Below are 115343 nucleotides of genomic sequence, written 5' to 3' on the forward strand. Positions count from 1 at the left end.
AAAAAGGCGGTCAGCTGACCACCACTACCGAAGTAGAAAACTGGCCAGGCGATCCTGAAGGCCTGACCGGGCCGCTACTCATGGAGCGCATGCACGAGCATGCCGCCAAATTTGATACCGAAATCATTTTTGACCACATCAACAAGGTCGATCTGCAGAACCGTCCGTTCCGCCTGATCGGTGACAACGCAGAATACACCTGCGACGCGTTGATTATTGCAACCGGCGCTTCTGCCCGCTATCTGGGCCTGCCGTCTGAAGAAGCCTTTAAAGGCCGCGGCGTTTCCGCCTGCGCCACCTGCGACGGTTTCTTCTATCGCAACCAGAAGGTCGCGGTCATCGGCGGCGGCAACACCGCCGTGGAAGAAGCGCTGTACCTGGCGAACATCGCCTCTGAAGTGCATCTCATTCACCGCCGCGATACCTTCCGCGCGGAAAAAATCCTGATCAAGCGTCTGATGGACAAAGTGGCCAGCGGCAATATCGTGCTGCACACCCACCGCACGCTGGAAGAAGTGACTGGCGATCAGATGGGCGTGGCGGGCCTGCGCATCCGTGATACGCAGAACTCCGACAACGTTGAAACGCTGGAAGTGGCGGGTCTGTTTGTTGCTATCGGCCACAGCCCGAACACCGCGATCTTCGACGGTCAGCTGGAGCTGGAGAACGGCTACATCAAAGTGCAGTCCGGGATCCATGGCAATGCCACCCAGACCAGCATCCCGGGCGTGTTCGCTGCGGGCGACGTGATGGACCACATTTATCGTCAGGCGATCACCTCTGCGGGCACCGGTTGTATGGCGGCGCTGGATGCAGAACGTTATCTCGACGGACTGGCCGATCAGAGTAAATAATTTTTACAAAACAGCAACAAACGTAAAAAAGGCGGCGATAAGTCGCCTTTATTGTCTCTGCGTTGTAACATTGCCGTGCCCAATACCTAATAACATCACCTGCAAAGCACGCAATGGAAAAAACCCGTCAACAAGAGTTAACACGCTGGCTTAAACAGCAAAGCGTACTTTCCCGCCGCTGGCTGAATATTTCCCGTCTTTTAGGGTTTATCAGCGGCGTGTTGATTGTAGGCCAGGCATGGCTGCTGGCCCGCATTCTTAACCATATGATCATGGAAAACATCCCACGCGAGGCCCTGTTACTGCCTTTCATTGTGTTGATTCTGGTCTTCATTCTGCGTGCCTGGGTGGTCTGGTTGCGTGAGCGCGTGGGTTTTCACGCCGGACAGAACATCCGCTACGAAATTCGCCGCCAGGTGCTCGACAGGCTACAGGAAGCCGGTCCCGCCTGGATCCAGGGCAAACCTGCCGGCAGTTGGGCGACGCTTATCCTCGAGCAAATCGACGATATGCATGACTACTACGCCCGCTATCTGCCGCAGATGGCGCTGGCCGTCTTCGTTCCCCTGCTGATTGTGCTGGCGATCTTCCCGTATAACTGGGTCGCGGCGCTGATCCTGCTGGGTACGGCCCCGCTGATCCCGCTGTTTATGGCGATGGTCGGCATGGGGGCCGCCGATGCCAACCGCCGCAACTTCCTGGCGCTGGGGCGCTTAAGCGGCCACTTCCTCGACCGCCTGCGCGGCATGGAGACGCTGCGCATTTTTGGTCGCGGTGAAGCCGAAACCGACAATATCCGCCACACCTCCCAGGATTTCCGCCAGCGCACCATGGAGGTGTTACGCCTGGCGTTCTTATCCTCCGGGGTGCTGGAGTTCTTTACCTCCCTGTCGATTGCGCTGGTCGCCGTCTATTTTGGTTTCTCCTATCTGGGCGCCCTCGATTTTGGTCACTACGGCACCGCCGTGACCCTCTCGGCGGGCTTCCTGGCGCTGATTCTGGCCCCGGAGTTCTTCCAGCCGCTGCGCGATCTGGGCACCTTCTATCATGCTAAGGCCCAGGCCGTGGGCGCAGCCGACAGCCTGAAAACCTTCCTCGAAACGCCGCTGGCCCATCCGCAGCGCGGCGACGTGACCCTGAGCACCAGCAAACCGGTCAGCATTGAAGCAGAGAATTTCTGCGTGCTGTCGCCGGAGGGGAAAGTGCTGGCGGGGCCATTAAACTTCACTCTCGCTGCAGGTCAGCGCGTGGTGCTGGTCGGTACCAGCGGCTCGGGCAAAAGCTCGCTGCTAAATGCGTTATCCGGCTTTATGGCCTACAGCGGGTCGTTGCGCATCAACCAGGCCGAACTCTCTGCGCTCGATCCTGACGAATGGCGCACCCATTTAAGCTGGGTGGGTCAGAACCCACAGCTTCCGGCGGCCACGCTGCGTGAAAACGTACTGCTGGCGCGCCCGGATGCCAGCGACGAAGAGTTGCAATCGGTGCTCGATCGCGCCTGGGTCAGCGAATTCCTGCCCCTGCTGCCGAACGGCGTGGATACGGTGGTGGGCGATCAGTCGGCGGGACTTTCCGTCGGCCAGGCGCAGCGTATCGCCGTGGCCCGCGCCCTGCTTAACCCTTGCCAGCTTTTACTGCTGGATGAGCCCGCTGCAAGCCTGGATGCACACAGCGAACAGCGCGTGATGATGGCCCTGGATGCCGCCTCGCAGCAGCAAACCACCCTGATGGTAACCCACCAGTTGGAGGGTATCTCCCAATGGGATCAGATCTGGGTCATGGACAACGGTCAGCTTGTTGAGCAGGGCGATTACGCCACGCTCGCGGCGGCACAGGGGCCATTCGCGGCCCTGCTGGCGAACCGTCAGGAGGACATCTGATGCGCGCTTTACTACCTTATCTGGCGCTCTATATGCGCCACAAATGGATGCTGACCCTCGGCGTGGTACTGGCGATCATCACCCTGCTGGCCAGTATCGGCCTGCTCACGCTTTCGGGCTGGTTCCTTTCGGCCTCTGCGGTGGCCGGGTTTGCCGGGCTGTACAGCTTCAACTATATGCTGCCTGCCGCAGGCGTACGTGGCACGGCTATCACCCGCACCGCCGGACGCTACTTCGAACGTCTGGTCAGCCATGACGCAACCTTCCGCGTGCTGCAACACCTGCGCGTCACTACCTTCAGCAAGCTGCTGCCCCTCTCCCCTGCCGGACTGGCGCGCTACCGCCAGGGCGAGCTGCTGAACCGCGTTGTTGCGGATGTCGACACTCTCGACCACCTTTACCTTCGCGTCATCTCCCCGCTGGTGGGTGCGCTGGTGGTGATTGTGGTTGTTACCCTCGGGCTGTGCCTGCTGGACGTCAATATCGCGCTGGTCCTCGGCGGGATCATGCTCCTGACGCTGTTTTTACTGCCGCCGCTGTTTTACCGTGCCGGTAAACCCACCGGTGAAAATCTTACCCGTCTGCGCGGCGAGTATCGCCAGCAGCTGACGGGGTGGCTGCAGGGTCAGGCAGAGCTGACGATTTTTGGTGCCAGCCGTCGCTACCGCGCGCAGATGGAAAATACCGAGATGAACTGGCATGAAGCCCAGCGCAAACAGTCGGAGCTCACGGCCCTGTCTCAGGCGTTGATGCTGCTGATTGGCGGTATTGCCGTAATGACAATGCTGTGGCTGGCTTCCGGCGGCGTGGGCGGTAACACCCAGCCGGGGCCGCTCATTGCGCTGTTTGTCTTCTGTGCGCTGGCGGCGTTCGAGGCGCTGGCGCCGGTTACCGGGGCTTTCCAGCACCTGGGCCAGGTGGTGGCCTCCGCGCTGCGTATCACCCAGATTACCGGCCAGCAGCCGGAAGTACAGTTCAGTACTACCGCGTCCGACGTGCCTGAGCAGCTGGCCCTCCGCCTGGCGGATGTCAGCTTTGCCTACGATGGCCAGGCACAACCGGCGCTGGACCATATAAACCTGGTTATTCCTGCAGGCGCTCATGTTGCGGTACTGGGTCGTACCGGCTGCGGGAAATCGACGCTGCTGCAGCTGCTGACCCGGGCCTGGGATCCGGCCCAGGGCCAGATCCTGTTCAACGACACCCCTCTGACAGAGATGAGCGAACCTGCGCTGCGTAAAACGGTGAGCGTGGTGCCGCAGCGGGTTCATCTTTTCAGCGCTACCCTGCGGGATAACCTGCTGTTAGCCGTGCCTGGCGCCGCCGATGACGTGTTAAGCGCGATGCTGGAAAAGGTTGGTCTGCACAAGCTGCTGGAAGACGAAGGTCTGAACAGCTGGCTCGGTGAAGGGGGTCGTCAGCTTTCCGGCGGCGAGCTGCGTCGTCTGGCGATTGCGCGTGCGCTGCTGCACGATGCCCCGCTGATGCTGCTGGATGAACCTACCGAAGGGCTCGACGCAACCACAGAGCGGCAAATCCTTGATTTACTCGAAAAAGAGATGCAGGGCAAAACGGTGCTAATGGTGACGCACCGCCTGCGCGGGCTGGCGGATTTCGATCAAATTATTGTGATGGACAACGGACAAATTATTGAGCAAGGTAGTCACGCAGAGCTGTTAGCAAAACAGGGTCGCTACTACCAGTTTAAACAACGTCTGTAGTCTATATTTGAACCGATCCCCACTTCGCGTACTGGAGTTTTGTTGTCATGCGCCTGGTCCAGCTCTCTCGTCATTCTCTTGCGTTCCCTTCTCCGGAAGGGGCGCTGCGTGAACCTAATGGTTTGCTGGCCCTCGGCGGCGATCTGAGCCCGTCGCGTTTATTAATGGCGTACCAGCGCGGGATTTTTCCGTGGTTTTCCCCCGGCGATCCGATCTTATGGTGGTCGCCCGATCCTCGTGCCGTCCTGTGGCCCGCGCGGTTTCATATCAGCCGCAGCATGAAGCGCTTTCATAACCATTCCCCCTATCGCGTCACCCTTAATCACGCCTTTGGTCAGGTGATCGAGGGGTGCGCCAGCGATCGCTTTGAAGGAACCTGGATCACCCCGGAGGTGATCGCTGCCTATCACCGCCTGCATGAGCTGGGTTACGCCCACTCGATTGAGGTGTGGGATAAGGACGAACTGGTGGGCGGGATGTACGGCGTGGCGCAGGGCACCTTGTTTTGCGGTGAGTCAATGTTCAGCCGGGCGGTGAATGCTTCCAAAACCGCCCTGCTGGTTTTCTGCGAACGCTTTACCCGCAGCGGCGGCCAGCTGATAGATTGCCAGGTGCTGAATGAGCATACCGCCTCGCTGGGTGCGGTTGAGATCTCCCGCCATGAATATCTGGATCAGCTGGCAACGCTGCGAATGCAGAAATTACCGCAGAATTTCTGGGTCCCCGGGACGTTATTTATGCCCCAAAGATAAATGTTTTCCGCATATTTTTCCTCAAGGTGCTATAATTCTGCCGCAGAGTAGGTTCTGCCTGTTGCCCCGCCGCCGTTTGGGAATAGTTCGCATCCGATAACGCCCTATCGTTTATCCTGCCACCTCCCCTTTACGTATGCGCTTTTCGTACGGTTCATCCGTGACGTCCGGGTAATACGCTGAAACTGCTTTGTTGCGTTTTAAACGCGCAAATCTTTACTTAATTGATGAATTTCGGCATTATCTTGCCGGTTCAAAACTTGGTAGTGATACCCCAGAGGATTAGATGGCCAAAGAAGACAATATTGAAATGCAGGGTACCGTTCTTGAAACGTTGCCTAACACCATGTTTCGCGTAGAACTGGAAAACGGTCACGTTGTTACCGCGCATATCTCCGGTAAAATGCGTAAGAACTATATCCGTATTCTGACGGGCGACAAAGTGACTGTTGAGCTGACCCCGTACGACCTGAGCAAAGGCCGCATTGTCTTCCGTAGTCGCTAAGAGTTTTTCGCCGCGAATGGCGTAGTGAGAATAATCAAGGCCGGGTAATCCCGGCCTTTTTGTTTTCTGTTACGCAGCGTTAAAACCAGATTTCGGTCTGCACGCCAAAGTTCCATGTCCCGCCCGCAGTGAACCCTGCACTGCCAAAGTCGTCGTTGATGGCATAGCGATCCAGCTCTCTGTCCCAGTTCATATAAGTGGCAAAAAGACGGATTTCCGGACGCGCTTTGATATCAAACACGTTGCCCACTTTGAACGTCGGGGCAAAGGTCAGCTTGTAAAAATCCCCTTTTACCGCCTGGTACTGGTTCATGTTACCGTCCGACCTGTAGGTGCGCCCGTTAGGATCCAGATCCATATACTGCCAGGATGCCTCATACAGCAGGGCAAAATGCGGAGTCAATGCCTGTGAGGCGCGAAGGTTAAAGGTCGCCCAGTCATAGCGGTCGCCGTCACGATAACGATCTTCGCTGTGCTGGGCGATCACCGACGGCGCAATTTCCCAGTTTTTCGCCACCGGCAAAATGCCGTAAGAGGCAAAGCGCAGAGAGGTGGCATTGTCCGTCAGATCGCCGTCGCTGCCCGGCTGACGCGCTTCGGCCCCCAGCCCGCCGCCAAATTGTAATGCGGTTTCCGATACTCCCTTCGTCAGGCCATAAAACTGCTGTTTATCATGATAAGCCAGCATCGCGTAGTAGCCGTTTTGCGCAGTGTTGTCGCTGCGCAGGGCATAGCTTCCGGTCGAGGAGGTATTGTCCTTAAGATCGTCATTGCCCTGGGCCGTCATCCCGGTCAGCATCAGCTGCCAGTTACCGTAGAAGTGGTTGGCGGTGAGCATCAGGTTCTGGATGTCGTTGTCTTCATAGTGCGAGCTGCCAAGATCGCCGAAATTGCGCCCATACAGGGAGTAGTCGCCTTTCAGGTTATTGGTCCACAGCACGTCGTAGATCCCGGCCCCGGTGCCGCCGAGGAACATGATGTCGCTGTCGGTAAAGTGAATATCAAAGTTATCGCGATCGAAACGTTTCCCGGCCCACAGATAAGCATTTTTCGCCGGGCCGGAAAACTCGGCGAAGTTGCCCATCTCGACGTACATCTGGCGCACGTTGATATGGTGGCTGTCGTTATCCTGCACCCAGGGATCGGGGTTGGTGGCGCCATCGGCAATCATGGTTTTGAAGTGCGCCCAGGAACCGTCATCGAAGGTCATGCGCTTGCCGAAGCTGAGCTCGATGTAGTTATCCTCTTCGTTACCCAGACGCCCGACGTGCGCGTCGCCATTCAGGGAACTGGCCGGTGAGACACCCGGACCGCCGCGCGCACCTTTGCCGTGGTTATTGATCAACAACCCTGAGCGAGCATAAGCATTAAATTCAAACCCGTCGCTGAGCGCGTTTTGCTTCTGCTTCTGCTTCTGGCTGACGGTCTCCACTTTCTTTTCGGTGGCCTGAGATTGCTGGCTCAGGGTGGCTAATTTTGCCTCCGCCTGCGAGGCGCGCCGTTCTGCCTCGGTAGTTCGTTGTTCCGCTGCGTTCAGCCGCTGCTCCAGCAGAGCCAGGCGTTGTTCCACGCTTTGCGCGTCGGCAAACACATATGAGGGCGAAAAAAGGGCGCAGCAAACCGCTGCGCTAATCACAGAGATACGCATAGATGTCCTGTTATCAGAAAGAGGTCAGATTAAATAGCGGCGGATTTTTTGAGTTCTGGTTGGTCGTCTGATGCGAAGATTCCGGCATCGAGATCGGCGCGGATCGCCCCGAAGCTGTCGTCGAGCCGGTAGAAGCGCCCGATCCAGATCATCGACGCCACGATTAACCCGGCGGGGATCCACAGGTAACAGGCCTGGATGGCCAGCAGGGCTGACGGGGTTTGCACCGCGTTTGCCACGTAACCGCCCGAGGAGAGCAGAAAACCGGTGATCGCCCCGGCCCCGGCCATTGCTACCTTACCGAGGAAACCGTTTATGGAGGTCAGAATACCTGCGGTATTAATCCCGGTTTTCCACACCCCGTAATCCACCGGATCGGCCTGCATCGAGAAGTAGATTGCGGTGCGCTGCCCCGCGCCAAGCGACAGAACAATTGCCCCGATGACCAGCCCCCAGTAGTTGACGCCGGCGACCATCATGATCCCCATGCCGACAAGGTTAACCGTGCTGGCGACCAGGTAAACATGGCGTTTTTTCATTAAGCCCGCGAGGAACGGCACCGTCAGCGTCCCGAGCAGCGGCACAAAGGAGGAGATCCCGGCCACCAGGGCGGTCAGCTCGCTGCTGCCCACATAATAGTGGAAGAAATAGACCAGCGCCCCCGTCTGGAAGAAGAAGGCCCCCCACATCAGGAAAATATTCAGTGCGAACACCTTCCACGGCGTGTTGGATTTCAGGCCGGTCCAGGCCCGTTTTAAGGTCATGCGCTCCTGAGTGATGCTGATTTTCTCCTCCACGTTGCGGAAGCTGATCAGCAGGAAGAAGGTGGCGATCACACCGAACACCACCGCGGTATAGAGAAACCCCTGCGCCTGATTGCCCTGCCCTAACGCCCCCACCAGCGGCAGCGTGGCGACCGCCACAATGGTGGAGCCCAGCGAGCCGAGAAGAATGCGCACTGCGGATAAGGTGGTGCGCTCCTGGGAATCCGCCGTCAGGAACGGCAGCATCGCGCAGAAGGGAATATTGACGATGGTGTAGAGGAACGAGAGGCACAGGTAGGTGATAAAGGCATACACCAGCTTCCCGGTGGTGCCAAAATCGGGCACGTAAAACGCCAGTATACACATCAGACCGAAAGGTATCGCGCCAAACAGCAACCACGGACGGCATCGTCCCCAGCGGGTGGTCGTGTTGTCGATCATCAGTCCCATTAACACGTCCGCCACGCCGTCCACCAGCCGCGTGACCAGGAACATAATCCCCACCCAGTAGGCCGGGAGGTTCATCACATCGGTATAAAAGAACATCAGGTACAGCGAGATTAACTGCCAGACCAGGTTACAGGAGAGATCGGCAATCCCGTAACCTAACCGTTGCCGCCATAGGGTAAAGAAGGTTTTAGCCATTTTGTTCACTTTATTGTTGTGTTATCAGAGGCCGAACTGGCGGATAAACCAGGCCGGGGTACAGCTCCAGGCATGGCAGTAACTGTTGATGAGCTTACTGCCATACGGGGAGAAGTCAGGTCTTTGCGGATCAAATAGTTCCCAGAAGGTGTCCGCCCCGTCATCCACCATCGCTCCCCAGTAGGCTTTGATCTCGACCACGGCACGCTCGCGCAAGCCGCATTTCAGCAGCGCGGCGATAAAGTGGTGGCGCAGATAGGGAGTATTCATGCCGATGGACGGCGGCGACTGAAGTAAATTCGTCATGACCTGTTGCTGGTGTTCCGCATCGCCCACGTCGGCCAACACCAGCCAGATTTGCGAGGCGGCGCTGATCTGGCGCGCTGAGCCGCTGACGTAAAAGCCGCTCGCTTCATCCCAGAGCTGATGCGCGGCACGTTTTACCAGAACCCGCTTTTCGTTCAGGAATGCAATCTGTTCAGGAGCGCAGACTTCCGCCAGCCGCACGGCTTTGTCGATGCAGTAGATCAGCACGCCCTGGGAGGCCGCCTGCTTGTTGAGTTGATCGTGCCAGTCGATAAATGACCACCAGTCATCGCTGTCTGTGACCAGGCCAGCTTCACACCGCGCTAACGCCAGTTCGACCTGTCGGAAGGCAATCGGCCACAGCTCGCGAGCGGTGGTCCTGTCCCCGGTCGACTTCAGATAGTTGTGCAGCGTATCGACAAAAAAGAGCGAATAATCAAACAGGAAAGTGTCATCCGCCATCACCTCGGGGCGGACAAAGATATTGGCTGAGACCATTCCATCCTCCCGACGATGACCGGCGAACAGGTACAGACAGCGGCGCACCAGATCGTGATTCGCAAAGGTGACGTCATTCACCAGCGCCTGCAGCCGGAGGTCACCCAGCCATAACCGGCGATCCCGCTTCGGCCCGTCCTCAAACACCTCCTGCATGCAGTTGCGCAGGGTTCGGACCGCCACTTCATCAATCTTTCGCAGCTGCGGGTCGGTGGCGTTGCAGGGTGGATATTCGTCCGGCGCGGAACTGACGCTATTTAGCGTGATTTGCTTAAAGCGCAGCTGATATTTTGGCGAGAGCGCCACAACCCGTACCTTCAGATAACGAAAACAGTAGCGGCGAGCGAGGGTAATATCCGCAGGCAGGACGTCAATATACTCATGATGTTGTTGCAACCAACTGCTGCTTAACCATCCCTGATAATCGCTGAAAGGCTCTGCCATTTCGCACAACGTTTCGCCAAAAATAAACTCCAGATGAGCGGGGGCATCCGGCGGGCTGCCTGCGGCTTTGCAGCTAAAATTTAACCAGCCAACGCCGTGGGTGCCAAAGTCCAGAATAAATGAATCTCCCGGGGAGAAAGGTTGCTTGAGCCAGGCGCTGGCATCGGCCACCTTTTCCGCACGCCAGCCGTGCAGGGCGTGACTGTCGGGAACAGTATTGATCACGCTGACGGGAGAAATCGCCTGCGAATAGAGTGTTGGCATCAATGCGCTGGCGGTGGCCAGGAGATGCTCGTCGCGATACATGGTGAGATTGTGATGTTGCTGAAGTGCCTGAGACATACTGCGCCCTCTGTAAGATTTCAGGCAGAATAGAGCTGATGGGGAGTTGAGAGCCACTCTCAGATTGCCAACCCCCGACGCAGGTTGGCAGTGTCAGTGAGGTCGGCCTGAGGATGTTCACATTTTGAAAAACAGGGCTTCTTAAGCCGGGGTAAATCAATTATCGTGCTCGCAGCTTTTCACATTGCAGGATAATTTATGAACACCTTAACCGTTGCGCATTATTTCAAATCCACAGACGATAAACTCGCCCTTTATAAAAGCGACCCGGAAGATAACAGCTGCGAACATTGTCATGAATTTGATGAACTGGTTATTGTTGAGCAAGGTCATGGCCTGCACATTATTAACGGACGCCCTCTCTATATTCAGCAAGGGGATATTTTTTACGTCCAGCGTGGCGACCACCATTTTTATGATGAGCTGGGTACACTCAAGCTGATTAATATCCTGATAAATCCTGTGGCTGAATTTGTTTTTTTACAGCACACCGGCTCCCTGCTGCAACGCTTCTCGGTCCGGGATGCCAGCTGCTACACCTGGCTGGCACCGGAGATCCGCATGCAGTGCAATTCCCTGATCGATAAAATATTCAGCGCCCAGCCGCTGCAGGTTGAACAGCGGGAGTCGCTCTTTTTCCAACTGGTGAATACGTTGCTGCAGGCGCAGTCTGACGTGAACCACAACAATACCCGCTATAAGTTGCATAAGCTGCTCAATCATCTGCAGGAAAACTGTTTTGAAGAATATGACTGGAACGATCTGGCTAAGCAGTTTCATTTAACCCCGCGCACGGCATTCCGCCATATTAAAGCCGCGACGGGCATGACGCCGGAAAATTATATTAAACACCTGCGGCTGGTCTCCGCCCGGGTTAAAGTCCGCGAAACCGATATGACTATTACCGAGATCGCCTTCCTGTGCGGTTTCGCCAACAGCAGCCATTTCAGTACCCTGTATAAAAAGGTCTTTTCAATTACCCCTAGCGAAGAGCGCAAACGGGCTGAAATGGCCGGTTAATGCGCCCGGATTCGCCAGGCGCAGGTGACGACTCAGTGAACATGCACCACGGTCAGATCGGCCAGCATCGCATGGCTGATCTCGTGCAGCAGACCGGTCAAATGCGGAAGCATATCGCGGTCAAAATGCGACACCAGCAGCACATGGTTTAACGCCCGGCAGTAATCGCACTGGGCTTCGGTGCTGTCCAGCAGCCACTCCTGTTTGTGCGCTGGCGGTATCTCATCCTCATCCAGCACGCGGAAATCGGTCATCGATTTTTCCAGCTCACTCCTGAATGCGTCCAGATATGCCGCAAGGCAGCGGCAGACGGGCTGCGTCTGCGGCAGCGAATTGCAATCGACCAGGATTTCGGTGAGCAGGTTGCAGCGCGCGGCAAGGGTGGAGAGATCGGGGGTGCTGAGTTCGAGTTCGCTATAAAGGTGAGCAATAGTTTGATTTTCCATATTCACAATTCCATATTAACGCTGAAAAACTACCACCTGAAACGCCAACTTCGGGTGGCAGACTGAACCGGATTGGCGTACCGACAATATGGAAAATCGGCGCTTCAAAAGAAGCCCCGGTTCAGCCCACCATAATTGAAGAAGCCCATTATAATCGCTACTTACAAAAGTGTGAACGAAACCTGTGGTGCTGCCATGGCAACATCATTTCCATATCTATGAGTCCAGGACGCCAATCCTGGCACCTGATTTTGCAGGTGCATCGCCATTTTATTACTGGGATTTTATCCAGCAATATCCTCGTTTAAATTCTGGATAACGCCTCGCAAAATTTTCATCTCCCCTACAGCAACACAAAAGTCAGAGGCAAACTTGCCACTCACAGCGGCACCCAGGTCCGGCTGAAAATCGCTGAGGCGTTGACCGCAGGCCGGGGCGAGGCGCATGGACGCGCCGAGAGGGCATAGCCTGCATGGATGCAGGCTGGTGCCCGACCCGAAAGCCGAAGGGAATAAGCCGAAGGGACCGCGAAGCGGCGATTTTCTTTGCCGGGAGCCGGGGTTGCCAGGGGGGAGGCGGCGAGCCCCCCTGGCACGTTCACGGGTGACGTGGTTTACAGAGAAGCAGCGAACGCAAGGTGAACGGAACCCCCACAGCCGCCACATGTTTCCACCGTGCATTGCCCGGCGGCGCTGCGCTTGCACGGGCCTACAAAATGCACAATATAAAAGCCATAAAAAAACCGGGCTTTCGCCCGGTTTTTATCATCACTCTATAAGCTTAGTGAGCCGCTTCCGGCTTATGCTTCGCCGCACTCTGGAAGTCATACGTCAGCTCGTTCTTCGCCTGATCCAGCGCCACGGTCACCTGACCCCCATCCACCAGCGAACCAAACAGCAGTTCGTTAGCCAACGGTTTTTTCAGGTTGTCCTGGATGACACGCGCCATCGGACGCGCACCCATCGCACGGTCGTAGCCTTTCTCAGCCAGCCAGTCGCGGGCTTCCTGACTCACTTCCAGGGAAACCCCTTTCTGATCCAGCTGGACCTGCAGCTCGACGATGAACTTATCCACCACCTGATGAATCACCTCGGTAGACAGGTGATCGAACCAGATAATGTTGTCCAGACGGTTACGGAACTCCGGCGTAAAGACCTTCTTGATCTCTTCCATCGCATCGGTGCTGTTATCCTGGTGAATCAGGCCGATGGATTTACGCTCGGTCTCACGTACCCCGGCGTTGGTGGTCATCACCATCACCACGTTGCGGAAGTCCGCCTTGCGCCCGTTGTTGTCGGTTAGCGTCCCGTTATCCATTACCTGCAGCAGCAGGTTAAAGACGTCCGGGTGCGCTTTCTCGATCTCATCGAGCAGCAGAACCGCGTGCGGATGCTTGATCACCGCGTCGGTGAGCAGGCCGCCCTGATCAAAGCCCACGTAGCCCGGAGGCGCACCGATCAGTCGGCTGACGGTGTGACGCTCCATATACTCGGACATATCAAAGCGCAGCAGCTCAATACCCAGCGCTTTGGAGAGCTGAACCGTCACCTCGGTTTTCCCCACCCCGGTCGGGCCGGCGAACAGGAAGGAACCGACAGGCTTGTGCTCATGCCCCAGCCCGGCGCGGGCCATCTTGATGGCTTCGGTTAAGGCCTCAATGGCTTTATCCTGACCAAAGACCAGCATTTTCAGGCGATCGCCGAGGTTTTTCAGCGTATCGCGGTCGCTCTGAGAAACGCTCTTCTCAGGAATACGCGCGATGCGGGCCACCACGGATTCGATATCCGCCACATTGACCGTTTTCTTGCGCTTGCTGACCGGCATCAGACGCGCACGCGCGCCCGCTTCGTCGATCACGTCAATCGCTTTATCCGGCAGATGACGGTCGTTGATGTATTTCACCGCCAGCTCCACCGCCGCACGCACCGCTTTGGCGGTATAACGCACGTCGTGGTGCGCCTCGTACTTCGGTTTCAGGCCGTTGATGATCTGCACCGTTTCTTCAACCGACGGTTCAGTAATGTCGATTTTCTGGAAGCGACGCGCCAGGGCGCGGTCTTTTTCGAAAATATTGCTGAATTCCTGGTAGGTGGTCGAGCCAATCACCCGGATTTTGCCGCTGGAGAGCAGCGGTTTAATCAGGTTGGCAGCATCCACCTGGCCACCCGATGCCGCACCGGCACCAATGATGGTATGGATCTCGTCGATAAACAGGATGCTGTTAGTATCTTGCTCCAGCTGTTTCAGCAACGCTTTGAAACGTTTTTCAAAATCACCGCGGTATTTGGTCCCCGCCAGCAGGGAACCGATATCCAGCGAATAGATGGTGCAATCAGCGATCACTTCCGGGACGTCGCCCTGCACAATGCGCCAGGCCAGCCCTTCGGCGATGGCGGTTTTACCGACGCCCGATTCCCCCACCAGCAGCGGGTTGTTCTTGCGGCGGCGGCACAGTACCTGAATCGCCCGTTCCAGCTCTTTTTCGCGGCCAATCAGCGGGTCAATACCGCCGACGCGGGCAAGCTGGTTAAGATTGGTGGTGAAGTTTTCCATACGTTCCTCCCCGCCTGCCTGCTCTTCGCTGTTGACCTGATGGCCGGAATCCGATGCCTGATTCGGCTCGTCTTTTCGCGTTCCGTGAGAGATGAAGTTCACCACATCAAGGCGGCTGACTTCGTGTTTGCGCAGCAGATAGGCGGCTTGCGACTCCTGCTCGCTGAAGATGGCAACCAGCACGTTGGCACCGGTGACTTCGCTACGTCCGGAGGACTGGACGTGAAATACCGCACGCTGGAGTACACGCTGGAAGCTGAGCGTCGGCTGCGTGTCGCGCTCCTCTTCACTGACGGGCAGTACAGGTGTGGTCTGTTCGATGAAGGCTTCAAGTTCCTGACGCAGCGCCACCAGGTCCACGGAGCAGGCTTCAAGCGCTTCGCGGGCGGATGGATTGCTGAGCAGTGCGAGCAGCAGGTGCTCGACCGTCATAAACTCATGTCGGTGCTCACGCGCTCTGGCGAAAGCCATGTTTAAACTGAGTTCCAGTTCTTGATTGAGCATAGGCACCTCCCCCAATTTTCATTGCCTTATTCAGGCTTTTTCCAGCGTACACAGCAACGGATGCTCGTTCTCCCTTGCATACTGGTTCACCATCGCCACCTTCGTCTCTGCGACTTCTGCAGTAAAAACACCGCAGATGGCTTTGCCATGATAGTGAACGGTAAGCATCAGTTGCGTTGCACGTTCTACATCATAAGAAAAGAACTTTTGTAGCACGTCAATAACAAATTCCATCGGCGTGTAGTCATCGTTCATTAACATAACTTTATACATAGATGGCGGTTTTAGCGCGTCGCGCACTTTATCTTCCGCCAGCTTGTCGAAATCGAGCCAGTCGTTCGTCTTACCCATTGTCTGTCGTCATCTTCGTTTACGGTCTCCGGTCGCGGTTCTGATGCTGACAGGAGGCTATACATAACCTGAATCTACCTCAGATGTCAGATAACTCACATCTATTATTGCCATCCGCGATGTCTGTCACAATACCCACCAATAGCGTTAACTGCTTCAAATTTTGACGCATTTTCCCCCTCCCATCCCCGGCAAATGCTTGACGCTGCCTTTGGTTTATCTAAATTGTACAGGCGTGAGTTGGCGAGGTTTTGAACAGCCCCCACTCCAGCACCGGTTCATTACATCTAACTCAATAAGATTTACGAAGGATGTCGAAGCATGGAAACGGGTACAGTTAAGTGGTTCAACAACGCCAAAGGGTTTGGTTTTATCTGCCCTGAAGGCGGCGGCGAAGACATCTTCGCGCATTACTCCACCATTCAGATGGATGGTTACAGAACGCTGAAGGCCGGACAAGCCGTCCGGTTCGATGTACACCTCGGGCCAAAAGGCAATCATGCCAGCGTTATTGTGCCCATCGAAGCAGAAGTGGTGGCATAGCCCTCTGTTTCATTGTGTACACCCCGCACTCAAAATGCCAGCCCGATGCGCTGGCATTTTTATTTGTGGGCTTCCGTGCGGTCTGGTGCCCGGCGGCGCTGCGCTTGCGCGGGCCTACAAATCCTTGTGGGCTGCTGTGCGAGCTGACGCCCGGCGGCGCTACGCTTGCGCGGGCCTACGAATCCTTGTGGGCTGCTGTGCGAGCTGACGCCCGGCGGCGCTGCGCTTGTACGGGCCTACGAACTTTTGTAGGCCGGGTAAGGCGTAGCCGCCACCCGGCAACAGGCTCACTCCCGGGCTAACGCATCCACCGGATCCAGCCGCGCCGCATTTCTTGCCGGCAGCCAGCCAAACAGCACCCCGGTAAAGGTAGAACAAAGAAAGGCCGTTAACAGCGCCATCGGTGAAAAACCAATTTCCCAGCCGGGTAAAAACAGCTGCAGCGTGAAGGCAATTAACAGGGAGAGCGAAATCCCCAGCGCGCCGCCTACCAGACAGACCAGCACCGCCTCAATTAAAAACTGCTGCAGCACGTCGCTGGCCCGGGCGCCGACCGCCATGCGGATGCCGATTTCGCGCGTGCGCTCCGTCACCGACACCAGCATGATATTCATCACCCCAATTCCCCCGACCAGCAGAGAGATAATCGCCACCAGCGTGAGGAAGAGCTGAAGAGTACGTGTGGTCTTTTCCGCCGTTTTCAAGAGCCCGTCCATGTTCCAGGTGAAGAAATCCTTCTTCCCGTGGCGCAGGGTCAGCAGGCGCTCGAGCTGTTGTTCCGCCTGGGCGCTGTCGTAGCCCTCTTTCACCCGGACGGTGATCGAGTTCAGCCATGACTGCCCCATAATGCGTCCTGAGATGGTGGTATACGGCAGCCAGACGCGCAAAATCTTGCTGCTGCCAAACATCGACTGCTTCTCCTCCGCCACGCCGATCACCGTTGCAGGCATATTGCCCACCAGGATAATTTCGCCCACCACCTTCGCTTTATTGGGGAACAGCTGTCGCCGGGAGTTGGCATCCAGCACCACCACCTGCGCCCGGCCCGCCAGCTGTTCCGCATTGAAGGTGCCCCCTTCGCTGAAGGTCATACCGTAGACGTTAAAGTAATCGCCGCTGACGCCGTTAGCGCTGGCGGCCACGTCGATGTTGGCGTAACGCAGACGCAGGTTCTGCGACACCGCCGGGGTGGCGGAGTTGACCCAGGGCTGCTTCTGGATAGCGGTCAGATCGTCATATTTCAGCGCCTGCTGATACTGCGGCTCATCGTCGCCAAAGTCTTTGCCGGGATAGACGTCGATGGTGTTGGTGCCGATGGAGCGTATGTCCGACAGCACCAGCTGTTTGGCGGCATCCCCCACCACCACAATCGATACCACCGAGGCGATACCGATAATGATCCCGAGCATGGTCAACAGGGTACGCATCTTATTGGCGGCCATCGCCAGCCAGGCCATGGTCAGCGCTTCACGGAAACTGCTGGCAAACTGCCGCCAGCCGGACGGCGGCGGTAGCGCCACCTCCTGACGCCGGGTGGCGTTAAGGCCGGGCGGTGGATTGCTGACCAGCTCGCCGTCGTGGATCTCCACGATCCGCCCGGCCTGCGCGGCCACCTGCGGATCGTGGGTGACGATGATCACCGTATGCCCCTGATCCCGCAGCTGGTGCAGGATCGCCATGACCTCTTCCCCGGAGTGGCTGTCCAGCGCCCCGGTCGGTTCATCGGCAAGGATCACCTGCCCGCCGTTCATCAGCGCCCGGGCGATACTCACCCGCTGCTGCTGGCCACCGGAGAGCTGCGAAGGCTGGTAATCGACCCGCTCCCCCAGCCCCAGCCGGGTAAGCAGCGCCTGCGCCCGCTCAAGCCGTTTTTTGCGCTCCACGCCGGCATAGACCGCCGGGACTTCGACGTTTTGCGCCGCGCTCAGGTGCGAGAGCAGGTGGTAACGCTGGAAGATAAAGCCGAAATGTTCCCGCCGCAGTTTGGCCAGCGCGTCGCTGTCGAGGGTGGCGACATCGGTCCCGGCCACCCGGTAGGTGCCGCTGGTGGGTTTATCCAGACAGCCAAGAATATTCATCAGGGTGGATTTACCGGAGCCCGAGGCCCCGACAATCGCCACCATCTCCCCGGCCTCGACCCGCAGGGTGATGCCTTTCAGCACCTCCACCGGCCCGTCGCCGGAGGGGTAGCTCCTGCGGATATCATTCAGCTCCAGCAGGGCCGTCATTTGGCCGCCCCGGGCTGGCTCTCGCTGATGACCACCTCTTCACCCTCTTCCAGCCCTTTCACCACCACCACGTCGGTGTCGTTGCGCGCGCCGAGGCTCACCTCACGCTCGCGCGTCTCGCCGCTACGCAGCACCTTCACGTTGTAGCGGTTGTCGCCTACGGGTTCACCCAGCGCCGCCAGCGGAATGGTCAGCACGTTTTTAACCCCGGCCAACTGGATATGCACCTGAGCGGTCATGTCCAGACGCAGCCCCCCCTGCGGGTTAGGCACTTCAAAGCGGGCGTGATAGAAGATGGCGTCGTTGACCTTCTCCGGGGTCGGGAGAATGTCTTTCAGCACCCCTTCGTAGCGGGTTTGCGGATCTCCCAGCACGGTAAACCAGGCTTTTTGCCCTGGTTTAAGGTGAATGACATCCGCCTCGGAGACCTGGGCTTTCACCAGCATGGTGCCCATATCCGCCAAAGTCAGGATGTTCGGCGCCTGCTGGGCGGCAATCACCGTCTGCCCCTGCAGGGTGGTGATTTGCGTCACTTCCCCGGCCATCGGGGCGACGATACGGGTGTAATCAAGGTTGGTTTTGGCGCTGTCCAGCGAGGCCTGGTTGCGTTTGATCTGCGCATCGATGGTGCCAATCTGCGCCTGCTTGACCGCCAGCTCCGTAACCGAGGTATCCAGATCCTGCTGCGAGATCGCCTGGGTCGTAGCCAGCTGCCGCTGACGGTTCAGGGTCACCTGGGCCAGCTTACGCTCCGCTTCAGCCTGGCTGCGCTGGGCGCGCAGCTCCATCAGGGTCGCCTCCACCTCTTTAATCTGGTTTTCGGCCTGCTCCGGATCGATGACCCCCAGCAGCTGCCCTTTTTTCACTTTGTCGCCAATCTCCACCGACAGCGTTTTCAGCTGCCCGCTGACCTGCGCGCCCACGTCCACCTTGCGCAGCGCGTCCAGCTTGCCGGTGGCGAGCACGCTTTGCTGCAGCTCGCCCGGACGGACAATCAGCGTTTGATAGTGCGGCACCGGGGCGTTAAGCACCCGCCACAGCCAGAATCCAGCCACCAGTACAATCAGCACCAGCAGCAGAAACAGCTTCCTGCGTTTTCCCTTAAAGTTCATAAATATTCCAAATAGCTATTCTGGCTTACATAACTGTTGATTCTAACTAAACCGTTCCTCAACGAAACCCCTGCTTTTCAGGATGGTTGAAAATCGTTGAGGAGAGGTTGATAAAACCCCTGCTGAAATAAAGATCTGGCAACAAGACCGGAATTTATTATGTCATCCATCGCAGAGTCATCTTATACACACCAGCCACACCCCAAATCGGGCTGGCAACTGTTTCAACGTCTGGCATCCGGGACATTAACCCCCGGCCTTGCCTGGCGCAATCCGGCCTACCGCCGCAAGTTTATGCTGCGATCGCTGATGACGCCATTCAGCACCGCCCGCCTGCTGACTAACCTGGCAAAACAGCCGCAGTTACTGCAGCTGTTGCAGGTTCAGCCTGGGCTTCCCTGCCGCCTGCACCGCCCGTGGTTGTCCGTTGCCATCAACCGTCAGCAAACCCTGCAGGCGCTGAACTGGCACTATCAGACGATGCAGCGCCAGCTTCCGGCCGCGCTGATGAACGGCTATCTCTCCCGGGAAGGGGTGACGTTGCTGACCCTGACCGGCAAAGACGAGCAGCAGTTTACCCTGCGCCTGTGCGCCGATGCTTTTCTGGATAAAGAGGGCGAAGCCACGCTGGCGTTTTGCGACGCACAGCAGACGGTGCTGGCAGAGATGACCTTTACGCTGTGCCAGATTAACGGCACCGCGACGCTGTTTATCGGCGGGATGCAGGGGGCAAAAGCCTTTGTGCCGCACGAGGCGATCCAGAGCGCCACCAAAGCCTGTCACGGCCTGTTCCCGAAACGCCTGCTGGTGGAAGCCGCCATGACGCTGGGCCATGTCCTTGCCGTGGAGCAGATCGTTGCCGTCAGCAACAGCACCCATATTTACCGCAGCTGGCGCTATCGCAAGAAAAAAGAGGGCAAACTGCTGGCCGATTACGACAGCTTCTGGCTGTCGCTCGGTGGAGAGCGCGACGATGAGGGCAACTTCAGGCTGCCGCTCGCCATGCCGCGCAAACCGATGGAAGAGATTGCCAGCAAAAAGCGCGCCGAGTACCGCCGCCGCTTTGCCCTGCTGGACAGCCTGATCGATCAGGTCAACCAGGCAACCCGCCGTTAATCAGCTCTCCCGCGCGCCAGCCACAGCACGCGGGAGAACATTTTCCGCAACAGGGTTGGCACCGCCTCAACCCCGCGCCGCCCGGCCTCCATCGCCACTTCAATCGCCAGATCGGGTTTCGACGAGCGGTGAATGGCCTTCACGATCACCCGCCGCATGTTCATCGGAACATCGTCGGGGATCATCGCCACCCGGTGAAAGACGTCCGAGAAGCCCTGGCGGTACATGAAGTGCTCCATGTCCATAGCGGGGAGCATCGTCAGGTGCTCCCGCTCCTCTTCCCGGTCGTTATTGATCAGCCCGCGCACGGTAGCGGCATATTTCTTACCCGCTTCGTCGCCGTCCACCAGCACGTGCCACTCGATGCCCATCCGCCGGGCAAATTTGATCAGCGGTTTTAAGCCCGACTGGGCAAACTCAATCACCTTGATCCCCTCGGCATCGAAGTGGTGGCCGCACTGGCGGGCCAGCTCGTTAATCACCCAGGTTTCCGTCTCCCCTTCCACCAGCAGCCAGCAGCGGGCGAACAGGGAGGAGGCGCGATTAAAGCGAATATGGAAGGCGATCCGCCGGTTGTCTTCGGCGTTCATCCCCCCGGGTCCCAGGCGGAAGGCGGAGACGCGCGACGATTCGCGTACCAGGCGACAGACGTGCTCGACCGGGGTTAACGACAGCAGCTCGCCGGAGTTGGTGGTGGTGATGCGCTGCAACGGCAGCAGATTCAGCAGGTGCCACGCCACCGAGAGCATAATGGGGTGCAGGCGCGTTTCGGGATCTTCTACCAGCAGCAGCGGGCGGGCATCCCGGTCCAGCCGGACGGTGCCTTTGGCCTGCAATAGCGTCGAGAAGAGTCCCAGCAGGATCACCCGGTGCGAACGGCCGCCAGGCCTGTCAATCATCCGGTTGATGATATCGAGATAGCGCCAGCTACGCTGTTCGTCATGGGAGCGCCGCCGCATCAGCCGGTTGCGGACCGGCGAAGATCCCTGCTCGGAGAAGTAGTGCTCCAGCAGCTGCACCATCGCCGACAGCCCCTGGCGGATCTGGCCATCGGTTAAATTTTGCGGGCGGGCCACCAGCTCCCGGGCCAGATAATCCAGCTCGCGAGCGGTCACTTCCACGTCGGGCATATTGGGCACCGCGCCGTTGCGGATCCGGCGCATAAAGCGGGCGTCCCGCAGGCGCAGCACCGGCATCAGACGCACCAGATGGCGCGCGAGCGCGTCGATATCCGCCAGCGGCAGAGCATTACCGTCGGTATCGAGAAAACCACGCAGGGTCAGCACGCTGTCGTCGTCCGCCAGCTCGCCCTCCAGACGGTAAAAAATGCGCTGATAGCCGTCCTCACAGGGCACCCAGCAGTCGGCAAGGGGGCGATAGCGACGGACGCGATGACGGCCCGGCTCGGATTCACGGAAGGTGAGAATGATATGCAGATGGTGTTCGCGCCCCAGCAGATCCCCGGGCGGGAACCAGAAGTCTTCCCGGACAAAATGGTACAGATCCGATTCCGGAGAGAGCAGCAGCGTCAGGGCATCCAGCAGGCTGGATTTACCCCAGGCGTTTTCCCCGATCAGCACGTTATTGTGCTCAAGCACCAACGACAATCTGTTGATGCCGCGAAACCCTACAATTTCCACACGTTCCAGCAACATATACCCTCCGGGAAATTCCTGGTTTTTCCTTTAAGTTATCCGGAGTATAGCTTTCTGGGTGCGCTGAGAATACGGGCAAACAAAAATGGGGAAGCATGCTCCCCCATTAAGACATTAGCGGTAATTAGCCGCGACGAAACAGAGAGTTGAAGATGCTGGAGGCAGCATTCACGCCGGTTTCGATGATCATACCGATACCACGACCCAGGGTTTGAGCGGCTTCGCTTGGCTGCGTACCCACATCCACACCGATCAGGCCCAGACCCGTATCAACTACTTTACCAATACCCAGACCCAGCGCAGCGGCCGCATCTGCAATAAAACCGGCACCGGATACGTTTTCAATTTCCTGTTGGTTTAATTCACGCATTGCACAATCCTTATTTCAATGTTGTTTATGTCTACAGTTAAAATTCCCGTCGGTCATCAGTACGAATGTTGACCCGGTCATTTCAGGGGCGGATGCTAATTACCGATATAATTAATGTCAACGCATCAGATTTTATTCAGAAAAGAGCCCGGATAACCAATCACTGGACCAATATAAATAGCGTTATAACGGTTGACCTATTGAAATAAGGAATCACCTGTCATTGCTCTAAATCAAATTTTATAGATTTATTCTACTGGTGAAGGGGAGCATGCATTTCTAAAATAACAGCGCTTTTTATGTCGCGATTATTTTGTAGCGATAAGTACTGCGTACCGGATAGTCGCAGTTTTTTTTATTTTTGAGGTGGATATGTTCAGAAAATTAGCAGCTGAATGTTTTGGTACATTCTGGTTAGTCTTTGGTGGTTGCGGCAGTGCAGTGCTGGCCGCAGCGTTTCCGGAATTAGGGATTGGTTTTGTCGGTGTTTCTCTGGCCTTCGGCTTTACGGTATTAACCATGGCGTATGCCGTAGGGCATATTTCCGGCGGGCATTTTAACCCGGCGGTGACATTAGGCCTGTGGGCGGGCGGCCGTTTTCCGGGTAATGGTGCCAACTTACTGATTTAGTGTACGATGGTGTTTTTGAGGTGCTCCCGTGGCTTCCATCTCCATCAGTTGTCCCTCCTGCTCAGCTACTGAAGGCGTGGTGCGTAACGGTAAAAGTACTGCCGGACATCAGCGCTATCTCTGCTCTCACTGCCGTAAAACATGGCAGCTACAGTTCACTTACACCGCCTCTCAGCCCGGTACACACCAGAAAATCATTGATATGGCCATGAATGGTGTTGGATGCCGGGCAACCGCCCGCATTATGGGCGTTGGCCTCAACACGATTTTTACGTCACTTAAAAAACTCAGGCCGCAGTCGGTAACCTCGCGCATACAGCCGGGCAGTGATGTGATTGTCTGCGCTGAAATGGACGAACAGTGGGGCTACGTCGGTGCTAAATCACGTCAGCGCTGGCTGTTTTACGCGTATGACAGGATACGGAGGACGGTTGTGGCGCACGTCTTCGGTGAACGCACTCTGGCCACACTGGAGCGTCTTCTGAGCCTGCTGTCGGCCTTTGAGGTCGTGGTATGGATGACGGATGGCTGGCCGCTGTATGAATCCCGCCTGAAGGGAAAGCTGCACGTAATCAGCAAGCGTTACACTCAGCGAATTGAGCGGCATAACCTGAATCTGAGACAACATCTGGCAAGGCTGGGACGGAAGTCACTGTCGTTCTCAAAATCGGTGGAGCTGCATGACAAGGTCATCGGGCATTATCTGAACATAAAACACTATCAGTAAGTTGGAGTCATTACCGTTTTCCGGCGAAAGATATTCTCGGCTATATAATTGCCCAGGTGATTGGCGGGATTATTGCTGCCGCTATTCTGTATGTTATCGCCAGCGGTAAAGCCGGCTTTGACGCCGCGGCCAGCGGTTTTGCTTCGAACGGATTTGGCGAACACTCCCCGGGCGGCTTCTCCATGCTGTCTGCCATCGTGATTGAAATCGTGCTGACGGCCGGTTTCCTGCTGGTTATCCACGGCGCCACCGACAAACACGCTCCGGCCGGTTTTGCGCCGATTGCGATTGGTCTGGCGCTGACTCTGATCCACCTGATCAGTATTCCGGTTACCAACACCTCGGTTAACCCGGCGCGCAGCACCGCGGTCGCTATCTTCCAGGGCGGCTGGGCGCTGGAGCAGCTGTGGCTGTTCTGGGTGATGCCGATTGTCGGCGGTATTCTTGGCGGCGTGCTGTACCGCACCCTGCTTGAGAAGCGCGACTAATAGCGTGCGCGTTGCGGTGCCGGGTGGCGGCTTCGCCTTACCCGGCCTACGGGACAGTATTTCGTAGGCCGGGCAAGCGTCAGCGCCGCCCGGCACTGTTTTCACCTTTACTGAACCGCCTTAATTGGGTAGTGTCACAGCGCCACTCATATAAAGGACCGGTTGTTCATGTTTTCAGGACTCTTAATCATTCTGATCCCGCTGATTGTGGGTTATCTCATTCCTCTTCGTCAGCTGTCAGCCTTAAAACTGATCAACCGTTTACTGAGCTGGATTGTCTACGTCATTCTGTTTTTTATGGGCATCAGTCTCGCCTTTCTCGATAATCTGGCGGCCAACCTGCTGTCGATCCTGCATTACTCCATCATTACGATGGCGGTTATTTTGCTGTGCAATATCGCAGCGCTGTTCTGGCTGGAACGGGTTATTCCCTGGAAAAACCACCATCACCAGGAGAAATTACCGTCGCGTATTGCCATGGCGCTGGAGTCATTAAAATTATGCGGCGTGGTGGTGCTCGGTTTTCTGCTGGGGCTGACGGGGCTCGACTTTTTACAGCACGCCACCGAAGCCAGTGAATATACACTGATCTTCCTGCTGTTCCTGATTGGTATTCAGCTGCGAAATAACGGCATGACCTTAAAACAGATCGTGCTCAACCGCCGGGGTATGATGGTCGCCGTCATCGTGGTGGGCAGTTCTCTGGTGGGCGGGGTGATTAACGCCTTTATCCTTGGCCTGCCGCTTAATACCGCCCTGGCAATGGCCTCCGGTTTTGGCTGGTACTCCCTGTCCGGCATTTTGTTAACCGAATCCTTTGGCCCGGTGATTGGCAGCGCCGCCTTCTTTAACGACCTTGGCCGGGAGCTGATCGCCATTATGCTGATCCCGGGTCTGGTGCGTCGCAGCCGCTCCACGGCGCTGGGCCTGTGCGGCGCCACCTCGATGGACTTTACCCTGCCGGTTCTGCAACGCTCCGGCGGTCTGGAGATGGTGCCGGCCGCCATCGTACACGGCTTTATTTTAAGCCTGCTGGTGCCGATTATGATGGCGTTCTTCTCCGCCTGATACTTCTTTGGCGGTAGCCTGCTGCCGCCAAAATTGCGCTAAATCAATATCCCTCTACTTTGTAGCAGAAAGCCCTTCCCAGCGTATCGCCGCAAGCATAATCTTAAAGATGTATCTAAAATATAACTTTAACAGGTGTGATTATGTTTTGTGTGCAATGTGAACAAACTATCCGTACCCCAGCCGGCAACGGCTGCTCTTACGCACAGGGCATGTGCGGTAAAACCGCAGAAACCTCCGATCTGCAGGATCTGCTGATTGCCTCCCTGCAGGGTTTATCCGCCTGGGCAGTAAAAGCCCGGGAATATGGCATTATCGACCACTACGTGGATAACTTCGCCCCGCGCGCGTTTTTCTCTACCCTGACCAACGTCAACTTCGATTCGCCACGCATTGTGGGCTACGCCCGTGAAGCTATTGCCCTGCGTGACGCCCTGAAAGCCCAGTCCATGAACGTTGATGCCAGTGCCCGCGTCGATAATCCCATGGCCGATCTGCAGCTGGTGAGCGACGATCTCGGCGACCTGCAGCGTCAGGCGGCTGAATTTACCCCGAACAAAGACAAAGCGGCGATTGGCGAGAATATCCTCGGCCTGCGTCTGCTGTGCCTGTACGGCCTGAAAGGTGCGGCGGCCTATATGGAACACGCGCACGTTCTGGACCAGTACGACAACGACATCTACGCCCAGTACCATAAAATCATGGCGTGGCTGGGGACCTGGCCTTCCGATATGAACGCCCTGCTGGAGTGTTCCATGGAAATCGGCCAGATGAACTTCAAAGTGATGAGCATTCTGGACGCCGGTGAAACCACTAAATATGGTCACCCGACCCCAACCCAGGTCAACGTTAAAGCGACCGAAGGCAAGTGCATCCTGATCTCCGGTCACGACCTGAAAGATCTCTACAACCTGCTGGAGCAGACCGACGGCACCGGGGTGAACGTTTACACCCATGGTGAGATGCTGCCTGCCCACGGTTACCCGGAGCTGCGCAAATTCAAACATCTGATCGGTAACTACGGCAGCGGCTGGCAGAACCAGCAGGTGGAGTTCGCCCGCTTCCCTGGCCCGATCGTGATGACCTCTAACTGCATCATCGACCCAACCGTAGGTGCCTACGACGATCGTATCTGGACCCGCAGCATTGTCGGCTGGCCGGGCGTGAGCCACCTCGAAGGTGATGATTTTGGCCCGGTGATTGCCCAGGCACAGCAGATGGCGGGCTTCCCGTACAGCGAAATCCCTCATCTGATCACCGTTGGTTTTGGCCGTCAGACCCTGCTGGGCGCGGCGGATTCCCTGATTGATCTGGTGAGCCGCGAAAAACTGCGTCACATCTTCCTGGTCGGCGGCTGCGACGGCGCACGTGGGGAGCGTAACTACTTCACCGACTTCGCCACCAGCGTGCCGGACGACTGCCTGATCCTGACCCTGGCCTGCGGTAAATACCGTTTCAACAAGCTGGAGTTCGGTGATATTGAAGGCCTGCCGCGTCTGATCGATGCCGGTCAGTGTAACGATGCCTACTCGGCGATCATCCTGGCGGTAACCCTGGCAGAAAAACTGGGCTGTGGCGTGAACGACCTGCCGCTGTCGCTGGTGCTCTCCTGGTTCGAACAGAAAGCGATTGTGATCCTGCTGACCCTGCTGTCGCTGGGCGTGAAAAACATCGTCACCGGCCCGACCGCACCCGGCTTCTTTACGCCGGATCTGCTGGCCGTCCTCAACGAGAAGTTTGGTCTGCGTTCCGTGACCACCGTTGAAGAAGACATGAAGCAACTGCTGAGCGCGTAAGGAGTAAAGTATGACAATGCCAACCCATCAGTGCCCATGGCGGATGCAGGTTCATCACATCCATCAGGAAACGCCGGATGTCTGGACGATATCGCTGCTGTGCCACGACTATTATCCATACCGTGCCGGACAGTATGCGCTGGTCAGCGTGCGTAATTCAGCGGAAACGCTGCGGGCGTACACGATCTCCTCAACGCCGGGTATCAGCGAGTACATCACGCTGACCATCCGCCGCATTGATGCGGGGGCAGGCTCTCAGTGGTTGACGCACGATGTGAAGCGCGGGGATTACATCTGGCTGTCGGACGCGCAGGGTGATTTTACCTGTGACGATAAGCCGGAAGATAAATTCCTGCTGCTGGCCGCCGGATGCGGCGTGACGCCGGTGATGTCGATGCGTCGCTGGCTGGCGAAGAACCGCCCGCAGGCCGACGTGGAGGTGATCTTCAGCGTGCGCTCGCCGCAGGATGTGATTTTCGCGGACGAATGGCGTAACTACCCGGTCACCCTGGTGGCCGAAACCAACGCCACCGAGGGTTTTGTGGCCGGTCGTCTGACCCGCGAGCTGCTGCAGCGCGTGCCGGATCTCGCCTCACGCACCGTGATGACCTGCGGTCCGGCGCCCTATATGGACATTGTTGAAGAAGAGGTGAAGGCCCTGGGCGTGACCCGCTTCTTTAAAGAGCAGTTCTTTACCCCGGTCGCGGAAGCCGCCACCAGCGGACTGAAGTTCACCAAACTGCAGCCGGCACAGACCTTCTTTGGCCGCGTGGGCAGCACGTTGCTGGAGGCGCTGGAGAGCAATAACGTGCCGGTCGTGGCCGCCTGCCGTGCAGGCGTCTGCGGCTGCTGTAAAACGAAGGTGGTGGACGGGAACTATACCGTCTCCAGCACCATGACGCTGACGGATGCCGAAGTGGCGGAAGGCTACGTGCTGGCCTGCTCCTGTCATCCGCAGGGGGATTTGGTGCTGGCCTGATGAAAAGCCCGGTGTCGCATAGCGATCCGGGCCTACAAAGTCCATGCTCTAATGCCCGGTGGCGCTACGCTTACCGGGCCTACGAAAACCGTAGGCCGGGCAAACGCAGTGCCGCCCGGCGTTACTTCCAGACCGGATCGCTTACCACCGCGTACCGCCCCGCCCCTAAAAATGCCACCGCCAGCGCGCCAACGAAGAAGTAGACCAGACTCTCAATCGCCCACGCCCCCACCGCATCCAGCGCGAAGGTTTTACCGGTGCCCACCATCAGCCACGCCACGACCATAGTAAAGGCCAGTACCAGCGCCGCCGGACGGGTAAGAATACCGAGGATAATCAGGATCGGCGCCACCACTTCGCCAATCAGAACCCCATAGGCGATAAAGCCCGGCAGTCCTTTTGCCACCAGCATGCCTGCAATCCCCCCCACCCCGTCGATAGCCTTATGCAGGCCATGAAACAGCATCAACCCCCCCACCGCCAGGCGCAGCAGCAGTCTGCCAAAATCTTCATGCGTTAGCGTTTTATTAACAGCCATTAACAATGATTTAACCATTTGAATTCACTCCGCTTTTTATGGGATACGCCACCACAACATGACGAAATGTTGCGCATTGAAAGCAACTATTAATCAGGGGGATTAAACAGGCATGGCGGTCAGTTTCATCTAAGCTTGAAAGCGTTATCACATTCAGGAGACGGACTACCATGAAACAAACCGTGGCGAACTACATTGCGAAAATGCTGGAACAGGCCGGAGTGAAGCGAATCTGGGGTGTCACCGGGGATTCCCTCAACGGCCTGAGCGACAGCCTGAACCGGATGGGCACCATCGAGTGGATGCCCACCCGTCATGAAGAGGTCGCCGCGTTCGCCGCCGGGGCCGAGGCCCAGCTCACCGGGGAGCTGGCGGTGTGCGCCGGTTCCTGCGGGCCGGGCAACCTGCACCTGATCAACGGCCTGTTTGATTGTCATCGTAACAACGTCCCGGTGCTGGCCATCGCGGCGCATATTCCGTCGAGTGAAATCGGCAGCGGCTATTTTCAGGAGACGCATCCCCAGGAGCTGTTCCGTGAATGCAGCCACTACTGTGAGCTGGTCTCCTCACCCGAGCAGATCCCGCAAGTGCTGGCCCTGGCCCTGCGCAACGCTATCTTAAAGCGTGGCGTCTCGGTAATTGTGCTGCCCGGCGACGTGGCGCTACAGGCGGCACCGGAAAGCGCCAGCAACCACTGGTATCCGGCCCCCCTGCCGGTGGTGACGCCCGCCCATGCCGAACTGAAAAAGCTGGCGCAGCTGCTGCGCTACTCCAGCAATATCGCCCTGATGTGCGGCAGCGGCTGCGCCGGGGCCCACGACGAGCTGGTGGAATTTGCCGGCATGCTCAAGGCGCCGATTGTTCACGCCCTGCGCGGCAAAGAGCACGTAGAGTACGATAACCCCTTTGATGTAGGGATGACCGGGCTGATCGGCTTCTCGTCCGGGTTCCACACCATGATGAACGCCGACACCCTGGTGCTGCTCGGCACCCGCTTCCCCTATCGCGCCTTCTACCCTACCGACGCAAAAATCATTCAGATCGACATCAACCCGGCCAGCATCGGGGCCCACAGCAAGGTGGATATGGCGCTGGTAGGCGATATCAAGGCCACGCTTACCGCGCTGATGCCGCTGCTGGAGGAGAAAACCGATCGTAAATTCCTCGATAAAGCCTTGAGCGACTACCGTGATGCCCGCAAAGGGCTGGACGACCTGGCGAAGCCCAGCGACAAGGCGCTCCACCCGCAGTATCTGGCGCAGCAGATCAGCCATTACGCTGACGAAGATGCCATCTTTACCTGCGACGTGGGCACCCCGACCGTGTGGGCGGCGCGCTACCTGAAAATGAACGGCAAGCGCCGTCTGATTGGCTCGTTTAACCACGGCTCGATGGCTAACGCCATGCCGCAGGCGCTGGGGGCCAAAGCCACCGCGCCGGAGCGGCAGGTGGTGGCGATGTGCGGCGACGGCGGCTTCAGCATGCTGATGGGCGATTTTCTCTCGGTGGTGCAGATGAAGCTGCCGATCAAAATCATCGTCTTTAACAACAGCGTGCTGGGCTTTGTGGCGATGGAGATGAAGGCCGGGGGCTATCTCACCGACGGCACCGAGCTGCACGACACCAACTTCGCCGCTATCGCCGAAGCCTGCGGTATCACCGGCATCCGTGTGGAAAAAGCCTCCGAGGTGGACGATGCCTTACAGCGCGCCTTCGCCACCGAAGGCCCGGTGCTGGTGGACGTGGTGGTCGCCAAAGACGAACTGGCGATCCCGCCGCAGATCAAACTTGAGCAGGCGAAGGGCTTTAGCCTGTATATGCTGCGCGCCATCATCAGCGGCCGCGGTGACGAAGTTCTGGAGCTAGCCAAAACCAACTGGCTCAGGTAAAACAATCGGCATCGCCTTTAAAATAATAAGGAAATGCCATGATTGATTTACGCAGCGACACCGTCACAAGACCAACACGAGCCATGCTGGAGGAGATGCTGGCCGCGCCGGTCGGGGACGACGTCTACGGCGACGACCCCACCGTTAACGAACTTCAGCGCTATGCCGCGGAGCTGAGCGGTCACGAGGCCGCCCTGTTCCTGCCGACCGGCACCCAGGCCAACCTGGTGGCCCTGCTCAGCCACTGCGAACGCGGCGAAGAGTATATCGTCGGTCAGGGGGCGCATAACTATCTCTACGAAGCCGGTGGCGCCGCGGTGCTCGGCAGCATTCAGCCGCAGCCGATCGATGCCGCCTCTGACGGCTCCCTGCCGCTGGACAAAGTTGCCGCCAAAATCAAAGCCGACGACATCCACTTCGCCCGCACTAAGCTGCTCAGCCTCGAAAACACCCATAACGGCAAAGTGCTCCCGCGCGAGTACCTGAAAGCGGCGTGGGAGTTTACCCGTGAGCGCAAGCTGGGGCTGCACGTCGACGGCGCACGCATCTTTAACGCCGTGGTGGAGTATGGCTGCGAGCTGAAAGAGATCACGCAATATTGCGACTCGTTCACCATTTGTCTCTCCAAAGGGCTGGGCACGCCGGTGGGCTCCCTGCTGGTGGGCAACGCCGACTACATCAGGCGCGCCAACCGCTGGCGTAAAATGACCGGCGGCGGCATGCGCCAGGCCGGGATCCTCGCCGCAGCGGGTCTGTACGCCCTGAAAAATAACGTTGCCCGCCTGAAGGACGATCACGACAATGCAGCGTGGATGGCGACGCAGCTGCGCGAGATCGGCGCAGATGTGATGCGTCACGACACTAACATGCTGTTTATCCGCGTCGGAGAGGACAACGCGGCGGCGTTGGGTGAGTTTATGAAGGCGCGCGGCGTGCTGATCAACGCCTCGCCGGTGGTCCGTCTGGTAATGCATCTCGACGTCAACCGCGAGCAGCTTGCTGAAGTCGTTGCTCACTGGCAGGCGTTTGTGCAGCGCTAAGGAGCTAACGTGCCGCAACGTATTCTGGTCCTGGGTGCCAGCGGGTATATCGGTCAACATCTGGTGGCCGCCCTTAGCGCGCGCGGGCATCAGGTCCGGGCTGCGGCACGCAACGTTGAGCGCCTGCAAAAGCTGGGGCTGCCCAACGTCACCTGCCATGCTATCGATCTCAACTGGCCCCGGGATCTGGCGGCCCTGCTTGCGGGGGTGGATACCCTTTACTATCTGGTGCACAGCATGGGCGAAGGCGGGAACTTTATCGCCCACGAGCGTCAGGTAGCGATGAACGTCCGCGACCTGCTGCTGGAACATCCGGTTGAACAGATTATTTTCCTCAGTTCGTTGCAGGCACCGGAGCATGAGCAGTCCGACCACCTGCGCGCCCGGCAGCTGACCGCCGGGGTGCTGCGCAGCGCCGGGATCCCGCTCACCGAGCTGCGGGCCGGGATCATCGTCGGCGCAGGCTCTGCCGCTTTCGAGGTGATGCGCGACATGGTCTATAACCTGCCGGTGCTGACCCCGCCGCGCTGGGTGCGATCCCGCACCACGCCGATTGCGCTGGAGAATCTGCTGCACTATCTGGTTGAACTGCTCAATCACCCGGCCACAGAGCACCGGGTGCTGGAGGCCGCCGGGCCCGAGGTGCTGAGCTATCAGCAGCAGTTCGAACATTTTATGGCGGTGAGCGGCCGTCGCCGGCCGCTGATCCCCATCCCCTTCCCGACCCGCTGGATCTCGGTGTGGTTTTTAAACGTCATCACCTCCGTGCCGCCGACCACCGCCAGGGCCTTAATTCAGGGGCTGAAACACGATCTGCTGGCGGACGACCGCGAGCTGCGGGCGCTGATCCCGCAGGAATTGATCCGCTTCGATGACGCGGTGCGTCACACGCTAAAAGAAGAGGAGAAGCTGGTGAACTCCAGCGACTGGGGCTACGACGCCCAGGCGTTCGCCCGCTGGCGGCCGGAGTACGGCTACTATCCAAAGCAGGCCGGGTATAGGGTGACAACCTCGGCCAGCCTGGCCGACCTGTGGCAGGTGGTGAATCAGCTCGGCGGCAAAGAGGGTTACTTCTTTGGCAACGCCCTGTGGCAGACCCGGGCGATGATGGACCTGCTGGTCGGGCATAAGCTGGCGAAGGGCCGTCCGGCGGCACCGTACCTGCAAACCGGTGATGCGGTCGACAGCTGGAAGGTGATTATCGTCGAGCCAGAGAAACAGCTGGCGCTGCTGTTTGGCATGAAAGCCCCCGGTCTTGGGCGGTTGTGCTTTACCCTGAAGGACAAAGGCGATCGCCGGGAGCTGGACGTGCGCGCCTGGTGGCACCCGCACGGGATGCCGGGTCTGTTCTACTGGCTATTGATGATCCCGGCGCACCTGTTTATCTTCCGGGGAATGGCCCGGCGTATTGCACATCTGGCAGAACAAAAGTCAGAAAAAGTCTGATTAAAACTCCGAATCTTTCACGTTTCCCATTGCATACAGGCGTAATTCACGGAAGAATGCGCACGAAATTCTTTTCAAAACAGTGGATCGATATGAAGGTACTGGTTACCGGCGCCACCAGCGGCTTAGGCCGCAATGCGGTGGAGTTTTTGCGCAATAAAGGCATCAGCGTCCGGGCCACCGGTCGCAATGAAGCGATGGGTAAATTGCTGCAAAAAATGGGCGCAGAGTTTGTCCATGCCGATCTGACGGAACTGGTCTCTTCCCAGGCAAAAGTGATGCTGGCCGGAATCGATACGCTGTGGCACTGCTCCAGCTTTACCTCGCCCTGGGGTACCCAGGAAGCCTTCGATCTGGCGAACGTGCGCGCCACCCGCCGTCTGGGCGAGTGGGCCGTGGCCTGGGGGGTGCGCAACTTCGTGCATATCTCCTCCCCGTCGCTCTACTTCGATTACCACCATCACCGCGATGTTCAGGAAGATTTTCGTCCTGCGCGCTACGCCTGCGAATTTGCCCGCAGCAAAGCCGCCAGCGAAGAGGTAATCGATCTGCTGGCGCAGTCCAACCCGCATACCCGCTTTACCATCCTGCGTCCGCAGAGCCTGTTTGGCCCGCACGATAAAGTGTTCATTCCGCGCCTGGCGCAGATGATGCACCACTACGGCAGCGTGCTGTTGCCGCGCGGCGGGGATGCGCTGGTGGACATGACCTATTTCGACAACGCCATTCACGCCATGTGGCTGGCCAGCCAGATCGAATGCGACAATCTGCCGTCCGGGCGGGCATATAACATCACCAACGGCGAACCGCGCACATTGCGCAGCATTGTGCAGAAGCTGATTGACGAGCTGAACATTCACTGCCGGATCCGCTCGGTGCCCTATCCGATGCTGGACATTATTGCCCGCAGCATGGAGCGGCTGGGAAATAAGGCCGCCAAAGAGCCCGCCCTGACCCACTACGGGGTGTCGAAACTGAACTTTGACTTTACCCTTGATACGCGACGCGCAGAGACCGAGCTCGGCTATACACCGCTGGTGACGCTGGATGAAGGCATTGAGAAGACGGCGGCCTGGCTGCGGGATCACGGGAAACTGCATCGCTGATACGAAAACGGCAACCCTGAGGTTGCCGTTTTGCTTTTATAGCGCTGTCCAGGCGTCTGCCCAGGCCAGGCCTGCGCCCGGTTCGTAGTACGCTGGCGCACTGTTACACCAGCCGCTGTTCGGGAAGGGTTTGCACTGGAACAGTTTACCCTTGTTGTTCACGATATCCCCGGCGTTGTACTTGCCGTTGGCGCTCCACGCAGCATAGGAACCAGAGCTGCCTTCATCCTGAGACGGGGTTGCCGCTTTCGCTTTCACGTTTAACAGGTAAGTGGTGGTCGCGCTCAGTTCACCGTCGCTGACGGTCAGGCTGACTTCATACTGCTGCGCCGTTGTGGCTTCTGGCGCGGTAAATGTCACCACGGTTTTGTCTTCACCGCTGACGGTCTGGCCGTCCTGGGAGCGCCAGGTGTAGGTCAGTTTGTTGCCGTCTTCATCAGTAGAGCCTTCTGCGCTCAGGGAAACCTGGGCACCGGCTTCAACCGCACCGACTGGACCTGCGATATGCGCCACTGGCGCATGGTTAACCACCGCAGGGGTGTCATCCGGCGTCGGGATTGGGGTGACCGGCGTTTCATCTTCAGAAGGGGTTGGCGTAACCGGCGTTTTATCCGGCGTGATTGCAGACCCCTCATCATCCACGATGTTCACGTTATAAAACTTCTGAACACATTTGGTGTAGTCGCCCTCTTTAAAGGCGCTGAATGGCGTCTGGTAGCCGACCAGCTGGCAAGAATAGGTCTTACCGTCTGGTGTATCTGCACTCCATCCCCAGTCCTGTTCCCAGTAGATTTTCAGAGAACCCGCACCGCCCTCATCAAACTGTTTCATGTTGGCACAGCCCAGCACTTCGTCAGCCGGAACCGGCACTTTCAGGTAGTTAGCGAACTCTTTGTAGTACTTGATACGGTTTTGAGACTGCGCAATTTCAGTCGGGCCGCCGCACTCAACGCCGCCGTTGATGATCTGGGTGGTCACGCCGAAGCCCGGTACCAGGCCGTTCGCTTTGTCGTGTTCGTTTGGCTGCCAGGTTCCGTCGATAACCTGCAACATGCTCGGTTTCGGCGGCTGTGGATAGGCGAAGAAGAAGATGGCGCTTGCCAGGTTCAGCCAGGTGTCAGCCACCAGCTCGGGTTTTTCCAGCAGGACTTTCACATCGCCGTACATCGCTTCAGAGAACGGACCGTAGTTATAGTTGTAGGACAATTGCTTGGCACCGCGACCAAAGTAGCTCAGGAAATCGCCATCTTTGTCTTTACCGCATGGCCAGGTCTGCCCCTGCCATACATCAGGGTTACATTCACCGTTATAACCGCCTTTCTGGCCTTCGCTCCAGCCCATTTCCCGGATGTAAACCAGCGCCTGGCGCCATTCGGCTTCAGGACGCCAGCTTTCATGGCCGCCGGTTTCCTGGGCGAAGTGCGCAAACATGGTCGCCATCTCTTTACGGCAGATTGCGTCGCTGTCACGGCCATCTTTATAGGTGTCGCACAGCGCCGGGAATTTACCCACGGCCTTGAGGAAGTTACTGTAGCTATAATCCTTCGCGCGCAGAGGGAACAGATATTCCCAGTCGCTCTCTTTCAGGATCCCTTCAACGCGCTTAACGTTATCCGGGTTGGACGCTTTGCCAGGTTCAATCTGTTCGACAACGCTGTTATCCAGGGTGCGAATGGTATCTTTTACCGATTTCATTAACGGGAAATCGGTCAGTTCTTTTTCCTTTTTAGCCAGATCGCTGGCTTTCATGGTGTAAGGTTCGCTGCTGGCCGCCTGTAACATTGCAGCCTGCGCCATAAAGGGAGCGACACATGCCCCCGCAACGAGAACGCTGAGTAATGTCCTTTTCGTCATTTTAAATAATCCTGTATATAAGCAACAATGGGTGATGCACTCCCGGCTTATGTATTACTCCCTTAATACATAAACCCCCTGGAGGCGTTTATTTTTCATTTTCTGAAGAATACCGTCGGGTACTCTTCAAAAAATAAAAATCAGTACCGGTAAGATTGTTTTGCTTTTATTTCCCTGTACTTCGCCCACACCTTATGGGCATACATCATACGTTGGGGATAATTTTCTTTTTTCGCTCCTGCGTTATAGGCCCCTACCGCTTCCCAGTTATAGCCATAGACTTTGACCATGTCTGATAATATGGACGCGCCTACCATTATTGAGGTACAAGGCTCAGTGATTAAGCGGGACTCATCAATACCGAGGCGTTGTAATTCACTAAAGTGAGAGCTATTAATTTGCATTAACCCCACATCGCGTGAACCATCGTGATTCCAGCCCACCGCATAGGGATTCATACCCGATTCCACTTTTGCAATTGCAAATAACAGCCAGGGATCGACATGATAATAATGCGCAGCGTTGTCCCAGCAGTTTGCCATGGTGCTTTGGCTTATCATTAACAACAAAAAGATTAGGCGTTTCATTTAATTGACCTGCTACAGGGATTTCCCTTTTCTCCTTGTGCACAGCTGTTATTTATTTTTTGATGGTTGACCGCACCCGAAGCGCAGCGCGGTCAACCATGACGGACGACTTTCACGCTCGTCATTAAAGGTTCAGAAGATTATTTGCAGTCTGCTGACGCGCCTTCTTTTACCCATACATCGCTGTTGCCTGGTTTGTCGCCCTTCGTCCACCATTTCGCGCGGTATACATTACCTTCGTAAGTGGTGGTGTCGCCGCCGTTATAAACCATTTCAGGCTGCCAGTTGAATTTCACCTGGCTTACCAGCTCCCATGCACCCTCACCGAATGCCGGTTTGTTGCCCTGAGTCCAGTACTTCGCTTTCCACACCAGGTTATCGGAGCTAACAATGTCGCCGCCGTTGTAAATGGTGTTTGCACTCCACGCAGCATATTTGCTGGCGTTGGCATCAACAGGGGCATCACAACTACCGGTCGCACTCCCTTCGTCTGCCGGCGTGGTACCTTCATCAGATGGGGTCGTACCTTCGTCAGACGGGTTGGTCTCTTCGTCAACCGGAACAACCGCTTCTTTCGGGGTCACTGTCACTTCAACGTTAGACTGCACGCTGGTTTTACCGTCAGACACGATCACGCTCAGCGTATAGGTCGATGTATTGCTCACTTCTGGCGCGGTGATACGCACGTTCGCGGTATCGGTGCCGGTGGCATTCATGTCACCCGGTACGCTCCAGCTATAGGTCAGTGCATCGCCATCGGGATCGGACGCCTGTGCGTGCAGAGAAACCGCTTCACCGGATTCAACGGTGACCGCTTGCATCGCGTTGATCACTGGTGCCTGGTTGGCTTTAGGCGCTTTGTTAACAACCTGCACGTCAACTGAGTTGCTCAGACCTTTCGCGTCAGTAACGGTCAGACGGAAGACCAGCGTCTGGTTGCTCGCGACAGCAGGAACGTTAAAGCTTGCTTTCGCACTGGTGCTGTTGGACAGCGTCACGGAGGTACCGGACACCTGCGTCCATTTGTAGGTCAGCGCATCGCCGTCCTGATCGCTGGAAGCAGAGCCATCCAGCGTCACGGAAGCCGGGCCAGTCACGCTTACATCAGTCGCAGAAGCGACAGGGGCATGGTTGGTAATAACCGGTTCCACTGGCGTTGAGCTACCGCCCGTCAGGCTTTCGTTCATCGCATTCAGAATGTCGCCGTTGTCAGATTCGATAGACCAGGCGAACAGACCCCCGAGGTTTTTGTTCAGCACGTATTTGCCTTTCGCTTCGACAGAACGGGCGTTGTCATAAGTGATCAGCTCACCGGTGGATTTGTTGAACAGGTACGGGGCTTCTGCCGCGGTATCGTATTTGTATTCCCAGCCTGGTTTACCCAGCATCTTGTTCACGATATCGCGATAATCAAGGATGCCTGCTTCCCATGACCCCGGAATGGCGCCGGTCGCGGTGCCGGTAAATGGATTGTCGCCGGTATAACCGTGAACGCCAGTCCAGCCGCGGCCGTACATCGCTGCGCCCACAACGACTTTACCCGGCTGTACGCCCTGATCGAGCATCGCTTTCACGGCGTTATCGGTGGTGTAGTTGGTGTCTGGCTTCCAGGAAGCACCGTACAGCGCGGCCTGGTGGCCCAGGTCAGTCTTGCTCCACGAACCGTAGTAGTCGTAGCTCATCAGGAAGATATGGTCGAGATACTGCTGCGCAGTGCCATAGTCCACGTCTTCAATCTTATCTCTGCCGGCACCAATCGCGGTGGTCAGCTCATAGGTACGGCCTGTTTCAGCTGACAGTTCGTTCAGCATTGCGCGCAGATCGTGCATCAGCGCGGTATAGGTGCCCTTATCGACAGCCGGGTTACCCAGTTTAGCGTTCTCGCCGCCGCCAGGGAATTCCCAGTCGATATCCACGCCGTCAAACACTTTCCAGGTTTTCAGGAACTCTTTCACGGAGCCAACGAAGCGGTCACGCAGCACTTTGTTGTCCATCTGGAAGAACGGGTCAGACAGCGTCCAGCCGCCAACAGAAGGCAGAATTTTGAGGTCCGGATGGGCTTTTTTCATCGCCATCAGCTGACCATAGTTACCTTTGTACGGGTCGTCCCAGTTGGAGACGCCGGACTGAGGTTTTTGCAGAGCAGCCCAGGGATCGTGGATAGCAACGGTGTAGTCCTGGCGGCCCGCACAGGCACGTTTCAGCGACTCCAGCGCGCCGGAGGATTTGGCGCTGTCGTTAATGCCATCACCGCCACAGATTGGAATGAAGCCATAAAGCAGGTGGTTCAGGTTAGCAACCGGGATCTTGTCGGCAGAGAAGTTACGGTCATATACGCCCCACTCAGGGAAGTAAGCCCCCACAACTTTGTCGGTGTGTTTGGCGAAGGATTTATTGTTCTCAAGCAGAGGGGTGTTCATCGGCAGCAGGTGGCTACCGTCAGTATCTGCAACGATAATCAGTTTGCTGGCACTTTTGGTGCAGCCGCTGTCGTTGCAAAGCTCAACCTGCTCCTGATAGCGACCCCCTTTCTTCACCTTGAAGGTCGCAGAGCCCGCAGCGCTGCCCGCCCCGGTCCAGACGGTCTGGCCATCCAGCAGTACTTTTGCCGACGTTGGCGCATCACCGCTCCAGACGTTCCACTCAACCTTCACATCCACACCATCGCTGTGAACTTTAACAAGATTGTTATAGTCCTGAGCCGCCTGATCGACTTCTACCAAAGCAAATTTGTCATTGCCTGAAGTAATAGACGGCGTACCTGGCGCTGCTGCGAATGCTGAGCTTGTGGCAGCCGCAATGAAAAGCGCCAGATATTTAGGCTTCATAAAATTCATTTTTATATCCTGATAAATTTATACGTGAACGTTAATTACCCATGACTTCCCTGAGCTCATGGAATGAATTTACACACTTAGTTTTAGATAAATAAAAAATCCGTTGCCAAAAATATTGCGAAGCGTTGTATTCCTCCCTAAAAAGACACAAGCATAAATTCCCTCTGTCTTATGTCTTTTACGATACACCGTAGAAAAAACGTGTTCCCTCCCTTTCCACGTCGAAAAAAAGCGATAAAAAACTTGACCAAAATATTCAGAGTGTGACAGCGAATGCCTGGGCAATAAAAACAGTGAGACCGGCAAAGGATAAATAGGGACCAAAAGAAATTGTTTGGCTATTTTTATGTGAATTGTTTAATGCGAAATAACCGACAATACCGCTAAGCGCAGCAATTAATACGACCGAAGGCAGTGCCTGCCAGCCGCACCAGGCCCCCAGCGCCGCCAGCAGCTTGAAATCACCGTAACCTAGCCCTTCCCGGCCAGTCGTCAGGCGAAAGCCCCAGTAAATCAGCCAGAGCGACAGGTACCCCGCGACTGCGCCGAGCACAGCATCGCGAAGGGGCAGCGCATGGCCCAGCGTATGTACGAGCAATCCGGTCCAGAGCAGCGGCTGCGTCAGGCAATCAGGCAGCAGCTGGTGTTGCCAGTCGATCAACGTCAGCGGCAGTAAAAACGACGCCAGCAGCCAGAGCGAGAACAGGGTTTGAATGCCCGGAACAGACCAGGCCGTTATGCCAAAAAATAGCGCGGTAAACAGCTCAACCAAAAGGACCTGTAGCGGAATAACCGTTCGGCACTGGCTGCAGCGGCCTCGCAGTAACAGCCAGCTGAGCAGCGGAATATTTTCCCAGGCAGAGAGTGAATGCTGACACACCGGGCAGTGCGAGCCCGGGAACAGCAGGTTGCCGCCCCCCTCCTCTTCCATCACCATAGGCGGGACGCGGTCTGCCACTACGCCGAGAAAACTGCCTGTTATTGCCCCTGACACCGCACTCATGAGGGAGAACCCGACCGGGTAAACCTCCCGTATCAGTGCGAAGGTATTCATGCCAGTTTCTTCCAGGTCAGCTGAATTTCGGCCTTTACATCGCTGATGTGGTCAACCGGGGTGAGGTTCATTTTTTGCAGGCGGACTCCGGAAGTCAGGTTGATTTCACGCAGCCAGTTTTTTAATTCGTAAATATTTACCCGTCCGACCACGAAGGAGAGTGTTTGCCCGTCCTGGCGAACATCCGTCAGCGATAAATTAATGGCGTGGGCGCTGTTCTCAATCACGCTGCGTGGATTATCAGTTTTAACCTGCAACATCTGAAGATGGTTTTTATCTATTTCCTGACGCATCCAGTTGAGCGTTTCAACCTGACGTGCAAGGGTCGTTTTGCTGCTTTGAATCATATTATCCAAGGGAATCACTCCTGCGTAATAAATTGCAGCGCAGCCGATTGCCGCTGCGCCTATTTTCAAAATGATTTTTTCCCTGACGTTGTAATTCTGATAACGCCTTTTCAGCTGCGCGATGCTCTCGTTCATTTATGTTTCCCTGTCACAATGGCGGTGTACGGTGCCTCTGCTGAAACAGGCTGTACTGAAAAATCAAAATTTGGGCTGGTCTGATTCACAAACGCCTGGAGCGCCTGCTGATTTTGGCCACTGACGCCCAGGGTCAGCGTCCCTTGTGCTGCATCGTATTCAAGCCGGGTAATTTCCATTGCCGGAACCGCTCGTCTGGCGGTTTCCAGCTCATCGATTTGCAGGAAAATCCCCTTAGGCTGTTTCTTTATATTCTGACCAAAGTGATATTTGATGTTGGTCTGCTGGCGCATACTCGGAAAATGGTGCTGGTAGACCTGCATGACCTCCTGCTGAACCTGGTTTTCCTCCTGAGCCAGCATCCAGGCTATCGCGGCACGGGGTCCTAACAGCAGGCCAAGCGACAGCAGCCCCGCAGCAGCCACGGCTAGCTTCATGCTTTTTGTCAGCCCCTTATTGCCGCTTCTGGCGCTGAACGCCCCGTGCAGCATGTTCACGCGACACGCCTGCCACTGCGGCTGGATCAGCACCAGCGGATGCACCCAGGCCAACGCCTCGTCAACCACCACTCCCGGCGGAACGGCGCCGTAGCAGCACACTTCGCCCTCCCCTCTCTCCTGCAACACCAGAGGCAGCAGGGCCGTATCCACTTCACACGCCGACGCCGGTGACAAACGTAGCCAGTAGTTCTCGTCAAGAGAGACAAAGGTCGTACCCCCGGCGGATACCGGCAGCAGCCAGGCGTCCGGGATGGCCTGAATAATGGTCAAACCGGCAGCGGTGAAACGGTCAAGCCACTGGCGCAGGCGCCCGGCATCAATCGCCACCGCGTCAACGTCGCACCCTTTTTTATTGAGTACCGTCCAGTGAAGGTTGTCCAATTCCCCTATTAATGTCTCCTCCGCCATCCAGGAAAAGGCCGTGCTTTGGGCGGCCATTCCTTTTTTCGGTAACCTGAAGTGACGGAAGATCGTTTCACTGGCAGGCAGCAGCAGACAGACACGTCCTGCCAGAGCATGTCCGGCGAGGACATCGAGCTCTGAGAGATTCTCCAGCGATTCAACCTGCTGACTACCGGACTCGCACCACCATAATTTCCCGTTCTCACGGCTGTCGGGACGAACAAAAAGCACCTGTTTCATCGATATCAACTTCTGTTATTCAATCATTCGGTAACGACGCTGCCACGTCACAATCTCACCGGCGTCGTTATTAACCTGAAGCTGGCTAACCATGAGCAGCGTTAAATCATCCGTGTTGCCGGTATAGTCAACGCGGAAATATCGGCTGTTAATGGCCAGCTGTTCCGCCACCTGGGGTAAATCGTCTTTAAGCTGCGGGAAGGTTTGTTCCAGCACCTTGCTGAACGCATCCAGGCTTTCCCACCCCGCTTCAGGGCGAGCATCAATCAGGCGTCTGGCGTCATCTTCCGTCAGTTTTCCCGGGAACATCGCCGCCAGAACGCCTGCCTGTTCAGGTTTGAGGGTATTCACGTCAACCTTGCTGGCGGGATCCGGCAGGGCGCACAAGAGCTTGCTCACTGTCGGATACGCCTGGGCCGGGAACGCGGGCAGCAGTTTGATTTCCGCAATAGTGCGCATCATCTGATTCGCGGGTTGGCGAGCCGGGACAGCCCCTGCCCACGCATCGCTCTCAGCCCCCTCTCTGGCAGTGGTGGCGTCCCCGTCGAGGTAGTCCACCAGCTGGGAATATACCGCTTCGGCGGTGGCCTGGCTGACGCCGCTGTCGATCAGGAGCTGCTCGACGATTTGCTCTTTACGCGGTTTCCCTGCCGCGGCCGCGGCGTCCTGTACCTGAGGCCCTTTATCCGCTGCCAGCAGGTTGTTGACGTTAAAGCAGTCCTGCGCATCTTCTGTCTGGCTGACCAGGGTGTAGTCATCCCCCCGGGTTTCCAGCGGCTGATGCCAGTCACCGTCAGGCGCAAGGGCTCTGCTTTCGCCGCTGGCCTCGGTTTGCAGGATCGCTTTAACGGTTTTTTCCTGCGCATGCATCGCCCAGCGCAGCTGCTGCTGGCTCACCTGGTAATGTGTTTTTTGCAGGTTGCGGCAAAACTGCTGGCTGATTCTGGCGGCCAGCGCTGACATCATCACCAGCAGGATCAGCACCACCAGCAGGGCGACGCCTTTCTGTTTGTCTTTTCGGCTCACGGCTGTACTCCTGACTCCGCCTGAGGCGCCTGCTCCGGCTGCGGAGCGGCCGCTTTTGTCTCCGGCGTCGGGGCAACCGTCACGGCAGGTATCTCCCCCGGGGTCGTAAACACCCAGCGCCAGATATCGCCGTTTGCCATCGTCAGCGTCGCCTCTACGCCGTCGGGCTGGCGACTGCTGTCGGTCCAGTTTTTCTGCCAGCCCTGGCTGTAAAAGCGCCACGTCATCGATTTCACCTTCTTAACGATGGGCACTTCTTCGGGCTTCACGCTCGCCGGGCCATCAATCGCAGGCCAGATATCGCGATATAAACGCCCCTCTTCCAGCCGCCAACGCACGCGCTCCAGCTGGACGGTGCCGCTCACGCCGTTCAGCGTGGTTAGCTCAATGGCGTCATCGGTTTGCACAAACACGCCCGGTTCGCTACGCGGCGCACGCCCCTGAAGCTGAAAGAAATCACGCTCCATCAGGCTCCAGGCACGCTGCACCTGATTAAGCTTTGCCGCACTGGCATCGGTTGCAGAGCGGGTACGCATCGCCCCGTCGAGGATCTGCCAGGCCAGGGTGCTAATCACCGCAAAAATGGTCAGGGCGATCATGATCTCCAGCAGGGTAAAGCCACGCTGGCGTCGCGTTTTTTTCACTTGCTCACCTTCTCTGCCGGCGGAATGATGTGCAGGGCGATGGCCGGCTGGCTTTCATCCCCTTCCGCGTAAACGCGAACTTCACTGGCCCAGCCGTTGTTGGCGGTTTTGACGCGCTGCTTGTGCCAGTTCCAGCTACGCCCGCCCATGGTTTCTGTCCCCTGCTCATCGGCATCGGGGAAATCACTGTTGCTGAGCGTCGCTTCTGCAAGCACGTTTTCCGCGACCCAACTGGCCTGCACTGTTTCGCTCAGGCCGTGGGTAAAACGAACGTTCAGGGACACGGAGTGCATCAGCGCCAGCGCTGCGGTGGAGAAAATCACCAGCGCAACCATCACCTCCAGCAGCGTCATCCCCTTTTGCTTTGCCTTGCGTTTAGTCATCGTTCTCCACCGAAACGGGGGCCGCACCTTGCGACACCACCCGGAAATGGTGCTGTTTGTCGTAGCTTTGCAACCTCAGCGTGAAGCGACCTACCTCGCCATCCGGTAAAAAGATGATTTGCGGATCGGCATCCAGCGTGGCGGCCAGCCGCTGCGGAGATAGCGATACGTGCATCTCTTCAGGAAAATCGCCTTTCGTGGTAATTCGCCCTGCGGATAAAGGCACCCAGCGACGTTCACCTTTTACAACGTTCAACGACACAAGCTGATATTTATCCGTGGCGATCACTAACCCGACAATATTTCCGTCCATCACCGCACGGTCTGAACCATAATCCACAAGGGCTTTTAATTGCTGACCAAATATATCCGCGCCGCTGCGCGAGGGAATCGTTGAAACCACCATCATCGCGCAGCTGGCGAATATCACCAGCGCGAGGATAATTTCCAGCAAAGTAAAGCCGCGTTGCTTACTCATTATTTATTCGCGAGCGACCAGTTAGTAATATCGTCGGCGGTATTGGCTTCGCCATCGGGCCCCGCAGAAAAGACATCGACGGCACCGTGCTCGCCCGGGCTGACCATCAGGTAATCGCTGCCCCAGGGATCCTGCGGCAGGCGGCGGATATAGCCGTCGGCGCGGTAGCCGTTGGGGATTGGCGCGATTTCCGGTTTGCTGACCAGCGCCTGCAGGCCCTGCTCGGTGGTCGGGTAGCGGTGGTTATCGAGTTTGTACATATCCAGCGAACCTTCCAGCGCGACAATATCGCTGGTGGCTTTCTGACTGTCGGCTTTCTCTTTATTACCCATTAAATTTGGCACCACCATACTGGCCAGCACCCCGAGGATCACAATCACCACCATTAATTCGAGCAAAGTAAAGCCCGCCTGGGACGCCAGGTTTTTTCGTTTCATCGCCATATTTAACCTACCATGTTATTAAGTTGCAGAAGCGGCTGTAATATTGACATCACAATAAAGAGAACAATGGTCGCCATGGAGACCACCAGCGCCGGTTCAAATACCGACAGCGTTAAGGTAATACGATGCTGTAATCCCGATTCCTGATTTTCGGCGGCGCGATCCATTAAGTTGCCTAATTCACCGCTCTCTTCGCCGGAGGCAATCATATACAGCATGGTGGGGGGGAAGAGCTGCGCCTGCTCCAGGGCGGAACAGAGCGATGCCCCCTGGCGCACGGTATCCGCCGCCTGCTCCAGCACCTGGCGGGCATAGAGGTTTTCAATCCCGTCCATCGCGATATACATCCCCTCCAGAAGCGGAACGCTACTGGCCTGCAATATGCTCAGGGTGCGGATGTAACGCGCGCTGTTGATGGCGCGAACCAGCTTTTTAATCGGGGCGTTTTTCACCAGCCAGCGGTGCCAGATGAAGCGATTGCGGGTTTTCTTCAGCCAGCCTTTAAAGCCGATCGCGCCCGCCGCCAGCCCTCCGCCAATGATCATGCCGTACGCCTGCAGGAAATCGCTGACCGCAATCAGCGTGCGGGTGGTCATCGGCAGTTGCTGTTTCATATGGGTAAACTGCTCGATCACCTGCGGCACCACCGCTACCAGCAAAATACTGATGACCGCAATGGCTACCACCGTCAGGGTGATCGGGTAGACCATCGCCTGGGTGAGCTTACTTTTCATCTTCTGGCGCTGTTCGTTGTACTCCGCCAGCTTCTCCAGTACATCGCCGAGGTGGCCGGTTTTTTCTCCGGCCATCACCAGGGTGCAGTAGAGCTTGTCGAAGGTGCGGGGAAACTGGCTGAAGGCGTCGAACAGCGTATGCCCTTCCACCACCTTGTCGCGAATGTCACTCACCATCGCCGCCAGCTTTTTATCCTCCGACTGCCGGGCAATGGCCTTCAGGGCGCTCTCCAGCGGCAGCGCGGCGTTCGCCAGCGTCGACAGCTGGCGGGTAAACATCGACAGGTCCGGCGTTGAGAGCTTGATCCCTTTCTGTGCGCTGCCGGCAGCGGATTTTTCCCGGGTCAGGGTAATGGTCAGCGGCATCAGCTTTTGCTCGCGCAGCGCCTGACGCACCTGCTTTTGCCCCTCGGCCTGCAGGGTGCCGTGCCGGGTTTTACCCGCCGCGTCGGTCGCGGTCCACGCATACCATGCCATTATTCCTCACCCCCACGTTCGGCGGTGACGCGCATCACCTCTTCCAGCGAAGTGATGCCGGAGATCACCTTCAGCAGACCGTTTTCACGCAGGCTGTGCGCCTGTTTGAAGAGCTGGGTTTCGATCGCCATTTCGTCTTTATCTTCGTGGATCGCCCGGCGCATGGCGCTGTCGACCACCAGAAACTCATGGATCCCTGCCCGCCCCTGATAGCCGCTCTGGCGGCAGTGCTCACAGCCCACCGCGCGCCAGATCGCCTTCGGGGTAATGGCCATAAAGCTGAACAGCGCTTTTTCATTGTCATCCAGCGGACTGGTGGTGCGGCAGTGGGTGCAGAGCCGACGCACCAGACGCTGGGCAATGACACCGAGCAACGATGATCCGATTAAAAAGGACTCCAGCCCCATATCGCGTAGACGGGTAATGGCCCCGGCGGCGCTGTTGGTGTGCAGGGTGGACATCACCAGGTGACCGGTCAGAGAGGCCTGCACCGCGATCTGCGCGGTTTCGCCGTCACGGATCTCGCCGATCATCACCACGTCCGGATCCTGGCGCAGGATGGCGCGCAGGCCCCGGGCAAAGGTCATGTCCACGCGCGGGTTAACCTGGGTCTGCCCTACCCCTTCCAGCTCGTACTCAATCGGATCTTCGACGGTTAGGACATTGCGTTCATGGCCGTTCAGCGCCGACAGGATGGCGTACAGGGTGGTGCTTTTCCCGGAGCCGGTCGGCCCGGTGACCAGGATAATGCCGTGCGGACGGGCAATCAGCGCCTTGAGCTGGGCCAGCTCGTGATCGATCAGCCCCAGCTTATTAATGTCCGGCTGGAGATTGCTTTTATCCAGCAGACGCATCACCACCCGCTCGCCATACTGCGACGGAATGGTGGAGACACGCACGTCGATGGCCTTGCGCCCGATCCGCAGCGAGATACGCCCATCCTGCGGCAGGCGTTTTTCGGCGATATCGAGCTTCGACATGACCTTAATGCGCGACACCAGCAGCGGCGCGAGCTTGCGCGCCGGTTGCAGCACCGGTCGCAGCACGCCGTCGACGCGAAAGCGGATGCTCAGGGTGCGCTCAAAGGTTTCAATATGAATATCTGACGCGCCGTCCTTCACCGCTTCGCCAAGAATGGCGTTGATCAGGCGGATCACCGGCGAGTTTTCGTCGTTATCCAGCAGATCTTCGTTGTCGGGGATCTCCTCGGTTAACGCCAGCAGGTCGATATCGGCATCCATATCGTCCACCAGCTGTTGGGAGACGCCGCTGTTCTGCTGCCAGACCTTCGCCAGCATTTCGTCGAAGGCGTCTGCCGTCAGAATGGTCGGGGAGAAGGATCGCCCCAGCACCCGACGCATCTCCAGCAGGGCAAACGCCGGAGCGTCGTCGCGCATCCAGACCTGCCCCTGATAAAAGAGGATCCCGTGTTCCCGGGCGTAGTTACTGCTACAGAGATCGTGACTCAGTTGCATTTCGTCCATGTTGCGCCTCGTCCTTACTCTTTAAAGGGGTTACGGCTTTTCACCGTCGCCGTGCCTGTCATCGCCGGGTAGTCGGGCAGAACGGCATTGCCTTCAGGGGCGACGATGCCAAACTTGCTCTCTTCCAGCCGCTGCTGCTGACGGGCGCGGATCTGGTCATATTTCTCTTTCGACGACGCGCTGTAGGTGTCGTCGTCGCGCAGAACGGTGGTATGAATAAAGACCATCAGGTTGCGCTTCGAGGTGTCCTGGGAGGTATAGCGGAACAGCTGCCCCACCAGCGGAATATCCCCCAGCAGCGGCACCTTCGAGACGTTCTGTTTGGTGACGTTCTCCATCAGCCCGCCGAGCACCACGGTCTGCCCGCTGTGGACCATCACTTCGTTATTGATGGTACGGGTGTTGAAGGTTGGGCCGAGGCTCGCATCTTCGGTGGCGCTGGCGTCAACGCTGGAGACTTCCTGCTCAATCTTGAGGTGAATGATGTCGCCGTCGTTAATCTGCGGCACAATCTTCAGCTTGGTGCCGACGGTTTTCCGCTCCACCGAGTTAAAGACGTTATCCCCGCTGGTGGTCTGCGAGCCGGAGAGTACCGGCACATCCTGACCGACGTTAAATGACGCCTCTTTGTTATCGAGGGTGACGACGCTGGGCGTCGACAGGATGTCGTTTTTACCGTCGGTGGAGAGCGCGGTCATCAGGGCGCCAAAATCGCCGTTAAAGAAGCCGGTCGCCATGCCGGTAAAGCTGGCGCCCTTCAGGGTGCCTGCTTTTACCTGGCTTATCGGCAGACCGGTGGCGCCAAACTGCACCCCGCCGTGTTTGCCGGTCCACTGCACGCCGAGGTCGAGGCCGTTACCGTCCTGCACTTCAGCAATGATCGCCTCTACCAGCACCTGTGGGCGGCGGATATCGAGCTTGTCGATAACCTTTTCCAGCGAGTTCATGACGTTGGGCTGGGCGGTGATCACCAGCGAGTTGGTGGCTTCATCCGCGGTAATATTCAGCTCGCTGCTGGCGGACGGGGTTTTACTTTTCGCCGCGCCCGCTTTGTCTTTCAGCTGCTCACCAATCCCGGTCAGCACCGGCACCACTTTGCTGGCGCTGGCATACTTCAGGTAGAAGACCCGGGTATTGCCTTCGTTATTCTGTTCACGATCGAGCTGGCCAATCAGCGACCGGGTACGCGCCCGGCCATCTTCCGGGCCGCTGATGATCAGGCTGTTGGTTTCATCATCGGCCACCACTTTGGTCGTCAGCTGCGGCGCGTTCTGCCCTTTCTGCTCTTCGTTGTTGAGGTTGTTCAACATGTCGCTGAGCGATTTCGCCGAGGCATAGCGCAGCGGCACGATTTCGCGGCGCTGCACGCCGGAGCGATCCACGCGCCCGACCAGATCCACCAGCCGGTTGACCACCGAGGCTTTACCGGTTAACAGCAGTACGTTGGACGGTTCAAAGTGCACTACGTTGCCGATACCGGAGGCGTCGTTCAGCTGGCGTAGCAGCGGGGCCAGTTCACGTACCGGTACGTTTTCCATCCGCACCACGCGGGTGATGATCTCGTCGCCCTTGCCGGGGTTTTTGCTGTCGGCCAGCGGTACGCCGGCGGTGCGCGCCACCGTGGAGCGCACCACCTTCACCATGCCGTTATCCATCGGGATCACCGACAGGCCGTACAGATCCAGCACGCTAAGAAAGAACTGATAATATTCCTCTTCCGTCAGCACGTTATAGGTCTTAACCGATACGTTTCCCTGCACGGAGGGATCGACAAGAATGGTTTTATTCAGGTTGCGACTTACCGTATCAATAAATTCTCGGATATCGGTATTTTTAAAACTGGCGCTAAAGTTCGCCGCCATCACTGAATTTGAGATCAACGACGCGGCGGTCAGCGCGATACATGCCCAGGGAAATTTCTTCATCACATTACACTTGTTAATTGTTTAAAACATTAACCCGAATATTTTCAAGGTGAGCGTGGCGTCTGACTACGACTTCCGCTTCTCTCATTTTCGACCAGCTGGCAATAATACTTTTCGCCTGCTCCGCCCGCGTCATATCGACGGCGTTCACTTTCACTACCACATCCCCCTTTTCCAGCCCGCTATGGCTAAAAAAGGAGGAGGCATTTTTCGGCTTTATTTGATAGCCGCCGAGCTGGCCTTTATCCATATAAGGCTTCAGCACGAAATAGTCGTCGAGATGTAAATTATCGCCCCCGGCATCGTTTTTCGGTTTTGGCACCGGAGAGGGATTTACCTCCCCTTTAAAATAGTCGGGACGCTTTAACGCCAGCACCTGACGATCCCCCTGATAATTCACCACCACATTGTCGGGATTGATCTCTTCAATCCACGCATCGCTGTAGCCCGGGAGACTCTCGCCTTCGCGGTAACTTTGCTGTCCGTTAGGCGTTTTAATCACCGCGAAGGAGAGCCAGGCTTCATCGCTGCTAATAATCCCGTCAACCTCAGCCGAAATTGACTTTTTCTCCGCCTGCTGCGGCGTGGTCTGATTAACCGCAGGCTGAAACAGGGCAAACGTCTGTCCCTGTTGACCTGTGCGGGGCTGCTCTGGCGCATTATCCGGGACGGGGTCCGTGCCTTTTTTATAAGCTTTAAAGACGACATATCCCTGATGACCGCTAAACAGCAGTAAGACAAACATCACGCAGGGCGCAATAAATCGGGAATAGAGCTGCATTTTCATTATTTAACGGGCCTTTTAGCAAATGCAGGAATTTGCAGCCTGGCGCTGCACCTGTAACACCCTAAAATAGTAATAATGCCGGCCTGATGGCTCCATCTGCTTTGCCATTAACTTTAATGCAGAAAAATATTGACCCTTAAAAACCCCGGTGTTAAGCGGTTATAAAAGGTTATTTTTCTCCTGCGGAAAAATTGACCCACTGCGTCGCCTCTCGTACTTTCCTGGCTGAATATCAGTGATATGAATTACCAGGGTGAAGCGTTATGTATCAGAGTTATTTTAAATTTGTCCGCCCGCCCTTCAGGAGTGCGACCCGCGCCTGTGGCGACTTCTTTGCGTCTTATCATCAGGATGTCTTCGGCATGCTGGCAGAGAAGTCGACCCTTGCCGGTATTGCGGCCCTGTTCAGCGATGACGAGACGCTACTGAACGCTTTCACCGGTCAATTACTGGCAACGTCTCCTGCGGGGGTGGCGATTAATGCCTTTCCGACCCTGAGCGCGAAAGCTCTGCTGTATAAACTCAGCGCCAGCGCAAAAGAGGCCAAAAGCAGGCTGCACGCCATTGATGCCGTGCTGCATCAGTGGCAGGAAAAATACCCCGCCTGCAAAACAACCGGCCTGGTGCTGACGATCGCCGCCGTTCAGGCGCTGCGGGATAATGGCTGGGACACGCTGGGGATGCTGCTTTCACGCGCGCAGGAGTGCGGGCTGCCGCTGACGCTGGTGCTGACCGGCACGCCCGACCAGGACGCGCGTCTGATGACCCGTTCCGGCCTGGCGTCCCGCGTGCATACCCGCCATACGCTGCGCCCGCTCACCTGCCGCGAAACATTGCGCTATGTTCAGGCGCAGACGCTGGAGCATGGTGCCGACACATCGCCCTTTAGCCCTGCCCGCGTGCGCCGCATGCATGCCCTGAGCCACGGCTCCGTCAGCAAGCTGAACGCGCTGGCGCACCTGTCGCTGCTGGCAGCCTGGACCGAACGTGCCGTCGCGGTAGGCTCACGTCATCTGCGCCTGGCGGCGGGTGAAGTGCTGCCGCGCCCCACTCATCGCAAAACGCTGGCAACGGTTGGTCTGTTTGCCAGCGTGCTGTTTGCCGCCTGCGGCTGGCATTTCTCCTCCACTCTCAGCGCCATGCTGCCCGTGCAGCCGCCGGTCCCTGCGAGCTGGAAGCGGTTGACTCACGCCCCGCAAGCCCCCGTACAGCCACAGATGGACAATGAGGTGGTCAACCTGCCGGACGCCATGCATCAGCTCTACGCCATGTGGGGCTATGATCCTTCCGCAGAAGAGGCGCTCTGTCAGAATGCCGCCCGGGTGAACCTCGCCTGTAAGCAGGGCAATGCGCCGCTCGCCACGCTGGAGAAAGTGGGCTATCCCTGGGTGAGCGAACTGAAAACCGGGGATCACCTGAATTATGCGGTGGTGGCGCGGGTGGGTGCAGATTCGCTCGATCTGCTGATGAATAACCGCACGTGGCAGGTGAAGCGCAGCTGGTTTACCACCCATGCGACAGGAAACTATACGTTATTGCACCGTCTTTCCCCGGCGGGGAAAACGGCAATCGGGGCGGCCAGCAGCAGCGAGGATGTGCGCTGGATCGATGCCCAACTCAGCCAGGCCCTGCACGAGCCGGAAACGCACGCGCAAACATGGACCCGGGCGCTGGTGAAGCGAACCCGCGAATTCCAGTCCAGCGCCCGGCTCAACGTTGACGGTATGCCCGGCGAAGAGACGCTAATGCAGCTGATGCGCATCAATAACACCACACCCGCGATTGTAACGCCGGTGACGGATACTCCCCCGCAAACGCTGGCGAAAGGAAAAGCCCAATAATGTCCACGATTTGTCTTGCTGCACAGCGCAGCTTCCAGACCGGTGAGGCGGTCTGGTTCTCTTATCGCCTCCCCTCGCTGACCAGGATCGCCTTCACAAGCCTGACCAGCTTATGCTGCCTGGGCGCGATGCTGGTCGCCGGGCTGTACGCGCACCTTTACTGGCACCTGCACCATCCGACGCCCACACCGCAGCCGGTAAGCGTCGCCCAGCCTGATACTCAGCTCTCCGATATGCATTATGTCTACGTCTCCAGACCCTTCCCGGCGCCGCAACCTGAAGCCGCGGAAGGCAACGCCCCGCCGCTGCCAAAGAGCGATCCGCTGGTAATGGACGCTGGCGCCGACTGGCAGCAGCCCCCGGACAGCGATATCTCCAGCGAACCCTTGCCCGACACGCATGTCTCGCCGCCCGAAACCGGGTCAGGCTCGTTGAAAGCGCGGTTTATGCAGGCCCTGAAAGAGCAACAGGAGGATTATTCGCAGGGAAAAGTGCCCGGGGAGCCCGTTGACGAGACGCAATCCGGTACGGTGACGGGGGAGAGGCTCATCGATCGGACAACGACGTTAAGATCCGAGCGCATATCGGCGCAAGGGCCAACGACAGGGCAAAAAAAATCTCCATCGGCGTTAACCCATGGAGATCTGAAGCAGGATGTTCAGTAGCGTTCCGGCAGGCTGGTGATATTTTTCAACTTACCTTTTTCCACCACAATATAGTGACCTTTTTTCAGGTCTGAGAGGATTTTAATAATCGTGCTACGGGCCAGGTTGGTATATTCCTGAATATAGTCATAAACATTGACGTCACGATTCTGGTAAATAATTAATTCATTAATTTCCAGCAAAAATTCACGCACCACAGAGTACGCGCTGCGGGCAACCAGAATATCATCACGCTTGCTGAGCAGGCCAATATACCAGACAAGGATTTGGCTGAACTGCGGCCAGAGATTTTTCTCACCGATCAGGCGCTCAAACTCATCTTTCCTGATGGTGCGAATAACCGTGGTATCGCGGGCAATACCATACATATACGACGCTTTATTGTAGATAGATGAGACACCCAGAAAACCCGCGCTGCGCATGGTAAACATACTTAACTCATCGGAGACACGACGAATTTCGACTTCGCCGCTAATGACGATATGGATGTAGTTCACATCCGCGGTAATGATTTTCTGCCATTTCTTTAGCGTTTTTTCTGGATATTCAGCGGTCGCCGCAATAATAGCGTCTATCGCTTCCTGCGGACGACAGTTTTTTCCATATATGCTTAACATTATTGTGCCTGTTATTAATTGTAGATAAAAGAGCCACTGCGAAAGTGATGTCGCAACGGATATACGAGACCGAGTCCAGATAAAATCAGAAGATATATTCAGATGAGAGTAAGTCTCAATCCATATTTATTTGCTGAATTGCTTAGCAAGCTATGGAGCTATCTTAAATGTGGGTACTTTTAAGTCAATTTACTAAAAGTTAATTTAAAATGAACTTAAGATTAATCTTAAGCCAATATGAGAAAAAAGCGCTAACCCCCTGATTTTGAGGGCTAGCGCTGACCGTACTTTTCGAGTAAGGCTTCGGCAATAGCGACCGTTTCGACATCTGCCAGACCGTTCCAGACCTGCGGGCGGAAATGCATTTGAAACGCCATAATGACCCTTTTCTGCTGGGCCAAAGATATATTTTCCGGTACCTCGTAGCCGTACCGGGATAATAAATCGAGCAATACGGCCGGATCCGCAGGTTGATAACGTGGCTGTCCGTTCAGGTAAAACGCCACCCGGGCCGGATCCGGCCAGGCACCAATTCCCTGCTGCGCCAGCGCCTGCCAGGGAAACAGCGGCCCCGGATCGTCTTTGCGCTGCGGGGCGATATCCGCATGGGCCACCACGTTCTGCGGCTTGATGTCGTAACGTTGAATAATGTCCTTTGCCAGCGGGATCAGGGCGGCGATCTGCGCCGGCTCAAAGGGGACGAAGCGTTTCTGGCCGTCGCTTTTTTGCCAGCCACGGTTTTCCAGCTCAATACCAATTGAGGTGTCATTAATCCGGGTCGCGCCGCGCCAGAAGCTGACCCCGGCGTGCCAGGCCAGATCGCGCTCCGGCACCAGCTGCCAGATCCGCGGCTTGCCGTTGTGCTGCGGCGGGACCGCCGGGATCAAATAGTGGGAGCTGACGTTTTTATCGGTCAGGGTCGCGAGGGAGCTGTCAAAGTCGTCGGCGGTGTAGTGGATCACCAGTACCTTAATACGGGGATAAGCCGCCTGGGCCTGACGCCGGGTATCCAGCTCATAGCCGCCTTTATCCACGACGCCTTTTTCAGTCGCACAGCCTGCCAGCAGCAGCGCCAGCAGGACGGGCACCAGGACTGGCTTCATCGGCGCGTTTTCACCGCCGTACCGCTGACGCTGACCATCAGCATGCTGGCGTCTTTGCCGACGGTTTCGTAGTCGATATCGATACCCACCACGGCATCGGCGCCCAGCGCCTTCGCCTGCTCGCCCAGCTCTTTAAAGGCGATGTCACGGGCTTTGCGCAGCTCTTTCTCATAGGCGCCGGAGCGGCCGCCGACGATATCGCGGATACCGGCAAAAAAGTCGCGGAAGATATTGGCCCCGAGAATGGCTTCCCCGGTCACTACGCCGCAATATTCACTGATCGGCTGTCCTTCCAGAGTGGGGGTGGTTGAAAATTGCATATTTGTCTCCTTATTACATGCCGGGAACCAGGTCCTAAGCGTTTAAGAACAAAACCATTATCCGATCGTTACGCTATCATTTAAAGGTTAGTTAATTATTGCAGCCTAATAAGGAAATCAACATGCGCTATTCTGCTTTGACGCTTTTAGTGCCTTGCGCGCTGCTGCTCAGCGCCTGCACCACCCCGGTCACCCCGGCCTTTAAGGATATCGGAACCCGCAGCGGCAGCTGCATTACCGGCGGTCCGGATGCCGTGGCACAACAGTTCTATGACTACCGCATTTCGCACCGCAGTAACGATTTGACCGCGCTGCGTCCGTACCTGAGCGATAACCTGGCCCAGCTGCTGAGCGATGCCAGCCGCGATCCGCAGCATAAAAACCTGCTGAAAGACGATCCGTTCTCCAGCCGCACTATCGCGCCGCAAACGGCTGAAGTCGCCAGCGCCTCGACCATCCCCAATACCGATGCGCGCAATATTCCGCTGCGGGTGAAGCTGACCCAGGGCAGCGAAAGCTGGCAGGATGAAGTGCTGATGATCCGTGAAGGCCAGTGCTGGGCCATTGATGACGTGCGCTACCTCGGCGGCAGCGTCCACGCCCCGGCCGGCACCCTGCGCCAGTCTATTGAGAACCGTTAAGCAGATAAAACCCCGCAAAATGTCTGGCATTTCGTGAGGAATGCCGACATTTATTCTCGTCGCCATCTCCGCTCGCTACTTTGTGCTATGTTTAGGGATAGATTCGGTTTATATTTAACTTTTAACGCATAAATATTGCATAACTATTCTGTCAACGGTACTATTTGCGGCCTCAATTGCTATAGATTGCCTGGATGAGTAAAGACTGCCCCGATGAGTATTCAACTAAACGGCATTAACTGCTTCTACGGCGCACACCAGGCGCTGTTCGACATCACATTGAATTGCCCTGAGGGCGAAACGCTGGTGCTGTTAGGCCCAAGCGGCGCGGGTAAAAGCTCGCTGCTTCGCGTCCTCAATCTGCTTGAAATGCCGCGCTCCGGTACCCTGAATATTGCCGGTAATCACTTTAATTTTGCCAAAGCGCCGTCTGAAAAAGCGATCCGCGATCTGCGTCAGAACGTCGGTATGGTCTTCCAGCAGTACAATCTCTGGCCGCACCTCACCGTGCAGCAGAACCTGATCGAAGCGCCGTGCCGCGTGCTGGGCCTCTCTAAAGAGCAGGCGCTGGCCCGTGCCGAGAAGCTGCTGGAACGTCTGCGCCTGAAGCCGTACAGCGACCGTTATCCGCTGCACCTCTCCGGCGGTCAGCAGCAGCGTGTGGCCATTGCCCGCGCCCTGATGATGGAGCCTGCCGTGCTGCTGTTTGACGAACCGACCGCCGCGCTGGACCCGGAAATCACCGCCCAGATCGTCAGCATCATCCGCGAGCTGGCGGAAACCAACATTACTCAGGTGATCGTGACTCACGAAGTGGAAGTGGCGCGTAAAACCGCCAGTCGTGTGGTCTATATGGAAAACGGTCATATCGTTGAGCAAGGGGATGCGAGCTGCTTTGCCCAGCCGCAAACCGACGCGTTCAGAAATTATCTGTCTCACTAATCGAATCGAGAGAACGACAATGAAAAAAATAGTGATTGCCGCCCTGCTTGCAAGCGTTAGCCTTTCTGCCACCGCTGCCGAGACCATTCGTTTCGCCACCGAAGCCTCCTACCCTCCGTTTGAGTCTATCGATGCTAACAACAAGATCGTCGGCTTCGATGTGGATCTGGCTAACGCCCTGTGTAAAGAGATCGACGCCACCTGTACCTTCTCGAATCAGTCTTTCGACAGCCTGATCCCGAGCCTGAAGTTCCGCCGTATCGACGCGGTGATGGCCGGTATGGATATCACTCCGGAACGTGAAAAGCAGGTTCTGTTCAGTACTCCGTACTATGAGAACTCTGCCCTGTTCATCGGTCAGAAGGGTAAATACGCCTCTATCGAAGCGCTGAAAGGCAAGAAAGTGGGCGTGCAGAACGGCACCACCCACCAGAAATTCATTATGGATAAGCACCCGGAAATCACTACCGTGCCATACGACAGCTACCAGAACGCCCGTCTGGATCTGCAAAACGGCCGTATCGACGCGGTCTTTGGTGACAACGCGGTGGTGACCGAATGGCTGAAGGCCAACGACAAGCTGGCTGCGGTTGGCGATAAAGTGACGGATAAAGATTACTTCGGCACCGGCCTGGGCATTGCCGTGCGCCAGGGCAACACCGCGCTGCAGCAGAAATTCAACACCGCGCTGGAAAAAGTGAAGAAAGATGGCACGTACGATTCCATCTACAAAAAATGGTTCCAGAAGTAAGAACTGATGAACGAAATTTTTCCATTAGCAAGCGCCGCCGGGATGACCGTCGGCCTTGCCGTTTGTGCGCTGATCATCGGCCTGGTGCTGGCGATGATCTTTGCCGTGTGGGAGTCGGCTAAGTGGCGACCTGTCGCCTGGACCGGCTCTGCACTGGTGACCCTTCTTCGCGGCCTGCCGGAAATTCTGGTGGTGCTGTTTATCTATTTCGGCTCGTCACAGCTGCTGCTGATGCTGTCGGACGGCTTTACGCTCAATCTGGGCGTAGTGCAGATCCCGATTCAGATGCAGATCGAAAACTTCGACGTCAGCCCGTTCCTGTGCGGCGTGATCGCGCTCTCCCTGCTCTACTCCGCCTATGCCTCGCAGACGTTGCGCGGCGCGCTGAAAGCGGTGCCGGTGGGTCAATGGGAGTCCGGTCAGGCGCTGGGGCTGTCGAAAACGGCAATCTTCTTCCGTCTGGTGATGCCGCAGATGTGGCGTCATGCCCTGCCGGGGCTCGGCAACCAGTGGCTGGTGCTGCTGAAAGATACCGCGCTGGTGAGCTTAATCAGCGTTAACGACCTGATGCTGCAGACCAAAAGCATCGCCACCCGTACCCAGGAGCCTTTTACCTGGTACATCGTGGCGGCGGCTATCTACCTGGTGATCACGTTGCTCAGTCAGTACATTCTCAAGCGTATTGACCTGCGTGCGACGCGTTTTGAACGGAGACCAGGCTGATGCTGGATTACTTACCCGAACTGATGAAAGGGCTGCACACCAGCCTGACGCTGACCGTCGCCTCGATTATCGTGGCGCTGGTTCTGGCGTTGATTTTCACCATCATCCTGACGCTGAAAACGCCGGTGCTGGTGTGGATCGTGCGCGGCTACATCACCCTGTTTACCGGCACCCCGCTGCTGGTGCAGATCTTCCTGATTTACTACGGCCCGGGCCAGTTCCCGACGCTGCAGGAGTATCCGGTGCTGTGGCATCTGCTCTCCGAGCCGTGGCTCTGCGCCCTGCTGGCCCTGTCGCTGAACAGCGCCGCCTATACCACCCAGCTGTTCTATGGCGCCATCCGCGCCATCCCGGACGGGCAGTGGCAGTCGTGCGGTGCGCTGGGGATGAGCAAGAAAGATACGCTGGCGATCCTGCTGCCGTACGCCTTCAAGCGCGCCCTCTCCTCGTATTCCAACGAAGTGGTGCTGGTGTTCAAGAGTACGTCGCTGGCCTACACCATCACCCTGATGGAAGTGATGGGCCACGGACAGCTGCTGTACGGGCGCACCTACGATGTAATGGTGTTTGGTGCCGCAGGGTTAATTTACCTGGTGGTCAACGGCCTGCTGACCCTGCTGATGCGTCTGGTTGAGCGTAGAGCGCTGGCGTTCGAACGCCGCAACTAAAACTGCATACAATGTGATTAAAGAAGGCGGACAAGTCTAACCACTGTCCGCCTTTTTTTATATTTTAGTAATATTTAATCATTTTTATTGCATACAAATTCATTCAATGGCATTGTAACTCCCAGCCGCAGACACGGCATATAACGACAAGATTGACAGACGGGAGCTTCACAATGAAAAAGTTAGTTCTGGCCGCTTTACTGGCAACCTTCGCCGCGGGCGCTTCTGCCGCCGATAAAATCAACTTCGGTGTTTCTGCGACTTATCCACCGTTCGAATCGCTGGATGCCAGCAACCAGATCGTCGGGTTTGATATCGACCTGGCGAAAGCGCTCTGTACCCAGATGCAGGCCGAGTGCACCTTTACTAACCACGCCTTTGACAGCCTGATCCCGTCTCTGAAATTCAAAAAATATGACGCGGTGATCTCAGGTATGGACATCACCCCGGAGCGTAGCAAGCAGGTGACTTTCACCGACCCGTACTACGCCAACTCTGCGGTGGTGATTGCGAAGAAAGGCGCTTACAAATCCTTTGATGAGCTGAAAGGCAAACGCATCGGCATGGAAAACGGCACCACGCACCAGAAATACCTCCAGGATAAGCACCCGGAAGTGAAAACCGTAGCCTATGACAGCTACCAGAACGCGATTATCGACCTGAAGAATGGCCGTATCGATGGCGTGTTTGGCGACACGGCGGTGGTAAACGAGTGGCTGAAAACCAACCCGCAGCTGGGCACCGCTACCGATAAAGTGACCGACCCGCAGTATTTCGGCACCGGTCTGGGCATTGCAGTGCGTCCGGATAACAAAGCCCTGGTGGAGAAACTGAACGGCGCCCTGAAAGCGATTAAAGCGGACGGCACGTATCAGAAAATCAGCGACCAGTGGTTCCCGCAGTAAGTTTGTTGTGCCGGGTGGCGGCTTCGCCTTACCCGACCTACGGGCTGTGCGGTCTGATGCCCGGCGGCGGCTTCGCCTTACCGGGCCTACGGGCCCCAGGGTTTTTGTAGGCCGGGTAAGCGTTAGCGCCACCCGGCGTTTTTATAACGGCACATAAAAACGAAATATTGCGCCCTGACCCGCCTCCATCAGCCTGATCCCACCCCCATGTAGTTCCAGCATCCTTTTGACGATCAACAGCCCCAGCCCGCCGCGATTATCCCGCGCCGCCTGCTGACTCAGCGCCGATGGCCGCATAAACAGCCGATCGCGCAGATGTGCATCGACCCCCGGCCCGCTGTCATTCACCTCCACCTGCACCTGCTCGCCCTCCAGCCACACTTTCAGCCCGATCTCGCCGCCCGGTGGGGTATGGCGAATAGCGTTATCCAGCAAATTAGTCACTACCCGCTCGATCATCGACAGATCGGCATTGATCATCGGCAGCTGGCGCGGCACGTCGATATGCAGCCGCAGCTGGCGGGTCTCCACCGCCAGGTCAAACTTTTGCGCTACGTCGGAGATCAGCTCTCCGATGGCAAAGCGCTCCCGCTGCGGCTTGATGCTGCCGTGCTCCAGGCGCGCCAGCTCAAACAGCTGCTGGGACAGATGGCGAACTTTGTGCCCCTGACGCAGGGCGATAGAGAGATAGTGCTGGGTCTCCTGCGGTGAGAGCGTGCCGGCTTTCAGCGACAGGGTCTCCAGATACCCCAGCAGGGAGGTCAGCGGAGTGCGCAGATCGTGAGAGATATTGGCGATAAACTCCCGGCGCTGCCGGTCGCTGTCGGCCAGCTGATCCCACTGGCTGGCAATCTGCTGCGCCAGTTCGATAAAGGTGTTACGCAGCAGGGCCACTTCGTCTGACGGGGCGGTCTGTGGGGGCTGGGCGGCCAGCTGCTTGATGACGTGCATACTTTCGCGATCGAGGCCACTCACCTCGTCGGTTAACTGCTTCACCGGCCGGGTCACCCAGTACCAGACCAGGCCGCCCGCCAGCGCGCCGAAAAGGGCCACCAGCAGCAGCGACCAGAGCACCGTGCTCCACAGCGTTTTCTGCCACGCCCGCTCCGCCAGCGCGTTCAGCTCTTCCCCCTGCAAAATAATGTACAGATAGCCGCGCAGTACGCCGTCCTGATGCAGCGGCACGGCGCTGAAGACCTTCTCTCCCGTCAGGGTGCGGGGATCGTCCCCGTAGACCGGCATCATCCCGCCGCTGAGAAACTGCTGCACCGGCGCAACAGTAAGCTTTTGCCGCTTGATATGCCCCGGCGGCGCAGCATCGGCGAGGATCTCCCCGTCCGGGGAGAGGATGTAGAGCTCCACGCTGGGGTTAAAGGTCATCAGCCTGTCGAACAGCGGCTTGAGCCGGGTGCGATCGACCTGCCCGTTGGCATCCAGCAGGGTTTCACGCTGGGCGATGTGCTGCGCCAGCCCGCCGGAGAGACGCTGCACCATGGCATTCCCGTACTGCATGCTGGTCCAGAGCTGCACCGCGCAGGCCACTGCCGCACAGCCCGTCAGCAACAGGATAAACAGCAGGGTGAGACGACGCGTCATTCCGCCTCCCTGGCAAACCGGTAGCCCTTGCCCCAGACGGTGCGGATCACCTCCGGCTCGGCGGCGTCTTTCTCAATTTTTACCCGCAGGCGGTTGATGTGGGTATTGACGGTGTGTTCGTAGCCCTCGTGCTGATATCCCCACACCTGTTCAAGCAGGGCCAGGCGGGAGAAGACCTCCCCGGGATGACGGGCGAAAAAGTAGAGTAGATCGAATTCACGCGGGGTGAGATCCACCCCCTCGCCGTGCAGCAGGACGCTGCGAGCCAGCGGGTCGATGGTCAGGCCGTGGGCGGTAATAAGCCCGGAGGACTGCTGGCCCATCGCCTGCTGACGGCGGAACAGCGCCCGGATCCGCGCCACCAGCTCCTGCACCGAGAAGGGTTTAGCGAGGTAGTCATCGGCCCCGGTTTCGAGGCCCAGAATGCGCTCGGTTTCGCTGCTGCGGGCGCTGATGATAATCACCGGCAGGTAGTGGTCGCGCTGGCGGATAGCCCGGCAGAGGGTCAGCCCGTCAACGTTGGGCAGCATCAGGTCGAGGATCACCGCATCCCAGTGGGCTTGCCCGAGCAGGTGCAGCGCCCTGCCCCCGTCCGCCTCGTGGGTAATTACGTAACCTTCGTCTTCTAAATTGAGGCGCAGTAACGCGGCGATATCGCCATCGTCCTCCACCAGCAGGATCTGCTTCATCGGTCAGCCTTATTAAATCTTAACAGGTAAAGCTTACCCGATTTCCGCGGCGGGAAACGTTCACATTTTGTTTAAGATTGCGCGGGCCGACAAAACCCGTAGGCCCGGGCAAGCGCAGCGCCGCCGGGCAGTGGCTCAGGACTTAACTAACAGGGTCAGCACTTCATAGTGCGCAGTATGGGGGAACATATCGAACAGCTGCACGCGCGCAAGGCGATAGCCCGGCAGTTCGCGGAGATCTTTCGCCATCGTCTGGGCATTGCAGCTGGAGTAGATAATAAAATCCGGGGCCATCTGGCTCAGGTAGTCGCACAGCGCCTTGCCGATGCCGCGGCGCGGCGGGTTAACCAGCACCAGGTCCGGCACGTTGCCCTGGCCGGTAGCGAACTGCGTCGAATCGAGTGCCTGGAAATGCAGATTCGTTAACCCCAGTTCGGTAGCCGACTGGGTCGCGCAGGCGATCGCCTCGGCGGAAATCTCAATCCCGGTCAGCTTCATCTCCGGGGTGGCGCAGTGCAGGCCAAAGCCGCCGACGCCGCAAAACAGATCCCACATATGATTTACCGGAAGCCCACGCACCCAGTCGCGGGCGGTGGCGTACAGCTGGCTGGCGACGGTCGGGTTGGTCTGGAAGAAGCTCTTCGGGCGGATCCACAGCGGCACGTCGTTGAAACGTTCTGCCAGCGCCTGGGGCTCAGTGAAGAAGATCTCTTCGTCGCCCTCCATGATCGCCATATGTACCGGCTGAATGTTGGCGGTGATCACCTTCAACTGCGGCAGCTGTTCCTGGAGCCACGGCAGCGCCGCGCGCAGCTGAGGCAGCTTGGCGTCCGAGCGCAGCACGAAGCGTAGCATCATCCCGCCATCAAGCTGGCTTTCGGTGAGCAGAATGTACTTCAGCTCGCCGCGCTTGCGCTCCACGTTGTAGGGCGTGAGACCCGCGCGGGCAATAAAGGGTTTCAGGGCGGCAAAGACCGGGGCAAACGAGGCCGGATAGAGCGGGCAGTCGGTCAGATCGACAGGGGTGCCGTCGCGGTGGAGCATTCCGAGCAGCGGTTTTTCGACGCTGCCGCTGACCACCATTTTGGCTTTATTGCGAAATGCCTGTTCCGGCCCGCTGACCGGCGCGCACCACTCCGCCACCGGCAGGCCAGACAGCAAGGTCTGCAGGTCGGCCATTTTGGCGGAAAGTTGAGAAGAGACCGGCTGTTCTATCCACTGGCAGGAGCGGCAGCGACCGGCGTCATAGAGTGCGCACTGCATAACGAAACCTTAATACGTCTGGGGGCAGCGATTATACACGTTATTGCAGACGGAAAAACCGTCGGCTGGCCGCAGGCACAAACAGCAGGCCGAGCACCAGGATATCGGGTAGCTTTTGCATCACCAGGGTATGCAAGATCTCGCGTTTTGACTCGCCGGGGATGCTGAACAGTTCCGGATAACCGTAACCCAGCGACGCGGCCCACAGATAGCCGGTGGCGACCACCTGGGTCAGCAGGTAGATGAGCCGCGCCCAGTTACGCCCTTTCACCAGCGAAAAGGCGCAGTAAATTTCGATAAACACCAGCATCAGGCTGGCGAAAAAGACCAGCGTCAGGTTCCATGTCTGGACGCTGCGGTGAATGAACTCGCCCATGCCGCGCACGCCCAGGGTATTGAAAATCATAAATACATCGAGGCAGCGGATCATAATAATGGCGAGCGCCGCCACCTGCACCAGAGCAGGAACATTCAGACGGGCATGTGACTGACTTGTTTTGCTGAAAAATCCCAACGTGATGTCTTCCATGAAACGATGCCGCGATAACGCGGCATCTCAATTACGCTTCTTTGCAGATTTTAGGAGCTTCAGCCGCGTCTTGCACGCTGGATATCGCGCTGGCGCTGTTTTTCAGACCGCGCCATCAGATACCAGGCAATCAGGCCGATAATGCCGACCACGCCCAGGATCAGCGTTGCCAGGGCGTTAATCTCCGGGTTGACCCCCATGCGCACGCTGGAGAAGACCAGCATCGGCAGCGTGGTCGCCCCCGGGCCGGAGACAAAGCTGGCGATCACCAGGTCGTCGAGCGACAGGGTAAAGGCCAGCAGCCAGCCGGAGACCACCGCCGGCATGATCATCGGCAAGGTGATGATGAAGAACACCTTCAGCGGCGTCGCCCCGAGATCCATCGCCGCCTCTTCAATGGAGTGATCCAGCTCGCGCAGCCGCGAGGAGATCACCACCGCCACATAGGCGGTGCAGAAGGTTACGTGGGCCAGCCAGATGGTCAGCATGCCGCGATCCGACGGCCAACCAATGGCGTGCCCCATCGCCACAAACAGCAGCAGCAGCGACAGGCCGGTGATCACGTCGGGCATCACCAGCGGGGCGGTGATCATAAAGGCAAAACCGTTGGCGCCGCGGAAACGGCCAAAGCGCACCATCACCACCGCGGCGATAGTGCCGAGGATCGCCGCCATCGTCGCCGCGCAGGCGGCAATGGTCAGGCTTAACCCCACGGCGCTCATCATCGCCTCGTCGCGGAACAGCTCCCCGTACCAGCGCGTGGACCAGCCTGCCCACACCGTCACTAATTTGGAGCTGTTGAAGGAGTAGATCACCAGCATCAGCATCGGGGCATACAGGAACGTAAAGCCAATCACCAGGATCAGGATCCGCCACGGCGAGCGTACTACCGGTAAGTTGTTCATCCGTGATCTCCCATCTGTTTCTGCTGGTACTTGTGGAACCACATGATCGGCACGATCAGCAGGAGCAACATCACGATCGCCACCGCCGAGGCCACCGGCCAGTCGCGGTTATTAAAGAACTCCTGCCACAGCACGCGGCCAATCATAATGCTGTCCGGGCCGCCGAGCAGTTCCGGGATCACGAACTCCCCCACCGCCGGAATAAACACCAGCATCGACCCGGCGATAATCCCGCCTTTGGTCAGGGGCACGATGACGCTGAAGAAGGTTTTCATCGGACGGGCACCGAGATCCAGCGCCGCTTCCACCAGCGAGTAGTCGATGCGCGTCAGGGCGGTATAGATCGGCAGGACCATAAACGGCAGATAGGCGTACACAATGCCGATATAGACCGCCAGATTGGTGTGCAGAATGGTCAGCGGCTGGTCGATAACCCCCAGCCACAGCAGAACGTTGTTCAGCACGCCGTTGTTTTTCAGGATCCCCATCCAGGCATAAACGCGGATCAGGAACGAGGTCCACGAGGGTAAAATCACCAGCAGCAGCAGGATATTACGCGTCGAGGGCTTGCTGTGGGCCACCGCCCAGGCCAGCGGGTAGGCCAGTAGCAGACAGCAGATCGTCGAGACAGCCGCCACCTGCAGGGACTGCAGATAGGCCTCAAAATAGAGCGGATCGTCGGTCAGCTGCAGGAAGTTGCCCAGGTTGAGCATGATCGACAGCTGGCTGTCGCCCCACTCCACCAGGTCGCTGTAGGGCGGGATCGCGCGCGCCATCTCGGCCAGGCTGATTTTAAACACAATCAGGAACGGCAGCAGGAACAGCAGGATCAGCCACACGTAAGGGAGGGCGATCACCAGCTTGCGCCCGTGGGCCATCTGCATCCGCGTCAGCCAGCTGGTATCAATGCCCGCAGCGGGGCGGGTCACAGGTTCAGGTTTGTTCATCGCCGTTCCTTATACCGTCAGCACAACGCAGCTGTCCGCTTCCCAGCAGAGACGCACTTCGTCGCCCCAGGTCGGCAGCCCTTTACGGTAGCGGTAAGTGTTCTGCAGCTGGGCGCTGATCATCTGTCCGCTCTTCAGACGGACATGATAGATGGAGAGATCGCCCAGATAGGCAATATGCACCACCTCCCCCACCGCAAAGTTATAGCCATCGGCAGGCGGCGCGTCGCAGAGTGTGATTTTCTCCGGGCGCAGCGCTACGTACACCGGCACGTTGTCCACCACCGAGTTGTCGGCGGCGACCTTCAGCGGGTGGATAAGGCCCGGCGAGTCGATCACCAGCCCGTCCTCTTCACGCGTTTTCAGCAGCCCTTCGAAGACGTTCATGGAGCCGATAAATTCGGCGCTGTAGCGGGTGGTCGGGTGCTCGTAGATCTCTTCCGGCTCGCCAATCTGCACGAACTTGCCGCGGTTCATGATCGCAATGCGTCCGGCCATGGTCATCGCCTCTTCCTGGTCGTGAGTCACCATCACGCAGGTCGCGCCGACGCGCTCCAGAATATCCACCACTTCCAGCTGCATGCGGTCGCGCAGTTTTTTATCCAGCGCCCCCATCGGCTCATCCAGCAGCAGCAGTTTTGGCCGTTTCGCCAGGCTGCGGGCCAGGGCCACGCGCTGACGCTGCCCGCCCGAGAGCTGGTGCGGCTTACGCTTCGCAAACTCCTGCATATGCACCAGGCTCAGCATTTCGGCCACGCGGGCGGCGATCTCGGCTTTCGGCATTTTGTCCTGCTTCAGGCCAAAGGCGATGTTCTGCTCCACGGTCATGTGCGGGAACAGCGCGTAAGACTGGAACATCATATTGATGGGACGCTGATACGGCGGTACCTGCGAGAGGTCAACGCCGTCGAGCATAATCTGCCCGGCGCTGGGCTGTTCGAACCCGGCCAGCATGCGCAGCAACGTCGATTTCCCGCAGCCAGATGCACCCAGCAGGGCAAAAATTTCGCCTTTGTAGATAGTCAGGCTGACATCATCCACGGCATTCTGACCATCAAAAGATTTGGTCAGGTTACGGATTTCCAGCAGCGGGGTCAGCGCTTTACGGGTTTTCGCCTGCGGGCGGGGGATCGCGTCGTTCACGGGGTGCTCTCCGGCATCAATCAAACTGGTGCAGGCGCACCAGAACGGTGCGCCTGTTGCCGGGGGCGCTACGCTTGCCCGGCCTACGAGGAGCGGTTATTTACCGCTTTTCACTTTCGTCCACGCACGGGTACGGACGCGGTCGATTTTAGGCTCCTGGACGCTCAGGGTGAACATCTTGGCGCGCACGTCTGCCGGCGGGTAGATACCCGGGTTGTCACGCACTTCGGCGCTGACCAGTGAGGTAGCCTCTTTGTTACCGTTGGCGTAGAAGACGTGGTCAGAGATGTGGGCAATAACGTCCGGACGCAGCAGATAGTTCAGGAACTGATAGGCTTCGTCTTTGTTTTTTGCATCAGCAGGCATCGCGAAGACGTCGAAGAAGGCCATCGCCCCCTCTTTCGGGATCGAATAAGCGATATTCACGCCATTTTTTGCCTCTTTGGCGCGGTTAGCCGCCTGCAAGACGTCACCTGCCCAGCCGATAGCCACGCAGATATCGCCGTTCGCCAGATCGTTAATGTACTGGGACGAGTGGAAGTAACGGATGTTAGGACGCAGCTTCAGCAGCAGGTCTGTGGCCGGGCCGGTGTAGTCATCCGCTTTGGTGCTGTTTGGATCTTTGCCGAGGTAGTTCAGGACGGTGGCAAACACCTCTTCCGGTGCATCGAGGAAGGAGACACCGCAGCTTTTCAGCTTCTCGAGGTTCTCTGGCTTCAGCACCAGATCCCAGCTGTTCACCGGCGCATCGGCACCCAGCACCTGTTTCACTTTTTCGACGTTATAGCCGATGCCGGTGGTCGCCCACATGTACGGCATGGCGTACTTGTTGTCCGGATCGTGTTTGGCGATGAGCTTCAGCAGCTCGGGATCGAGGTTTTTCCAGCCCGGCAGTTTGCTTTTATCCAGCGGCTGGAACACGCCGGCAGAGAGTTGACGCTCAAGGAAGCTGGCTGACGGCACGACCAGATCGAAGCCGGTACTGCCCGCCATCAGTTTGCCTTCCAGCACTTCGTTGGAATCGAAGACGTCGTAGACGACTTTAATGCCGGTCTCTTTTTCAAAATTCGCCACCGTGTCCGGGGCAATATAATCAGACCAGTTATAGATATGCAGCGTTTTTTGTTCCGCAGCAAGCGTGCCGGCAGAGACAGCCATCAGAGCACCTGCAACCAGACCCGATAACCATTTTTTATTTAAAGCGATCATAGCGGTAATCCTTCTGAAAGCGCGTTAACAAACGCGCTAAAAATGAACACTCTTAGCCTATGCAAGAAACGTGCATAATTTATCACTCTGCCTGCAGCAGAAGATGTTACTCAGGTGGCAGTATCTGCTCGCATTTAACAGCATCGCAAGAATAAACTGTAGCTTGTCTCCGTAGCTATAGCTCAGATTAAAAAACGCCTTTTAACAATTTTTTATGCAGTAAATGTCTATGTGATAAGCCGAATTGGCGGGATGGCGGTGAATAATTCTTTAAAGAAAGGTTAAATCCAGCAGAAAAGAGGGTGTTATGCAGCCGCCACGATAGCGACTGCCTAAAAGTCAGACAGCTTTAGTGCAGAAAATTGCCCGAAGTTTCAGGTTGCTCAGCGCCCTCTTCGGCGTTGTACAACAGATGATGGGCGCTGGCTTCAAGCATCACCATGGAGATCTGCTCTTCGCTCTGCTGAATGAAGGCCGCGAACTGCGGGAAAGTCAGCCCGACGGCTGCGTTGAAAGACTGGCAAACCACCAGTTTTGGCAGATTATCATCCTGTATATCGAGAAATGCCTTCACCGTCAAAGAACTGGCATTGATGGCGGATAAATCCGATGCTAAGGCCAGCAATGCCGAGGGTTTGACCTCCGCCAGCGCGGAAAAAAGAATGACGTCGTTAATCAGATCGAGCTTGGCATCAAACACGCCGTCAAAGTTTTGCATGTGCGGCAGGTGCAGCGCCTGGCAGGTGTCGCATTCAAAAAAGCTAACGCCCATGTTGTCGAGCCAGTGGCGCAAGGTATCAAGTGTCGGTACTACGAGTGAATCCATAACGGTGGAACCTCTTAAAAAATAACAGTGCGTGGCAGGTCAGTTATCCGCCCGTTTTCAGACAAAACTCCGGCGTGGCCTGGCGCTCTATCCAGCCGATCATCTTCCCGGCGATATCAATCCCGGTGGTTTTCTCAATGCCTTCCAGCCCCGGTGAGGCGTTAACCTCCATCACCAGCGGCCCGCGATCGGCACGTAAGATATCGACCCCGGCAATATCGAGCCCCAGCGTCTGGGCGGCAAGCAGTGCGATCTCCCGCTCGCGCGCGGTGATCTCCACCATCCGGGCAACGCCCCCCCGGTGCAGGTTGGAGCGAAAATCGCCCTCTTTGGCCTGACGTTCGATGGCCGCAACCACTTCATCGCCCACCACCAGGCAGCGAATGTCCCGCCCTTTCGCCTCCTGAATGTACTCCTGCACCAGAATGTGCGCGTTCAGGCCGCGAAAGGCATCGATCACGCTCTCTGCTGCCTGACGGGTTTCGGCCAGCACCACGCCAATCCCCTGGGTGCCCTCCACCAGCTTGACCACCAGCGGCGCACCGCCCACCATCTCGATCAGATCGCTGGTGTCGTCGGGCGAGTGGGCAATGCCGGTTATGGGCAGGTCGATCCCCTGACGGGCCAGCAGCTGCAAAGAGCGGAGTTTGTCGCGCGCCCGGGTAATGGCCACGGATTCATTCAGCGGATAACTGCCGAGCAGCTCAAACTGGCGCAGGGCGGCAGTGCCATAGAAGGTGATTGCCGAGCCAATGCGCGGGATAACCGCGTCAAAGTGCGGCAGCTGACGCCCTTTATAGTGAATGGAGGAGGCCGCCGGGCTGATATTCATATAGCAGGACAGCGGGTCGAGGATTTCTACCTGATGGCCGCGCTGCTCCGCCGCTTCACGCAGGCGTTTACAGGAAAAGAGCGTTCCATCCCGGGACAATATGGCAATTTTCACCCTGCACCGCTCAGACATAATCCGGTAAAAGCCTGCGTATCATACACGCAGGCAGGCGCAGGATGAATGGACTTATCGCGTCGCCCAGCCCTGTTTATGCAAATAGTCGAGAATAAACGGACGGTTTTCCTTGATGATGGTGCGCCGGATATGGTCGCTCCAGGTATCACGACGGTTATTGGTCGCGCGGCTGAGGTAGTAGTTCGCCAGCTCCTCGTCGTACTGCGCCAGCACCTCTTGATCGACCGGCTGATAGTGGTTTTCATGCACCACCATCGCCGCAGGCAGGCGCGGCTTGACGTCCGGGTTATCCGCCGGCCAGCCGAGGCACAGGCCAAACAGCGGCAGGACGTGCTTCGGCAGCTGCAGCAGTTCGGTCACCGCCTCAATGCTGTTGCGGATGCCGCCAATGTAAACGCCACCCAGTCCCAGCGACTCCGCGGCCGTCATCGCGTTTTGCGCCAGCATCGCGGTATCCACCACGCCGAGCAGCAGCTGCTCTGCCAGGCCAAGCTGCGCTTCAGGGCAGATTTGCAGATGGCGGTTAAAGTCGGCGCAGAAGATCCAGAACTCCGCCGCCTGGGCGACATGCTGCTGCCCGCCGGTAAGCGTCACCAGCTGTTCGCGCATCGCCGGGTCGGTGATGCGGATAATGGAGCTGCACTGCAGGAAGCTGGAGCTGGACGTGCCCTGCGCACCGGCAATAATGGCCTCGCGCTGCGCGTCGCTGATGGGTTCCTGAGTAAAATGGCGGATGGAGCGGTGGGAACGTAGCAGATCAATTACTGGCGTCATCTTGTCTCTCTTTACGGGCGTTACTGACATTTCGCCAGTATAGGCAAAGAAAAGGAGGCTGTAATTGGCCAAACATAGCCTGAAGATATCAATGCAACAGGCAGAACCTGCTTTCCATTACCGATAGTTATCGGCAATATAGCGTTATTCGCCGTCTGGCTTAGTTTCAGGAGAGAGAACATGTTTGCAGTGATTTTTGGACGTCCGGGTTGCCCTTACTGTGTGCGCGCAAAAGATCTGGCAGAAAAACTGACCGCTGAGCGTGAAGATTTTAACTACCGCTACGTGGACATTCACGCCGAAGGCATTACCAAGGCCGATCTGGAAAAAACCGTCGGTAAGCCGGTTGAAACCGTTCCGCAGATTTTCCTCGACCAGACCCACATCGGCGGCTTTACCGATTTTGAAGCCTACGCCAAAGAGCACCTGGGGCTGTTTGCTGCCCAGTAAGCCTTTCACGCCCTCACTCTGAGGGCGTTTTTATTCTCTCGCGGCGGTTCTTCAGCGCCCGGCGCACAAACAGAAAGAACAGCGCACCTAACGCACACCAGAAAACGCCACTCAGCAGCCAGGCCAGCTCCTGTACCATCGTGCGTGACGGGATAAACATCATCCGCATCACCACCAGGCAGACCGGCGCGGCAAGTATCGCCCCAATCAGCGGCCTGATCACCTCTCCGCCACGGGAGAAGAAGCTGGCAGCGATACCCGGCAAGGTGAAGAAGAGTAATCCCAGTCCAGGGTAGCCTGCGGACATAAACGCCCCCCTCACCCTGAACGTCAGACAGACGCACACCGCGGTGAACAGTAAAAAGCAGCAAGCCACGCCAAACCAGTTACGTTTAATATTCAATCTATCCCCCTGCCAGTGCGGACAAATACTTTTTTCGCCCCGTGGACGCCAATTAGTTGAGTCACCCGGCATTCCTTGCCAAAATCAGCACGCCATTACGTCATCGCTATCAAAGGGTGATATTTGTTAAAAATTAACTAATAGTTTGATATTACTTTGTGGGATATATTATAATGCGCGATCGGGAGCGTTACTCCTTCTCTTACAGTGCAAAACAGTAGCCTAAATATCCCACCCCTTCAACCACTTACTGGTAAACGAAAAGTTATCCTCCGTGAACATAAACGTCGCAGAATTGTTAAACGGGAATTACATCCTGTTATTATTTGTGGTACTGGCTCTGGGTCTTTGCCTGGGTAAATTACGTCTCGGGTCGATCCAACTCGGTAATTCTATTGGCGTTTTAGTCGTTTCGTTATTATTAGGCCAGCAGCATTTCAGTATTAACACCGATGCCCTAAATCTGGGCTTTATGTTGTTTATTTTTTGTGTCGGCGTCGAAGCCGGGCCCAACTTTTTTTCTATTTTCTTCCGCGACGGCAAAAATTACCTGATGCTGGCGCTGGTGATGGTGGGCAGCGCACTGCTCATCGCGCTGGGTTTAGGCAAACTGTTTGGCTGGGATATCGGCCTGACGGCGGGCATGCTGGCCGGGTCGATGACCTCCACGCCGGTGCTGGTGGGTGCCGGGGATACGCTGCGCCATCTCGGGCTGGATAACGCCCAGCTGTCGCTGGCGCTGGATCACCTCAGCCTCGGCTATGCTCTGACCTATCTGATTGGTCTGGTAAGTTTAATTGTCGGCGCACGCTATCTGCCGAAACTGCAGCATCAGGATCTGCAGACCAGCGCCCAGCAGATCGCCCGCGAGCGCGGTCTGGACACTGACACCAAACGCAAAGTCTATCTGCCGGTGATCCGCGCCTACCGCGTCGGCCCGGAGCTGGTGGCCTGGGCCGACGGTAAAAATCTGCGCGAGCTGGGCATTTATCGCCAGACCGGCTGCTATATCGAACGTATTCGCCGTAACGGCATTCTGGCTAACCCGGACGGCGACGCGGTGTTGCAGATGGGCGATGATATCGCGCTGGTGGGCTACCCGGATGCGCACGCCCGTCTCGACCCGAGCTTCCGCAACGGCAAAGAGGTGTTCGACCGCGACCTGCTCGACATGCGCATCGTCACCGAAGAGATCGTGGTCAAGAACCACAACGCCGTGGGCCGCCGCCTGGCCCAGCTCAAGCTGACCGACCACGGTTGCTTCCTCAACCGGGTGATCCGCAGCCAGATTGAGATGCCTATCGACGACAACATCGTCCTGAACAAGGGTGATGTGTTGCAGGTGAGCGGCGACACGCGCCGTGTGAAGACCGTCGCCGACCGCATCGGCTTTATCTCCATTCACAGCCAGGTGACCGACCTGCTGGCGTTCTGCGCCTTCTTTATCGTCGGCCTGATGATCGGGATGATCACCTTCCAGTTCAGCAACTTTAGCTTCGGCATCGGCAACGCCGCAGGCCTGCTGTTTGCCGGGATCATGCTCGGCTTCCTGCGTGCCAACCATCCAACCTTCGGCTATATCCCTCAGGGCGCGCTGAACATGGTGAAAGAGTTTGGCCTGATGGTATTTATGGCGGGCGTCGGGCTGAGCGCGGGCAGCGGTATCAGCCACAGCCTGGGCGCAGTGGGCTGGCAGATGCTGGTGGCCGGGTTAATCGTCAGCCTGGTGCCGGTAGTGATCTGTTTCCTGTTCGGCGCCTACGTGCTGCGCATGAACCGCGCCATGCTGTTCGGCGCGATGATGGGCGCCCGTACCTGTGCCCCTGCAATGGAAATTATCAGCGATACCGCCCGCAGCAACATCCCGGCGCTGGGCTATGCCGGTACCTACGCCATCGCTAACGTGCTGTTAACCCTTGCGGGGACCTTGATCATCATCATCTGGCCGGGGCTGGGATAAGAGAGAAATTTGCGCAATGGCGAAAAAATTTTCGCTATGCGCAGAACTTTTCTGTCATCCGTCAGTCATAACTATTGCCACTGCTTTTCTTTGATGTCCCCAATTTGTGGAGCCCATCAACCCCGCCGTTTTGGTTCAAGGTTGATGGGTTTTTTGTTGCCTGGCGTTCAGGCTGCCTTCAAATCAAGCGGTTGTACATTCCCTCCTGAACCACTAGCGGCAGCGTCTGAGACTCCCTGTAAAGGATATTCATGTTTGAGTATTATCCTAAGAAAATAGAGAATCATCGTGCCTTCAGAGCGTGATCAATATCACGCAATTTAGTTCGATCAATAATTATTGCTCACAATCCAGAGAGACTGAGAAATGAAATTCAAAAGATTAATGATGATCGGCTTTACCGTAGCAGTGTTAGCAGGGTGTACTACTGGCGAAAAAATTCATAATGTTCAGGTAGGTATGACCAAACAACAAGTGATTGACTTACTTGGAACGCCTGATGGTGATGCCGTTAAAGGTAATGCTGAACAAATCCAATATAGCAATCGGTTAGCATCTGGTTGGGGATGGGATAAGGGTGATTACTACGTTACCTTTGAAAACGGAAAAGTTGTTTCTTACGGAAGCGGCGAAATCCGTGGTGCAGGCGCTCCTGTTAAAGGAGTCGTTGTTTTTTAATACATTCACTATCATGACAGCAATTTATTAAAACATTCGTGGCGACAGAGGTTTGCTTTCCCCTTAAATCGCCACTCATTCTCCCACCTTAACTTATTGAATTTAATTTAATAAATTGTTTACATTACCCCGTTTACATTAATTTTCCTGTTATCTGCCGTTTAGGCAATAAATCACGCCTCCCGCCCCCCCACCCTTCCCCCATTTAAGTGTTACGCTTAATAAGTCACCTAAATTTTCCCCCAAGCCCAAGGAGCCCCAATGCTCGCGTTGTACAACACAGCGATCGTGCTTTTAACCGTTGCCGCCATGGAACTCATCGCCGCTCTTGCACACAAGTACATCATGCACGGCTGGGGTTGGGGATGGCATGAGTCGCATCACGAGCCGCGCACCAGCTGGTTCGAGGTAAACGACCTGTACGCCGTGGTGTTCGCCGTGCTGGCGATTGTGCTGATTGCGCTGGGGACCTGGGGGATATGGCCGCTACAGTGGATTGGCGCCGGGATGACGCTCTACGGCGCGCTCTACTTTATGGTGCATGACGGGCTGGTGCATCAGCGCTGGCCGTTTCGCTATATCCCGCGCCGGGGTTACCTCAAGCGCCTCTATCTGGCGCACCGTCTGCACCACGCGGTACGGAGCAAAGAGGACTGCGTCTCCTTTGGTTTTCTCTATGCACCGCCGATTGAAAAATTGCAGGCCACCTTACGCCAGCGCAAGGCGCACCGTGGGGCTAGCGCGGGCGCTGCCAGAGCTGAGGCGGGCGCGGTGACGGCGTCGCAAAACGAGAAGTGAGCGAAAGCAAGGCGCCTTTTAGCAGTAATCCCGACTTCTCCAGACCGCTGGTCCCCTGCCGTGTATCCCAGGCTCGGGGCCCCGCCGCGCCGACCTTCACGCCAATCTCACGATATACCCCGTGCGCCGAGGCAATGGCCCAGGCGGATCGCAGCGGCAACCCGGCCAGACCTTCCCGGGCAGAGGCATAGTAAGGCTCGGCCTCTGCCACCAGCCGTCGGGCGATATCCGCGAGGGGCGCGCGCATTTTGGGCTGTGCTATCGCCCCCGGGGGAATGTCCGCCTCTGCCAGCCACTGGGCCGGGAGATAACAGCGGCCCACCCGGGCATCCTCGACAATATCCCTGGCGATATTGGTCAACTGAAAGGCAAGGCCTAAATCACAGGCGCGATCGAGCACGGCTTCATCGCGTACCTCCATCACCCTCGCCATCATTAACCCTACCACCCCCGCCACGCGATAGCAGTATTGCAGGGTGTCATCCAAAGTCTCGTAATGCGTCTCGCGTACGTCCATGGCAAAACCGTCAAGGTGATCGTAAGCCAGCTGGAGCGGAATGTTATGGCCCAGCGCCACCTCCTGAAAGGCGGCAAAGGCGGGCTCACGCATCTCTCCCCCTTCCCACGCGCGCAGAGTCTGGTGCTTAAGCATCTCCAGGCGCAGCTCTGCCTGGGCGCTGTCCACGGGACTGGCGTTAAATCCCAGCTCCTGGCCGTCGATAACGTCATCGCAGTAGCGGCACCAGGCGTAGAGCATCAGCACGCTACGCCGGGTGGCCGGATCGAAGAGTTTCGCAGCGGTGGCAAAGCTTTTCGAGCCCACGGCTATGGTGTCGGTCGCGTGATCCATCAGTGTGGTGTTCATCGGGAAAGCGCCTCCAGCATCAGCCCTGCCGTGGCTTTGGCCGAACCGATCACCCCGGGAATACCGGCGCCCGGATGGGTGCCCGCCCCGACCAGGTAAAGATTGGGGATCCGGCTGTCGCGATTGTGCGGCCGGAACCAGGCGCTCTGGCGCAGGATCGGTTCGACCGAAAAGGCGGAGCCCAGATGAGCGCCAAGCTGGTCGCGAAAATCGAAGGGAGTGAACATGCGGTGGGTCACCAGCTGGCTGCGCAGCCCCGGCATGTAGTGGGCTTCAAGATAATCGAAAATCCTGTCGCGCAGGCGCGGCCCTTCCACAACCCAGTCGAGATCCGCGGTGCCTAAATGGGGCACCGGGGCTAACACGTAATAACTGCCGCAGCCCGGCGGCGCGAGGGAGGGATCGGTGACGCAGGGGGCGTGCAGGTAGAGGGAGAAATCCTCCGCCAGCGCGTTTTTATTAAAGATATCGTCGATCAGCTCTTTATAGCGCGGCCCGAAACACACCGTGTGGTGCGCAAGATCGTGCTGCTTGTTCAGGCCAAAATAGAGCACAAACAGGGAATTACTCATGCGTTTGCGCTTGAGCGATGTCGCGCGCGCCGCCCCCGCCGGATGATGCCCCAGCAGCTTTTCATAGGTATGCACCACGTCGGCATTGGAGGCCACCGCCGCGGTCGGGATCGTCTGGCCGTCTTTCAGCTCCACGGCGCGAATGCGATCGCCCTCGGCCACCAGCCGGGTCACCTCCGCATTCAGCTGCAACTCCCCGCCGAGATCCTGATAAAGCTTCACCAGCCCCTGCACCAGCGCCCCGGTGCCGCCGCGGGCAAACCAGACGCCCCACTCACGCTCCAGGGCGTGGATCAGGGTATAAATGGACGAGGTGGCAAACGGGTTGCCCCCCACCAGCAGGGAATGAAACGAGAACGCCTGACGCAGCTGTTCATTCTCGATAAAGCGCGAAACCATGCCGTAGACGCTGCGCCAGGCCTGCAATCGGGCAAGCTGCGGCCCGGCGCGGAGCATATCGCGAAAAGAGAGGAACGGCACCGTGCCAAGCTTGAGATACCCCTCGTTAAACACCGCCCGAGAGTAGGCGTGAAATTTGCGGTAACCCTCCACGTCACGGGGGTTAAAACGTCTTATCTGTTCTTCCAGCCGGGCCTGCACATTGTCGTAATCAAAGACCTCGCCCGTCTCCCAGCACAGGCGATAGAAAGGAGTGACCGGCAGGAGATCGACATAATCCGCCATCCGTTTTCCGGCCAGGGTGAACAGCTCTTCGATGGCGCTGGGATCGGTTATCACCGTCGGCCCGGCGTCAAAGGTGAACCCTTGATCGTGATAAACGTACGCCCGCCCGCCGGGCTTATCCCGCTGCTCCAGCAGGAGTGTGGCAATGCCCTGGGCCTGTAGCCGAATGGCCAGCGCTAATCCGCCAAAACCGGCACCAATAATGACTGTTTTATTCATGGTGAAACGCTCGCATCCGGGGAGTGAGTTTCAGTATGGCGAGCATCGCTTCGCCGACGGGAACCGGGGGTTTACCTGCCAGGATCCGCGCTTTATCGGCCAGGGTAAGCTGCCCGGCGTAAAAGCGGGCAATCAGCCCTTCGTTAAGAGAGTAAAAACGTTGCATCACCTGCCAGCGTTTATCGGCATCCCCCGCCAGAAACAGCATGCGGTTGAGAGTGCGGAAAAAACGCTGCTCCTGCCACTGGCGCAGGGCATAGCGATGAATCACAGAAAAGATCGTGGCCGCGCTGATATCCGCGGTGCCGGCGATGGCCTCGGCCAGCGCCACCGCGTGTGCCAACGAATAGCCGGTGGTGGCATGAAACAGCCCGGCGCGCAGGCCGCTGCACGGCTGCTTATCCCGCGCCTGCCAGTAGGCAGGGAAATCACCCGCCAGCATAATCGGCAGATGGCCCCGCTCTTCGCGGATCAGGCGGTCCAGGCACCAGCCCTGCTGGCGGGCGTAGTCAGCAATGTTTTGCCGCGCGGCGCTGAGGTGCAGCCGGGCGGCGTCAATGTAGTGGGTATCTTCGATCAGCAGTTCGGTGGCGGAAAGCGGCAGGGTATAGACAAAACGATACCCGCCCTGTTGGTTGACCGTGGCGTCCATCAGTATCGGCCGGATCAGGCCGTGCGGCTGGCGGAGATGCCACTCCTGGCCAAGAAATGACTGGCTGCCGGTGTTGAGGTGCCTGTCCGGCGTGTAGCCCCGGCCATCGATCACCGCGCGGGCCCGGAGCGTGGTGCCGTCGGCGAGCGTCACCGTCTGCGGAGTGAGCGCGGTGACGGCGGCGTCAGTTTGCAGGCTCTCGCCACAGGCGTCGGCCAGCACGGCGGCAAAACGCGCGGAGGTGATGCTGAGGTAGTCCCCGGTAAGGGTCCGGTTCAGGTCGGGAAAGCGCACGTCGTATCCCTGCCAGCGATGTGCCACCAGGGGGGCAATCCACCGGTGCTGCCCGGGGGTAATGTCGCCTTCATGAAACGACCAGGTGTGATTCCCCCCCGGCTGGCTATCGGCCTCGAGAAGCAGCACGCGCAGCCCGGGGCGCTGTTGACGCAACCGTAACGCGATCAGCCCGTTCGCCAGCCCACCGCCTGCTAAGATGATGTCCCACTCGTGCGCCATTACGTCTGCGCCACCAGCGTGGCCTGACGCAGCTGGGCCAGGTTGGCGCTCCCGGTGCAGAAACAGGCGACGCGCAGCTGGTCGATGATCACCTGAAAATGGTCAATGACCGCCTCGCTGGAGAGTAACGCGCTTTGCAGCACCCCGGCCGCCTGCCCCACCAGACTTGCGCCCAGGCGGATCGCTTTTGCCACCTCGATGCCGTTGGCGATCCCGCCCGAGGCCACAAGCGGCATGTCGGGCAGCGCCTGATGCAGATCCTGTAATGCCGTCGCGGTCGGGATCCCCCAGTCGGCAAAGGCCATCGCCACCGCCCGGCCATGAGCGGTGACGGCGCGTTCGCCCTCAACCGCCGCCCAGCTGGTACCACCGGCTCCGGCGACATCCAGCATCGCCACGCCCGCCGCGGCCAGCTGACGGGCAACCGGTACCGAAAGCCCGCTGCCCACCTCTTTGACCACCACCGGCACATGCAGCGCCTCGACGGTCTGATGAATGGCGTCGATAACCCCGCACCAGTTGCGATCCCCGCCGTGCTGCAGCGCCTCCTGAAGCGGGTTGAGGTGGATAATCAGCGCATCTGCCGCGAGGGCCTCTACGGCGCGTCTGGCATAGTCGATGCCCTGCCGGCCCGCGATTTGCGCGGCACCGAGGTTGGCCATCAGCACCACGTCCGGGGCAAAGGCGCGCAGTTCACGCGTCAGGCCGTAGTTAGCCTCGCTCTCCAGCGCCACGCGCTGGGAGCCAACCCCCATCGCCAGCCCCAGGGCCTGCGCGGCAAGGGCAAGATGTTGATTGATCTGGCTCGCCCGACGGGTACCCCCGGTCATAGAACTGATCAGCAGCGGCGCCTTCAGGGCGCGGCCAAACAGCGAGGTCGAGAGATCAATATCATCAAGATGCAGTTCAGGCAGTGCACAGTGCCCGAACCGCCATTTTTCAAAGCCGCTGGTACACTTTTTTACCCCGGGCGTGCTGTTCAGTACGATATCGAGATGATCGCTTTTACGTTGCGACAGGTTGCTCATTGACACTCCGACAGGGATAACGACAGGCTCTGACTGATAAGCGTCAGCTGTTTTTCAAACCAGACGTGAACATAGTGCCGGGCGGTAGTTCCCGGCTGACAGGCGGTAGCAATATGCTGGTCGGCGCTGCGCACGTGCTCACGCAGGCGCAGGAAAACGCTCTCTGTCCCGAGCACGGCGACCAGCGTCGATTTATCTTTATCCTGATGGGGATCTTTGCCGGTGGCGTGTGAGCCGTCCGTCAGGTCATCTATCAGCTGGAAAGCCTGACCGAGATCGCGGGCGAAAAAGCGCAGACGTTCGCTGACCTGAGGCGGTGCTTCGGCCGCAATGGCCGCCAGTTGCAGGGTGGCATTGAACAGGCTGCTGGTTTTCAACTCATTGGTCAGCTGTATTTCATCCGCATTACGGCTCTGCCGGGCCTCGTTCAGATCGCGAAATTGCCCCTGTACCAGCCCCATATGCCCCACCGATGCTGAAAGCTCAGCAATCGCCCGCGCTTTGGCCTCGTGCGTCAGCGAAGGCGCGCGTGAGATGACGCAAAATGCGTGACTCAGCAGCGCCACTGCCGCCAGTATCGCGACGCTTTCGCCATACTGACAGTGAACCGTCGGTCGCCCGCGTCTGAGCATGGCATTGTCCATGCAGGGCATGTCATCCAGAATCAGGGAGGCCACGTGAACCATTTCAATGGCGCAGGCCAGATCCAGAAGGCCTGTCCGCTCAGCTTTGTAGCCCATGTCGGTCGCCGCCAGCAGCAGCAACAGAGGGCGCATGCGCTTGCCGGCGACAAGCGTTGCTTCGCGCATGGCCGCGTAGACCTAGCCCTCCTGCTCTCCCGCAGGCAGCAGTTGTTCCAGACGTTGTTCAAACGCAGACAGCAGCATTTTTACATCATCTTCATGACTAAGGGTCATAGGGGCTTCCCCGGTATATGGTGGCGACTTCCGCAGAAGAGGTAAAAACGCTTGCCGCAGGATGATTTACAAAGCGTAGCGTATCCTTCTGCGTTTTGTTGCCCGCCGGGATAAGAGAAACCGAAAATAGTTATTAATTATATTAAAATCAGTAATTTAAAATTATAGCCATGAAGTAAGTTGCACAAAAATTTACATTTGTAGAGATATTAGAACCCCCCTTCCCGTCACGCCTGCTGGTGATCCTCTTCTTTGCCAAACGCCAGCCGTAACGCGTACTGGCGAATATCCTGCGGCCAGTTTTTGATACCCGCGGTAAACGCGACCTCATCGTCAGCAAAGAGCGCACGCAGGCTGGCTTCGTAATCAGGCAGATCCCCGGCTATCTCATACATAAAGTGGTAGGCGCGATCGTGTCGCTGGCGCTTGCTATCCGCCGCGTCACTGGATTTTCGCGCCTGATCGATAAGCCTGCGCAAGGTAGCGGAAGCCCCGCCGGGCTGGGAGGCTAGCCACTCCCAGTGACGCGGCAGCAGCGTCACCTCTTTTGCCGAGACGCCAAGCTTTGGCCTGCCCCGGGTTCTGATGACGCTGCTTTCTGCCAGCTCCGGGTACACCGCCAGAGTGCTGGCAATATCCCCGTGAAGGTGAATATCGAGACGCTTGCCGCTACGATCGTTAAAAATGAAAACGGTTTCATCCTGAATATTGGCGGACTGGATCTGCTGGATCAGCGCGCTCAGCGTACCGTGCGCAATCTGTTGCTGTCGCCAGAAGGCGGTAAGGGTGATGTTCGCCATGCTGCTACCTTTTTTATCCGGGTAAAAATAGCAACGTACGCGCAGGCGCGCGCCCTGTCAATTATACCCGGGTAAAAACAAGGGTCTGTGGCCTCTGCTGAAACGGGTAAATTTGACGCGCTGGTGGCATGAATAACGGCGGCAGATATCTGTACGGCTTAAAAATAATTGGCAGATAAAAGAGTAGATCATTTTCTGTTAAATATGGCCTCTGGCCGCATATATCTTCTCGCGGCGGAAAAATTAACTCCCTGCGGTATTTCACTGCCTGCTCTGCTGTATCTCCTTTCGAAGAACTACCAGAAATGGAGATTGACTGATTATTTCAACATGTTAAATTTTTTGAGATTTTTCTCATGGATGAGCATCACGCTTTCTCAAGAGCAGTGGACATATAAATTTTTCCTCCATCAGAATTTGTTTTCGTGGTTTATCGGGCCTTAAGTCAAATTTATAAGCGATCGCGGAAATCCTCCTCATCAATTATCAATGGCAACATTGATAACGTTGCGCATTGATAAAATAACGTACCAAAACGGAATTAACAGATGACTATGTCACGACACAACTTAACCTTACGTAGCTTACTGGTTCTGGCGTTAATTCTTGGGTTAAGTGGCTGCTCTGTTCGTTACGATAAAAACGGCAAAATTCTGTTTAATACCGATCTGGCGAGCGTTCTGGGGAACGAAGTCGGACAGTTCACGCTGGCGGATGGCTCGACAGGGGCATTAAGGGAGCTGAATGGTCGTTATAGCCTGAAGTGGAGCAATCTGATGATTGAGCGCCCGCTGGAGGGCATCAGCTGGGCGAGGATCATCAATCAGTATCACATCGAAGGACATACCTTACTGCTGCTGAAAGTGGCGACGCCGTCCTGCCCGGCACAGTATCGCCTGGTCGATCTGCAAAATACGCGATCCCAGGAGTGGGCCTTCACCGGCGTATGCGATACAGGGCCTGAGATCAACGCCAGCGCGGACAAGCTGCAACTGAATTTCACCACCGACAATCGGGTGGAGCAGTTCAACTGGCAGCATGGCGAGGTTTACCACAGTCGATTCCCCGTTCAGAAACAAAAAACGGTCGTCAGCAACAGCCCTGATAACGTGAGATCGTCCCGTAAAACCAAGGCGCAGCCCGTAGCGAAGCCGGTTAAACGCACGCCGACCAAAACCGTGGAGCCACTGCCGCCTAAAGTTGCCCAGCCGGAGCTGAACAATTCAGTGCCTACCGAGATCTATGCTCCAACCAAAACCCGTCAGACCAGCCTGGAGCTTAAGTCATGACCGAGCAGGTTCAGGAAAAGCACTGGCCGCAGGATGGGATCAAGCGTTCGGTCCTCCCCGCCTGGCAAAACTGGCTGGTGACGGGCATTACCCTCACCTATCTCATTTGTGAGCTGGCGTTCAACTCCCGCCTGCTGGACCTGGTCGGCAGCGTCTCGACCGCCGATGAAGTTCACAATATGGAGCGCTACGGCCGGACATTAACCGCCATCGCGGCGGCGCTGCTGGCGTTACAGTTCTCGCTGATGGGTATTGTCCGGCTGAAGAAAAAAGGCGTCTGGCTGACGGCGAAAGCCAGCACGGCGCTGGTGCTGTTGATCTGTCTGATCACCGGCTCCTTAACCTGGCATGCAGTGGAATGGGTAATTGAACGTCAGGTGACGAAGAGCACGGGTGAATTTCGTCAGATGTCCCTGCTGGCGCAGCTCTATCAGCATGCATTAATTGAAGGACAGCAGACGCTGGAAGGCATCCCGTTGGATAGCGGCGGTGGACAGGCACAGACGTGGAACAGTCCCTCAGGGAAGGCGTTTCTGGCAACCTTACCGGTGCTGCTAAGTTCGTCCGATCGCTATCGTAAATTACTGGAACGCGATGCGGAACAGAATTTACGCGACAACATCAGCGCACAAGAAGGCGGCGTTCGCGGCTACTACGAGGCCTGGATCAAGGCGCGTGGCGAGGTGCATAAACAATTTGTTGCCTATTACAACGATGACATGGATATCAGCGAAACGGTGCGGCTTGAGCAGGCCAGGGCCTGGCAACGGTACGAACGCTCCTTAGAGGCGAAACGCCTGAAAACCTGGAACGTCCCGAGACGTTATTACGCCACCGTAAGAAATCAGGTTCGCGGGCAAGGCGTTCCCGTCGCCAATGACTGGTCGCCGTCAGATCGTACCGGGTTTAATGCCGCGGTGGCGAAAGCCGCCAGGCAGAAATATCTCGCCCAGCGAACCGTGGTCTACCAGGGCGTGACCATCCCTAAACGGCTCGACTGGGGCGTCTTTTTCCGCCTTGACGTAGTGCAGAAATCGTTACGCGAAAAGCTGCTTCTCCCGGCGAATACGCTTGTTCGTGAGGAGTATCCGCTGAACGATAAGCTGAAGCAGTTCGCCCTTGAGCTTCACACGCCACATCTTAACGAGGCGGTAAAGCAACAATTACCTGAACTGCGCGCGGCAGTATCGAGCTATAGCGCGGGAGGGGTTAATGAAAAGCTGGGTGAAGATGCCGCGCGTGCCGTTATTGTGCCGCCCATTGCGCTGATTTTCTCTCTGGTGGGTGCACTTACGCACCTGGCAAAACTGCTCTATTTAGTGCTCGTTCCCCTGACGGCGACGCTATTAACCCGCCGTTCCTGGCGCCCGGTGCGGTTCCTGAATCACCATCCTTTAGCCTTCCCGGTCGCGTTAATTGCCGTTCTGGTGGTCACGTTCAGCCTCATCAATAACAGCATCACTGAATCAGTAGCCTATAAAAATCTGAAAGATGGGCTGGCGGGCGCGAAAATTACCATCACCGATGAACCCTTACCGCTGAGCGGGGGAGCGGTATTGCGTGTGATGCATGCCGTCAGTATCGGACAAAGCTACAGCTACCCGATCAATCAATATTTGCGTGAACATGTGCTGCAGGGCTTTGATTTCGGGTATGTCACGCGCGAAGAGTGATTCCCGACTGGGAATAAATAATCAATATAAACAAGGTATAATATGAAAAAGTTCATTTTTGTCGCACTTGCCATTCTTCCTCTTGCAAGCTGTACGGTGTATGGCAATAAATCCATCAAAGAGGAAAGCCAGCAAACGGTGGCGGCCAATATCATTAAAGGCAAAACCACCCAGCAAGAAATTATTAACAAATATGGTGAGCCGCAGACACGTGCAATGATTGATGGCAAAGAGACGTGGAGCTACTCGGTAACATCAGGAAAAAGCAGCATCACCAGTTATATCCCGATTGTCTCTATGTTTACCAATGGCGCAACGGCGAACATTAAATCCATGGATATCTGGTTTAAAGGTAACGTGGTCGAAGGCTATAACTTCGTCCAGACTTCCAGCACCGCGTCTACCGGCTTACTGGATTAACCGGCCGAAAGACATGAAGGCCAGCGCAAGCTGGCCTGTTGGTTGATGTTATACCCCCGCAATTCGCCCCACCATAACCCTTAACGCCTCCCGCGAGAGCGGCTGCCTGTCAGTGACAAAATGCAGCGTCATCCCTTCAATAAACGCGTCCAGGGCACGGGCGGTGACCGGATCAAACCACTGCTCCAGCGTCGTCTGGCTGGTTTTCATCCAGTCCTGCATCACGGTTTTTAACGATGCGCTGCGGTTCATAAAGGCATAAAGCTGGTACATCAGCTCCATATTGTGCGGTGTGGTGACTTGGGAGCTGTAAATCAGGGTGACGATCGACTCGCAGGCCATCTCCGGCCCCGTCACCCCGGCAAAGAACTCGCGATACTGCACCGACATCTGCTGCGTAAACCAGGTGAAGGCCTCCTCAAGCAGCGCATCCATCCCGGCAAAATAGTAGGTCATCGACCCCAGCGGCACCCCGGCGCAGCTGGCGATTTTGCGATGAGTGACGGCGTTCAGACCATGCTCTGCGATGGTGTCCAGGGTGGCCTGCAATATCCGTTCCCGCCGTTGCGGATCGTTGGGTCGTCTGTTCATTTTTACCTCAGCGCATTTATGTACAAATGTACACAAACTTGCTAGTGTTGTCTTCTATGTTGTCCTTCTGGTACAGAAACCATGACCGTCATCTCATCGCGCAAAATTCTGCAAAGACGCCTGTGGGCGCTGTTTATGTTCTTCTTTATTCCCGGCCTGTTAATGGCCTCCTGGGCCACGCGCACCCCCGCTATCCGTGACATTCTGTCGGTCTCGACGGCGGAAATGGGCATCGTGTTATTTGGCCTGTCGATAGGCTCGATGAGCGGCATTCTCTGTTCCGCCTGGCTGGTTAAGCGGTTCGGCACGCGGACAGTGATCCGCACCACCATGTGCTGCGCGATTGTGGGTATGATGATGCTCAGCGTTGCGCTGTGGTTCGCCTCCCCGCTGGCGTTTGCCATCGGGCTGACCGTGTTTGGCGGCAGTTTTGGCGCGGCGGAAGTGGCGATTAACGTCGAAGGCGCAACCATCGAGCAAGAGATGAACAAAACCGTACTGCCGATGATGCACGGGTTTTACAGCCTTGGCACGCTGGCAGGCGCCGGTATCGGCATGGCCCTGACCGCCTCCGGCATCGCCGCTACGACACATACTCTGCTGGCCGCGCTGGTCTGTATCGCCCCGGTTCTGCTGGGGATCACCGCCATCCCGGATGGCAACGGCAGGAACGTCGCGGGTGAAACTAAAACGGGTGAAAAAGGGCTGCCCTTCTATCGCGATATGCAGCTGATGCTGATTGGCGTGGTGGTGCTGGCGATGGCCTTTGCCGAAGGCTCCGCGAACGACTGGCTGCCGCTGTTGATGGTGGACGGTCACGGATTCAGCCCGACCTCCGGATCGCTGATTTATGCCGGGTTTACGCTGGGCATGACCGTCGGTCGCTTTACCGGCGGCTGGTTTATTGACCGCTACAGCCGGGTGACGGTGGTCCGTGCCAGCGCCCTGCTGGGTGGTCTGGGCATTGCGTTGATTATTTTTGTCGATGTCGACTGGGTGGCCGGCGTGTCGGTGGTGCTGTGGGGGCTTGGTGCTTCGCTTGGCTTCCCGTTGACCATCTCGGCGGCCAGCGACACCGGCCCGGACGCGCCGACCCGCGTCAGCGTGGTCGCCACCACCGGCTATCTCGCCTTCCTGGTGGGCCCGCCGCTGCTGGGCTTCCTCGGGGAGCATTACGGCTTACGCAGCGCCATGCTGGTGGTATTGGGATTAGTGATGATTGCCGCCCTGGTCGCCAGGGCGGTCGCCAAACCGGATTCGCAGGCTAAATCTGCCATGGATAATGGATATGAGCGTTAAACTGATTGCAGTTGATATGGATGGCACCTTCCTGAACGATGCGAAGCAGTACAATCGCGCGCGTTTTCTGCGCCAGTACGCGCAGATGAAGGAACAGGGCATACGGTTTGTGGTCGCCAGCGGCAACCAGTACTACCAGCTGATCTCCTTCTTCCCTGAGATCGCCGATGAGATCGCCTTTGTCGCGGAAAACGGCGGTTGGGTGGTGAATGCCGGGCAGGATGTCTACAACGGCGAGCTGACCCAAGCCCAGTTCGCCACCGTGGCGGAGTTTCTCTGCGCCATTCCGGAAGTGGAGGTGATCGCCTGCGGCAAAGGCAGCGCCTATACCCTGAAACACTATGGTGAAACCTTCCATGACCTTGCCGCCAAATATTATCACCGGCTGGAAAAGGTGGACAATTTCGACAACTTCAACGATATCTTCTTTAAGTTTGGCCTGAACGTGCCGGACGATGAGATCCCGCGCATTCAGGCGATGATCCACCAGCAGCTGAGCGACATTATGGTGCCGGTCACTACCGGCCACGGCAGTATTGACCTGATCCTGCCGGGGATCCACAAAGCCAATGGCCTGCGCCTGCTGCAGGAGCTGTGGGGCATCGACAACAGCGAAGTGGTCGCCTTTGGCGACAGCGGGAATGACGTGGAGATGCTGACCCAGGCCGGGTACAGCTTTGCGATGGCAAACGCCCGGGATCACATCAAGGCGGTTGCCCGCTATGAAGCGCCGCACAATAACGACGAAGGGGTGCTTGACGTAATCGACCGCGTGTTAAATCGGGAAGCCCCGTTCAACTAAGCAATGCCCGGCGGCGCGTTGCTTGCACGGGTCTACGGATTTCGTAGGCCGGGTAAGCGCAGCGCCACCCGGCTTGATTGTTTACTCCGGCTGTAACGAACTACCCACCCGCTTGTCTTTCAGGAACACGAACATCAGCCCCAGCCACAGGATGCCGTTCGCCAGGTTGAACAGGCTGAACAGCCCGTTGCCGCCAGAGCTGAAGGCATGTTTGCTGACCTCAATCCCGACGGTAAAGATCAGCATCTGCAACATCCCCATCGCCGCCGATACCGTGCCTTTGCTCATCTCGCTGGCAAACAGCGTCAGGCGCACCAGTCCGGCATTCGCCAGCCCAATACCAAACGCATAGATACTCAGCCCGGCGGTCATCCACAGATAAGCATGGGAGGAAACTACTGTCGCCACCGCGGCCACCACCAGCCCAATCACGATGGGCCAGCCGCCCATGATGATTAACGAACGCACGGTGCGGCGTGACGTCAGGCGGGCCAGGACCAGGTTACCCACAATCAGCGCACCAAAAATCGGCACCTGCAGCAGGCCATACTCGTAGCTGCTGAGCTTTTCGCCGCTGATGATGATCACCGGCGACTGAGCGATCCACGCCAGCAGCGGCAGGCAGACGAAACCAATCGCCAGCGACCCCGCCACAAAGCGGACATTCTTCAGCACCAGCTTATAGTCGCGCCCCAGCTCTTTGAGTGAGAGCTTCTCACCGATGCGGGTGGCGGTTTCGGGCATCGCGCGGTACAGACCGTAAAACGAGATCGCTGCCAGCGCCGCAAACAGCACGAACATCCCCTCCCAGGGCGCGACGTGGACCCAGGCGGCCCCCACCAGCGGGCCAAGCAGCGGCGCAATCAGCGCCACGTTAGCCATCAGGGCGGTGATTTTAATGCACACCGCCTCCTCAAAGGACTCCTGGATGGCGGCGTAACCCACCGCGCCGATAAAGCACAGGCTGACCCCCTGTAAGAAACGCAGCACCATAAACTGCTCGATGGTTTGCGCCAGCAGGGTCGCCAGGCAGGTGACGATAAACCACACCACCCCGGTCAGCATCACCGGACGACGGCCAATACGATCCGACAGCGGCCCGAGCAGCCACTGTAAAAACATCCCCCCCCGCCAGGTAGGCGGTCATGGAGGTGGGAACCCACTCGATCCCGGCGTTGTACTGTTCCACCACCGCCAGCATGCCGGGCTGGATCATATCGTTTCCGATATAGGTGGAGAATTCGTACAGCACCAGACACAGCGGGAACAGCAGCGCCTGACGCCCCAGGCGCGTGCGGGAAGAAGAACGGTTTAGCATGGAGTCTCAGTATCCGATAAAAAATCGCGCAGAGTGTAATGAAATGGCCGCACCAGAGATAGCAGATTCACGCCGCCTCACAGAAATAAGGCACAAATCGCTGTCGTTTAAGGTTTCCTTAAGTTGCCATCCGTATGCTTGGGCTTTTCCAGTCATTGACCTTAATTATGACACAAATCGTCTCCGCTTCAGAATTGTCTAAGTTAAAGACTTCTAAGACAAAAGCCCTTTACCGCTTACCGGTTCGTTTTTATGGTTACCAGCTGCTAGCGCTGCTGGTTCTGGCCGGGCTTTTTACCTGGCTGGCGCGGGATGAAACGCTCGACAGGCTGCTGACGGGTTACTGGTATGACGCGGCAAGTCAGCACTTTCCGCTGCAGCACAATGCGCTGCTGGATCTGCTCAACCATCGGCTGGCGAAATACCTGACCATTGCCGTGGCGGCGGTCACCCTCCTTTACGGCGCGTTCAGCCGCAACCCGCGATTAGTGACGGCGGCGCTGCTGATGGGGCTGGGCACGGCGGTGGTGGGCATCCTGAAGGCTATCAGCCATCACAGCTGTCCCTGGGATCTGGTGGAGTATGGCGGCAAAGCGCTGGCGTATCCCCTGTTTGACTCAGCTCCTCCCGGCAGTGGCCCTGGCCGCTGTTTCCCGGGGGGCCACTCCTCGAGCGGCTTTATGGTGATGGGGCTGTTCTTTGCCTTCTGGCGCGAGCGTCCACGCCTGGCCTGGGGAATGGTCATAGCCGGTGCCGTACTCGGGTTAGTGATGGGCTATGGCCAGGTGATGCGCGGGGCACATTTCTTCTCTCACAACCTGTGGGCAGGTTGGTGGGTGTGGTTTTCACAGGTGGTGGCCTGGGGCCTGATTTCCACCTGGTTTGCAAAAGAGTAACGAGGATATGTTAGAAAATCTGAACTACGGACTGTTTGAACTGATTAATGCCACACCTGCTTCACCGGAGTGGAGCATCAAACTGGCCATCTTTGTGGCAAAAGATCTGATCAGCATTGTACCGGCGCTGATTGCGATCCTCTGGCTGTGGGGGCCGCGCAAGCAGGTGGGCGCCCAGCGTCAGCTGGTGATTAAAATCGCCATGGCGCTGGTGATAAGCCTGGCGGCGTCCTGGCTGCTGGGTCATCTGTTCCCCCACGACCGCCCGTTTGTCGACCGTGTCGGCTATAACTTCCTGCACCACGCCGCGGATGACTCCTTCCCGAGCGATCACGGCACCGCTATTTTCACCTTTGCGCTGGCGTTCCTGCTCTGGCACCGGATCTGGTCAGGCATAGTGTTGATGATGGTGGCCTGCGCCATTGCCTGGTCCCGCGTCTATCTTGGCGTGCACTGGCCGATGGATATGCTGGGCGGGCTGATGGTCGGACTGCTGGGTTGCCTGAGCGCGCAGATCCTGTGGAATCTGTTCGGGCACGCCCTCTATCAACGCCTCTCGCAGCTTTACCGCTTCTGCTTTGCCCTGCCTATACGCAAAGGCTGGATACGTGACTAATTTGGGTTTCACGAGGTAAACTTGAGCCCCCGGCGTAACGGGGGTTCATTTATCGCTCTGAGGACCTATGGAAACACGACGTGACGAACGGCTGGCTCAACTGATCAATGCGCTTAAGCGCAGCGATAAACTGCATCTGAAAGAGGCCGCCGCGCTGCTCGGCGTCTCGGAAATGACCATTCGTCGCGACCTGAACAGTGAAAGCGGGCCCGTGGTGCTGCTCGGCGGTTACATTGTCCTCGAACCCCGCAGCGCTAGCCACTATCTGCTGAGTGACCAAAAGACTCGCCTGGTGGAAGAGAAGCGCAAAGCGGCGCGTCTGGCCGCCTCGCTGGTGCAACCCCATCAGACGCTGTTTTTTGACTGTGGCACCACCACGCCGTGGATCATCGAAGCCATCGATAACGACCTGCCGTTCACCGGGGTCTGTTACTCCCTGAATACCTTTCTCGCCCTGCAGGAAAAACCCGCGTGCCGGGTGATCCTCTGCGGCGGCGAGTTTCACGCCAGCAATGCCATCTTTAAGCCGCTCAATCTGCAGGACACCCTCAGCAACCTGTGCCCGGACATCGCCTTTTACTCCGCGGCAGGCGTGCATGTTCGCCAGGGGGCGACCTGCTTTAATCTGGATGAGCTGCCGGTAAAACAGTGGGCAATGAATATGGCGCAGTATCATGTGCTGGTGGTGGATCACAGCAAGATGGGTAAAGTGCGCCCTGCGCGGATGGGGGAGCTGACGTGCTTCGACGCAATCGTCAGCGACTGCCGCCCGGATGAGGCGCTGGTGACTTATGCTAAGGCGCAGCAGATCAAGCTGATGTACTGAGTGCGGTTTATTGCCCGGCGGCGCTACGCTGGCACGGGCCTACGGTACCGGGCCGTTTGTTAACCCGATGCCCACCGGACGTTCGTAGGCCGGGTAAGGCGAAGCCGCCACCCGGCGATGCTGACGACAGCACTTCATCCCTCTTCAAGAGACCGCACCACCAGATCCCGCAGCCACTTGTGGGCAGGTTCACGATGCAGATGCTCGTGCCAGAGCATATTCATCTCAAAGCCCGGAATATCGACCGGTGGCGCAAAATAGTGAAGCTGCGGATTATCCCTGACCAGCCGCAACGGCAGCATCCCGACCAGGTCAGTGGTGGCAATGGTAAATACCGCGAACATAAAGTGCGGAACCGACAGCACCACTTTCCTGCTTAATCCCATCTCCGACAACGCGATATCGGTGTTACCCCAAAAACCGCCGCCATCCGGTGAAATCATCACAAAATCCAGGTCGAGAAACTGCCTGAGCGTTGGCGTTGATTTCAGCCACGGATGCCCAGCCCGGCTGACCAGCACGTAGCGTTCGCTGAACAGCATGCGGCAGCGCAGCCCCTGCGGTGACTCCTCCCGAATATGAAAGAAGAGATCGACCTTATCCTGCCCGGCAACCTGGGCGATCTGGGAGTTGGCATTTTCCAGCACCGCCAGCCGGGTACCGGGTGCTTCACGACGTAAATTTTTCAGTACCGGCAGCAGCACCGTGTTTTCACAGTAGTCCGCGGCTATCACCTGCCAAGTATGGAGGGATTCGCCGGGAATAAACGGGCCTGGGGAAGAGATGGCTTTATCGAGCAGCGCCAGCGCCTGGGCGAGCGGCGCGCGCAGCAGTTCCGCACGCGCGGTAGGACGCATACCGCGCGGGCCGGGTAAAAACAGCGGATCGTCAAGGCTTTTACGCAGCTTAGCCAGCTGCACGCTGACGGTGGGCTGTGAAAGATTCAGTTTGCGGGCGGCGCGCGTGACGTTCGGATCTTTCAGCAGCGCATCCAGCGTCAGCAACAGATTCAAATCCAGCCTCTTGAGATTATCCATTGTAATACCAGCTATAGTGATAATTAATTTCTACTATACCTGACAAATTCATAATATTCATTCCTCATCAGCCCCTAATGAGGAGAGCAAGCGACGCCGTTATTACCGATATTTTATCGAGCCTGATCAGCGCGGCTGGCGGTTAATTGTAGTGCTGCTGAAATATTATTTATTGCATCACCAATGAATAGCGTTAATCCCTTAAATATTATTCGTTATTTGAATAATCACCTAAAAAACAGGAGTAGAAAATGCCTACGGGACTTTTTGCCTTAGCGCTTGGTGCGTTTGGGATCGGTCTGACAGAGTTCGGTATTGTAGGCTTACTGCCGCAAATTGCCGCTGAGTTTAATGTCACTGAACAAGTCGCAGGATATTTAGTCTCCGGCTATGCCATCAGTGTCGCCATCGGTGCCATTCTGTTAACCGCTGTGATGATCCGCATGGAGCGCCGTTTAACGCTGGTGCTTTTAAGCGGCTTATTTATTATCGGCAACCTGATCTCTGCCCTTTCAACCAGCTACGAAACGCTGCTGTTTGGCCGGATCGTGGCGGCCCTGTGTCATGGAGCATTCTTCAGTATCGGCGCGGTGGTGGCCTCTGACATGGTGGCAGCCGATAAAAAAGGCGCCGCTATCTCCCTGATGTTTGCCGGCTTAACCGTTTCCAATATTGTTGGCGTACCGCTGGGCACCTTTGTCGGGCTGCAGCTGGGCTGGCGTACCACCTTCTGGGCACTGGCGATCATCGGCTTTATTACGATAGTGGGGATCAGGACGTTAATTCCGCTTATGCCCGCTCACCGTGATACCAACCTTGGCCGCGAGTTTGCCGTCTTCAATCGTCCGCAGGTATGGGTCTCCGCCCTTCTGAGCGTACTCTCCTTCGGTGGCGTGATCGGTGGCTTTACCTACATTGCCTTTACCCTGACCCAGGTTTCTGGTTTCACCGCGCAGATGGTGCCATGGCTGCTGGTGCTCTTCGGCGTGGGGACCTTCGTGGGGAATATCTATGGTGGCAAAGCGGCAGATAAATCCCTGAACAAATCTCTCGGTACTATCCTGTTGCTCCTCACCCTGGTCATGGCGGCGTTCGCCCTGTTCGCCCAGAGCCAGATTATGACCGTGATCCTGTTGCTGATGATGGGCACCGTTGGCTTAGCCACCGCGCCAGGGCTGCAGCTGCGCATGATGAAGTATGCCAGCGATGCGCCAACTGTCGCCTCCGGCACCAACATCGCCGCGTTTAATATCGGTAACGCCCTCGGTGCCTGGCTTGGCGGCATGGCCCTGGACAAAGGTTACGGCTTCGTCTCCCCGCTGTGGGTAGGCGCTCTGCTGAGCCTGATTGCGTTGATGGTGGTGATTCTTGGCAGCGTCAACGGCAGCCTGAAAACCAGCCAGGTAAAAGGCTAATTTTACGGACAATACGCCTGGCGCTGTTATATCTGGATAATTAATTCCCGCAACACAATAAAACGGGTGAAAATGAAATAATAACTTTCACCCGTTTAACAACGTATTAAATAAACAACGCACGATAAAATATTATAACAATATTTTTATTCCATGCTTTATCTACATTCTGGTTTTGGCTGACGCAAATGCACCTGCCTTATAAAAATGTCAATGCTAATCTGTAATATATACGGGGTGTTTAAAAATGAATAAAAAGTATGTGGCAAGCGGAAATAATATAGTGGGTTTCTTTCCGGGCTTAGGTAGTCGGGCGGTTTATCAGAATATTGGCGATACGCTGTTGCGAACGGGAAATAACGTTATTAAGCAAATATACCGTGACGCGGCGATAGCGATGGAATACGGAGACCAGCCCGAGAAAATGGTGATTACTCCGGCAACCCTCCCGGAAGGTAAAATGGAACGGCAGGGATTTATCGGGGCCAGCTTTCTCACCCATAACCTTGCCCTGGCAGCCCAGTTTTATGCCGAGGCGCAACAGCAACATCAGCAGCTGCACTTTGTTGCATACGGCGGAGAGAGTTTTGGCATGATTAACGCCGCCGTGGCCAGCGGCGCGCTGAGCGTCGGCGATGGGGTAAAAATCGCTAACTTTTTTACCCCGTATATTTTGCTGGCTTCCGAAAGCCATGACGATCCCTTCAGCCAGGCCGTGATTGATTATTATCCTCCCGCGTTAAAAGAACAGGCGTTGGTTTCCGAGTTTTATTACGTCATCGCATTACGAGGCCGGGAAAAAGAGTTAGCCGAGGCGTTAACCGCATTAAAAGATGAATTTCTTGGCACCGAAATCGAATTACATAAAATCTATAGCCGCAGCCAGCTCAATCTGTATGTCAAAGCGAGCATAAAATCATGCTTCGATATTTTTATGAAAAACTTTGCAGCGATCGAGGTCATCAAGCTTAAGGAGCCGACCGCATTTATTACCCACTCGGCGCAGCTGGCCCCCTTAACGCGGGGACTGGAACAATTCCTGCTCGACCAGCAGATCGTATTCCAGGATCCGCATACGCCGGTGATCGCCAACCACAGCGAGCAGATGCTCACGCAAAAAGAGGAGGTCCGGTCGGCAATCCTTGCCCTTGTGGACCAGGTTATGCTCTCCGCCGCTACCGCCAGCATGGCGGATGATCTGGGCGCTGATGCGATTGTCGAGCTGGGTCTGGGAAATAAATCCGTGCAGATGCTGCGCGACAACCATATTCACACCCCGGCATTTTCCTTTACGGGCGACAGCCGGGAAGCCACGCTGATCGTGCGGGCGCTGGGGGCGTTAAGTACCCTTCGCGACAGTCAGGACGCCGCCCGGATCTGCTCGGGTATCGATCGGTGGATCGACGTGACGCGTGACCATACGGCCTTCGTCACGCTGTTTTTGCCGAAAATCATGGAAGCTATCCAGCAGGTGAATACGCTCAGGCTGGAGGTAAAGGGCAGTATCCCGGTGAGCGTGGAGAGTATTTCTAAAAACAGCTGGCGCTATCGCCACTATTTGCAGTCGGGCGAGAGAGTCTTAATGGCCCGCCTGAGACGCAATATTCAGGGCGATCCCGCAGACAAACACCAGACCTACGCAGATTTAAAAATTCTCACCCCCGACGGCATGATTCGCTATCAGAAAACCCCTTTTATTATCCATGCGGAAAAAACGCTCTTTTATTTATCCAGTCTTGACGGGCTAAGCAACGCCGACGTGTTTAATGCCCTTCAGGATCTGGAAACCGCCCCGGCCTATAACGATATCTGCCTACGCATCGAAGCACAGTACCATGAGGGCGTCTCCCTGCGCAGACTGTTGCAAATGCGCACGCCTGTGGCGCAGCCTGAAACGCAGGTGATTCGACGTATTATTTTGCAGTCGCTCTCCTTTGAACTCCTGAAAATCTACCGGCCCGGGCTGGTCCATGGCGGAAATACCTGCCTGGTGAGCCGTGATTTTATCGGCTGGCTCGCCAGCCTTGTCACCGCTGGCGCCGCTTCGCTGGACAATGCCGTTCAGCTGTGTCGCGATTACTACTCCAGGCTGGGCCGGAAGGTGTCGCCCTGGGCAGTAGTGAAGCAGTTTGCTGCCGGGCTTGCCGATGCCCATGTGCCAGTGATGTCTGTTGCCGGCCTGCCGCTGACCGCCCAGCGGGATCTGGAGATTAACACCTGGAAGATGCTGTTAGGCGATTTCCCGGGACAGGAGGTGCAGGCAGCCCTCGACAGCCATCTTTCGGTCATTACGCTGGATAGCCTGCTCAGCCATGACTCGCTGAATACCGCGCCGTATCAGGCAGACATTATTCTGCTCTCCTCGGTGCGCGATATCTGGTTGCGCAATCCCGAGCGGGTGCTCGAGCAGCGCGAACGCGACGCCCAGGCTGATTTAACCGAAGAGTATCGTCAGGTCGCTGACTACGCTAAACGGCGAAATCTGCTTTGCGGCACCATTAACGCCTACATTGAGGCGGATGAAGTACCGGTCCTGTTCTGTAACGGGGGTAGCGAGTCGATGACCATGTTCATCCAGCGCTCACCCGATGAACCTGTGGTAGTAAGAAAAATATTAAGCGAGGCCTTAACCGCCGCCAAATGGTCCCCCGGCGGGAAAGGCGTCATGCTGCCACCGTTTGCCAAAGCGGCTCGGCAGGTGGACTACCTGCGGGCGCTTCCCGGTCGCATAAAGCCGTTTTTCCCGGAGATTTTTACTATTACCGAACGCGAGATCCTCACCCCTGTCGGCCAGGAGCGGGTCGGTAAAGCCGTCTGTAAGGAGGTCATTTACGAGATGAGTCTGATCGAGGGGGAAGAGGTCAGCCAGTTTATTCATCGTAACTGCCTTGCGCCTCCCGTTGTTGCCCGGCTGTATGAAATCATTTTTACGTTTCTGCGGGACAATGTTCATCGGGAAAATCGGAAGATATCGGGCGGCAATACGCTGGAAATCTCCTATTTCAGGAAAATCGAAGATCGCCTGGGGCTGTGCCGCCAGACCGCTCCCCGTACCTTTGGCCCGGAGCTACTGGACAGCGAGAAAATTATTATCAACGGCAGCGAATACCTGAACATTAAAGCGCTGCTCAGCGCCTTCCGTTCCCACCCTGAGTACCAGCGTATGCTGGAGCCACGCTATCACTCGCTGGTGATGGGCGATACGAATACTGAGAACATCAAGATTAATAACACCGCGCCACTGCTGGCAGCCCAGGTCTTAATTAACCAGCAGAGGAGTGAAGAGGAGATTGCGCAGGCGCTGGCCGCCATTGACGCTGAGGTTATTCAACTGCGTTTTCTCGACCCCCGGGCAATTGGTTTCCAGAGCGAAGGCGCCGGGTGCCAGGATGATTATATGTACGATAATAAGCCGTGGCACAACTCCCTCGGCCATTATGATGAGATCCATAACGAACTGTTTACGCTGGATATAAACCTCAACGCTGAGAAGAGTCCGGTTATCGAAATCCAGTTCACGGAGAATAATGTTTATCAGCAGTCCTACCAGATTACCGACTGCACGCAAAAAAATATTAACCCCCTTACCGATCCGTCGATCGTGGGGATAGAAAAGTATTTCGCGAAGGTCATGGGCAACGTCTATGACAGCGCCAATCCGGAGTCACTTTATATTAAGGAAGATCCGTATTGGTTGGTGCGTTTTGTCTTTATTATGGGCACGCACTTTGCCGCGATGCCGCCTTTCCACTTCTCTTCTGAGCTTGACGGCACCCTTAAAGACAGCGCCGTCACCCAGCGCAGGCCGGTAGCCATTTACTGCGAAGGGATCAAATGGCTCAACTGGGCGCTGGAAATTTTACAGGGTAAGCGCGACCATTTCCTCGGTCTCAGCGTGCCTGTTGTTGAACAGATTGTGACAGAGGCGCTTTAAGATGCAGCACGATAATATCCTGACATCCGGCAATAGTTTGCACGAGGCGTTAAGCCTCCTTAGTAGTGAAAACCGGCTTATTACCACCCCCTGGAGCCGAATAGTCAGAGGACTGGGGTTAGGTCAATATCCTGTGGCCTACAGTGAAACCATTTCCCTGTGGATCCAGGAGGCCTTTGATGAACTCAAAAATAAAGCCAGATATAAAAACAACTACGTTAATTTTTCCTCTTTGCTTTGTGACTTTATCTGCCTGCTGATTAAGCCCGGGCAGAGATTTGGCGAGAACGATAAGCTCGATTACATCTTTAACATACTCTATTTAATTAATAATGAACTCGACTCTTACCGAAGAGTGATGCAGTACAGCATAACCATTGATGCCCTCGCTAAATTAAATATTAATCTTTTTGAATTGCTGGAGGGCAAGGTTGACCTGGCCGGGTTGTTATTTAACGCAATCGGTGAAATTCAATCGAACCGCATAAAAGATGAGAACAGCGGCAAGCATGGCGACTACGAAAAGCTCTCCGCCTATACCTCGGTGTTTTTGGCCCTGGCGGTTTGTGATAAAGCTGGCGCCGCCGTGACCTGGCAGCGGAATCACATTGCTGAGGCACTGCTGACGCTGGATAACATTCCGTCGCCTTTCTTCCGCGGGCGCGGAGGGAGCATGCTGTTTAGCGCTATCAGCCTGATGGGGTATCGCGGGATGCTGCAGAACAAGGGCCGGGATCCTGTCCTGGCGACGCTGGATTACCTCGATCGCGCGGATAGCCTCGGCATCAACCCGTCATTTCCCCAAAGCATGTCCCCTGAGTTTGTCAAAATCTATCCGTTGCTGACAATGTTAAACGCCATTGCCGCCACGGGACATCTGCAGGCGCTTCACTATAAGCAGGACCGTATTCGCCAGGCCAACACGCTGATGGATTCACTTACCCCAGTTGAGCGCACCCATATGGGTCTGTATTACATCATGGCGATCTACAATCTCGGGCTGCTCGATAGTGAAAAACAACGGGTGAACGCACTGGTAGAAGAGCTGGTACACACCGCAAATCATATCGACCCGTCAGAGAACTATTTCCTGCACGGCATCGCCAGCTCTTACGTTATCGAAACCGCCACCCTGACCGGCAGGAAGAGTTTGATTACGGACCCCATCATCAACAGCCTTGCCGGAAGTTTTTCCAGAATGAACAGGAGCCTGGAGGATGAAATCAACCGCCCCTATCCTTTAGCCTATGCGCTAACGATGCTGGGTGAGGCTGGACATGCGGATAAGCTGTTTGAATCTTCGGTGTGCTATGGAAATAAGTCGGCTATCAGCTGGATGATCGACAATCTTACGCAGGTAGAAGACGGGGCTGATGGCCGGCTTTATATGTTCAATCATGCGCTAATCAACCTGATGCTACGCATGCGGGGTGAGGGGCTCACAACGCCGCGCGTCTACCGCGATTTCACTTTTTAAGCGAGAGCCCGCAGGCAAAAACGAAAACGGCAACCTTCTGGCTGCCGTTTTGCTTTTATTAATTAAACCAGCCGCCAAACCAGTCGTGGAATTTCATCAGAACGTAATCCCACATCCGCCCGAAGAACCCGCCCTCTTCCACCGCTTCCATCACGATCAATGGACGCTGCTCGATGGATTTGCCGTTCAGCTGGAAGTCGATGGTGCCAACCACCTGGCCTTTTTTCAACGGTGCGGTGAGCTGCTTGTCGGTCAGGGTATAGCTGGCCTTCAGGTTTTTCAGCTGGCCGCGCGGAATGGTGACCGAGCCGCTTTCACCGGCGCCAAGATTGACCTCGCTCTTATCGCCAAACCAGACGCGCTGGCTGACAAAGGTGGCATCCGGCTTGATCGGGGTAACGGTTTCGAAGAAGCGGAAGCCCCAGGTGAGCAGTTTCTCTGACTCATTAAAGCGGATGCGGTCGGTTTTGGTGCCCAGCACCACCGAGATCAGACGCATATCGCCCTGGGTTGCCGAGGCCACCAGGTTGTAGCCGGCGCCGGCGGTGGTGCCGGTCTTCATCCCGTCCACGTTGACGTTGCTGCTCCACAGCAGACGGTTGCGGTTCGGCTGGCGGATCTTGTTGAAGGTAAACTCTTTCTCTTTATGGATCGCGTACTCTTCCGGCACATCATGAATCAGGGCTCTACCCAGCAGCGCCATATCGCGGGCGGTACTGAACTGGCCCGGCGCATCCAGGCCGTGAACGGTTTTAAAGGTGGTGTTGGTGAGGCCTAATTTCTGCGCATAACCATTCATCAAGCCAATGAAAGAGTCCTGACTACCCGCCACGTAATCGGCCAGCGCGATGCAGGCATCATTGCCCGACTGAATGATTACCCCTTTATTCAGATCGGAAACCGCCACCTGATCGCCCGGCTTGAGGAACATCACCGAGGAGCCGCGCAGCGCCGGGTTGCCGGTCGCCCAGGCGTCTTTGCCGATGGTGACCATGTCGTTGAGCTTGATCTTACCCGCTTTCAGCGCCTGCCCTACCACGTAGCTGGTCATGATTTTGGTCAGGCTGGCAGGGTCGAGTTTTTCATCTGCATTGCCTTCTGCCAGCACTTTGCCGCTGGCATAGTCCATCAATATCCAGGCACGGGCATCAACAGGCGGAGCCTCTGGCGCCGCCTGTTCCGCTGCGTACAGCGAAGGTGCAAAAAGGACCAGCAGCGCAGAACCTGCCACCAGACCGCGTAAAGAAAAAGTGTTTCGCATCATAATGCCACCCGAGTTTCCATTCCAAAAATCACGTCACATCGCCGTGCCGCAAGAAGCGATGAGTAATAACGCACTAAAGCCTTAAAAAAAACCAAAAGCTGGTAAAGTTTTTAAAGTTTATGCAATAACAACCCGATACGCTTTGACCACATCGATTTTTTTCGCATCTGTTGCGTATTGGTTAGGTTTATCTCACCATGTGAAGCCATCAACAAGGATCTTATCCAGATATCGGCTTTAATTATAAGGGGTTATTATGATTACTTTGTGGGGCAGGAACAATTCGACCAACGTGAAAAAGGTAATCTGGACGCTGGAAGAGCTGGATTTACCCTTTAAGCAGATCATGGCGGGACTGGAACACGGGGTAAATAAAGAGGCCGAGTATCTGGCGATGAACCCCAACGGTCTGGTGCCGCTGCTGCGCGATGATGAAACCGACCTCACGCTGTGGGAATCGAACGCCATTGTGCGCTATCTCGCGGCGCAGTACGGCCAGAACCGTCTGTGGATCGATGAGCCTGCGAAGCGTGCCGTCGGCGAAAAGTGGATGGACTGGGCCAACCAGACCCTCTCCCCTGCCCATCGGGTGATTTTGATGGGGCTGGTGAGAACCCCGGAAGCCGAGCGTAACTATGCGGCCATTGACGCCGCCAAAGCCACCTGCGAGTCGCTGTTTGCCATGATGGACGAGGCCCTGGCGACACAGTCGTGGTTCTCGGGCAACGACTTTGGCGTGGGTGATATCGCCGTCGCGCCTTTTGTCTGGAACCTGACCAACGTTGGCCTGGCGTGGGCGCCCCGTCCGCATCTGGAGCGCTGGCTGGCGAACCTGACCGAGCGCCCGGCCTACCGCAACGTGGTGATGATCCCGGTCACCTGATCTACTCTTTGGACGGGCTGACTTTTAACAGCTGCCCGTCTGTTTCATCGGTCAGCACGTATAAATAGCCATCCGGCCCGACCCGCACGTCGCGAACCCGCTGGTTACGGTCGCCGAGGATCCTTCCCTCCTCGGTGACGCTATTGCCGCTGACGTTGAGCACTATCACATCCTTGTCCTTCAGCGCGCCGATAAAGAGTTTGTTCTTCCACTGCGGGAAGACGTCGCTGTTATAAAAAGCCATCCCGCTCAACGCCGGAGATTGCTTCCAGACAAACAGCGGCGGCTCGGTTCCCGCGGCGGTTTCCCCTTTTGCTTCGGGGATCGGCAATCCGCTGTAGTTAATGCCGTGCGTCGCCAGCGGCCAGCCGTAGTTCTTGCCCCTCTCCGGGATGTTGATTTCGTCCCCACCGCGCGGCCCGTGCTCATTGAGCCACAGGGTGTTACTCCACGGGTTCATCGCCATTCCCTGCGGATTACGGATACCGTAAGACCAGATTTCCGGGCGCGCCTGTTTGTTGTTCACAAAGGGGTTATCGTCCGGCACCGCGCCCTGATCGGTCAGGCGCACCACTTTGCCCTGTAACTTATCCAGATCCTGGGCGGTCGGGCGCTGGTTATTCTCACCTAACCCGATAAACAGATAGCCTTTGCCGTCGAACACCAGCCTGCCGCCAAAGTGATTGCCGGTCGAGAGTTTAGGCTGCTGGCGGAAGACCACCTTAAAGGCCTCCAGCCGGGTATTGTCGTCGCTCAGGCGGCCATACCCCACTGCCGTGCCCGCTTTCCCGTCGTCGCCCGCTTCGGCATAGCTCAGCCAGACCCGGCGGGAAGTCGCAAAGTCGGGTGCCAGCGCCACGTCGAGCAATCCACCCTGTCCGCTGTCCCAGACCTTCGGCACGCCAACAATGGGATCCGAGAGCCCTTTGCCCGCCTGCCAGCGCTTAAGCTGCCCGCCTTTCAGAGTGATCAGCATGCCCTGATCCTGCGGCAGAAACGCCAGGGCCCAGGGGTGGTCGAGTTTATTTTGCAGCACTGCAACCTTCACTTCAGCGGGTGCAGCACAGAGTGAGGCGGAGATGAGTAACAATGGCAGGGAAATAAGCAAGGATCGACGCATTACGTACTCCTTTTCGACGTATGCCTTAAAGGCAGCCACTCAGCGCAGGGGCGTTGATACTTTTACAAAAGCTTAATCAGATGGGGGAGTTGCCTCCCCCGGGATCAGCTCTGAATCAGAGGTGCATGCGATTTCAGATACTGGATGCAGAGAGTGAGATCGTTCAGACAGTTTTCCAGCTTCTCTGCGTTGACGGCGATGAACGTCGGGCAATCGTGGTTGCCGGTCATCATACAGACGCCTGCGGTGGTGAGCGATCCGGCGGCGCGATAGAGCATTGCCTGCTCCTCGGCATTGCAATGCGCTCGCAGTTCCGGCGCTTTTTCACGCATGTAAGTACAAAGTTCAAAGAAGTTGTCACGCAGATGGTCGCTTTCGCTGACTGACATATACCCCTTCGCTTTCCTTAACTGCAGATAGGCCGCGAGATCAATTCGGGCATTAATCATCTTGTTAAGAAGATCGCGTTTCAGTCTGTCAACGGACATGCTTTTTCCCCCCTTGTCAGCTTAATCACACCTTCAGATTATGTCTATTTTTTGTGCAATTTAATGCGTCAGGTCAATAATTAGCGACGCATTAACAAAATTTACAATGTTAAAACAGCGCCCGAAAAGCACAGCGAGAAGGCAGGCGTTCAGGCTGGGCATAAAATCATGCTTCTCCCTCACCGCGCGGATTGCGAAGCCTGCTATTTTTGAGAGGGTTAGGGCGTGGAGACAGAGGGCGTATGCCAGCGATGCCGGTGTCAGAAAAGATTATCTCGTTAAACCGGATCGACCTGAATCTGCTGACCATTTTTTGCCTGATTTACAGCGTCGGCAGTATCTCGAAAGTGGCCGATATGCTGGATATTTCCGCCTCAGCCGTCAGCCAGTCGCTGCGCAAACTGCGGGAACAGATGGGGGATAACCTGTTTGTCCGCAGCGGCAACACGCTGTTACCCACCGTGTATGCGGATGAACTGTACGACAACATCCTGCCGATCATCGATAAGCTCGCCACTCTGCTCCCCCTCTCTTCCCGCATCAAAAAGCGAAGACTCACCCTCTACACCGAGTCCTTTGTCTCGCCGTTAGTGGTGCCGGAACTGACGCAGAAGATTGTCGGGATGAACGCGGATGTCAGCCTGCTGCACCGCACCGCCGAGCTTAACGAAGCGAAGATTACCGAGCTGCTGAACATGCGCCAGGCGGATGTGGTGTTCTCCACCTTTTCTGTTGAGAGCAGTAATATTTCTTGCCAGAAGATGAGTGATATGACGCTGGTGTTGATTGCTGCAAAAGATAATCCTCTTTATGAGAATACGGTCACGGAGGAGATGTTCAGGGATGCCAGTCTGGTGGGTTACAACACCAAAAACGAGAAGATTATTTATCATCGCAGCATCGTGGATAAAAAATTCCGCTCCAGCGAGCGCTGTCTGCTGACCACCTCTTTCGCCTCCATTTTACTGATTGTGTCTACCACCGACTGCCTGGGCATTATCCCGGAAAAAGTCTTTGTGACCTATTCCGGGATGTATCAGCTGAAAAAACTGGATACGCCATTTACGTTGCCACAATTTAGTATCTATTCGTCCTGCCGGAAAGAGACCAATAAAATGCTCTTTTCTCTGTTAGCCGATTTTTACGCCAGTAAACCGGCATGACGTCCGGGACAATCAGTATTTTTTCGCTTTGTGCTTACCGAACTCAACGTCATCGGCAATTTTCAGGTCAGTGACTAATCTGGACTGTGAAAGCCCGGTGGCAACAGATATGTGCGCCAGCTCGACGCCATAGATGTGAAGGGTTTTGGCCATTTCTAATTTGGATTGCAGATAGGGTGATGCTGCCAACTTACTGATTTAGTGTATGATGGTGTTTTTGAGGTGCTCCAGTGGCTTCTGTTTCTATCAGCTGTCCCTCCTGTTCAGCTACTGACGGGGTGGTGCGTAACGGCAAAAGCACTGCCGGACATCAACGCTATCTCTGCTCTCACTGCCGTAAAACATGGCAACTGCAGTTCACTTACACCGCTTCTCAACCCGGTACGCACCAGAAAATCATTGATATGGCCATGAATGGCGTTGGATGCCGGGCAACCGCCCGCATTATGGGCGTTGGCCTCAACACGATTTTCCGCCATTTAAAAAACTCAGGCCGCAGTCGGTAACCTCGCGCATACAGCCGGGCAGTGACGTCATCGTCTGCGCGGAAATGGACGAACAGTGGGGATACGTCGGGGCTAAATCGCGCCAGCGCTGGCTGTTTTACGCGTATGACAGGCTCCGGAAGACGGTTGTTGCGCACGTATTCGGTGAACGCACTATGGCGACGCTGGGGCGTCTTATGAGCCTGCTGTCACCCTTTGACGTGGTGATATGGATGACGGATGGCTGGCCGCTGTATGAATCCCGCCTGAAGGGAAAGCTGCACGTAATCAGCAAGCGATATACGCAGCGAATTGAGCGGCATAACCTGAATCTGAGGCAGCACCTGGCACGGCTGGGACGGAAGTCGCTGTCGTTCTCAAAATCGGTGGAGCTGCATGACAAAGTCATCGGGCATTATCTGAACATAAAACACTATCAATAAGTTGGAGTCATTACCTAAAAAGTGGGGCTCGATGGGAAGAACGTACAAGAATATGGGGAGACGATGTCATTAGAAAAGGTACTGCTGCAAATGGTGCCCGGTGGCGTGAAACAAAACATAGTAAAGGTAATGGTCAGTATCAAGTTTCCGGTGTAGACGCGAGCGGCAACTCTTATAAGTACGATTGTACTGAAGCGGATTGCATTAACAGTTATTAATACTTAGTTCCCTAACAGTACTGAATCCTAATCAACAAACCCCAAACGGTTCAGTACTGGTAGAGATGTTCGATTTGATTTCGTTTCTGATTCTTCTGTCCAACGGATAAACATCAGGATAGATAGCATCCGATCGGTAGGGTTGCTTTTAATGGACTGCTTATTATAAATCTTCTTATCCATCCCTGTGATAATTGTTAAATCTAACCCAATGATTGCAATAAATAGTTAAGCGCCTCATCCACGTAATCACGTGACAGGCGATCCAGGTTCCCGCAGTATAGGTTTGAGTCTGAAGAAATAGCCCCCGCTTTTAACAGCGTCGATAAAATCACCTACTTTACCCTTTCGGTTTTTTCCACGAAAAGCACTCAATCCTGGCTCAATGACTTCAACCACTTCCAGTTTATGTTCAGCAGCATATGCCCGTGCAGCCGCTACCAGCCTGGTTCGCGTCCTTCCCTTTTCCTGAAGGCCTGATGACCACCTGATATAGCTGTAGAGTTGAGGCATGATGTATACTCCGCGTTTTCCTGAGCAATGTATTGTATAAAATTATGGCAAAGATTGGATTTATATCATTGGGTTGTCCAAAAAACCTGGTGGATTCCGAACGCATCCTCACTGAACTTCGCACCGAAGGCTATGACGTCGTACCCAGCTACGACAACGCCGATATGGTGATCGTTAACACCTGCGGCTTTATCGATAGCGCCGTGCAGGAGTCTCTCGAAGCCATCGGGGAAGCGCTCACTGAAAACGGCAAGGTGATTGTCACCGGTTGTCTGGGCGCCAAAGTCGATCAAATCCGCGAAGTTCACCCTAAGGTGCTGGAAATTACCGGTCCACACAGCTACGAGCAGGTGCTGGAACATGTGCATCACTATGTGCCAAAACCAAAGCACAACCCATTCCTGAGCCTGGTGCCGGAACAGGGCGTGAAGCTGACTCCGCGTCACTATGCGTACTTAAAAATCTCCGAAGGCTGCAACCATCGCTGCACCTTCTGCATTATCCCGTCCATGCGTGGCGATCTGGTGAGTCGTCCGATTGGCGAAGTGCTGGCCGAAGCCAAACGTCTGGCCGATGCGGGCGTGAAAGAGCTGCTGGTGATCTCCCAGGACACCTCCGCTTACGGCGTGGACGTGAAACACCGCTCCGGCTTCCACAACGGCGAGCCGGTGAAGACCAGCATGGTCGGCCTGTGTGAACAGCTCGCTAAGCTGGGTATCTGGACGCGTCTGCACTACGTTTACCCGTACCCGCACGTGGACGACGTGATCCCGCTGATGGCGGAAGGCAAAATCCTGCCGTACCTGGACATCCCGCTGCAGCACGCCAGTCCGCGTATTCTGAAGCTGATGAAGCGCCCAGGCTCCGTTGACCGCCAGCTGGCGCGCATCAAGCAGTGGCGTGAAATCTGCCCGGATCTGACCCTGCGCTCCACCTTTATCGTCGGCTTCCCGGGTGAAACCGAAGAAGACTTCCAGATGCTGCTCGACTTCCTGGTTGAAGCGCGTCTGGATCGCGTAGGCTGCTTCAAGTACAGCCCGGTTGAAGGCGCGACCGCCAACGAACTGGCGGATCAGGTGCCGGAAGAGGTGAAAGAGGAGCGCTGGAACCGCTTCATGCAGCTGCAACAGCGGATCTCTGCTGAACGTCTGCAGGAAAAAGTGGGCCGCGAAATTCTGGTGATCGTTGACGAAGTGGACGAAGAAGGCGCGATTGGCCGCAGCATGGCCGATGCCCCGGAAATCGACGGCGCGGTCTACCTGAACGGTGAAACCAAAGTGAAACCGGGTGATATCGTACGCGTGAAGGTTGAAAACGCCGACGAGTATGACCTGTGGGGTACGCGGGTTTAATCAACCCTGTGCATAATGCCTGATGGCGCTGCGCTTATCAGGCCTACGAAAAAGGGGACTTTACGTCCCCTTTTTTATTTCCAGTAATACTTAAAATGTGCGGCAAGACAGCTCACATTTAATTTTTCAATCACTGGTTATAAATACACAGTCAGTCCACTTTTAGACTCATTATCGATTGGTCAAAAAACACACTATCGGTAGTATTTCTTCACCGAGAGGCGACTCACTGGACCACCGCCTCCGTCATGGTAAGGAAGAAATCATCTACTCCCTGTAACTGACTATGCTCTTTTTACTTTTACTCTCCCTGCTTGCGTTTAGTTTTATCCCTTTTTCTACGTTCTGTTTCGAATTGCCCGCATCAATGTTAACTCTCAATCGCGACATCGGCTTTTCGCCGGAATCAACACACCAGGAGACCGGGCCGCTGCGCACCCGCATCCTGGTGCAATATCAACAGTGGAAAGGCACCCATTATCGTTGGGGCGGCACGACGCACAATGGCGTGGACTGTTCCGCCCTGATGCAGCACCTGTTTCGGGATGCGGCGCATTTGTCATTACCCCGTACCACCGGGGAGCAAATCAACAAAGGGGTGAAGGTGGAAGAACTGAGCCTGAAAGCCGGGGATCTGGTGTTTTTCCAGACCGGAGAGCATCGTCGCCATGTGGGCGTCTATATCGGCGATCACCAGTTTATTCATGCTTCCACCAGCCAGGGGGTGACCGTTTCTGACCTAAGTGATGACTACTGGCAGGCGCACTTCATCACTGCCCGACGGGTGACGGGAAACGCCTGAAACTTCATCATCACGATTTTTTGCGAGGCGCTTTCCAGGAATGATTTTCCCGGCTTGTCGCCGCGATCTCCCCGCAGTATCTTCCTGTTGCGCCTGCAAAATCAGGCGCCGGGATTGACCTCCTGGAATTAGTTACAGGCGATGTAGTAATATGTCGCGCGCACGGATACACCTCAATGGTGGGCCGGGCGGGGGCGTCGCAAGACGCGCCGGTTTCCTGTAACGCCGGTAAGGTCAACCTCGTCTGGTTCCGCCACCCGTGAGATTGACCTCTCCGATGGCGGATTTAAATACCGTTACAGGAGGCTGCCATTATGGCTACTACCCCAACCCGTGCTCAGGCACTGTTTACCGTACCCTTCTCCCACAACACCGACTTCACCGAGCTGGCCGACCACTGCGAACGCTTTGCCCATACCTTGCTGGAAACCGACGATCCCGCGGAGAAACTGGCGCTCTGCGCCCGCCTTTCCGCCTGTCTCGCGCTATTGCAGCCAACGCTTAACGAGCCCATCCCGGCGTACCTGGTGGAGCGTTTCACCCTGACCGATCTGCCGTCCCGTCTGCCCGCATTCGAACCGGAAAGCGATCAGCTTGGCCTGTATTGCCAGACGCTCACGCAGCTGTTGATCAGCAACGTACTGCCGCGGGATATGGCAAAGGTGATGGAAGGACTGCTGTATGAGCTGGTGAACTTCTACGCCGACACGCTGAACGCGCCGCGCTGGCTGCAAACGCCGGACGGGCGCGTGGCGATTGATGCGTTGAATAACTGAGGAAGGCTAACGGGGGAACAGTCAGTACCCAGGCCGGGCAAACGCAGTGCCGGGTGGCGGCTGCGCCTTACCCGGCCTACAAAACCTGAATTTGACCTTGTAGGCCCGGCAAGCATAGCGCCGCCGGGCAATCAGGCAGCACCGGCACTGTTAAGAAAGAGAGAATTGTCCGTGCCAGGGATTATTAAATCGTAATCCGGTAGCGAACGTAATCATCCACCACCGCCAGTTTGTCATACAGCGCCCGGGCCGGATTCCCCTCCCGGGTGACCCAGTAGACCTTCGACCACGCCTTTTGCCGTGCCTCGTCAATAATGCCCTCAATCAACGCCCTGCCCGCCCCCTTGCCGCGCGCCGCTTCATCGACAAACAGATCTTCCAGATAGCACAGCGGCTGGGTTACCCAGGTGCCTTCATGCAGCACGCAGATGGCGAAACCCACCACGCCCTGCTCGGTTTCTGCCAGGCGGCAGAACAGGCCGGAATCCGGGGATAAGACCCGCCGCCAGGTCACCAGGGTCACCGCCTCATCGAGATCAGTGCCGAAAAAATGGAGATACCCTTCCACAACCTTAACCATGCGTCGTAATCGTCCGCCTGCGCTTCACGCACTACTACCATCGTTGCTACTCCTTGTTCTTACTCGCACCCTCGGGAACCAGGCTACTTTTATAACTCATAACATCACCGGAGATAACAATGAAAGTCTTAATGGTTCTCACCTCTCACAGTGACCTGGGCAATACCGGTAAGAAAACGGGCTTCTGGCTGGAAGAGTTCGCCGCCCCGTATTACATCTTCAAAGATGCGGGAGCCGAAGTGGTGCTGGCCTCCCCGGCGGGCGGTCAGCCGCCGCTGGATCCCAAAAGTGATTCCGCCGACTTCCAGACCGAACTGACCCAGCGCTTCAAAGCCGATCCGGCGGCTCAACATGAACTCGCCAACACCCTGAAGCTCGACAGCGTGCGTCAGGAGGATTTCGACACCGTCTTCTACCCTGGCGGCCACGGCCCGCTGTGGGATCTGGCCGAATCCCGGACCTCCATCGCCCTGATTGAAGCCTTCAACCGCGCCGGTAAACCGACGGGCTTCGTCTGCCATGCCCCGGGCGTGCTGCGCCACGTGGAGGCCGCTTCTGGCGAACCGCTGGTCAAGGGCCGTCAGGTGACCGGCTTTACCAACGGCGAAGAGGCCGACGTCGAGCTGACCGATATCGTCCCGTTCCTGGTGGAAGATGAGCTAATCGCCCTGGGGGCTCACTACCAGAAAGGCCCGAACTGGGGATCTTATATTGTCGAAGACGGCACGCTTATCACCGGGCAGAACCCGGCCAGCTCCGAAGATGTCGCCAAAGCGTTAGTAAAAGCGCTGCGCTAACCCCTCCGCCCGGCCGCTGGTCGGGCAACCCCCTCCTGTGCTTATCGCATAGAGTGTTAAATGCAAAACGTTGCCGGGCTGTTAGGCTTTTGCGATTTACACCGGAGATGCTATGAACACCATTATTGACCTGTTTAACGACCATAAAAGCGAGCGCAGTTTTACCGATCGCGCCATTGATGACGCCACGCTCGAGCGCATTATCAGCACCGCGTACCGCGCCCCTACCTCCGTCCATTCCCAGCAGGTGTCGGTCATCGTCACCCGCGATGCCGAAAAGCGGGCGCAGATCGCACAGATCGCTGGTGGCCAGCCGTGGATTGCCAAAGCCCCGGTGTTTATCACCTTTGTGCTGGATATGTACAAAACCGAGGTTGGCATGAAGCTGGCGGGCAAGGAGCAGGTGGCGCATCAGAGTATTGAGAGCATTGTGGCAGGCGCGACCGACGTGGGGATCGCCCTGGGCTCAGTGATGGCGGCGGCCCGTTCCGAAGGGTTAGGGATCGTGCCGATTGGCGGGATCCGTCTGCGCCCTCAGGAGCTGATTGAGCTGCTCGACCTGCCGGAACACACCTTCCCGGTGGCGGGCGTGGTGATTGGTCACGTCGATGTGCCTTCGCATCACAAACCGCGTCTGCCGCTGGACACCTTCCGCCACGACGAAGCCTATGTCACTGAGGGGCTGGAAGCGAAAATCACCCGCTACAATCAGCAGATGACCGAACACTGGCAGGCTATTGATCGTAATGACGGCGATACCTGGAGTGAAAGCGTGAGCGGGTATTACCAGCACATTTACTTCCCGGACGTGCTCCCGGCTCTGATTAAACAGGGCTTTGGCGTCGATAAGTAACGTGGAAAATGCCCGGCGGCGCTGCGCTTGCACGGGCCGACGGGTGATGTGCGAGCTGCCGGCATTGCCCGGCGGCGCTGCGCTTGCGCGGGCCTACGGGTAATGTGCCCTTTGTAGGCCGGGTAAGCGCAGCGCCACCCGGCAAAATGCCTGAATCAGGTCGGCATCGAGAAGGTGGTGACCTTATTGGTCTGCGGATCGATAGAGATAATGCAGATAGCGAAGTTGCCGCCAAAACGGTCTTTACGATCGGAAATGCGCAGGTTATAGGTCTCGGAGAAAGAGGTATAGCCCGAAGAGTTGGTCTCGTTCAGCTTGAAGCCAACAATCTGTTCAAAATAGTCGCGGGATTTACCCACGCTGGTCTTGCACTGTTCGTTGGTAATGGTGCCGGACTGTTTTGCCGCCGCCGCAGTTTGCGTGCCGGTAGAAGATTTCGGCGTCAGGGCCGAATTGACCGCTTTCATCCCGTCACTCATGTTTTTCTGGAAATCGGCGCAAGAGGTAGACAGTAAAACCATGCCGCATAAAAGGAGCTTTTTCATTGTAATCCTTACAATATTTAACGTTATTCAACCATTAATCATTATAATTTTTACAAATAGTTAACTCCAGCAAACCTTTTATACGGCAATTTATAACCTACTGAATATCAAAGCCTTTCACATTAACTTCTACCATTATTGGTAGATTATCCCTTAATTCTCGGATCCAGCGCGTCGCGCAGCCCATCTCCTAACAGATTAAACGCCAGCACGGTGAGGAAAATCGCCATGCTCGGGAACAACGCCACGTGCGGAGCGATCACCATATCGGCCCGCGCCTCGTTGAGCATCGCCCCCCACTCCGGCGTTGGCGGCTGAGCGCCTAACCCTAAGAACGACAGACTGGCCGCCGAGATAATCGACACCCCGATACGCATGGTGAAATAGACCACGATCGACGAGACGGTGCCCGGCAGAATATGGTTAAAGAGGATGGTGGTGTCACTGGCGCCAATGCTGCGCGCCGACTCGATAAAAGTCTGCTGTTTCAGCACCAGGGTATTACCGCGCACCAGGCGGGCAAAGGCCGGAATCGAGAAGATCGCCACGGCGATAATCACGTTCGCCATGCCGTTACCCATCACCGCCACCACCGCAATCGCCAGCAGAATACCGGGGAAGGCAAACAGCACATCGCAGATGCGCATGATGACCCGGTCCCACCAGCCCTCGTAGTAACCCGCAAGCAGGCCCAGCACCGTGCCGATGGCCGCGCCAATCAGCACTGCAAAAACGCCCGCCGCGAGGGAGATCTGCGCCCCCATCAGCACCCGGCTGAAGATATCCCGCCCGAGGGAGTCCACGCCGAACCAGTGCATCATCGACGGCCCCTCGTTCAGCCGGTCGTAATCGAAGTAGTTCTCCGCATCGAAGGGGACGATCCAGGGGGCCAACACCGCCACCAGGATCAGCAGCAGGACAAACAGCCCGGCGGTCATCGCCACCGGCTGCTTGCGAAAGCGCCGCCAGAATTCATGCCACGGGGTGCGGATCTGATCCGGTTTGAGCCCCGGCATTGCCTTTAACATGGCCTGCCGGCGCCAGTTTAACAGTCGCATCTTACTTGTACCTGATAGCCGGATTAATGGCGGCATAGAGCACATCCACCACTAAGTTGATAAGAATAAACTCCAGCGAAAAGAGCAGCACTTCCGCCTGGATCACCGGGTAGTCTCGCATGTCGACGGAATCGACCAGCAGGCGCCCGAGTCCCGGCCAGTTGAAGACTTTCTCCACCACGATCGAGCCGCCCAGCAGGAAGCCGAACTGCAGCCCCATCATGGTCACCACCGGGATCATCGCATTGCGCAGGCCGTGCTTGAGGATCACCCACCTCTCGCTGACCCCCTTCGCCCGTGCGGTGCGCATATAGTCCTCGTTCAACACGTCAACGAAAGAAGCGCGGGTAAAGCGCGCCATCACCGCCGCCACCGCAGCGCCCAGCGTCAGGGAAGGCAGGATGTAGTGTCGCCAGCTGTCCGCCCCCACGGTGGGCAGCCAGCCCAGCTCCACGGAGAAAACCTGCATCAGCAGCATTCCCAGCGCAAAGGCCGGGAAGGAGATCCCGGTCACCGCCAGCGCCATCCCCAGCCGGTCCGGCCAGCGGTTACGCCAGACGGCCGCCACGATCCCCGCCCCCAGACCAAACAGCACCGCCCAGGCCATGCTGGCGAGGGTCAGCCAGAAGGTGGGCATAAAGCGGCTGGCAATTTCCTCGGAAACAGGCCGACGGGAGACCATCGACGTACCAAAATCCCCCTGCAGGACGTTGGTGATGTAGTGCCAGAACTGCCGGTAGAGCGGCTGATCCAGCCCCAGCTGCTTACGCACCAGCTCAATGACCGTGGCATCCGCTTCCGGGCCGGCAATCAGCCGCGCCGGATCCCCGGGCAGCATATGGACGAATAAAAAGACCAGCACCGCCACAATCAGCAGCGTCGGGATCAGCCCCAGCAGGCGTTTAATCACATAATTCAGCATGCACATTCCTCTCATCCCGCAGACGCGCGCCTGCGGGAATGAGTGCTCTATTTCAGATCCGCGTCGTCAAAGCTAAAGCCGGTATCCGGCATGATGTAAAACCCGGTCAGCGCCTTGTTGTGCGCCGAGACCAGCTTCTCAACCACCAGCGGCACCCATGGCGACTCCTTCCAGATAGTGTCCTGCGCATCCTTGTACAGTTTCGCTTTCTCTTCCGGTTGGGTGGTTTTCAGGGCATCGGTCAGATCTTTATCCACCTGCGGATTGCTGTAGAACGCGGTGTTGAACAGGGTTGGCGGCTGGTTATTAGAGGCAAACAGCGGCGACAGCGCCCAGTCGGCTTCGCCGGTAGAGGCCGACCAGCCGGTGTAGAACATCCTCACTCCGCTCTCTTTCTGCCCTTTACCTTCCACTTCGGCGGCACGCTGTCCGGCATCCATCGCCGTTACCTGCACCTTAATGCCTACCTGCGCCAGCTGCTGCTGGGTGAACTGCAACACCTTCTGGGCGGTGCTGTGATTGTGTGACGACCACAGGGTCGTGCTGAAGCCGTTCGGGAAGCCCGCCTCTTTCAGCAGCGCGCGCGCCTTCGTCGGATTGTATTCCCACGGATGATACTGCTGGGAGTAAGCAATGGATGGCGGCACCACGCCCGTGGCCGGGGTCGCGTAACCGGCAAAGGCCACTTTTACCAGCGCCTCACGGTTGATGGCGTAGTTAATCGCCTCGCGCACTTTCGGGTTATCGAACGGCTTTTGCGTGACGTTCATGCTGATGTAGCGCTGCATGATCGACGGGCTGGCCACCAGCTCCAGCTTGCTGTTTTTGCCGAGCAGCGCCGCCTGCTCGTAAGGGATCGGGAAGGCAAACTGCGCTTCGCCGGTCTGGAGCATCGCCGCGCGGGTGTTGTTATCCACCACCGGACGCCAGGTAATGGTGTCCAGCTTCGGCAGCCCCTGCTGCCAGTAACCGGCGAACTTCTTCACCTTCACAAAGTCGGTCTGATTCCAGGTCACCAGCTCATACGGGCCGGTACCCACCGGATGGAAGCCGATCTCTTTGCCGTACTTTTTCAGCGCGTCCGGGGAGATCATCGCCGTGGCCGGGTGGGCCAGAATGTTGATAAAGGCCGAGAACGGCTCTTTCAGGGTGATTTTTACCGTGGTGGGATCGACCGCCTCGGTGCTGGCGATATTTTTATACAGATTATAACGCTTGAGGCTGTTTTCCGGGTTGCTGGCGCGATCGAGGTTGACCTTCACCGCTTCCGCGTTAAAGTCGGTCCCGTCCTGGAACTTAACCCCGCTGCGCAGCTTAATGGTATAGACCAGCCCGTCGTCCGAAACTTTATAGCTCTCGGCCAGCACGTTTTTCAGCTGCATCTCTTTATCGAGACCAAACAGCCCCTGATAAAACGACTTCGCCACCGCCTGCGACAGGGTGTCGTTGGCGTCATACGGATCGAGGGTGGTGAAGTTGGAGGCCACCGCCACCACCACGTCTTTTGCTGCGAAAGCCGGCGTGGCCGCCAGGGCTGCCGTTACGCTCGCGGCTAACAGCCATTTGCGAGCAACAAATTTTGTCATTGTTGTGTTCTCCGGTTGTTCTGTGCTGTTGTTCGTTATAGATGCTTAAAGGCATTATCCTGACGCGGCGGGGCGACGAAATGGCCGGGGCCTACCTCCCGCAGCACCACGCGCTCGGTGGCTTCCCCACGCTTGCGAATGTTGCCCGGCAGCTCGTCCTGAAGCAGCACCCGCCGGGCCTGACGATGGGCCGGATCGGCCACCGGCACCGCCGCCATCAGCTTGCGGGTGTAAGGGTGCTGCGGATTTTCAAACACTGCCCGACGCGGGCCAATCTCAACGATCTGCCCGAGATACATCACCGCCACCCGGTGGCTGATACGCTCCACTACCGCCATATCGTGCGAAATAAACAGAAATGCAATGCCCATCTCCCGCTGCAAATCGAGCAGCAGATTGATGATCTGCGCCCGGATGGAGACATCCAGCGCCGAGACCGACTCGTCGGCAATCACCACCTTCGGATTCAGCGCCAGCGCGCGGGCAATGCAGATCCGCTGCCGCTGACCGCCGGAAAATTCATGGGGATAGCGCCAGGCGTGCTCCGGCTTGAGGCCCACGCGCTCCAGCAGCCACGCCACCCGCCGCTGGGCAGCGTCGCCCTCCAGCAGGTTATGTACCCGCAGCGGCTCCATAATCGAATAGCCCACCGTCTGGCGGGGATCGAGGGAGGCATAAGGGTCCTGAAAAATAAACTGAATATCCCGCCGCAGGGGTTGCAGCTTCCCGGCCGGCAGGATGTCGATGCGCTCACCGTTAAAGGTGATGGTGCCCTCCTGGGCCTCCACCAGCCGCAGCAGCGCCCGGCCGGTGGTCGATTTGCCGCTGCCGGACTCGCCCACCAGCGACAGCGTTTCGCCGGGCCATAAATCAAAGCTGACGCTCTCTACCGCGTGCACTTCACGCTTAACGCGGTTCAGCAGGCCGCCGCGCAGCGGAAATCGGGTTACCAGATCGCGCACTTTTAAGATGGGCTCGCCGGGCACCACGGTATCCTGCTCGGTTTCGGCCTCCTGAAAACCTGGATGAGCCAGG

At 56.8% G+C, this 115343-nt stretch carries 105 protein-coding genes and 5 pseudogenes (2 of these 110 only partly in view); 50 read left to right on the top strand and 60 right to left on the bottom strand.

Features of this window, described 5'->3' with window-relative positions:
- The 6 genes and pseudogenes from trxB to infA form a co-directional block, all read left to right on the top strand.
- A protein-coding gene (gene trxB, locus LRS40_RS22660) for a thioredoxin-disulfide reductase (RefSeq protein ID WP_185902346.1) crosses the window boundary here: on the top strand, positions 1–854 show its 3' portion. 115 nt of this gene lie to the left of the window's left edge; the window shows 854 of its 969 coding nt (coding positions 116–969); its start codon lies off the left edge, out of view; its stop codon occupies positions 852–854.
- A gap of 113 nt (positions 855–967) precedes the next feature.
- Positions 968–2734: a cysteine/glutathione ABC transporter permease/ATP-binding protein CydD gene (gene cydD / locus LRS40_RS22665; RefSeq protein ID WP_231312748.1), complete on the top strand. Its 1767-nt coding sequence runs from the start codon at positions 968–970 to the stop codon at positions 2732–2734.
- Positions 2734–4455, top strand: coding sequence for a cysteine/glutathione ABC transporter ATP-binding protein/permease CydC (cydC, locus tag LRS40_RS22670; RefSeq protein ID WP_231312749.1), 1722 nt, complete (start codon positions 2734–2736; stop codon positions 4453–4455). Before cydD ends, cydC begins: the two co-directional genes overlap by 1 nt.
- A gap of 47 nt (positions 4456–4502) precedes the next feature.
- Positions 4503–5207, top strand: coding sequence for a leucyl/phenylalanyl-tRNA--protein transferase (aat, locus tag LRS40_RS22675; RefSeq protein WP_142488899.1), 705 nt, complete (start codon positions 4503–4505; stop codon positions 5205–5207).
- A gap of 173 nt (positions 5208–5380) precedes the next feature.
- Positions 5381–5566 (top strand): annotated as a pseudogene (locus tag LRS40_RS22680) (hypothetical protein); the annotation flags it as partial.
- Positions 5494–5712 carry a translation initiation factor IF-1 gene (gene infA / locus LRS40_RS22685; RefSeq protein ID WP_001040187.1) on the top strand — a complete coding sequence of 73 codons (219 nt, stop codon included), beginning with the start codon at positions 5494–5496 and terminating at the stop codon, positions 5710–5712. The pseudogene LRS40_RS22680 and the gene infA, both read left to right, overlap by 73 nt.
- A gap of 79 nt (positions 5713–5791) precedes the next feature.
- Here infA and LRS40_RS22690 read toward each other — a convergent pair whose 3' ends face one another.
- Genes LRS40_RS22690 through LRS40_RS22700 form a run of 3 tightly spaced genes read right to left on the bottom strand, consistent with a single transcriptional unit; the run spans position 5792 to position 10359 of the window.
- Complete coding sequence (locus tag LRS40_RS22690) at positions 5792–7360, bottom strand: carbohydrate porin (protein WP_231312750.1); 1569 nt, start codon at positions 7358–7360, stop codon at positions 5792–5794.
- Positions 7361–7389: 29 nt separating this feature from the next.
- A complete protein-coding gene (locus LRS40_RS22695; RefSeq protein ID WP_142488897.1) occupies positions 7390–8769 on the bottom strand; it encodes an MFS transporter in 1380 nt (459 codons plus the stop codon).
- Between the two features lie 24 nt (positions 8770–8793).
- A complete protein-coding gene (locus LRS40_RS22700; protein WP_142488896.1) occupies positions 8794–10359 on the bottom strand; it encodes a family 78 glycoside hydrolase catalytic domain in 1566 nt (521 codons plus the stop codon).
- Between the two features lie 198 nt (positions 10360–10557).
- On the opposite strand from LRS40_RS22700, the gene LRS40_RS22705 reads away from it, so the two are divergent.
- Positions 10558–11379, top strand: a complete 822-nt coding sequence (locus LRS40_RS22705) for a helix-turn-helix domain-containing protein (RefSeq protein ID WP_142488895.1) — start codon at positions 10558–10560, stop codon at positions 11377–11379.
- A 32-nt stretch (positions 11380–11411) separates the two neighbouring features.
- Here LRS40_RS22705 and LRS40_RS22710 read toward each other — a convergent pair whose 3' ends face one another.
- The 3 genes from LRS40_RS22710 to clpS form a co-directional block, all read right to left on the bottom strand.
- Entirely contained in the window at positions 11412–11825 is a 414-nt protein-coding gene (locus LRS40_RS22710) for a hypothetical protein (RefSeq protein ID WP_231312751.1), read from the bottom strand.
- Between the two features lie 780 nt (positions 11826–12605).
- Complete coding sequence (gene clpA, locus LRS40_RS22715) at positions 12606–14882, bottom strand: ATP-dependent Clp protease ATP-binding subunit ClpA (protein WP_032617326.1); 2277 nt, start codon at positions 14880–14882, stop codon at positions 12606–12608.
- A gap of 30 nt (positions 14883–14912) precedes the next feature.
- The gene (gene clpS, locus LRS40_RS22720; protein ID WP_032617325.1) at positions 14913–15233 is read right to left on the bottom strand and encodes an ATP-dependent Clp protease adapter ClpS; all 321 of its coding nucleotides are present in this window, start codon (positions 15231–15233) and stop codon (positions 14913–14915) included.
- A 321-nt stretch (positions 15234–15554) separates the two neighbouring features.
- Between clpS and cspD the strand changes: the two genes are divergently transcribed.
- Complete coding sequence (cspD, locus tag LRS40_RS22725; protein WP_032617324.1) at positions 15555–15776, top strand: cold shock-like protein CspD; 222 nt, start codon at positions 15555–15557, stop codon at positions 15774–15776.
- Between the two features lie 287 nt (positions 15777–16063).
- Here the strand turns inward: cspD and macB are convergent, their stop codons facing one another.
- Complete coding sequence (gene macB / locus LRS40_RS22730) at positions 16064–18004, bottom strand: macrolide ABC transporter ATP-binding protein/permease MacB (RefSeq protein WP_231312752.1); 1941 nt, start codon at positions 18002–18004, stop codon at positions 16064–16066.
- Positions 18001–19116 (bottom strand): macrolide transporter subunit MacA, encoded by a 1116-nt coding sequence (gene macA / locus LRS40_RS22735; protein WP_231312753.1) that lies wholly within the window; start codon positions 19114–19116, stop codon positions 18001–18003. Before macA ends, macB begins: the two co-directional genes overlap by 4 nt.
- Before the next feature lie 159 nt (positions 19117–19275).
- On the opposite strand from macA, the gene LRS40_RS22740 reads away from it, so the two are divergent.
- A complete protein-coding gene (locus LRS40_RS22740) occupies positions 19276–20232 on the top strand; it encodes a VirK/YbjX family protein (protein WP_231312754.1) in 957 nt (318 codons plus the stop codon).
- On the opposite strand, the gene LRS40_RS22745 is transcribed toward LRS40_RS22740, so the two are convergent.
- Together LRS40_RS22745 and LRS40_RS22750 are read right to left on the bottom strand one after the other, a co-directional pair.
- Entirely contained in the window at positions 20229–21887 is a 1659-nt protein-coding gene (locus tag LRS40_RS22745) for an ATP-dependent endonuclease (RefSeq protein ID WP_231312755.1), read from the bottom strand. The genes LRS40_RS22740 and LRS40_RS22745 overlap by 4 nt on opposite strands.
- Before the next feature lie 124 nt (positions 21888–22011).
- Positions 22012–22257, bottom strand: coding sequence for a hypothetical protein (locus LRS40_RS22750; protein ID WP_231312756.1), 246 nt, complete (start codon positions 22255–22257; stop codon positions 22012–22014).
- Between the two features lie 372 nt (positions 22258–22629).
- Here LRS40_RS22750 and LRS40_RS22755 point away from each other — a divergent pair, with 372 nt between their 5' ends.
- From LRS40_RS22755 to hcr, 6 genes and pseudogenes are all read left to right on the top strand, one after another.
- On the top strand, positions 22630–22887 hold the full coding sequence (locus LRS40_RS22755) for an aquaporin (protein WP_370649933.1): 258 nt from the start codon (positions 22630–22632) through the stop codon (positions 22885–22887).
- A 28-nt stretch (positions 22888–22915) separates the two neighbouring features.
- Positions 22916–23614: an IS1 family transposase gene (locus LRS40_RS22760; RefSeq protein ID WP_231311807.1), complete on the top strand. Its 699-nt coding sequence runs from the start codon at positions 22916–22918 to the stop codon at positions 23612–23614.
- Between the two features lie 2 nt (positions 23615–23616).
- Positions 23617–24102, top strand: a pseudogene (gene aqpZ / locus LRS40_RS22765) (aquaporin Z); the annotation flags it as partial.
- A gap of 168 nt (positions 24103–24270) precedes the next feature.
- Positions 24271–25170 carry a lysine exporter LysO family protein gene (locus tag LRS40_RS22770; RefSeq protein ID WP_156263322.1) on the top strand — a complete coding sequence of 300 codons (900 nt, stop codon included), beginning with the start codon at positions 24271–24273 and terminating at the stop codon, positions 25168–25170.
- Positions 25171–25313: 143 nt separating this feature from the next.
- On the top strand, positions 25314–26966 hold the full coding sequence (hcp, locus tag LRS40_RS22775) for a hydroxylamine reductase (RefSeq protein ID WP_231312757.1): 1653 nt from the start codon (positions 25314–25316) through the stop codon (positions 26964–26966).
- 10 nt (positions 26967–26976) lie between these two features.
- Positions 26977–27945 (top strand): NADH oxidoreductase, encoded by a 969-nt coding sequence (gene hcr / locus LRS40_RS22780; protein ID WP_231312758.1) that lies wholly within the window; start codon positions 26977–26979, stop codon positions 27943–27945.
- A gap of 121 nt (positions 27946–28066) precedes the next feature.
- On the opposite strand, the gene LRS40_RS22785 is transcribed toward hcr, so the two are convergent.
- Positions 28067–28501: a DoxX family protein gene (locus tag LRS40_RS22785; protein ID WP_142488884.1), complete on the bottom strand. Its 435-nt coding sequence runs from the start codon at positions 28499–28501 to the stop codon at positions 28067–28069.
- Between the two features lie 152 nt (positions 28502–28653).
- Here LRS40_RS22785 and poxB point away from each other — a divergent pair, with 152 nt between their 5' ends.
- From poxB to LRS40_RS22805, 4 genes are all read left to right on the top strand, one after another.
- Complete coding sequence (gene poxB, locus LRS40_RS22790; RefSeq protein WP_231312759.1) at positions 28654–30372, top strand: ubiquinone-dependent pyruvate dehydrogenase; 1719 nt, start codon at positions 28654–28656, stop codon at positions 30370–30372.
- A 38-nt stretch (positions 30373–30410) separates the two neighbouring features.
- The gene (ltaE, locus tag LRS40_RS22795) at positions 30411–31412 is read left to right on the top strand and encodes a low-specificity L-threonine aldolase (RefSeq protein ID WP_231312760.1); all 1002 of its coding nucleotides are present in this window, start codon (positions 30411–30413) and stop codon (positions 31410–31412) included.
- A 9-nt stretch (positions 31413–31421) separates the two neighbouring features.
- A complete protein-coding gene (locus tag LRS40_RS22800) occupies positions 31422–32858 on the top strand; it encodes an SDR family oxidoreductase (RefSeq protein WP_231312761.1) in 1437 nt (478 codons plus the stop codon).
- A 92-nt stretch (positions 32859–32950) separates the two neighbouring features.
- Positions 32951–33964, top strand: a complete 1014-nt coding sequence (locus LRS40_RS22805) for an NAD(P)-dependent oxidoreductase (RefSeq protein ID WP_142488880.1) — start codon at positions 32951–32953, stop codon at positions 33962–33964.
- A 36-nt stretch (positions 33965–34000) separates the two neighbouring features.
- On the opposite strand, the gene LRS40_RS22810 is transcribed toward LRS40_RS22805, so the two are convergent.
- The 15 genes from LRS40_RS22810 to gspC all read right to left on the bottom strand — a co-directional run bounded on the left by LRS40_RS22810 (position 34001) and on the right by gspC (position 50301).
- Positions 34001–35818 carry a chitinase gene (locus LRS40_RS22810; protein WP_231312762.1) on the bottom strand — a complete coding sequence of 606 codons (1818 nt, stop codon included), beginning with the start codon at positions 35816–35818 and terminating at the stop codon, positions 34001–34003.
- Positions 35819–35958: 140 nt separating this feature from the next.
- A complete protein-coding gene (gene iagB, locus LRS40_RS22815) occupies positions 35959–36405 on the bottom strand; it encodes a type III secretion system invasion protein IagB (RefSeq protein WP_231312763.1) in 447 nt (148 codons plus the stop codon).
- Positions 36406–36545: 140 nt separating this feature from the next.
- Entirely contained in the window at positions 36546–39242 is a 2697-nt protein-coding gene (locus LRS40_RS22820) for a glycosyl hydrolase family 18 protein (protein ID WP_231312764.1), read from the bottom strand.
- Positions 39243–39498: 256 nt separating this feature from the next.
- Positions 39499–40296 (bottom strand): A24 family peptidase, encoded by a 798-nt coding sequence (locus LRS40_RS22825; RefSeq protein ID WP_231312765.1) that lies wholly within the window; start codon positions 40294–40296, stop codon positions 39499–39501.
- A complete protein-coding gene (gene gspM / locus LRS40_RS22830; RefSeq protein ID WP_156263314.1) occupies positions 40293–40778 on the bottom strand; it encodes a type II secretion system protein GspM in 486 nt (161 codons plus the stop codon). The genes LRS40_RS22825 and gspM overlap by 4 nt, the downstream gene beginning before the upstream one ends.
- Complete coding sequence (gene gspL / locus LRS40_RS22835; protein WP_231312766.1) at positions 40775–41920, bottom strand: type II secretion system protein GspL; 1146 nt, start codon at positions 41918–41920, stop codon at positions 40775–40777. Before gspL ends, gspM begins: the two co-directional genes overlap by 4 nt.
- Positions 41921–41935: 15 nt before the next feature.
- Positions 41936–42946 (bottom strand): type II secretion system minor pseudopilin GspK, encoded by a 1011-nt coding sequence (gspK, locus tag LRS40_RS22840; RefSeq protein WP_231312767.1) that lies wholly within the window; start codon positions 42944–42946, stop codon positions 41936–41938.
- Positions 42943–43590, bottom strand: coding sequence for a type II secretion system minor pseudopilin GspJ (gene gspJ / locus LRS40_RS22845; RefSeq protein ID WP_231312768.1), 648 nt, complete (start codon positions 43588–43590; stop codon positions 42943–42945). The genes gspK and gspJ overlap by 4 nt, the downstream gene beginning before the upstream one ends.
- Positions 43587–43973: a type II secretion system minor pseudopilin GspI gene (gene gspI / locus LRS40_RS22850; protein WP_231312769.1), complete on the bottom strand. Its 387-nt coding sequence runs from the start codon at positions 43971–43973 to the stop codon at positions 43587–43589. Before gspI ends, gspJ begins: the two co-directional genes overlap by 4 nt.
- Complete coding sequence (gene gspH / locus LRS40_RS22855) at positions 43966–44451, bottom strand: type II secretion system minor pseudopilin GspH (RefSeq protein ID WP_142488870.1); 486 nt, start codon at positions 44449–44451, stop codon at positions 43966–43968. Before gspH ends, gspI begins: the two co-directional genes overlap by 8 nt.
- On the bottom strand, positions 44451–44894 hold the full coding sequence (gene gspG / locus LRS40_RS22860; protein ID WP_285110699.1) for a type II secretion system major pseudopilin GspG: 444 nt from the start codon (positions 44892–44894) through the stop codon (positions 44451–44453). The genes gspH and gspG overlap by 1 nt, the downstream gene beginning before the upstream one ends.
- Positions 44895–44896: 2 nt before the next feature.
- Complete coding sequence (gene gspF / locus LRS40_RS22865) at positions 44897–46105, bottom strand: type II secretion system inner membrane protein GspF (protein ID WP_231312770.1); 1209 nt, start codon at positions 46103–46105, stop codon at positions 44897–44899.
- Positions 46105–47580, bottom strand: a complete 1476-nt coding sequence (gene gspE, locus LRS40_RS22870; protein ID WP_370462894.1) for a type II secretion system ATPase GspE — start codon at positions 47578–47580, stop codon at positions 46105–46107. Before gspE ends, gspF begins: the two co-directional genes overlap by 1 nt.
- A 23-nt stretch (positions 47581–47603) precedes the next feature.
- Positions 47604–49514 carry a type II secretion system secretin GspD gene (gene gspD / locus LRS40_RS22875; protein WP_231312771.1) on the bottom strand — a complete coding sequence of 637 codons (1911 nt, stop codon included), beginning with the start codon at positions 49512–49514 and terminating at the stop codon, positions 47604–47606.
- A gap of 13 nt (positions 49515–49527) precedes the next feature.
- Complete coding sequence (gspC, locus tag LRS40_RS22880; RefSeq protein WP_231312772.1) at positions 49528–50301, bottom strand: type II secretion system protein GspC; 774 nt, start codon at positions 50299–50301, stop codon at positions 49528–49530.
- A 263-nt stretch (positions 50302–50564) separates the two neighbouring features.
- Between gspC and LRS40_RS22885 the strand changes: the two genes are divergently transcribed.
- Positions 50565–52142 (top strand): ExeA family protein, encoded by a 1578-nt coding sequence (locus LRS40_RS22885; RefSeq protein ID WP_231312773.1) that lies wholly within the window; start codon positions 50565–50567, stop codon positions 52140–52142.
- Positions 52142–52807 carry a hypothetical protein gene (locus LRS40_RS22890; protein WP_231312774.1) on the top strand — a complete coding sequence of 222 codons (666 nt, stop codon included), beginning with the start codon at positions 52142–52144 and terminating at the stop codon, positions 52805–52807. The genes LRS40_RS22885 and LRS40_RS22890 overlap by 1 nt, the downstream gene beginning before the upstream one ends.
- Here the strand turns inward: LRS40_RS22890 and LRS40_RS22895 are convergent.
- The 3 genes from LRS40_RS22895 to LRS40_RS22905 form a co-directional block, all read right to left on the bottom strand.
- On the bottom strand, positions 52801–53424 hold the full coding sequence (locus LRS40_RS22895) for a helix-turn-helix domain-containing protein (RefSeq protein ID WP_142488865.1): 624 nt from the start codon (positions 53422–53424) through the stop codon (positions 52801–52803). The two genes, LRS40_RS22890 and LRS40_RS22895, sit on opposite strands and share 7 nt — an antisense overlap.
- Positions 53425–53696: 272 nt before the next feature.
- Positions 53697–54527 carry an N-acetylmuramoyl-L-alanine amidase gene (locus LRS40_RS22900; protein WP_231312775.1) on the bottom strand — a complete coding sequence of 277 codons (831 nt, stop codon included), beginning with the start codon at positions 54525–54527 and terminating at the stop codon, positions 53697–53699.
- A complete protein-coding gene (locus LRS40_RS22905) occupies positions 54524–54847 on the bottom strand; it encodes a heavy metal-binding domain-containing protein (protein ID WP_032617291.1) in 324 nt (107 codons plus the stop codon). The genes LRS40_RS22900 and LRS40_RS22905 overlap by 4 nt, the downstream gene beginning before the upstream one ends.
- A 122-nt stretch (positions 54848–54969) precedes the next feature.
- Here LRS40_RS22905 and LRS40_RS22910 point away from each other — a divergent pair, with 122 nt between their 5' ends.
- The 6 genes from LRS40_RS22910 (at position 54970) to artJ (ending at position 59477) form a co-directional block, all read left to right on the top strand.
- Positions 54970–55488: a lipoprotein gene (locus LRS40_RS22910; RefSeq protein ID WP_142488863.1), complete on the top strand. Its 519-nt coding sequence runs from the start codon at positions 54970–54972 to the stop codon at positions 55486–55488.
- 213 nt (positions 55489–55701) lie between these two features.
- Entirely contained in the window at positions 55702–56430 is a 729-nt protein-coding gene (gene artP / locus LRS40_RS22915; RefSeq protein ID WP_231312776.1) for an arginine ABC transporter ATP-binding protein ArtP, read from the top strand.
- Positions 56431–56449: 19 nt separating this feature from the next.
- Positions 56450–57181, top strand: a complete 732-nt coding sequence (gene artI / locus LRS40_RS22920; RefSeq protein WP_231312777.1) for an arginine ABC transporter substrate-binding protein ArtI — start codon at positions 56450–56452, stop codon at positions 57179–57181.
- A 6-nt stretch (positions 57182–57187) separates the two neighbouring features.
- On the top strand, positions 57188–57904 hold the full coding sequence (artQ, locus tag LRS40_RS22925; RefSeq protein ID WP_032617286.1) for an arginine ABC transporter permease ArtQ: 717 nt from the start codon (positions 57188–57190) through the stop codon (positions 57902–57904).
- A complete protein-coding gene (gene artM, locus LRS40_RS22930) occupies positions 57904–58572 on the top strand; it encodes an arginine ABC transporter permease ArtM (RefSeq protein WP_142488861.1) in 669 nt (222 codons plus the stop codon). Before artQ ends, artM begins: the two co-directional genes overlap by 1 nt.
- Before the next feature lie 173 nt (positions 58573–58745).
- Entirely contained in the window at positions 58746–59477 is a 732-nt protein-coding gene (gene artJ / locus LRS40_RS22935; RefSeq protein ID WP_142488860.1) for an arginine ABC transporter substrate-binding protein ArtJ, read from the top strand.
- Positions 59478–59618: 141 nt separating this feature from the next.
- On the opposite strand, the gene LRS40_RS22940 is transcribed toward artJ, so the two are convergent.
- From LRS40_RS22940 to nfsA, 11 genes are all read right to left on the bottom strand, one after another.
- On the bottom strand, positions 59619–61073 hold the full coding sequence (locus LRS40_RS22940) for a sensor histidine kinase KdpD (protein WP_231312778.1): 1455 nt from the start codon (positions 61071–61073) through the stop codon (positions 59619–59621).
- Positions 61070–61762 carry a response regulator transcription factor gene (locus tag LRS40_RS22945; RefSeq protein ID WP_142488858.1) on the bottom strand — a complete coding sequence of 231 codons (693 nt, stop codon included), beginning with the start codon at positions 61760–61762 and terminating at the stop codon, positions 61070–61072. Before LRS40_RS22945 ends, LRS40_RS22940 begins: the two co-directional genes overlap by 4 nt.
- Positions 61763–61897: 135 nt before the next feature.
- The gene (gene rlmC / locus LRS40_RS22950) at positions 61898–63025 is read right to left on the bottom strand and encodes a 23S rRNA (uracil(747)-C(5))-methyltransferase RlmC (RefSeq protein WP_231312779.1); all 1128 of its coding nucleotides are present in this window, start codon (positions 63023–63025) and stop codon (positions 61898–61900) included.
- Between the two features lie 40 nt (positions 63026–63065).
- Positions 63066–63554, bottom strand: coding sequence for a YbjO family protein (locus LRS40_RS22955; protein ID WP_231312780.1), 489 nt, complete (start codon positions 63552–63554; stop codon positions 63066–63068).
- 59 nt (positions 63555–63613) lie between these two features.
- Positions 63614–64459 carry a putrescine ABC transporter permease PotI gene (gene potI, locus LRS40_RS22960; RefSeq protein WP_156263303.1) on the bottom strand — a complete coding sequence of 282 codons (846 nt, stop codon included), beginning with the start codon at positions 64457–64459 and terminating at the stop codon, positions 63614–63616.
- Entirely contained in the window at positions 64456–65343 is an 888-nt protein-coding gene (gene potH, locus LRS40_RS22965) for a putrescine ABC transporter permease PotH (protein ID WP_370649970.1), read from the bottom strand. Before potH ends, potI begins: the two co-directional genes overlap by 4 nt.
- A 72-nt stretch (positions 65344–65415) precedes the next feature.
- Complete coding sequence (potG, locus tag LRS40_RS22970) at positions 65416–66549, bottom strand: putrescine ABC transporter ATP-binding subunit PotG (protein WP_142488854.1); 1134 nt, start codon at positions 66547–66549, stop codon at positions 65416–65418.
- Positions 66550–66645: 96 nt separating this feature from the next.
- A complete protein-coding gene (gene potF, locus LRS40_RS22975) occupies positions 66646–67758 on the bottom strand; it encodes a spermidine/putrescine ABC transporter substrate-binding protein PotF (protein WP_231312782.1) in 1113 nt (370 codons plus the stop codon).
- A gap of 349 nt (positions 67759–68107) precedes the next feature.
- Positions 68108–68584: a YbjN domain-containing protein gene (locus LRS40_RS22980; RefSeq protein ID WP_156263300.1), complete on the bottom strand. Its 477-nt coding sequence runs from the start codon at positions 68582–68584 to the stop codon at positions 68108–68110.
- Positions 68585–68627: 43 nt separating this feature from the next.
- Complete coding sequence (gene rimK / locus LRS40_RS22985) at positions 68628–69530, bottom strand: 30S ribosomal protein S6--L-glutamate ligase (RefSeq protein WP_142488851.1); 903 nt, start codon at positions 69528–69530, stop codon at positions 68628–68630.
- A gap of 72 nt (positions 69531–69602) precedes the next feature.
- Entirely contained in the window at positions 69603–70325 is a 723-nt protein-coding gene (nfsA, locus tag LRS40_RS22990) for an oxygen-insensitive NADPH nitroreductase (protein WP_231312783.1), read from the bottom strand.
- Between the two features lie 180 nt (positions 70326–70505).
- Here nfsA and LRS40_RS22995 point away from each other — a divergent pair, with 180 nt between their 5' ends.
- Positions 70506–70775, top strand: coding sequence for a GrxA family glutaredoxin (locus LRS40_RS22995; RefSeq protein WP_142488849.1), 270 nt, complete (start codon positions 70506–70508; stop codon positions 70773–70775).
- Positions 70776–70788: 13 nt separating this feature from the next.
- Here the strand turns inward: LRS40_RS22995 and LRS40_RS23000 are convergent, their stop codons facing one another.
- Positions 70789–71178: an inner membrane protein YbjM gene (locus LRS40_RS23000; RefSeq protein ID WP_142488848.1), complete on the bottom strand. Its 390-nt coding sequence runs from the start codon at positions 71176–71178 to the stop codon at positions 70789–70791.
- A 274-nt stretch (positions 71179–71452) separates the two neighbouring features.
- Here LRS40_RS23000 and LRS40_RS23005 point away from each other — a divergent pair, with 274 nt between their 5' ends.
- The 3 genes from LRS40_RS23005 to LRS40_RS23015 all read left to right on the top strand — a co-directional run bounded on the left by LRS40_RS23005 (position 71453) and on the right by LRS40_RS23015 (position 74614).
- Positions 71453–73138, top strand: coding sequence for an aspartate:alanine antiporter (locus LRS40_RS23005; RefSeq protein ID WP_142488847.1), 1686 nt, complete (start codon positions 71453–71455; stop codon positions 73136–73138).
- Positions 73139–73504: 366 nt separating this feature from the next.
- On the top strand, positions 73505–73816 hold the full coding sequence (gene bamE / locus LRS40_RS23010; protein ID WP_142488846.1) for an outer membrane protein assembly factor BamE: 312 nt from the start codon (positions 73505–73507) through the stop codon (positions 73814–73816).
- Between the two features lie 261 nt (positions 73817–74077).
- The gene (locus LRS40_RS23015) at positions 74078–74614 is read left to right on the top strand and encodes a sterol desaturase family protein (RefSeq protein WP_231312784.1); all 537 of its coding nucleotides are present in this window, start codon (positions 74078–74080) and stop codon (positions 74612–74614) included.
- On the opposite strand, the gene crtB is transcribed toward LRS40_RS23015, so the two are convergent.
- The 6 genes and pseudogenes from crtB to LRS40_RS23045 form a co-directional block, all read right to left on the bottom strand.
- On the bottom strand, positions 74553–75479 hold the full coding sequence (gene crtB, locus LRS40_RS23020; RefSeq protein WP_231312785.1) for a 15-cis-phytoene synthase CrtB: 927 nt from the start codon (positions 75477–75479) through the stop codon (positions 74553–74555). The two genes, LRS40_RS23015 and crtB, sit on opposite strands and share 62 nt — an antisense overlap.
- Positions 75476–76954: a phytoene desaturase gene (locus LRS40_RS23025; RefSeq protein WP_231312786.1), complete on the bottom strand. Its 1479-nt coding sequence runs from the start codon at positions 76952–76954 to the stop codon at positions 75476–75478. Before LRS40_RS23025 ends, crtB begins: the two co-directional genes overlap by 4 nt.
- Entirely contained in the window at positions 76947–78122 is a 1176-nt protein-coding gene (gene crtY, locus LRS40_RS23030; RefSeq protein ID WP_231312787.1) for a lycopene beta-cyclase CrtY, read from the bottom strand. The genes LRS40_RS23025 and crtY overlap by 8 nt, the downstream gene beginning before the upstream one ends.
- On the bottom strand, positions 78122–79150 hold the full coding sequence (gene fni, locus LRS40_RS23035; protein WP_142488841.1) for a type 2 isopentenyl-diphosphate Delta-isomerase: 1029 nt from the start codon (positions 79148–79150) through the stop codon (positions 78122–78124). The genes crtY and fni overlap by 1 nt, the downstream gene beginning before the upstream one ends.
- Positions 79147–80067 (bottom strand): annotated as a pseudogene (locus LRS40_RS23040) (polyprenyl synthetase family protein). The gene fni and the pseudogene LRS40_RS23040 overlap by 4 nt, the downstream one beginning before the upstream one ends.
- A 227-nt stretch (positions 80068–80294) precedes the next feature.
- Entirely contained in the window at positions 80295–80867 is a 573-nt protein-coding gene (locus tag LRS40_RS23045; RefSeq protein ID WP_231312788.1) for a DUF2239 family protein, read from the bottom strand.
- Positions 80868–81415: 548 nt separating this feature from the next.
- On the opposite strand from LRS40_RS23045, the gene LRS40_RS23050 reads away from it, so the two are divergent.
- Genes LRS40_RS23050 through LRS40_RS23060 form a run of 3 tightly spaced genes read left to right on the top strand, consistent with a single transcriptional unit; the run spans position 81416 to position 84249 of the window.
- Entirely contained in the window at positions 81416–82156 is a 741-nt protein-coding gene (locus LRS40_RS23050; RefSeq protein ID WP_231312789.1) for a hypothetical protein, read from the top strand.
- A complete protein-coding gene (locus tag LRS40_RS23055; protein WP_231312790.1) occupies positions 82153–83829 on the top strand; it encodes a hypothetical protein in 1677 nt (558 codons plus the stop codon). Before LRS40_RS23050 ends, LRS40_RS23055 begins: the two co-directional genes overlap by 4 nt.
- A 42-nt stretch (positions 83830–83871) precedes the next feature.
- Complete coding sequence (locus LRS40_RS23060) at positions 83872–84249, top strand: hypothetical protein (protein ID WP_142488836.1); 378 nt, start codon at positions 83872–83874, stop codon at positions 84247–84249.
- A gap of 48 nt (positions 84250–84297) precedes the next feature.
- Here the strand turns inward: LRS40_RS23060 and LRS40_RS23065 are convergent, their stop codons facing one another.
- Positions 84298–84840, bottom strand: a complete 543-nt coding sequence (locus LRS40_RS23065) for a TetR/AcrR family transcriptional regulator (RefSeq protein ID WP_142488835.1) — start codon at positions 84838–84840, stop codon at positions 84298–84300.
- 81 nt (positions 84841–84921) lie between these two features.
- On the opposite strand from LRS40_RS23065, the gene LRS40_RS23070 reads away from it, so the two are divergent.
- Both LRS40_RS23070 and LRS40_RS23075 read left to right on the top strand, forming a co-directional pair.
- Entirely contained in the window at positions 84922–86139 is a 1218-nt protein-coding gene (locus LRS40_RS23070; protein WP_231312791.1) for an MFS transporter, read from the top strand.
- The gene (locus tag LRS40_RS23075; protein ID WP_231312792.1) at positions 86129–86941 is read left to right on the top strand and encodes a Cof-type HAD-IIB family hydrolase; all 813 of its coding nucleotides are present in this window, start codon (positions 86129–86131) and stop codon (positions 86939–86941) included. Before LRS40_RS23070 ends, LRS40_RS23075 begins: the two co-directional genes overlap by 11 nt.
- Positions 86942–87022: 81 nt before the next feature.
- Here the strand turns inward: LRS40_RS23075 and LRS40_RS23080 are convergent.
- Positions 87023–88259, bottom strand: a pseudogene (locus LRS40_RS23080) (MFS transporter).
- 167 nt (positions 88260–88426) lie between these two features.
- Between LRS40_RS23080 and LRS40_RS23085 the strand changes: the two are divergent.
- The 3 genes from LRS40_RS23085 (at position 88427) to deoR (ending at position 90597) form a co-directional block, all read left to right on the top strand.
- Positions 88427–89155, top strand: coding sequence for a phosphatase PAP2 family protein (locus LRS40_RS23085; RefSeq protein WP_142488831.1), 729 nt, complete (start codon positions 88427–88429; stop codon positions 89153–89155).
- A 7-nt stretch (positions 89156–89162) separates the two neighbouring features.
- A complete protein-coding gene (ybjG, locus tag LRS40_RS23090) occupies positions 89163–89771 on the top strand; it encodes an undecaprenyl-diphosphate phosphatase (RefSeq protein WP_156263286.1) in 609 nt (202 codons plus the stop codon).
- A 67-nt stretch (positions 89772–89838) separates the two neighbouring features.
- On the top strand, positions 89839–90597 hold the full coding sequence (deoR, locus tag LRS40_RS23095; RefSeq protein ID WP_142488829.1) for a DNA-binding transcriptional repressor DeoR: 759 nt from the start codon (positions 89839–89841) through the stop codon (positions 90595–90597).
- Positions 90598–90731: 134 nt separating this feature from the next.
- Here the strand turns inward: deoR and LRS40_RS23100 are convergent, their stop codons facing one another.
- Entirely contained in the window at positions 90732–91634 is a 903-nt protein-coding gene (locus tag LRS40_RS23100) for a LysR family transcriptional regulator (protein WP_231312793.1), read from the bottom strand.
- Between the two features lie 251 nt (positions 91635–91885).
- Between LRS40_RS23100 and LRS40_RS23105 the strand changes: the two genes are divergently transcribed.
- The 3 genes from LRS40_RS23105 to LRS40_RS23115 all read left to right on the top strand — a co-directional run bounded on the left by LRS40_RS23105 (position 91886) and on the right by LRS40_RS23115 (position 98460).
- On the top strand, positions 91886–93049 hold the full coding sequence (locus LRS40_RS23105) for an MFS transporter (protein ID WP_231312794.1): 1164 nt from the start codon (positions 91886–91888) through the stop codon (positions 93047–93049).
- 397 nt (positions 93050–93446) lie between these two features.
- Positions 93447–96983 (top strand): hypothetical protein, encoded by a 3537-nt coding sequence (locus LRS40_RS23110; RefSeq protein ID WP_231312795.1) that lies wholly within the window; start codon positions 93447–93449, stop codon positions 96981–96983.
- A gap of 1 nt (position 96984) precedes the next feature.
- Positions 96985–98460: a hypothetical protein gene (locus tag LRS40_RS23115; RefSeq protein ID WP_231312796.1), complete on the top strand. Its 1476-nt coding sequence runs from the start codon at positions 96985–96987 to the stop codon at positions 98458–98460.
- A gap of 58 nt (positions 98461–98518) precedes the next feature.
- Here the strand turns inward: LRS40_RS23115 and dacC are convergent, their stop codons facing one another.
- Positions 98519–99724, bottom strand: a complete 1206-nt coding sequence (gene dacC / locus LRS40_RS23120) for a serine-type D-Ala-D-Ala carboxypeptidase (RefSeq protein ID WP_231312797.1) — start codon at positions 99722–99724, stop codon at positions 98519–98521.
- 256 nt (positions 99725–99980) lie between these two features.
- On the opposite strand from dacC, the gene LRS40_RS23125 reads away from it, so the two are divergent.
- The gene (locus LRS40_RS23125) at positions 99981–100607 is read left to right on the top strand and encodes a glutathione S-transferase family protein (RefSeq protein ID WP_231312798.1); all 627 of its coding nucleotides are present in this window, start codon (positions 99981–99983) and stop codon (positions 100605–100607) included.
- 1 nt (position 100608) lies between these two features.
- Here LRS40_RS23125 and LRS40_RS23130 read toward each other — a convergent pair whose 3' ends face one another.
- Positions 100609–101727 (bottom strand): PQQ-dependent sugar dehydrogenase, encoded by a 1119-nt coding sequence (locus LRS40_RS23130; protein WP_231312799.1) that lies wholly within the window; start codon positions 101725–101727, stop codon positions 100609–100611.
- 104 nt (positions 101728–101831) lie between these two features.
- Entirely contained in the window at positions 101832–102215 is a 384-nt protein-coding gene (gene bssR / locus LRS40_RS23135) for a biofilm formation regulator BssR (RefSeq protein ID WP_142488825.1), read from the bottom strand.
- A gap of 242 nt (positions 102216–102457) precedes the next feature.
- Here bssR and LRS40_RS23140 point away from each other — a divergent pair, with 242 nt between their 5' ends.
- Positions 102458–103378 carry a LysR family transcriptional regulator gene (locus LRS40_RS23140; RefSeq protein ID WP_231312800.1) on the top strand — a complete coding sequence of 307 codons (921 nt, stop codon included), beginning with the start codon at positions 102458–102460 and terminating at the stop codon, positions 103376–103378.
- A gap of 12 nt (positions 103379–103390) precedes the next feature.
- Here the strand turns inward: LRS40_RS23140 and LRS40_RS23145 are convergent, their stop codons facing one another.
- Positions 103391–103531 carry a hypothetical protein gene (locus tag LRS40_RS23145; protein ID WP_231312801.1) on the bottom strand — a complete coding sequence of 47 codons (141 nt, stop codon included), beginning with the start codon at positions 103529–103531 and terminating at the stop codon, positions 103391–103393.
- Positions 103532–103608: 77 nt separating this feature from the next.
- On the opposite strand from LRS40_RS23145, the gene LRS40_RS23150 reads away from it, so the two are divergent.
- The 4 genes from LRS40_RS23150 (at position 103609) to LRS40_RS23165 (ending at position 107967) form a co-directional block, all read left to right on the top strand.
- Positions 103609–104306, top strand: a protein-coding gene (locus LRS40_RS23150; protein ID WP_095033700.1) for an IS1-like element IS1B family transposase whose coding sequence is annotated in 2 segments (ribosomal slippage) — positions 103609–103858 and positions 103858–104306 — 699 coding nt in all. Because the reading frame shifts where the segments join, the coding sequence is not laid out codon by codon here.
- Positions 104307–105081: 775 nt separating this feature from the next.
- A complete protein-coding gene (gene rimO, locus LRS40_RS23155; RefSeq protein ID WP_370649935.1) occupies positions 105082–106389 on the top strand; it encodes a 30S ribosomal protein S12 methylthiotransferase RimO in 1308 nt (435 codons plus the stop codon).
- A 286-nt stretch (positions 106390–106675) separates the two neighbouring features.
- Entirely contained in the window at positions 106676–107191 is a 516-nt protein-coding gene (locus tag LRS40_RS23160) for an NlpC/P60 family protein (RefSeq protein ID WP_370649936.1), read from the top strand.
- A gap of 314 nt (positions 107192–107505) precedes the next feature.
- Entirely contained in the window at positions 107506–107967 is a 462-nt protein-coding gene (locus LRS40_RS23165; RefSeq protein WP_231312803.1) for a hypothetical protein, read from the top strand.
- 184 nt (positions 107968–108151) lie between these two features.
- Here the strand turns inward: LRS40_RS23165 and LRS40_RS23170 are convergent.
- A pseudogene (locus LRS40_RS23170) lies at positions 108152–108588 on the bottom strand (N-acetyltransferase family protein).
- 78 nt (positions 108589–108666) lie between these two features.
- Between LRS40_RS23170 and LRS40_RS23175 the strand changes: the two are divergent.
- Both LRS40_RS23175 and LRS40_RS23180 read left to right on the top strand, forming a co-directional pair.
- Positions 108667–109344, top strand: coding sequence for a type 1 glutamine amidotransferase domain-containing protein (locus LRS40_RS23175; RefSeq protein WP_142488812.1), 678 nt, complete (start codon positions 108667–108669; stop codon positions 109342–109344).
- A gap of 112 nt (positions 109345–109456) precedes the next feature.
- Complete coding sequence (locus LRS40_RS23180; protein WP_231312804.1) at positions 109457–110197, top strand: nitroreductase family protein; 741 nt, start codon at positions 109457–109459, stop codon at positions 110195–110197.
- 155 nt (positions 110198–110352) lie between these two features.
- On the opposite strand, the gene LRS40_RS23185 is transcribed toward LRS40_RS23180, so the two are convergent.
- The 5 genes from LRS40_RS23185 to gsiA all read right to left on the bottom strand — a co-directional run.
- Positions 110353–110742: a hypothetical protein gene (locus tag LRS40_RS23185; RefSeq protein ID WP_138369515.1), complete on the bottom strand. Its 390-nt coding sequence runs from the start codon at positions 110740–110742 to the stop codon at positions 110353–110355.
- 146 nt (positions 110743–110888) lie between these two features.
- Positions 110889–111800 carry a glutathione ABC transporter permease GsiD gene (gene gsiD, locus LRS40_RS23190; protein WP_156263266.1) on the bottom strand — a complete coding sequence of 304 codons (912 nt, stop codon included), beginning with the start codon at positions 111798–111800 and terminating at the stop codon, positions 110889–110891.
- Position 111801: 1 nt separating this feature from the next.
- Positions 111802–112722, bottom strand: coding sequence for a glutathione ABC transporter permease GsiC (gene gsiC, locus LRS40_RS23195; RefSeq protein ID WP_231312805.1), 921 nt, complete (start codon positions 112720–112722; stop codon positions 111802–111804).
- A gap of 47 nt (positions 112723–112769) precedes the next feature.
- Positions 112770–114308, bottom strand: coding sequence for a glutathione ABC transporter substrate-binding protein GsiB (gene gsiB, locus LRS40_RS23200; RefSeq protein ID WP_231312806.1), 1539 nt, complete (start codon positions 114306–114308; stop codon positions 112770–112772).
- Between the two features lie 35 nt (positions 114309–114343).
- A protein-coding gene (gene gsiA, locus LRS40_RS23205) for a glutathione ABC transporter ATP-binding protein GsiA (RefSeq protein WP_231312807.1) crosses the window boundary here: on the bottom strand, positions 114344–115343 show its 3' portion. The gene runs 872 nt beyond the window's last position; the window shows 1000 of its 1872 coding nt (coding positions 873–1872); its start codon lies off the right edge, out of view — the gene reads right to left on this strand; the stop codon is at positions 114344–114346.

Origin of the sequence: Leclercia sp. G3L (genome assembly GCF_021117075.1) — a bacterium.
Taxonomy (GTDB): Bacteria; Pseudomonadota; Gammaproteobacteria; order Enterobacterales; family Enterobacteriaceae; genus Enterobacter; species Enterobacter adecarboxylatus_C.

Excerpts from the sequence above, each read along its gene's own strand:
- cydD (WP_231312748.1), top strand. The coding sequence starts at position 968 with ATGGAAAAAACCCGTCAACAAGAGTTAACACGCTGGCTTAAACAGCAA.
- cydC (WP_231312749.1), top strand. The coding sequence starts at position 2,734 with ATGCGCGCTTTACTACCTTATCTGGCGCTCTATATGCGCCACAAATGG.
- aat (WP_142488899.1), top strand. The coding sequence starts at position 4,503 with ATGCGCCTGGTCCAGCTCTCTCGTCATTCTCTTGCGTTCCCTTCTCCG.
- infA (WP_001040187.1), top strand. The coding sequence starts at position 5,494 with ATGGCCAAAGAAGACAATATTGAAATGCAGGGTACCGTTCTTGAAACG.
- LRS40_RS22690 (WP_231312750.1), bottom strand. The coding sequence starts at position 7,360 with ATGCGTATCTCTGTGATTAGCGCAGCGGTTTGCTGCGCCCTTTTTTCG.
- LRS40_RS22695 (WP_142488897.1), bottom strand. The coding sequence starts at position 8,769 with ATGGCTAAAACCTTCTTTACCCTATGGCGGCAACGGTTAGGTTACGGG.
- LRS40_RS22700 (WP_142488896.1), bottom strand. The coding sequence starts at position 10,359 with ATGTCTCAGGCACTTCAGCAACATCACAATCTCACCATGTATCGCGAC.
- LRS40_RS22705 (WP_142488895.1), top strand. The coding sequence starts at position 10,558 with ATGAACACCTTAACCGTTGCGCATTATTTCAAATCCACAGACGATAAA.
- LRS40_RS22710 (WP_231312751.1), bottom strand. The coding sequence starts at position 11,825 with ATGGAAAATCAAACTATTGCTCACCTTTATAGCGAACTCGAACTCAGC.
- clpA (WP_032617326.1), bottom strand. The coding sequence starts at position 14,882 with ATGCTCAATCAAGAACTGGAACTCAGTTTAAACATGGCTTTCGCCAGA.
- clpS (WP_032617325.1), bottom strand. The coding sequence starts at position 15,233 with ATGGGTAAGACGAACGACTGGCTCGATTTCGACAAGCTGGCGGAAGAT.
- cspD (WP_032617324.1), top strand. The coding sequence starts at position 15,555 with ATGGAAACGGGTACAGTTAAGTGGTTCAACAACGCCAAAGGGTTTGGT.
- macB (WP_231312752.1), bottom strand. The coding sequence starts at position 18,004 with ATGACGGCCCTGCTGGAGCTGAATGATATCCGCAGGAGCTACCCCTCC.
- macA (WP_231312753.1), bottom strand. The coding sequence starts at position 19,116 with ATGAACTTTAAGGGAAAACGCAGGAAGCTGTTTCTGCTGCTGGTGCTG.
- LRS40_RS22740 (WP_231312754.1), top strand. The coding sequence starts at position 19,276 with ATGTCATCCATCGCAGAGTCATCTTATACACACCAGCCACACCCCAAA.
- LRS40_RS22745 (WP_231312755.1), bottom strand. The coding sequence starts at position 21,887 with ATGTTGCTGGAACGTGTGGAAATTGTAGGGTTTCGCGGCATCAACAGA.
- LRS40_RS22750 (WP_231312756.1), bottom strand. The coding sequence starts at position 22,257 with ATGCGTGAATTAAACCAACAGGAAATTGAAAACGTATCCGGTGCCGGT.
- LRS40_RS22755 (WP_370649933.1), top strand. The coding sequence starts at position 22,630 with ATGTTCAGAAAATTAGCAGCTGAATGTTTTGGTACATTCTGGTTAGTC.
- LRS40_RS22770 (WP_156263322.1), top strand. The coding sequence starts at position 24,271 with ATGTTTTCAGGACTCTTAATCATTCTGATCCCGCTGATTGTGGGTTAT.
- hcp (WP_231312757.1), top strand. The coding sequence starts at position 25,314 with ATGTTTTGTGTGCAATGTGAACAAACTATCCGTACCCCAGCCGGCAAC.
- hcr (WP_231312758.1), top strand. The coding sequence starts at position 26,977 with ATGACAATGCCAACCCATCAGTGCCCATGGCGGATGCAGGTTCATCAC.
- LRS40_RS22785 (WP_142488884.1), bottom strand. The coding sequence starts at position 28,501 with ATGGTTAAATCATTGTTAATGGCTGTTAATAAAACGCTAACGCATGAA.
- poxB (WP_231312759.1), top strand. The coding sequence starts at position 28,654 with ATGAAACAAACCGTGGCGAACTACATTGCGAAAATGCTGGAACAGGCC.
- ltaE (WP_231312760.1), top strand. The coding sequence starts at position 30,411 with ATGATTGATTTACGCAGCGACACCGTCACAAGACCAACACGAGCCATG.
- LRS40_RS22805 (WP_142488880.1), top strand. The coding sequence starts at position 32,951 with ATGAAGGTACTGGTTACCGGCGCCACCAGCGGCTTAGGCCGCAATGCG.
- LRS40_RS22810 (WP_231312762.1), bottom strand. The coding sequence starts at position 35,818 with ATGACGAAAAGGACATTACTCAGCGTTCTCGTTGCGGGGGCATGTGTC.
- iagB (WP_231312763.1), bottom strand. The coding sequence starts at position 36,405 with ATGAAACGCCTAATCTTTTTGTTGTTAATGATAAGCCAAAGCACCATG.
- LRS40_RS22820 (WP_231312764.1), bottom strand. The coding sequence starts at position 39,242 with ATGAATTTTATGAAGCCTAAATATCTGGCGCTTTTCATTGCGGCTGCC.
- LRS40_RS22825 (WP_231312765.1), bottom strand. The coding sequence starts at position 40,296 with ATGAATACCTTCGCACTGATACGGGAGGTTTACCCGGTCGGGTTCTCC.
- gspM (WP_156263314.1), bottom strand. The coding sequence starts at position 40,778 with ATGAACGAGAGCATCGCGCAGCTGAAAAGGCGTTATCAGAATTACAAC.
- gspL (WP_231312766.1), bottom strand. The coding sequence starts at position 41,920 with ATGAAACAGGTGCTTTTTGTTCGTCCCGACAGCCGTGAGAACGGGAAA.
- gspI (WP_231312769.1), bottom strand. The coding sequence starts at position 43,973 with ATGACTAAACGCAAGGCAAAGCAAAAGGGGATGACGCTGCTGGAGGTG.
- gspH (WP_142488870.1), bottom strand. The coding sequence starts at position 44,451 with ATGAGTAAGCAACGCGGCTTTACTTTGCTGGAAATTATCCTCGCGCTG.
- gspG (WP_285110699.1), bottom strand. The coding sequence starts at position 44,894 with ATGGCGATGAAACGAAAAAACCTGGCGTCCCAGGCGGGCTTTACTTTG.
- gspF (WP_231312770.1), bottom strand. The coding sequence starts at position 46,105 with ATGGCATGGTATGCGTGGACCGCGACCGACGCGGCGGGTAAAACCCGG.
- gspE (WP_370462894.1), bottom strand. The coding sequence starts at position 47,580 with ATGCAACTGAGTCACGATCTCTGTAGCAGTAACTACGCCCGGGAACAC.
- gspD (WP_231312771.1), bottom strand. The coding sequence starts at position 49,514 with ATGAAGAAATTTCCCTGGGCATGTATCGCGCTGACCGCCGCGTCGTTG.
- gspC (WP_231312772.1), bottom strand. The coding sequence starts at position 50,301 with ATGAAAATGCAGCTCTATTCCCGATTTATTGCGCCCTGCGTGATGTTT.
- LRS40_RS22885 (WP_231312773.1), top strand. The coding sequence starts at position 50,565 with ATGTATCAGAGTTATTTTAAATTTGTCCGCCCGCCCTTCAGGAGTGCG.
- LRS40_RS22890 (WP_231312774.1), top strand. The coding sequence starts at position 52,142 with ATGTCCACGATTTGTCTTGCTGCACAGCGCAGCTTCCAGACCGGTGAG.
- LRS40_RS22895 (WP_142488865.1), bottom strand. The coding sequence starts at position 53,424 with ATGTTAAGCATATATGGAAAAAACTGTCGTCCGCAGGAAGCGATAGAC.
- LRS40_RS22900 (WP_231312775.1), bottom strand. The coding sequence starts at position 54,527 with ATGAAGCCAGTCCTGGTGCCCGTCCTGCTGGCGCTGCTGCTGGCAGGC.
- LRS40_RS22905 (WP_032617291.1), bottom strand. The coding sequence starts at position 54,847 with ATGCAATTTTCAACCACCCCCACTCTGGAAGGACAGCCGATCAGTGAA.
- LRS40_RS22910 (WP_142488863.1), top strand. The coding sequence starts at position 54,970 with ATGCGCTATTCTGCTTTGACGCTTTTAGTGCCTTGCGCGCTGCTGCTC.
- artP (WP_231312776.1), top strand. The coding sequence starts at position 55,702 with ATGAGTATTCAACTAAACGGCATTAACTGCTTCTACGGCGCACACCAG.
- artI (WP_231312777.1), top strand. The coding sequence starts at position 56,450 with ATGAAAAAAATAGTGATTGCCGCCCTGCTTGCAAGCGTTAGCCTTTCT.
- artQ (WP_032617286.1), top strand. The coding sequence starts at position 57,188 with ATGAACGAAATTTTTCCATTAGCAAGCGCCGCCGGGATGACCGTCGGC.
- artM (WP_142488861.1), top strand. The coding sequence starts at position 57,904 with ATGCTGGATTACTTACCCGAACTGATGAAAGGGCTGCACACCAGCCTG.
- artJ (WP_142488860.1), top strand. The coding sequence starts at position 58,746 with ATGAAAAAGTTAGTTCTGGCCGCTTTACTGGCAACCTTCGCCGCGGGC.
- LRS40_RS22940 (WP_231312778.1), bottom strand. The coding sequence starts at position 61,073 with ATGACGCGTCGTCTCACCCTGCTGTTTATCCTGTTGCTGACGGGCTGT.
- LRS40_RS22945 (WP_142488858.1), bottom strand. The coding sequence starts at position 61,762 with ATGAAGCAGATCCTGCTGGTGGAGGACGATGGCGATATCGCCGCGTTA.
- rlmC (WP_231312779.1), bottom strand. The coding sequence starts at position 63,025 with ATGCAGTGCGCACTCTATGACGCCGGTCGCTGCCGCTCCTGCCAGTGG.
- LRS40_RS22955 (WP_231312780.1), bottom strand. The coding sequence starts at position 63,554 with ATGGAAGACATCACGTTGGGATTTTTCAGCAAAACAAGTCAGTCACAT.
- potI (WP_156263303.1), bottom strand. The coding sequence starts at position 64,459 with ATGAACAACTTACCGGTAGTACGCTCGCCGTGGCGGATCCTGATCCTG.
- potH (WP_370649970.1), bottom strand. The coding sequence starts at position 65,343 with ATGCAGATGGCCCACGGGCGCAAGCTGGTGATCGCCCTCCCTTACGTG.
- potF (WP_231312782.1), bottom strand. The coding sequence starts at position 67,758 with ATGATCGCTTTAAATAAAAAATGGTTATCGGGTCTGGTTGCAGGTGCT.
- LRS40_RS22980 (WP_156263300.1), bottom strand. The coding sequence starts at position 68,584 with ATGGATTCACTCGTAGTACCGACACTTGATACCTTGCGCCACTGGCTC.
- nfsA (WP_231312783.1), bottom strand. The coding sequence starts at position 70,325 with ATGACGCCAGTAATTGATCTGCTACGTTCCCACCGCTCCATCCGCCAT.
- LRS40_RS22995 (WP_142488849.1), top strand. The coding sequence starts at position 70,506 with ATGTTTGCAGTGATTTTTGGACGTCCGGGTTGCCCTTACTGTGTGCGC.
- bamE (WP_142488846.1), top strand. The coding sequence starts at position 73,505 with ATGAAATTCAAAAGATTAATGATGATCGGCTTTACCGTAGCAGTGTTA.
- LRS40_RS23015 (WP_231312784.1), top strand. The coding sequence starts at position 74,078 with ATGCTCGCGTTGTACAACACAGCGATCGTGCTTTTAACCGTTGCCGCC.
- crtB (WP_231312785.1), bottom strand. The coding sequence starts at position 75,479 with ATGAACACCACACTGATGGATCACGCGACCGACACCATAGCCGTGGGC.
- LRS40_RS23025 (WP_231312786.1), bottom strand. The coding sequence starts at position 76,954 with ATGAATAAAACAGTCATTATTGGTGCCGGTTTTGGCGGATTAGCGCTG.
- crtY (WP_231312787.1), bottom strand. The coding sequence starts at position 78,122 with ATGGCGCACGAGTGGGACATCATCTTAGCAGGCGGTGGGCTGGCGAAC.
- fni (WP_142488841.1), bottom strand. The coding sequence starts at position 79,150 with ATGAGCAACCTGTCGCAACGTAAAAGCGATCATCTCGATATCGTACTG.
- LRS40_RS23045 (WP_231312788.1), bottom strand. The coding sequence starts at position 80,867 with ATGGCGAACATCACCCTTACCGCCTTCTGGCGACAGCAACAGATTGCG.
- LRS40_RS23050 (WP_231312789.1), top strand. The coding sequence starts at position 81,416 with ATGACTATGTCACGACACAACTTAACCTTACGTAGCTTACTGGTTCTG.
- LRS40_RS23055 (WP_231312790.1), top strand. The coding sequence starts at position 82,153 with ATGACCGAGCAGGTTCAGGAAAAGCACTGGCCGCAGGATGGGATCAAG.
- LRS40_RS23060 (WP_142488836.1), top strand. The coding sequence starts at position 83,872 with ATGAAAAAGTTCATTTTTGTCGCACTTGCCATTCTTCCTCTTGCAAGC.
- LRS40_RS23065 (WP_142488835.1), bottom strand. The coding sequence starts at position 84,840 with ATGAACAGACGACCCAACGATCCGCAACGGCGGGAACGGATATTGCAG.
- LRS40_RS23070 (WP_231312791.1), top strand. The coding sequence starts at position 84,922 with ATGACCGTCATCTCATCGCGCAAAATTCTGCAAAGACGCCTGTGGGCG.
- LRS40_RS23075 (WP_231312792.1), top strand. The coding sequence starts at position 86,129 with ATGAGCGTTAAACTGATTGCAGTTGATATGGATGGCACCTTCCTGAAC.
- LRS40_RS23085 (WP_142488831.1), top strand. The coding sequence starts at position 88,427 with ATGACACAAATCGTCTCCGCTTCAGAATTGTCTAAGTTAAAGACTTCT.
- ybjG (WP_156263286.1), top strand. The coding sequence starts at position 89,163 with ATGTTAGAAAATCTGAACTACGGACTGTTTGAACTGATTAATGCCACA.
- deoR (WP_142488829.1), top strand. The coding sequence starts at position 89,839 with ATGGAAACACGACGTGACGAACGGCTGGCTCAACTGATCAATGCGCTT.
- LRS40_RS23100 (WP_231312793.1), bottom strand. The coding sequence starts at position 91,634 with ATGGATAATCTCAAGAGGCTGGATTTGAATCTGTTGCTGACGCTGGAT.
- LRS40_RS23105 (WP_231312794.1), top strand. The coding sequence starts at position 91,886 with ATGCCTACGGGACTTTTTGCCTTAGCGCTTGGTGCGTTTGGGATCGGT.
- LRS40_RS23110 (WP_231312795.1), top strand. The coding sequence starts at position 93,447 with ATGGAATACGGAGACCAGCCCGAGAAAATGGTGATTACTCCGGCAACC.
- LRS40_RS23115 (WP_231312796.1), top strand. The coding sequence starts at position 96,985 with ATGCAGCACGATAATATCCTGACATCCGGCAATAGTTTGCACGAGGCG.
- dacC (WP_231312797.1), bottom strand. The coding sequence starts at position 99,724 with ATGATGCGAAACACTTTTTCTTTACGCGGTCTGGTGGCAGGTTCTGCG.
- LRS40_RS23125 (WP_231312798.1), top strand. The coding sequence starts at position 99,981 with ATGATTACTTTGTGGGGCAGGAACAATTCGACCAACGTGAAAAAGGTA.
- LRS40_RS23130 (WP_231312799.1), bottom strand. The coding sequence starts at position 101,727 with ATGCGTCGATCCTTGCTTATTTCCCTGCCATTGTTACTCATCTCCGCC.
- bssR (WP_142488825.1), bottom strand. The coding sequence starts at position 102,215 with ATGTCCGTTGACAGACTGAAACGCGATCTTCTTAACAAGATGATTAAT.
- LRS40_RS23140 (WP_231312800.1), top strand. The coding sequence starts at position 102,458 with ATGCCAGCGATGCCGGTGTCAGAAAAGATTATCTCGTTAAACCGGATC.
- LRS40_RS23145 (WP_231312801.1), bottom strand. The coding sequence starts at position 103,531 with ATGGCCAAAACCCTTCACATCTATGGCGTCGAGCTGGCGCACATATCT.
- rimO (WP_370649935.1), top strand. The coding sequence starts at position 105,082 with ATGGCAAAGATTGGATTTATATCATTGGGTTGTCCAAAAAACCTGGTG.
- LRS40_RS23160 (WP_370649936.1), top strand. The coding sequence starts at position 106,676 with ATGCTCTTTTTACTTTTACTCTCCCTGCTTGCGTTTAGTTTTATCCCT.
- LRS40_RS23165 (WP_231312803.1), top strand. The coding sequence starts at position 107,506 with ATGGCTACTACCCCAACCCGTGCTCAGGCACTGTTTACCGTACCCTTC.
- LRS40_RS23175 (WP_142488812.1), top strand. The coding sequence starts at position 108,667 with ATGAAAGTCTTAATGGTTCTCACCTCTCACAGTGACCTGGGCAATACC.
- LRS40_RS23180 (WP_231312804.1), top strand. The coding sequence starts at position 109,457 with ATGAACACCATTATTGACCTGTTTAACGACCATAAAAGCGAGCGCAGT.
- LRS40_RS23185 (WP_138369515.1), bottom strand. The coding sequence starts at position 110,742 with ATGAAAAAGCTCCTTTTATGCGGCATGGTTTTACTGTCTACCTCTTGC.
- gsiD (WP_156263266.1), bottom strand. The coding sequence starts at position 111,800 with ATGCGACTGTTAAACTGGCGCCGGCAGGCCATGTTAAAGGCAATGCCG.
- gsiC (WP_231312805.1), bottom strand. The coding sequence starts at position 112,722 with ATGCTGAATTATGTGATTAAACGCCTGCTGGGGCTGATCCCGACGCTG.
- gsiB (WP_231312806.1), bottom strand. The coding sequence starts at position 114,308 with ATGACAAAATTTGTTGCTCGCAAATGGCTGTTAGCCGCGAGCGTAACG.